The sequence below is a fragment of the Leptolyngbya sp. UWPOB_LEPTO1 genome (assembly GCF_017302695.1).
Classification (GTDB): domain Bacteria; phylum Cyanobacteriota; class Cyanobacteriia; order Leptolyngbyales; family Leptolyngbyaceae; genus Leptolyngbya; species Leptolyngbya boryana.
The window spans coordinates 1-115,343 of the sequence record NZ_JAFLCJ010000004.1 but is presented as its reverse complement, the minus strand read 5'-3'; the positions used below and the strand labels follow the sequence as shown (position 1 = coordinate 115,343).

The following is a 115,343-nucleotide window of genomic DNA, read 5'->3' as shown; positions in this document are numbered from 1 at the left end:
CTCACACAGCGACGACTCGATGAAGTTGGACTCGATAAAAACAAGTCCATCACAGAACTTGCGCAAGAAGCAGGCGTGAGTGATGAAGAACTTGCTGAAATGGCAGAAGCAATGGGATTAGATGCAGAATCGGCTGCCAAAATGCTACAAAACAAAACGGCTGCTAAGATGGCAGCCCCGCACGTCGAACTGCCACCCGATTTGAAAAAAGCTGAAGAAGTAACAGTTCTAGCTCATCCACGATGGGGACAGATATTGCTCACCACTTACACACAATTTGAGGCGCTATTAAAAGCAGAAGATTGGAGAAGTGTGAAAGGGGCGGAAGCATTGGTTCAGAAATATCTCAATGATGCTGAAATCAATGCGTTTGTGTGGCATCGATTTGCTGAACAGTATCCGACTCAGTTAGAGAAGGTGTTGCAGGAATATACGGGACTGCCGTTTAACTTGGAGCGAGATTTAGATCCCTTACTTCAGATGCATCGTAAACCTTTAGAACCCACTTTGCCTGATATAGCGAGTGTTCCGATTCACCTGCACAATCTATTTCAGGAAGCATTAGCAGAGGTTAGTAAAACGAAATCGAAGGAGAAAGCAGCGAAGAAGGCGAAAGGTTTTCAGCGTTGAGGATTGCTTGGGGTGAGAACTCCGACTGTACTTGAAAAGCCAAAGTTCTCAATCCCCAACAAAGCTAAGGTTAAAGCCAGTGTTTAGGATAGAGTCTTCCGGGAACTAGATTATTGAATGCGATCGTACAGAGCAAAATGACAATCGATCCTGTCAGTACGGGAGTCAATAAAAAATCCCATGAAGCCTCGCTCATCACACCAACTAGCGCCACAGCACCTCCCGGAGGATGCAGCGTTTTTGTTAACTGCATCAGTTTAATTGCAGTTGCAACGGCAAGTGCCATCACCCAAGGCGCTGTGCCAAAGGCATACACCAAAGTAATGCAGACGATCGCGCCGATGAGATTACCACCAATCAGGTTGCGGGGCTGGGCAAGCGGGCTATCCGGAACAGCAAATGCAAGCACAGCGGCTGCACCAAATGGAGCCGCAATTAAAGGATATTGAGTATGTACAGATAAATAAGCGAGTGTTGCAATTCCTAAGAAGCTCCCCATCCAAGATAAGAAGATTTGAGAGTAAGAAAATTCAGGCTGATAGATTGAGTTTCCCATCGTCCTGAAATTTTGCGATCGCACTCGTCGTCTTGCCTGACTAATATTCTTTACAAGTAAGGATTTCATAGGAAGGTTTTCTGAACGAGGTGTCTGAACTACTGTCAGATTACCGTAATAATTTCATCAGAAAGATTGTAAAAGTAGTTTCTGATACAGAAAATTCCTATGGAGTTTATACAGATTTACTTATTCCTGCCACAATCGCCGTCCAGCTTTTCCATTTAAGCGATCGTGTGTCTCTCTCAACAATCTCGGAATCTCTAACTTCTCTGGGCATTTGGGCAGACAGTCTCCGCAATCTGTACAGCGATTGCCTTTATTCCCTGGAAACCAATGCCCCGCATTCTCAAACATCCGATAGCGGTACTCTCCAAACTGCTGCATGTCATAAGCCGTTGCTAAATTTCTCAGTCGCAGCACTTCCGGAATATTGATGCCCTCTGGACAAGGCAAACATTCATAACACTGGCTGCACTGTTCCGGCGCGCGAATTGCTCGCAATCGTTCGAAGACTTGCTGTTCTTCTGCACTCAATGCTCCAGTTCGATAGTCTAAATTCAATTCATTCGGATTTGCAGCACCCACACTTAACGTCGTAATTCGTCGATCGCTCAACAAGAACCGATAGTTCATCTCTAGCGGTGACATCGGCGCACACAACTGAGTCAACTTCTGCGGCGGTGTGTGTAACATGCCCGCTTTGTCAGCAGGCGAAATGATAAAAATCCCTAAATCTTTTTGAGCAGCAAGCTCGATCGCGGGTGCATTTCGTTGAAAAAAGAACGAGTAATGCAAATTCACAAATTCAAAGAAGTCCGTCGCGATCGCTGCCAAAATCACATCTAAACTGCCATGCGTCGAGAATCCGACATGCCGCACTCTGCCGTCAGCGATCGCATCTCGAACGGCTTTCATGCAGCCATTGTCTGCCTTCACCCATTCCAAATGCTCCCAAGTATTCAGCCCATGAATGGCTAAACTATCGACAAAATCAACTTGCAGCCGTTCTAAAGACTCATCAATCCAGCGATCAGTTTGATCAGCATCCAAACTCGGTGGTAACTTTGTGGTCAAAAAAACGCGGGAGCGCGCACCTTGCAATGCGGCTCCCAAAAACTCTTCACTTTTCCCATAGCCTCGTGCAGTTTCAATATGGTTAATGCCAAGCTCGATCGCTCTTTGCACGGTTGCTTCCATCACCGACGCAGAAGAGAGACAGCGCATTGTCCCTAACGAAAATACCGAATACGCAAGCTCAGTTTTACCGAATCGCCGATCGTCCACGAGCTACTGCGCTTCTCCACTACTAAACCGTCCTCGTTGGATCAATTCATCCGGGCTGAGATTCGAGATAAATTCTCTAAAGGCGCGACGTTCTGCTTCGTCTGCGTCTCGATCGACTGGAATCGAGGCATCTGCCACGACTTCTTCCATCACCCAAATTGGGCTATTCGTTCTCAGAGCGATTGCGATCGCATCACTGGGGCGAGAATCAATCTCGCGCCGGGTTTCGCCCTGCTTCGTCACTAAAATCGCGTAAAATGTATTATCTTGCAATGAGTGAATAATGACTTTCTCGACCTCTATTTCCCAGGCTTCTAAGAAATTGACCATTAAGTCGTGAGTCAGAGGACGAGGATGGGTCTGACCTTCAAGAACGCTAATAATTGCTTTTGCTTGGTCTTGACCAATATAGATTGGCAGCGCTCGTCGATCGGTTGCATCTTTTAACAAAATGATCGGACTTCGAGTGGATGCTTCTAGTGCAATGCCTGCAACCTTCATTTCAATCATGGTGTAGCCTCTAGATCTCCAGAGATCACGAAATGGATAGAGAAGTGTCTAAAACGAACTTCGTTCAAGAGACGTAATCGATCGCGCTCCGGGAGCAGGATTGCGTTCGAGAAATCGCATTCGGGTGCGTTCTTAGATCAGATCCTAATTCATCCCTTTCAGAATTTGACAAAATAAAAGAGGACTTCCAAATTTCATCATTTTCTTGAGGAAAAGATTAAAGTAGCGCTAAACCACCCTAAACTCTCTATTGTGATTTTAGACTGTAATTCGTCTGACTTTGAATGTCTAGATAGGATTCAAAAAAATTCTGAATCTCCCGTTACATCAGCAAATCAGATTGGGGACGATCGGGATCTTATTGTCAATAAGGACTTAATTTTGTGTTTACAGGACTTGTACAAACGGTTGGTCATTTAGCAGTTCTCAATCCCGAACAGGTAAAAATTTCGGGGTCTGCAATGTCGGTGATTTTGCAGGGTTTAGAACTCGGCGATAGTGTCGCAGTGGATGGAGTTTGTTTGACCGTTACGGAGATTCTCGATGATGGGTTTGTCGCAGATGTTTCTCCGGAAACGGTGAATCGTACAACTCTCGGACGCGCGGCAGATAGCGCAAAGTTCGTGAATTTGGAAACTTCGCTGCGGGTTGGTAGTAAATTAGGCGGGCATTTTGTCACAGGGCATGTGGATGGGGTAGGAACGTTTCATTCTGCGGCTGAGTCTGCGACGTCTTGGGAGATGCGCTTCAATACGGAGAGTGACCAAGTTGCTCGCTACATTTTGCCGAAAGGGAGTATTTCCGTCAATGGCATTAGTTTGACTGTGGCAAATTGTGCGCCGGATGGTTCCTGGTTTACCGTTGCAGTCATTCCTCACACTTATGCTGCAACGAATTTGTGTGAACTGAAGCCTGGGGATTGGGTGAATTTAGAAGGCGATATTTTAGGAAAATATGTAGAGCGGTTTTTGCGGGGTGAGAAACCGGGAGCAGAAGTGCCCGATCGCGTTTCGATGGATTTTTTGGCGGAGCATGGCTACGTTTAGATTGAGGTAGTCGTTCACCGCAATTCATCCTGATAGGGAGATGGGCGTCATTCAACATCAGTTCGGCACATTCTTTCGCTTCGTTGCTCACCCCTCCGGCATGAATTCGGGACTAGCTGTGCGAAGTCCGCTCTGGGACTGACAGCCCATGAAAACACTTTCTTCAGTGGGTTTCAACCCACTTCGCACAGTTAGCCCGAACTTCCAGTTCAGGGCGGGACGCAAACGAGAGCGACAATCTTCCAATTCATTTTCCCGACTTAGTTGCGGCTCCCCATCTCCCCACTTCGCAAAATGAATGCCGTTGACTAGCAAAGTGAAATTAACGGCTCAGCTTACCAGATCACTTTCTGAGCAGTGTCTACTGACATCAGAGAATCCCCTGGCAATTTATCCTGCAACTCGCTCGAATTCAAGAGCGGCAATCGCACCGTGAATGTCGCTCCTAATCCTGCTCCTGGACTATCCGCTGAGATCGTTCCTCCATGCATTTCGACCAAATGTCGCACGATCGCGAGTCCTAAGCCTAGCCCATTATGCGATCGAGTCGTAGTACTGTCTGCTTGGCGAAAGCGATCGAACACATGCGGCAAAAATTCTGACTCAATCCCCATGCCCGTATCCATCACAGCAATTTTCGCCATGTTCGCATCATCCAACGTGAGGCGAATGGTAATTTGTCCCTCGGATGGCGTAAATTTCACCGCATTTGTGAGCAAATTCCAGATAATTTGCTGCAACCGAGTCGAATCTCCCCAAAGGCTCGGTAAATCGGGTTCAAACTCTGTTTCGAGTAAGATCGATTTTGCCTCGATCTGAGGACGGACGGCATCGATCGCAGCTTGAATCACAGCGATCGGATGCACCGCCCGATAATTCAGCCGCAGCTTGCCGCGAATAATCTTCGACACGTCTAAAATATCTTCAACTAACTGCGCCTGAGTTTCCGCATTGCGTTCGATCGTTTCTAAGGCGCGATCGATCATTTTCTGGTCGTACTGTTTCGATCGCAGTAACCGTACCCAGCCCAACATCGAATTGAGCGGCGTTCTCAACTCATGAGAAAGCACCGCCAAAAACTCATCTTTCATGCGATTGGCGACTTCTGCTTCTTGGCGCGCGAGCTGTTCGCGCATGACTTGAGCACGGGTGGCTTCCGCTTCTTTGCGCTCTGTAATGTCCTCGATTGTGCCAACATACCCTTGAGGTTCACCAGTTTGGGAAAACATCGGACACGATCGCACTTGTACCCACAACGCGCGCGTATCTTGAGTGTGTAGGCGAAATTCTTCGGAAAATTCTCCGCCCTGTTCGAGATAGACCTGCCACTGAGAAATCGCGCGATCGCGATCCTCTAAGTGAACACACTCACACCAATTCTCAGCCAACCTGCCACAAATCGCGTCGTAGCGGGGATTGGTATAGGTACATTGTCCCGTCGGATCAATCACAAAAATTCCAGATGGCGAGGATGCTGATAGAGAGCGAAACTGTTCTTCACTCCGCCGCAATTCAGCATTGACTGCCTTAAGCTGCGCTGCTTGTAGCTTAACCGCTGCCGTTTTCTTAAATAAATCGACGAATACTGCAACTTTAGAAACCAAAATGTCGGAATTAATCGGCTTGATCAAATAGTCCACTGCACCGAGTGAGTAGCCTCGAAAAATCCCGTGATCACTCGAATCAAAAGCCGTTAGAAAAATAATTGGCGTATGCTGCGATCGCGCTCTTGATCGAATCAAACTTGCCGTTTCAAACCCATCGATCCCGGGCATCTGGACATCGAGCAGAATCACCGCAAAATCTTGATTCAGCAGACATCGTAGCGCTTCTTCTCCAGAGGATGCCTGTATCAGATTCTCCCCGAGCTTGCCTAAGACCGCTTCCAATGCCAGCAAGTTTTCAGGTTGGTCATCGACAAGAAGAATGTTAACGGGTTTGTTCAACGACATGGGAACGATCCTAAAACAGCGGGAGTAGGGTGAGGTTAGGAGCAGAGAGTAACCAGCATAGATGGAATCTGATGCAACGGGAGAACATAATCAACAGCGCTTTTAGCAATTGCGGCTTCCGGCATAATCGGGCATTCAGCAGTACGAGGATCTTGCACGATGGTCGTGCCGCCTTGCGCTTTAATCTGAGCCAGACCTTCTGAACCATCTTGATTTGCACCCGTCAAGATGATCCCGATGACCGACTGAGCGTAAACCTTTGCTGCGGACTCGAACAAGACATCGATCGAAGGTCTTGCAAAAGCAACGGGGGGATCAATTGAAAGCGAAAAATACTCAGGTTCAGCAAGAAGATGGTAATTCGGCGGAGCTAAGTAAACGAATCCAGGGCGAATCGGCTCTTTGTCCTCCACTTCCAAAATGGTCAACGCGCTTTCCTGCTGTAAAATCCGGCTGAGCATGTCTGTCGATCCTTGATCCCGATGCTGTACGATGGCGATCGGCACTGTGAAACATCCTGGTACCCCTTTTAACATAGTCCGCAGCGCGGATAATCCCCCTAGAGAAGTACCTATCGCCACCAAAGCAGGTGCCATTAGTCTAACCTCCGATAAAGCTTCTCAGAGGTTGAAAGGGGTTCGTAGCGATCGTGATACGCCGTAAATCGGAGAGATTCTTGCCGTCCTAATGCCAAAATGCCAAAAGGGCAGAGGCTTTGATAAAACAGCTCATGCACGCGATTTTGTAAGACACGATCGAAGTAAATCAAGACATTGCGGCACAAAATCACATTGAATTCATTGAATGATCCATCAGTCACAAGATTGTGTTGCGAGAAGACAATGTTGTCGCGCAGCGAAGCGCGAAAAATCGCATTTTCGTACGCGGCTGTATAGTACTCAGAGAATGATTTGCTACCTCCTGCTTTGAGATATTGCTGCGTATATTCTTGCATTGCAGACAGTGAAAATATTCCAGTCTTGGCAGCTTGCAATGCTTTCTCATTAGTGTCGGTTGCGTAGATCCGACAGCGATGGTAGATGCCTGCTTCTTGCAATAAAATTGCCATGGAATACACTTCTTCTCCGGTTGAGCAGCCTGCGTGCCAAATCCGAATAAAGGGATAAGTGCGCAACATAGGCAAGACGACGTTTCTGAAGGTCAGAAAGAAGCTCGGATCGCGAAACATAGAGGTGACATTGACGGTCAAGTTGAGCAAGAAGCGATCGAGCGTGGCGCGATCGTGCAAGACTTTTTCCTGTAATGCTGAGATTGTCTCAATTCTTTCAGACTGCATAAAATTTTGCACTCTTCGTCTCCGAGATGAAGAGGCATAGTTGCGAAAATCATAGCCGTAGTAGCGATAAATGCCATCAAACAGCAGTTGAACTTCAATATCTTCGAGGGTAGGCGACTGTGACAGCATGGGGATTGAGCGTAAATGCCGATGAATTTGTCAATTCGCTAAGTTGAGATCCCCATAGCCCTCAAGGTGAAGGCGCTAAACAAGATCTCTACAAGTATTGATGACAGAGTGAATTTCTTGAACCAATCCTTTCTAAATTGACACAATTCCAGACGGGATGGAATCCTCCCGCCGCCCTAATTTCTAGCCATCCCGTTTTCCCGGAATCTGGCTTGTGAGGCAAACGATCTCACTAGAGGAATCACCCTTTGGAGAGTTTAAGCGCGATCGCAACGCATCCTCCCATGCCTGCTAGCAAACTCGCTAAAATGACCCAAAGCTGTCCAGGTCGGTGTGTCCGAATATTCAGCGTCTTTGCAGTTGTGTCGGCAATAAAGCGATCGAGCAAATCCCGTTGCTGCAACAATTGCTGATTGTTGCTGGTTGACCAATTGTGAGTGAGAGGAATCACTGCACCGGATTGTAAAACGATTGCTAACCGTTGATCTGTAGAGCGCCGTCCTTGCTGGATGGTGGTCATCTTTAACTCTTGCTTCTCAAACTCAATTGTTTTCAATGAACCGATTAAAGGTTCATGCGTTAATTCACAGATCACACGGTTTGCGGTTGGGCGACAGTTAAAGTGAACGAGGCTGCCCATTGTCTCAATCGTCATCTCACCGATCTTGCCTAGCCCAGCGATGCCTAATCCTGCGATCGCAAATATCAACCATTTCACCATCAGTCTAAAATTTCCGTATCTTGAGGGCGCAGAGGCAACATCACTTGAACCATTGTTCCTTGATTTTCATGACTCGTTAATTGAATCTGCCCTTGATGAATTTCAACTGATTGTTTGACGATCGCCAGTCCTAATCCATTTCCAGAAATCATTCCGACATTCGTAGCTCGATGAAATGCTTCAAAGAGCCGCACTTGATCACTTTCCGGGATTCCAATGCCTTGATCTTGCACTTCAAAGTAAACGTGGGTCTGATCTTGTCGGATTCGGAATGTGATGGTGGACTCAGCCGGAGAGTATTTCAACGCATTAGAAAGCAGATTGGTAAAAATTTGCCGCATCAATTTCGCATCCATGTAGCCGCGAATTTCTGACACATCCGCTTCCGGTTCAAACCTAATCTGGTGCTGAGCTTGATCATTCAATCGCATTTCATCGATCAGGTTCTCGCAAAAAGACAAAATATTGAGTGGAGCCGGTTCAAACTTGACTTTCTTGGCATCAGCCCGCTCCAGCATCAGAATGTCACTGAGAAGGTCTTTCATGTTCAAAGATGCCGCTTGAATGCGCTGGATATGTTCAAGTTGTTTATCGATCGAACAATTTCCCGCATAAAACTCCAGCATGTCTGCCGAAGAAAGAATCGTACTCAAGGGCGTACGAAACTCATGCGAAACAGTGGTGACAAAGTTTGATTTCAGTTCGCTTAGCTCGCGTTCTTTTTCTAATGCTTTTCGCATTTCAATCTCAGCTTGTTTGCGGTGGGTAATTTCACGCTGCAAGCCGACCCAATAAGTGTAATGTCCGGTTTGGTCGGTGACTGGGAAAATACTCAGTTCGATCCACACTTCAGACCCGTCTTTGTGATAGTTGATCAGTTCGGTAATCACAGGTTGCCAGTTCTTTAAAGCCGATCGCAGATTCTTCAAGACTGTCCAATTCGTTTTCGGACCTTGCAAAATCCGAGGGGTCTTGCCAATCACCTCATGCTTCTCGTAGCCCATCATGCGCGTGAAGGCATCATTCACAAAGACAATTCTCGGACCTGGTGGCTCCACGGGTTCTGCTTCAGTAATCACGATCGCATCATTTGCATTTAAGACGACAGACTCTAAAAGCAACAATCGCTGCTCTTGAGCTTGGCGCTCTGCTTCTCGATGCTTAGCTTCGGTAATATCTTCTGCAATTCCCGCTATGCGATAGACTTTGCCTTGCTGATTGCGCACGGGAAAGGCACGTGCGAGTAACCAGCGCTTTTCTTGATCGGGGCGCTGGAACTGAAATGTTGCCTCTGCGGATTTGCCTCTGAGTGCTTGCCGACTGACTTTCATCAGATGGGGGATATCTTCTGGTAGCCCCCGATTGAGCCAAAAACTTAACGGTTTCTCATAACAGCTTTGACTGTCATACCCCAAAACTTGCTGACATCCTGGACTGATGTAAATCAGCTTGCGTTGCTCGACATCGTACATCCAGAAGATCTGTTCAATGTTCTCAGCTAACTGCCGGAATCGTTCTTCACTTTCTCGCAGTTCCGCAGCCGCAGCTTTGCGTTCATCTTCGACTTGCTGTCGCTCTCGCACATTCAAAATCAGCGACAAGACTGAAATTAGCTCACCTGAGCTATCAAACAGGACGGAGTTATACCATTCACAGGGCACGATCGAGCCATCTTTCGAGACATTGCGGCTGGTACAAACATTGCGAGTCGTCTGCCCGTTGAGAAGTTGCGCGATCGCGCGATCAACCGTGCCTAAATCCTCTGGTACGACTAATTCCCAACTTCCAAACTGTTTGCCAATCACTTCAGACGCATCCCATCCGAGTAAGGCTTCGGCTTCGCGTGACCAGCGAGTGATCCGTAAATTTTGATCCCATTCAATGACAGCAAACGGTGAATTATCCACATGGAAGGATAACCGCTGTAAGGCACATCTGAGCGCTTGCTGAGCTTGGTCGCGCTCTCTTGCGGTTTCGACCGAATCGGTCATATTGCGGAAAAATAAAGACACGCCAGACTTAGCAGGATAGGCGCGCATTGAATACCAGCCCTGGCAGGGGATATAGTAATCGACAATTTCGAGGGGGACACCTTCTGCCATCGCACGTCGATAGAGTTGCCCAAAACTCGTTTCTGCAAAGTCGGGAAACTCCTGCCAAAGCACTTTGCCGAGCAAATCTCGGGCAGGCTTCCCTAAGATCTGTGCGGCAGCATGATTGACATAGGTAAAACGAGCAGAGCGATCGAGCGCGACAAATCCATCGGTAATGCTCTGCAAAACCCGGTTAATCTGTTCACGGGCTAATTCTGCTTCAGCACGGGCAGTTTGCTCACGGGCTAACAGTTGATGCCGCTCCTCTTCGATCCAGCGGCGCAGACTAATATCTGAAAAAGAAACAACGACCGCGTAGGGTAAAACTTGCCCAGGCTGAAACAGCGGCTGAGAATTGATCGAAATCCAAGTTACCTGTTTCTCAGGTTTGCAGAGACCCAGAATGACTTCTGAGCAGGGAATCCCCGTTTTTGCCGTGATCAGACCCGGAAAAGTTTCGAGATCAAATGCAGAACCATCTTCATGGATCGCTTCCCAGCCCAACTCCAAAATATTGCGATCGATCAATTCATCGATCGCACATTCCAAGATTTTCTCAGTACTGGCATTACAAGTTTCGATGAGTCCTTCTGCATTGAGCATCATCACAGCTTCATGCATCGCTTCTACAACGGATCGATAGCGTTGTTCGCTCGTTCTAAGGCTTTCTTGCTCACGACGGCGACGACTGACTTCAGCTTGAAGTTGTTCGATCTTATGTTCGAGTTTGGTGATTTGATAACGCAGCGATCGCACGGTATCCAGATCAAATTCCGCCTCCACGCTCGACACTGAAGGAGCGATTGCTTTGGGGGTTTTTGTCAGTTCTTGCACAGATTGGGCTTGAAGTTGCGATCGCAGTTCGGCGACGAGTACTTCGAGTTCCGCATTGCGCTGTTGTAACTGGATCTGGTCAGTTTCTCGCATGACTCACGCTCGAATTCAGGGGTGAATAAATCTTTGCCTCTAAAATCTTTACTTAAATTTTGATCGAACTTCATGGAGACTTGCTGAAGTTCATTTAAAGAGTTTCATAAGGCAGTTCGATGACAAAAGTAGTCCACCCAGTCTGGCTTTTTACAATAATACTGCCTTGAAGCTGTTCAACGAGCTTTTTGACGAGGGCAAGTCCTAGTCCTGTGCCGCCTTTTTGCCAGCGATCGCTGCCCGGAACTCGATAAAATTTGTCAAAAATATGCGGCAAGTTTTTTGTCGGAATTTCGGATTGATTGGCGATCGTAAATTGCAAAAGTGGAGTCTGATTTTCACTCAATCCTTCGCGAACTTTGAGGCAGATTTCACCTCCACTTTGTGTATATTTGCAGGCATTATTTAAAAGCTCAACGAGAATTCGGCGCAAACTGACTCCATCTGCCACAATCACAGGCAAGGTTTCGGGAAGATTCACCTTGAGAAGTTGTTGACAGTCCCGAGTTCTGACTTGAAACGCATCTGTTGTTTTCCGCAAAAGCTCTCTTAAATTGAGCGGTTCGGGTGGAGCTAACGCTTCTCCAGATTCCAGTTGATACAAATCTAATAAGTTTTGGATCAATTCATCGCCTTGATCGCACGCATTCAGCGCAATATCGATATATTGCCGCCGATTGTCCGGCATCGCATCCATTAATTGCAGCGCCACTTTAATTGTCGTGAGTGGTGCGCGCAGATCGTGCGTAATCGTGTTGAGCAGATCGTTTTTCTGACTATTGATGGATTGCAGTTCATCGACCTTTCTCTGAATCTCAAGTTGGGCGCTATGCCGTTTCAGACGAGCAGCGATCGTCTCTAATAATTCCACCCGGCGAAAGGGTTTGGTTAAGTAGTCATCCGCGCCCAAATTCATCCCCTGTCGCATATCGGCTTTATCGGCTTTGGCGGTCAGAAAAATAAACGGAATCATTGCTGTGCTTGGATCTTGACGCAATGCTTCTAAAACGTTGTAGCCGTCAAAATCAGGCATTTTGATATCGCAGAGAATCAAATCGGGCGATCGCTCCTTTGCCAATTGAATTCCGGTCATACCATTATCGGCATTCAGGGAGTCAAAGCCCCCAGAGGCAAGAATTTCTAGAATGTTCAGCCGAACATCTTTTTCGTCTTCAATCACCAAAATTTTCATGAAGGTTCCCCGATCTGGCAGCTGAGTCGATTGAGATCTGATGATGGAATCATTGCAGTTTTGCATTGCAGTCGAATGGGAACGTTTTTGGGGGTGTACTCGCTTTGATGCTCACTGACATCTGAAATTACGATCCTGCTCCGTAATTGTGACGATGCTCCCCGTATAAGCATGGATTCAAAATTCCGAGCACCCTCGTAAAAACACGGCAATTAAAGCTGATTTTAGCGAATTTTATGCCAAAAATGCCAGATCCCTTATGACAGTCTGAGCCCTTCCTTCAGAGAAACTGTGGAAATTACTTAAACTTTATCGCTGAGGCTGTTTTTTGATGTCTTCGCGACAAACTGCATATTTCGTCTGTCTTAGGATAGATAGGTTGCCCGACTTTATTAAATAGTGTTAAGAATAAGAACTGAATCAACCTGAGTTTGACATTCAATACCCTAAGAAATGGGGGTGCACTGACTGCGCCAATTGGATTGAAAAGATACATTTATATGTTCTAAAACTGGCACAATGAACCGGAAACTCTGAATTTTCCTTTGAAGTATTTAATGATTGGGCTGATCTATTATTTTGCATGAACCTGCTACTCGCAAATGAATCCGATTGTCGATTTTTTAAGTTTTGGTTTCACGATCAACTCTGTGATGGAATTAGCTATCAAGGTGAGTTGTTTTGCCAGTTTCATAGCTTTAGTGCGCAGCGTCGAGATCAAGCGTATGACTTAGGCTCAAGATTGCTCGATCGCGGAATTTCGGTGATTATTTGTTGTTCTAGACAACGGTACTCATTAGGCATTAATTTGCGAAATAACTGGGATGCCTATGGTGAGCGTGAAAAGCAACAGGTTTTACTAGAAGTGCAGGGCATGGATTCAGTGCTGAGCCAGCTTTTACGGTGATAGTCTAGTAGGTGCAATTTTCTAGATCGCTCATGCAAACCTACGATGTCGTTGTTATCGGTGCAGGCCCCTCTGGCTCGATCGCTGCTGCTCAACTTGCCCAAGCTGGATTCACTGTAGCTCTACTGGAAAAACAGTTTTTGCCTCGCCATAAGACGTGCGGGGGTGGAATGCCGATGGTGATGCAGTCTCAGTTACAAGATTTAGCTCCAGAGGCATTTGTCGAGTCGGATGTTACCCAGATGCGGCATACCTGGAAGTTTGAAGATCCCTATCTTGTTTCGATGAATCCGCGATCGACGGATGAGCGCTTATCGCTCTGGATGGTTCAACGACCTCTTTTCGACAATGCTCTGGCTCAAAGAGCGAGCCAGTTTGGAGCCGAGTTGCGAGATGGAATTGCGCTCCGATCGCTTGAACCCGAACCTGATGGCGTGATTGTCCGAGCACAGGGGATTAAGACAGGAGCGGAATTTACAGCAAAGGCGCGATATGTGATTGGAGCAGATGGCGCGAATGGAGTGGTTGCAAAGGCGACTCAGTTGAGAAAGCGCAAAGCGATCGCGTTAGCAATGGAGATTGAGCATCCACATCAATGGGGCGAGGGTCATGCAGATTTACGTCCCGATATTGCTCATTTAGAATACGGTGCGGTGAAACGCGGATATGCCTGGATTTTTCCGAAAGCTGATCATTTGAATATTGGAGCAGGTGTGTTTCGTCCAGATAATCAAGATGCGAGACGCGATCGCGATTTACCCGCGCAGTTGCAGAAGACGATTCTGGAATATATGGATGCGTTGGGATTGAAATACGATCGTTCAGCTTTGAAATTTCACGCTCATCCGTTGCCGACATGGAGTGGGAAAGAGCCATTACATGAAGGACGAATTTTACTAGTCGGGGATGCAGCGGGATTAATTAATCCGTTGTTTGGCGATGGAATTCTCCATGCAGTGAAGAGTGGTGCGATCGCAGCTCAAAGCATTATTGATCAAGCAGCAGATGAATATACCGATCGCATTCACGCCGAGTTTGCAGCAAATTTTGATGCAGCTTTGAATTTAGCGCGGGTGTTTTACCAGTGGACGGGAGTTTGCTATAAGTACGGCGTGAAGTATGAGAAAAGTACACGCTATGCTACTCAGCTTTTGTGTGGCGATTTACTATTTACGGATATGGCAGGGCGGGCGATGCGGCGATTGAAAAAATCGGTGGGATCAAACTTCTTTCCAGCGTTCAATAGCTAGGTGATGATTGTTCAGAAGTCGGAATTTTGTAAGATTCTGACTTCTCACTCTGTGCTGCTCAGGTTACTTCAGTTTACTAGCCGTTCTCAGAATTTGACCTGCTAACATGGCGGCTCCAAATCCGTTGTCAATATTGACGACCCCAATACCAGTCGCACAAGAATTCAGCATCGTGAGCAATGCGGATAGTCCATTAAAACTGGCTCCATATCCGATACTGGTGGGAACAGCAACGATCGCACAATCTGACAGACCAGCTACTACACTCGGCAATGCTCCTTCCATTCCTGCGACGACAATTAGCACATCTGCCTGAGTCAACACATGCACATTACTTAGCAAGCGATGAATTCCAGCAACGCCGACATCCCAAAGTCGATTCACCCGAAATCCACAGAGTTCAGCAGTAATGGCTGCTTCTTCGGCAACAGGAAGATCTGCTGTGCCTGCTGAAAGAATCCCAATTGTACCTGGATAAATCGGAGCTTTTGGACTGCCTAACGCGCAAATCTTAGCAGTCGCATAGTAAAGGGCATCTGGAACCATTTCTTTCACCCAAGCATACACTTCAGGCTCCATCCGAGTTGCCATGACGACTGTCGCTTTATCTCGCATTGTTTCCATGATTTGAGCAATCTGCTCGGGCGTTTTACCCGGACTCCAAATGACTTCCGGGAAACCCGTTCTCAGAGATCGATGATGATCAATATTGGCAAAACCTCCAACTGGCTCATAAGTGAGATATCTCAGCTTGCTCAATGCATCTTCTGAACTCAGTTTGCCTTGAGATACATCATCTAACAGTGCTTTTAGTGCTTCGGGATGGGTCATGTGAAGGGTACTACTACTCTTTGATTTTAAGTTCTTGAATGTTCCAAAGTCCCCAACTGGGTAAACCAGAATACTTCAATCCTTGAACTCGATTTCTGACTGCCATGATTGCAGAGTCATTGACTAAGTGGATCACAGGAAGCTGTTCTTGAACGAGCTTCTGAAACTCACCATAGATTTTTTTGCGTTTCTCTGGATTCAGTTCTTGAGCACCTTGGATAAATAAGCGATCGATTTCTTTCTCCCACTCATTTGCTACATATCCTTGGATTTTCGGCTGTCCAACTTGCTGGCTCAAATTAAATGAATGCGATCCCCCACTGGTCATCCACAGATTTGCTAGTCCATGTGGCTCGGTTCCGCCCGTAAATCCGATAATGTGAGCATCCCAATCTCTTGCTCCATTGATTTTATCGATCAAAACGTTAAAATTCAGCGGATTATAGTCAACTTGAATTCCAATTGCAGCTAAATCTTGCCGAATTTGAGCGCCGATTGCAACACGAGTTAAATTATTCGAGTTGGTGAGTAAAGTAAAGCGAACTCGATTGCCATCTGAGTCAAAGAGCTGACCGCGATCGTCATATTTGAATCCAGCTTTCTTTAGCAAGTTTTTTGATTGATTCGGATCGTAATTGTAGGCTTTTAAACCTTCCTTGAGAGTGAATGGGCTTTGCACCGAAATCGGCGAATTTTGGACGACTCCTAAACCTCGGAATAGATTAGTGTTAATGCGATCGCGATTAATTGCATAAGCGACAGCTTTCCGAAATTCAAGGGTATTAAACCAACGCGATTTAACCGGATCAACAAAGGGCTTGCCATTTTTATCTTTTGCCTTACTGAGATTAAAAGTAAGATACAAAACACCTGACCAAGGGCCGCCATTTAAGACCTGGAAATTTCCGCGTTTTTCTTCTCGCTTTAATAATGAAAAATACTCCGATCGTAAAGGTCGAGTATCACCCATCACATCCAAATCGCCAGAGCGAAATCTCAGCAATTGCGTATCTAAATTTTCGATAAACTGCCAAACAATGCGATCGATATAAGGCAATTGCTTGCCATCTTTGTCTTTCCGCCAGTAATACGAATTTCGCTTTAAAACTAATCGCTGACTTGGGCTATAGCTATCAATGACATACGCCCCATTCGTAATAATTTTTTTCGGATCGGTGTCTGTTCCCCAAGTTGAAATGAATTTAGGATTTCCATCCGGTAGTTTTGAATTTATTGCTTCTGCTAAGGCATGTTTCGGCAAAATCATAATGCCCTCAGGTGCAGCAGTCGCAGCAATAAGAGGCGCAAAGGGTTCAGGCAAGATGAATTCAACTTGGCGATCGTTGATTTTCCGAATCTCTGGAAAAATCTTTTTCGCTCCAATCTGAATACTCTCTTTTTGATCCGTTGGAATCAACGGATTAAAAACAATATCTCGATAGGTAAAAACAACATCATCTGCCGTCAGAGGTTTTCCATCTGACCACTTCAAGTTGGGTCTTAAAGTAAAAGCGACTCGTTTATTATCAGGCGAGAATTTCCAAGATTCAGCTAATGCAGGTTCATACTCTCCTGTTAAACCATTCTCTCTTGTTAACCCTTCATAAATGAAAGGAAAAACAGATGGGAAAGTTTGATTATTGGCGTAGTTAAACGTTTTGGGATCAGTTGGACTCGCTAAGACTAACTGAGGAACTTGTGCAGCAACCGTTTTATATCGATGAGGATTACAACTCGACAAAAAGAGAAGTGCGATCGTCAAACACACTCCAATCTGGATTCTGACCTTTTTCATCACTAATCCTCAATTCTCAGGTCAGTCAAATTCCAAAGTGCACCGCCACTTTCAGGATAATTCACTCCTTTAATCCGATTGCGAACCACAGCCATCACACGCGCATTCACAAGTGGAATCCAAGGCAAATATTCTTGTGAAATTTTCTGAATCTTTCCGTAAATTTCCTTCCGTTTTGCTTCATCTAATTCTTGAGCACCTTCGACATATAATCGCCCAATTTCCGCTTCCCAATCTGCAACAACCCGACCTTCAAGCGGAGGTTTTCCAGGTGCACTCGATTGATTAAAACTATGCGATCGACTTTCCGGCAACCAAACGTTTGCTCCACTATTTGGCTCTTTACTTCCGCCCATTGCCAGTAGATACGATTCCCATTCTTGAGTGTTATCTAACTTATCCAACAACACTCCAAAGTTAATCGGATTAATATCAACTTGAATCCCCAACTGGCTCAAATCCTGCTTAATCTGTGCCACCATCGACTCACGCACCACATTCCCTGCATTCGTCATCAGCGTAAAACGCACGACATTCCCGTCTGGGTCAGCAAGTTGTCCGCGATCGTTGAGCTTAAACCCGGCTTCTTTCAGCAGTTGCTTTGATTTGTTTTGGTCGTATTGGTAAACTTTTAAGCCTTCTTCGGGCTTGAGATAATAGGGGCTAGTCTCCAAAATTTGCGAATTGATCAAGACTCCCAAGCCTCGGAAGATATTTGTGTTCATCCGTTCTCGATCGATAGCATATGCGACTGCCTGACGGAATTTTGGATTGTTAAACCACTTTGATTTCACGGGATCAACGACAGGCTTTCCGTTTCGCCGTCCTTGATTTAAGTTAAACGCCATAAAAGTCGTAATCGGACGAGTGCCGCCAATATACGCTGTGAAATCACCTCGTTTTTCTTCTTTTTTGAGAATGGGATAATCTTCAGCCCGAATCGGTTCAGAGATATCGACTCCACCTGATCGAAATTGAAGAAGCTCAGTATTCTGGTTTTCAATCACACTCCAAACAATCCGCTCGATGTAAGGCTTCTGATTGCCTTGCTCATCTTTTCTCCAATAGTTCGGGTTACGTTTGAAAATGATCCGCTGTGTCGCAAAATATTGGTCGAGCGTATAAGGTCCGTTGCAAATCACTTTCCTCGGATCGGTATCCGTTCCCCAAGTTGAGAAAAAGAGCGGATTGCCGTCTGAGCCAGTCTTGCGAATTGTTTCTTCAAGCGCATGTTTGGGCAAAATTGCCAATCCGCCTGTCACTCTCAAAAAGGGAGCAAACGGTTCAGGTGTGGTGAACTCAACTCGGCGATCGTCGATTTTTCGCACGGTTGGAAATGCCCGTCCTTTACCAATTCGCAGGACATCTTGAATATCTGTTGGCACTTTAGGATTCAGAAAAATGTCCCGGAACGTGAACACGACATCATCGACTGTCAGCGGCACGCCATCTGACCATTTCAAGTTTTCGCGCAGGGTAAATGTTACTTTCTTCTTATCTGGCGAAAGTTCCCATTTCTCTGCAAGTTCTGGCTCAAGCTCATTGGTCAATGCGTTTTCTGTGATTAATCCCACATACAAGAATCCCGCGACATTTGGATCTTCGTTAATCAACGCATAGTTAAATGATTTGGGATCGCTCAGGGTCGTATCGACAAGCTGAGGAACTTTTGCTGCTTGTGTTTTGTAGCCCTGCGGATTGCAAGCCGTAATGCCCAATATCAGGCAAAATGCTGCCATTGCCACTGCCCAAAACCGCCAAAAACCTGTAAGAGCGGAAAATTTCATAGCCGATCGCGCATCATTTAGAAAGTGATTCTATCCTTTCTACACCTTTTGCGCGGTTTCTGCTCGATTTAATTATCAATCATGCGATCGATACGGTCACGCATTTTCAACCCAATCAATGCTTTGACTAAAAATAAGCCTGCAATTGCTGCGATCGCAAATGCAAATACTGAACCGCCCACTTTTCCAACGAGCAAAATTGCTCCAGTTAGTGCTGCGAATCCTGAAATACAGGCGTAAAGCAATGCTCTCAGCGAAAGATTGAGCTTTTTCAAGGCGCGTTCTTGTTCGATCGAGCGCACCTGAATTTGTAATTCTCCTTGCTCTAAGCGGGCTTCTAATCGCTCGATCGCAGTCTGAGTGGGATTCGGCTTCGTCATGCGATACGCCAAATATCCCTTCGCCTGCCGCGCCAATTCTCCCAGCCCACCTTGCTTCGCAGGAATTGTCGCCAAACTCTTCACAAATGGTTTCGCTGCCGCTAACAAGTTATAGTTTGGGTCAAGATCGCGCGCAACTCCGTCCAACGTCGTCAAGGCTTTAATAATAAAAGTCATCCGCGCAGGCAATCGGAACGGTTGCTGCTCAAACACAGCATAGAGTTCATTTCTAACGCTCTTAAAGGCTTGAATCTCAACAGGCTTATCCGCAAATCGTTCAACCAACACGCCCACAATTCGCTTCACGGGGGTCATGTCTGCCATCGGCTCAACCAAACCCATATCCACCAGCGTTTGCACGACTTGATCGGTATCTTTCTTCAATACTGCAAAGAAAGTCTGAACCATCTGATTGCGGTTGATCGGCTGCACTTCTGCCATCATGCCAAAATCGTAAAAGATTAGCTTTCCATCGTGGCTCACTGCCATATTTCCAGGATGGGGATCAGCTTGAAAAAAGCCATCTTGGAGCAGTTGCTTGAGATACGAACAAATTCCTAAATGATTAATCTCACGAGGATCAATCCCGATAGCAAGTAACCCTTGCCGATCGTTGACCTTGATTCCTGGCACATATTCCATCGTCAGCACACGCTTCGTCGTGTACTTAGGATAAATTTTCGGAACGACAATGAGATCGTGATCAGCAAAATTATGTCGAAAGCGATCGGCATTCATCGCTTCTTGCACATAATCAATCTCACGATTCAAAATCTCAGAAAATTCCTCATGAATCGCCAAAATATCGTAGTGTCTTGCGGTTGGAACAATGCGATCAATCCATCGCACGAGCCGACCTACAATCTGAAAATCCATCGTAAAGAGTTGCTCTAACCCCGGACGTTGTACTTTCACAACAACTTCCTCGCCCGTATGCAGCCGAGCACGATGCACCTGTCCTAAGCTAGCAGCTGCGATCGGAGTCGAATCAAATTCTCGATACAAGACATGCAGCGGATAGCCTAGTTCAGATTCAATAATGGCGATCGCTTGGCTCGAATCAAATTCTGGGACTCGATCTTGAAGTTGTCCTAATGCTTTGACATACTCCAAAGGCAGCAAATCAGCTCGAGTCGAGAGCGATTGCCCAATTTTGATAAATGTTGGTCCTAAATCTAACAGCGTCCCGACTAACCACTGAGCACGGCGATTGCGGTGATGAGCAGACTGCCTTGCGATCTGACGATCCCACCACAAATAAAACGTCAATTTGGCAGCCGACACAGAAATATCCACCTGCCGAGCCAGTGGAGAAGAGAGTTGCCGTTGCCAGCGTAGAGGTTTAGGGGCTGTAGTTTGTAACATAACTTCAAATTATTATAGCGCTGGAGGGTTGAAGAACTGCTCCAGAAGCAGAAGATTCCTGCACGAATATCATTGGGAAAATTCGACACTGCTAGAAATCTTGACAAAATCCCTCTTGGTTCGTCATTCATTGCATTTCTTGCGGAGTGCCAAACTTAGCATACCCGTCGAGAAACGTAGCCGTACGGAGCGATCGAAAATTGCTGGCTTCTTCCTACAACCGCTCAAATTTTGAACCAAGAGCGAGATCATTAGGATTGAATCGCCTATACATATTGGCTCAGATCAACACACAATTTCAGTTTTTCTATCAGTTAGGCAAAGTCAAAACCTAAATGACATCACAGATCTAATTGAGTTTCTGATGGAGTTCTCCTGACTCAAACCTCTACGATTTCCAAGTTCTGCGGTAAGGTTATCGTAAAGCAAGTCTCATAAGACTGAGTTCCTTCCATCTCCGTACTCGTTGCCTCGATCGTGCCATTGAGATGCTGAACTAAACTTTTAACCAGTGCCAAACCGAGTCCAGTTCCAGGAACTGCATTTTGCGTCATTCCTTGGCAACGCCGGAACTTATCAAAGATATGGGGTAATTCTTCCTCGGAAATCGCTGATCCAATGTTTGAGATTGAGAATTTCATTTGCTGTCCAGGCTGAGGCATCACCTGTAAGTAAACCATGCTATTCGGATCAGCATATTTACCCGCATTAGTTAGCAGTTCTAGCAAGATTCGATTGAAGCTAGTTAAATCAGTATTGAGAAGGGGCAAGCGTTTTGGAAGTTCAAGTTCGAGCGTTAAGCCCTTCGATGACCACCGCTGGTTAAAGGAATTCGATAAGTCAGCCATCAATTCCTTCACATCCACTTGTTGAAGCTGGAACGCAACTTGTTTCGTTTCTAACTCTTGAAGGGCAAGTAGATCGTTAATCAGATTCGTTTCTTGAGCACATTGCTGCTCCAAGATGTTGAGATATTGCTGACGGCGATCAGGAGAAAGATTTGCTTGCTGCAACATCCGAATGGCTAACATCATGCTTGTGAGCGGCGTGCGCAGTTCATGGCTAAGTGTGCTGAGAAACTCATCCATTCGCTGATTCATTTCCCGCAGTTTCTCGATTTGTTTGCGGGTGATCTCGTAGAGTTTGGCTTGCAGTTCTAGACTTTGCTGAAGTTGCGCTGTTCTTTCCTCAACAAGAGATTCAACTTGTCGCAGCGTTTCGGTTTGAATAATTGCAGTGCTGATTTGAGCGCTGACAAGTTCGACGAGTTCGACTTCTTCGGGTTGCCAGGCGCGGGGTTCTTTTTGTTGAAGAGCGATAAATCCTAAGAGGCGATTCTTGCTTTCTAAAGGAACTAGTAACAGTGCAGGCATTTTCTCAGCATCAAAAATTGGCGCAGTTTCTAGGTTACTGGGAAACTTACCTGAATTGCTGAAGGCAAAGAATTTAGCTGGACTCAGAAACGCACTCTGGCAAACCGCGCAGTCTGTAATCCAGAAAGACTGGCTGAGCGGCGTTTCTGACTCATCGACCTCAATTGGGTCACGGTTCCACTCGCTGTCAATCATCACGCGCGCTTTCGGAACTCGATCGCTCTTTGCCCGCAAGCTATGCCGTGGATCCCAAAACTTGGTGCGCAGGACAAAGGCTCGATCGATTTCAAGGGTACGAGCTAGTCCCTCTAGTACCATGACTTGGATTTGAGGCACATCGACTGAGTTCTGAATCGCGATCGAGACTTCTCGCAATAGCGCTTGCGATTGCGACTGTTTTGCGACTTTGCGCTGAAGGGTGAGTTGGGTGAGTGCAATCGCAATGTGATCAACAACTTGAGTCAACGTTTCGATTTCCAAGTCTGACCAGCGATGCGCCTGTGCTGTCAGCAAGCTGATCACACCGTTGATGTGTCCCTGAAATTGAGTTGGTAAGCTGAGTACGCCTCGAATTGGCAGCGCTTTCGATATGCTGTTAATTTCGCTGAGGTTCAAATCGGAGACAAATAAGCTGGAACGTTCCAGCGTCGCAGCCTGAATCATGCCATAGTTTGCCAGAATTTCGCCCTGTTGGCTGGCGCTAAGGTGCGTCTTGGCAAACCAAGCAGTCAATGACTTGGAATAAGGTTCACCCGGATTTGAAATGATACAAGCTTGAACCCCATAAGCTTCTCCTAGCAACGCTGCAATTTCCACAAGGACTGTTTCGCTCTGAGTGGCGTGAGCGAGAGCTGTAGTAATCTTGCGTCCGACACTTGCCAAACTAGAAACGAGAGGGCTGGAATGCGGCACAGTTTCAACCGGATGGGTAGACAAAGAAGTTAGTCGATCAGTTTCGATCCGAAGGGCTTCTTCTCTTGTAGTGTTGACAACATCCATGACTCGCCCCACAACTTCCTGAGATTCTGTCGGTCTCGATCGCGAAACTTTTGCTTGCATCCTGCTACATGCCTATCGTTGCATTACTTTTTCAGGAATCTCCCATCACAAATCTCTTTCGGAATCCGTTACGGGAAGCGCATGGCTCTGTATACGAAAAATAAACTAGGTAAGATTGTACCTATCTTGCATTTCGCTAGACCATCGCTTTCAGATTAGCGTCTTAACGCTTTGAAAGTATCCGTAATTTCCCTCGATTGCTGTTCTTGATTGACTAAATTCTCAAAAATTTATGCATTTCCACATGAAGACGATGTGAAGTTGCGCTCCATAAAGCAATTCAAAGGATTTCACACCTTTTTTTCTTAGACATAGTACACTTGAACGAAGCTTGCACTGCCTCTCTATTCCACGATAATTCGCCTTGGATCTTATGAATTTAGAGCCTGGAACTGCCAATCCAATCAGCGTTGTCGGTACGGTAAAGGGACCGGGTGAAAACGGCAATCAGTATGTTTTCATTACGTCTGATAACCGCCATGTGCGAATTGGCGAGTATGTCTATTATGAAGTTTATGAAGCTGGGCTTCTCCGTAAAATCCTCGGTAAGATCTCGGATCGAAGACTCATTGATCACTTACCTGATCGCATTTTTGCGGACACTGAGATTAGTCCAGAAGCGATCGCGGCTCTTGTCGGATTTACGTACGAGCATCCGGAGATCTATGAAGTTGCAGTGGATGTGATCGGTTATTTCGATCCGTCGCTGGGATTTATGAATCCGCGAAAAAGTCCAGATCCAGGCGCAAAAGTAGTGTTGGCAAGTGACGAGATGCTCAGGGAGATCTTAAATCGTCGTCAGCCTCAGTCGGTGGGATCAGCTCATATTGGCTCACTTTTGTTGAGAGAAGTCGGATCTGTGCCGATCGCATTAGATGTCAAAGAATTAGTTAGTACCCATATGGCGATTCTGGCGGGAACTGGCTCAGGGAAATCCTATACGGCTGGAGTTCTGGTAGAAGAGTTGCTCCTTCCCCACAATCGAGCGGCGGTTTTAATTTTTGATCCGCATGGAGAGTATGGAACGCTGACAGATATGCGGGGGCATCCAGCATTTAAATCAGCAGATGGCTATGCTCCCAAAGTGAAAGTGATGACACCGGAAGAAGTGAGGATTCGAGTGTCTTCGCTAGATTACTACGATATTTTGGCATTACTGCCGGAAATGAGCGATCGTCAACAAGCTATGTTGAGCAAAGCCTTTCGGATTTTGCAGCGACATCGCAAAGGAGATTATCGTTGGGGTATTCAAGATCTAATCGCAGCCGTTCGAGAAGCCGATGTGCAGGTCGATGACGATGGCAATGAAAAGACGGGATCATCTGCTCCAGCTTTGGAATGGAAATTGGAGAAGATTGAGCGATCGGACTATTTTCATAATGTGGAACACACGGTTAGCCCAAAAGAACTATTTGAACCGGGACAAGTGACCGTCCTGCAAATGAACGAAATCAGTCAAGAAGAACAGCAAGTGATTTGTGCGGCAGTGCTGCGGCAAGTCAATCATGCACGGATGAGTACTCAGAAAGAACTCATTTCACCGCAAGATGAGAATTACTTGCCCTACCCCGTGTTTATTCTGGTTGAAGAGGCGCATCGTTTTGCCCCTGCTCATGAACCCTCTCGCTGTAAGTCAGTGATTCGGACAATTTTGAGCGAAGGGCGGAAGTTTGGCTTAGGAATGGGATTAATTACGCAACGTCCAGGTAAGTTAGATGCGGATGTCCTGTCTCAATGTATGAGTCAGTTTTTGATGCGCATTGTGAATCCGGTGGATCAAGAGAGTCTAAAGTATGGAGTTGAAGCAGCAGGACGGGATTTGCTGAAAGAACTGCCTGCTTTGACCAAGGGACAGATCATTATTTCTGGGGCTTGCGTGAATACGCCAGTGCTATGTAAGGTGCGGCAGCGTTTGACGAAGCATGGCGGTGAGACGTTGAATGCACCAGAACTCTGGCAGAAGCATTTTGAAGGGCATCGGCTTCAGGAACGTAAGATTGAGCTTGCACCCGTTGCGGCTCCCCGACGATCGCAGACGGTTCGCGGGCGAAGCATTGATTAGATTGTTCCTGATGTTGAGCAGTTTTTATGGGGAACGATCAATCGGCACTAACTCAACTTAGATTGCTTGCGCACCAGAAAAAAATGTGCGTTAGGAAGGATCTGAAGGGCGAGAAGTTATTTATTGACCAACGATTGAGGTTGCGATCGCGGTTTCAATGAGTGCTGCCAATATCCTTTTGAGGTATCGACGGGGACGGTTGCTGCAACAGAATTAGACTGAGATCGCGGTGAAGCGAATAGAAGTCTATCTGCCTTCTGAACTCTTACATTCGCTGACTGAGCAGCACGGGACACTGCTGGTGGATCCGTTGCTCGAATTGCCAATCCGACTAAGCCTGCGATCGATGCGACCCATCCTGCAAGTGCAGCGATCGTTAACCACTTTTCGATCATTCGATTCATTCCTCAACTCCGCAAACTGCACAGTTACCAACTTCAGATCGCAGACATGACGTTTCAGGGGGTGATGAGTCTAATTATATCTTGTTCGATGAAATGCTCAAAGATCTTGTTCTTTTGTCAACCGTAAAGTTTGGCAAATTTATCGGAAAAATCGCCAGAGAATTGATTAAGAAATTATGGGGTCAATATGCGATCGCGCAAATTCAGCCAGCATAATAGCGTCGGAGATTCAGCGCGCAACTCCTCATGATTCATCGATAGGCGCGCTCCGTATTTTGACGCAATCTTTTCAGTTATGAACTTCAAACGATTTCTAAAATGGCTTGCTCCGGTGAGTTTGACTGCAATTCTGATTCTCTGCACAATTGTTCAGGGATGGAGTGCCCCTACAGCCGCACAAACCCAATTGCACTGGTATGGACAATCCGCGTTTAAGCTGACAACGCCGACTGGAAAAGTCATTTTGATTGATCCTTGGATTACGAATCCCGTGAATCCCAACGGCAAGACTGACTTAGCGACTCTGAATCGTGCCGATTTGATTTTAGTGACGCATGGACATTTCGATCACGTCGGCGATGCAATGACGATCGCGAAAAAGACGAATGCTCCTCTCGTCAGTACTGCCGATTTAGGACAGGCATTAGTCGAATCAGGCTATCCAAAAAATCTCGTGACCTTGGACACTCAAGGAAATTTTGGCGGCGAAATCTCATTGCTGAATAATGAGGTCAAGGTTGCCTTTATTCCCGCGATTCACAGTTCGGTGATCGCTTCTGATGGCAGTCCCGCAAAGTATGCAGGAAATCCAGGGGGCTTTTTGGTGACTGTACAAAATGGTCCTACGATTTATCACACGGGTGATACGGATGTCTTTGCGGATATGGCGTTGATTCCGCGGTTTCGCAAAGTGACGCTGATGTTGGCGTGTATTGGAGATCGGTTCACAATGGGACCGCAACGAGCTGCAACAGCCGTCGGCTATGTCAAACCCGATCGAGTGATTCCAATGCATTTCGGTACATTTCCGGCTTTGACTGGGACACCTGCTGCTTTTGCCGCAGAATTGAAGCAGCAAAGAGTGGGCAGTCGATTGCAGGTGATGAAGGTCGGAGAAACAATTCGGTTGTGAGACTTCTACCGTCTAGCGAGCTAGGGATTCAGTAAATTCAACACGCTGATAGAGACGGGTCGCCGACTCGTCTCTATGAGTTTGAAGGAACACGCAAGCTATTGAGTCAGGCGGAATCGTCCGATCATATTTTTGAAGTCCCAGCGTACAGCATTGCCGGGATATTCATAGAGCGCACTGAGAACGAATACTTTTGTGCGATCGCGGCTTGGCACAATTACGCTATCTCCGCAGTTATTGGTGCCACACCAGGAGTAGGAAATTGCAGGCTGACCCGCGAAACTGTAAGCTCGATAGTCACTTTGTCGCCCATCAAAAAAGGATTTATCTCGGTTTTGTTCTGCCCACTGCTGTGCAGATAAACGTTTAGGATTAGAGAATTCGGCGACGATAATTTTGTCTCCTGGGGAAGATTGAGATTGCACATTACTATCGACAGGTGCAGGTTCATCACTTCCGACTGCTGTGGGAGCTTCTACCGTACTCCGAAGTACGATTGTTCCTTTCGATTCTTGAGAAGTATCCAAGTTGTAAGTAGTTGGAAAATCAAATCGAAATCCTAATGGACTTTTATGCGTTTGAAATGTGCCAGCGGAGGCTTGAGCGATCGTATAGATGGTTTGATCTGAATTGCTCGTGAAGGGAGATGCTTGAGCAACTGCGGGCACTGCAAGGCTTAGTAACCCTGCACAGAAAAACATTTGGGGGCGAGATAATTTTGTTAGTTTCATACAAGAACTCCAACCATCGCTGGATGAAAACCATGAGCTAGAAATCTATTAAGACTCAGAACTAAATCTGTTTTGATGCTACAGATCATGCACCCTTATAAATTGAATTCTACCATGAAAAATATAGGACATCTAGACTCTCAGCTCTACCCTTTTGTAGACTTTACTTGGTTCTTTTTATAGATATTATGGAATCCTGAAATTCTATTAATTAGATTTAGAAATCTGTTTACTTTCGATTGATAGAACGTCTGTTTTCTTCTATTACTTAGAAGTACAAGCAATTGAGCTGGCAATTCTCAATTGAGAATTGCCTAAGCTGAGGTGAACTATTCGATCGTGATTGATTTCGGGGCGTTCCCGTTGGGGCTATGTCCGTTTGTCGTGTAGGTGGTTGAACCTGTTTGTTGATTGAGCCAGCTTCGGACGGGTTCTTCGGTCAGGCTCAATTTGAGGAATCCGGTAAACAGTCCCCCCATGAAGGCGAGCGGCTGTTGGGTAAACTCTTGGACGAGCGGTGAAAGTTCGGTCAGAAACATGTAGCAAACCCTTTGTAGTTAGACTTTAAGCCCGATCGTACCTTAGACCGTCAGGATTTGGGTCGGTGGGTCGCTGCGATCGTAAGATGGTAGAGAAATTTGACCTGAAGAATTGCCATGACGAACCCTGCCGCGATCGACACTGCTGATCAAACTGTAGAACTTGCTCCGAGCTATGTGATTCCGATCGTTTTAATTGGGGCTGCCATCCCGTTAGTCTTGATCCAAATCTGGGTCAGTGCAGGGATTGCGCTATTTGGAGTATTTTTGCTGATTCAGACGGTTCTGCTGCGGCTGAAGTTTACGCCGACAGATTTAGATGTCTATCGAGGGGAAACGTTGATTCGGCGCTTTCCGTATCGGGAATGGCAAAACTGGGAAATCTTCTGGTCGCCTGTACCGATTCTCTTCTACTTTAGAGAAGTTAAAAGTATTCATTTTCTGCCGATCATTTTTGACCCTAAAATGTTACGGATCTGTCTAGAGCAGCATTTTCCCAAAGCCTGATTTTTGTTGAGTGTAATTTATGAATTCTGATGAGTTGCCAATTGCAGATGAGAATGCCTCCTCGGATGAGACGGGAGCAGTGTTGCCTGAGTTGAAGCTGCCTGAGCGGGAGCGGATTGCTGATCTGATACAGCGCGAACAAGCGATCCAGCAGGAGATCGCGGATCTCACGACGACTCGTGATCAGCTTCAAGCTCAGGTAGTTGCGACGCAAAATAGTCTTGCTCAGGTGGTTCAGCAGAATTTATCGGAGTTGGAGCAACGCAGACAGGCTTTGCAATTGTCGATCGAACAACTCGAACGCCGACAAGAACGGATTCGCAATGAGATGAAAACCAGTTTCGCTGGAACATCTCAGGAAATCGCAATTCGGGTGCAGAGTTTTAAGGATTATTTGGTCGGAAGTTTGCAGGATTTGGCGATCGCTGCTGAGCGGTTGGAGTTACCGAAATTTCAAGAACCTCAGGTGGTTGCACCGACTCAACCTGTGGTCGAAGAACCGAGTGCGATCGCGGCTCCGAAGTTTGCGGAATCGAAGTTTCAAGATCAAGCACGTGAGATTCGCAACGTGATTGATCAGTTTCGCAATCAGCCCGATTATTACGGTCCGGTGTGGAAGTTACGTCGGACGTTTGAGCCAGTTCATGCAGAGCGAGTCTCCACGTGGTTTTTTGATCAAGGCGGACGGGGGGCGGTGCGAACGATGGGATCGCGCTTGCAGAATATTTTGATCGCGTCGGCGACAATTTCGATTTTGTATAAGCTCCATCGCGATCGTGTGAGAACGTTGATTTTGGCAAACTCGCCGGAACGGTTGGGAGAATGGCGACGCGGATTGCAGGATTGTTTGGGAGTGACCCGCAGCGATTTTGGCAGCGATCGCGGCATTACTTTGTTTGAAGCTCCAGAACAGTTGGCGCTAAAAGCAGAACGGTTAGAGAAGGATGGCTTTTTGCCGCTGATCGTGGTAGATGAAACAGAAGAAAATATTAGTCTTGCCTTGTTGCAGTTTCCGCTGCTGCTTGCGTTTGCACCGAGTCCTCAACAAATGATTCAACAGCAATCTTATTTCTAAGCGATCGTGGGGTTTGAGCTTTGGCTCCGCTCAACCCACGTAGGATCTCAATTTTGGATGTTGAGCAAAACCGAAAGACGGGCGTTTGGGGAGTCGAAGCGCAGTCTGTCATTATTCTACTGGTCTCATTACCTATGCTTCCCTGGTTTATTAACAATGCTTTGCTGCTGATTGTTGCCTACCTCTTAGGCTCGATTCCGACCGGCTATCTGGCTGGACGCTTACTAAAAGGCATTGATATTCGGCAGGAAGGCTCAGGCTCAACAGGCGCAACGAATGTGCTCCGCACGCTTGGGAAAGTTCCCGCGATCGTGGTGTTGGCTGTTGATGTTGCCAAAGGCGCATTAGCGATTGCAGCCGTGAACTATGCGTTTACTACGCTTCCGGGTTGGCTCTACTTCTCGAAGATTGTGGGGTTAGATTTTAATCTTTGGCAGCCTGTGATGGTGACGTTGGCAGGTCTGGCAGCTTTAATTGGGCATAGCAAATCAATCTGGCTAGGATTCACAGGGGGCAAGTCAGTTGCCACCAGTTTAGGGATTTTGCTGGCAATGAATTGGGTGGTGGGATTAGCAACGCTTGGGGTGTTTGGGTTAACGATCGCCATCACGAGGATTGTGTCGATTAGCTCGATTCTGGGTGCAGTTTCGGTGATTGTGTCGATGATTCTCTTTGCTCAGCCATTGCCGTATGTGCTATTTGCGATCGCGGGTGGCGGATATGTGATTTGGCGACATCGATCGAATATTGAGCGATTGATCGCTGGAACAGAGCCGAAACTTGGACAGAAGCTGGAGGAAGCGGAGAATGCGCCGGGTGAATCAGCTTAGTGTTGGTTAGATTGATGTTGCACTAAAAGACAAACAAAATAATTCAACGGGATAACACCTTTAGGTAGAGTTCTGATTGCTAAAGCCGAGTTGAATAGAGAAGTAGGCAGCAAATGAATCTGGCTCATGGTTTCTTGAAAAGATTGAGAAACTCAGGATTAGCCAAATTGATTTTTGCTGAAAGTTTTTAATAACTGAGGTTTTAGTATGCAAGAGTCTTCTGCTTTGATGTTTAAGAAATTGATTGATGCCCAACGGCTTTGTGCATTAATCCTTGGAATTACTTTCTTGTTCATTGGAATTGCTGGATTTGTTCCAGGTTTTATGTCACTTCCAGGTGATGCACCTGTGACGGGTGCTGTTGTACCGCGATTAATTTCACCAGATGGATATGGACATCTCTTTGGCATTTTTCCGACCAATTTTGTCCATAATGCGGTTCATATTGTCGTTGGATTGTTAGGGATTGCAGCCGCAACGAGTTTTAGTGGTTCGTTAGTGTTTAACCAAGGATTTGCAGTTTCTTATATTGCGATCGCAATTCTCGGAATTTTGCCGATTACGAATACGACGTTTGGTTTAATGCCCATTTACGGTAACAATGTTTGGTTCAATTTGCTGACTGGAATTGCAGCCGCTTATTTTGGTTTTGTGAAGCCTGCTGAACTCGCCAAAATGGAATCGCCGAACGCCTAAAAATCCATTGATTTGAAATAGAAAAGGCATCATTCATCGTGATGCCTCTTTTTTGTGCCCAAGCTCTCGTTAGAATACGCCTTCTCGATTCTTCGCAAAGTCTTCGAGTTGCTTAGTTCGATCGTTGGTCATTTTCTCAATGCAATTGGAATAAACCATCGGCTGAATTGAGCCACCCTCATACGCGGCACTCGTGAATGTACAATTTGTATCTCGGAACTTAATCCAGGCTTGTTGTGCTGCGACCAATTGCGATTCGCGACGGGTTCCTTTGTAGCTGCGGATTAATTTTTGATACGCCTGATTGAGTTTGCGATCGGCAGCTCTTGCTTGCTGATTCGCGCAAAAATTCATATCAAATTGCGTTTGCTGATTCTTACAATCTACTCGAATGTTTCTTGGTAAATTCTCTGAGGGGGTAGGTTTATTTTGAGCTGTTGCATGCTGAGAAATCGCACTCATTACCCCAATCATTACTAGAGCAATTAACTTTCGTTGCATGAATTTATTCCTAAATCGTTCTCAGATTGTAAATCTTTCAGTAGCAGTTTAATTTGCTGTTGAATCGTCTCCCATTTTCCGGTTTCGATCGCGATTTTTGGAAATAAGTTTCCTCCGATCCCAACCGCGATCGCACCAGCTTGAATCAAAGATTTTGCATTCTCGATCGTCACGCCTCCTGTGGGGATCATCGGAATATGTCCGAGCGGCGCTCGCACTGCTTTGAGATAATTGACCGAGGGAATTGGAAAAACTTTGACACAGCTCGCTTTTGCATTCCAAGCAGTCATAATCTCAGTCGGCGTGAATGCACCCGGAATAATCGGGATCTCTTGACGTTTGGCGATCGCAATTAAATCAAAGTCTGTATGAGGCATGAATGCGAACTGTGCCCCTGCGGCGATCGCATTCTTTAAATCAGATGGAGCGAGAATTGTGCCAACCCCAATTGTGCAATCAGGAAACATCGATCGCAATTGAGAAACTAATTCAGTCGAGGCATCTGTATTCCAAGAAATTTCGATTAATCTCATTCCCCCTGAGATCGCAGTTTTTGCCATTTGTAGCCCCATTTGGAAATTTGGGGCGCGAATAATACTAATCGATCGCTCTTTTTCAAGTAAGTTCAACCAGGCTTGATCTTCCATTACAAATTCAGCAAAAAATAACGCAAATTTTCTAATTTCAAAAAATATCATTCTAGCCGATTTCACTCATTAGGAAGAGTCAGTTCGGTCATTAGAAGGACGAAGGAAAAAATTGAAACTCTTAAGCTAAAAAACATGTTCAGAAAGGAGATATCAACAATGGTTTTATACAGAATTAAAGACTTTGATCCAGATTACCGGAACCACTTTGATGGCAACGATATCAAAGATTTGGATCTCTATAGTGGAGATGACAAAATTGGTTCGGTGAATGATGCTCTAGTTGATGAAGATGGAAAGTTCCGCTACCTTGTCATTAGCACTGGTGCGTGGATTTTTGGCAAGAAAGTATTGCTTCCGATCGGACGCGCGCAAATTGATTACAATGCTCATCGCGTTTATGCACCCGGCTTGACTAAGGAACAAGTTGAGCAACTGCCTGAATTTACCGATGAAATGAAGATCGATTACAACGACGAAGAACGGGTTCGGGGTGTCTATCGATCGGGTGATTATTCTGCAACTGGTGCAGGTTTGGGTACAGCAGCAGGGACAACTACAACAGATGCATCGATGATGGGTTCGACGGCAACCGCAATGGGTTCTAGCCCGCTGGAAAGCTCGGCAGCTCTAGAAGCTGAAGGAACAGCTTACACAGGTTCGTCGATGGGTGCAACTCCTGCAACCTATGACCGGGATTCCTATCGCTACGATATGGATCGCGACTTGTACAACATGGATCAGCATGACGATCGCATTCGGTTGTATGAAGAACGTCTGATTGCGAACAAGCGTCGGATGAAAGCAGGCGAAGTGACTGTCGGCAAGCATATTGAGACGGAAACGGCTCGCGTCGATGTGCCGCTTGAGAAAGAGCGCGTTGTAGTGGAGCGCGTTACCCCGACGAATACTTCAGCGGTTCCGGGCGAAGCAGCATTTCATGAAGGTGAAGTAGCTCGCATGGAAGTGTATGAAGAAACGCCAGACATTCAAAAAGAAGCGTTTGTGCGTGAAGAAGTTCGCGTGAAGAAAGTGGTAGACCAAGACATCGTGAACAGCGAAGAAGAAATTCGTCGCGAAGAATTGGATGTTAATACTCAAGGTCGCCCGATCGTGGATGATGACACTGCACGCCGCCGCGTGTAGATTCAGTTGAGGCGTTCTCTTGAGAACGTCTCTGATTCGATTGACGTTCAATTGCTCGAGCACGAACCCCGTAACGATCGTTGCGGGGTTTAATCAATGGGTCTAAATTTTTCGACATCGGCGCGGGTTTGAATCGATGGAGGCAATTCGATCGTACGAATTTGATCAAACCGAATCGATGGATTGAAAGGAATTTTGGGGATTAGCGATCGCTTTTCAGATTCTGGTAAATTCGCATAAATCAGGCTGAGATGTGGATTGAGGATGAAAGGCGACTCAAAGTTTTGCTGAAATGATTCGTGAAGCTGATCTAATTGCGAATTTGAAAAGAACTGAATAAATAATGATTTTGTAAATGAATCCGAGTATGAAATTTGATCGACTTCTAGAACAATATCGATATCAGTTTGAAAAGTGCTGAATGTCTCAACTTTGCAACTATGCAGTGTGACATGCGGCGCAAAGATTGGAGCGTTGTATCGAGCAGCGAAATCTTGAATAAGAGACTGATAAATTGTGCGATCGGGTTCTGCTGGAATCAGCCAGAATGCAATTTTCATCATAAAAAACTGTAGAGACACGACTGATCGCGTCTCTAGCAAAATGACTCAACAGTATCGATTCAGACTGAATCTAAGATGCGATCGCAGAAACCAATTTAGCTTCTTCCTCTTTCGAGAGGACGCGACCTTCATCTTCAAAGCCAGCAATGCGATCGAAGTTTAAGTACTGATACAGATCAGCCGCAAACGGGTCGATCTTCGTCGTGACGACTTCCATGTATTCCTGAATCGTCGGGATCTTACCGAGTAACGCACAGACTGCCGCAAGTTCAGCAGAGCCAAGATAGACTTGTGCGCCTTTGCCCATGCGGTTGTTGAAGTTTCGAGTGGAAGTCGAAAACACGGTTACACCGTCATCGACTCGCGCTTGGTTCCCCATACAGAGCGAACAGCCTGGAACTTCAGTCCGTGCTCCAGCCGCAACGAAAATGTCATAAATGCCTTCGGCTCGAAGTTGTTGTTCATCCATCCGAGTTGGAGGAGCAATCCAGAGCTTCGCTTTGGCAACGCCTGCACCTTCGAGAATTTTCGCAGCAGCGCGGTAATGCCCGATATTCGTCATACAAGAGCCAATAAAGACCTCTTGAATCGGATCGCCTGCACATTCCGACATGAGTTTGATGTTGTCAGGATCGTTAGGAGCCGCCACGATCGGTTCTTTGAGTTGATCCAAATCGACTTCGATGATGTCTGCATATTCAGCATCCGCATCGGCTTGCAGGAGATGGGGATTTGCGAGCCATTCTTCCATCTTGCGAACGCGGCGAAGAATGGTACGCGCATCGCCATACCCACGCGCCACCATGTTTTTCAGTAGCGCGACGTTCGATCGCAGGTATTCAGAAACCGTTTCGATCGAAAGCGCGATCGTACATCCGGCAGCCGATCGTTCAGCCGTTGCATCGGTCAGTTCAAACGCTTGCTCTAGCTGCAAATCAGGCAAGCCTTCCATTTCGATAATCTTGCCAGAGTAAACATTGATTTTGTTCTCTTTAGAAACAGTGAGCTTTCCTTGCTGCATTGCCACATAAGGGATTGCATTCACCACATCGCGCAAGGTTACACCAGGCTGCAATTTCCCTTTGAAGCGAACCAATACGGATTCCGGCATATCGAGTGGCATTGCACCCAAAGCAGCAGCAAAAGCGACGAGACCCGATCCGGCGGGGAATGAGATTCCGAGTGGGAAACGGGTATGAGAATCGCCTCCGGTTCCAACCGTGTCAGGAAGCAGCATCCGGTTTAGCCAAGAGTGAATAATGCCATCTCCTGGACGCAGAGAAACCCCGCCGCGAGAATTGATGAAGTCGGGAAGCTCGTGATGAGTTTTGAGATCGACAGGCTTGGGATAAGCTGCAGTGTGACAGAAACTTTGCATGACCAAATCCGCGCTGAAACCGAGACAAGCGAGTTCTTTTAATTCATCGCGAGTCATGGGGCCTGTCGTATCTTGCGATCCCACGGTGGTCATGATCGGTTCACAAGAAGTTCCAGGACGAACACCGGGCAAACCGCAGGCTTTTCCGACCATTTTTTGAGCTAGGGTAAAGCCTTTTCCGGTGTCAGCAGGCATTTGCGGACGGACGAATAAATCACTCGGCGTAAGTCCTAACGCTGTGCGAGTTTTATCAGTTAAGGTGCGTCCGATCAGAAGAGGGATTCTACCGCCTGCGCGCACTTCATCCAGAATTGTGTCGGGTTTAAGTGCGAAAGTTGAAATGACTGCACCCGATTCATTGGTGATCTCGCCTTTGTAGGGATAGATCGTGATCACATCGCCTGTGTTCAGTTGGGTGACATCACATTCGATCGGTAACGCACCCGAATCTTCTGCTGTATTGAAGAAAATCGGAGCAATCTTACCGCCGAGAACATATCCGCCCGATCGCTTATTCGGTACAAAGGGAATATCTTGCCCGATATGCCACAACACGGAATTAATCGCTGATTTCCGCGATGATCCTGTGCCGACAACATCGCCGACATACGCGAGGGGATGCCCTTTTTTCTTCAAATCTTCGATGACTTCCAGCGATCCCGGTTGCCGCGTTTCCAGCATTGCCAAGGCATGGAGTGGAATGTCTGGGCGAGTGGTAGCGTGAGTTGCAGGAGACAAATCATCGGTATTGGTCTCACCTGGAACTTTGAAAACGGTTACTGTAATCGAGTCAGGCAAGGGAGCGCGGCTGGTAAACCAGTCTGCATTTGCCCAAGCATTCATGACTTGTTGGGCATAAGCATTGCCACTTTCCGCTAATTCTTGGACATCGTGGAAGGCATCATACACGAGCAGCGTTTTGCTCAATGCTGCGGTTGCGGTTTCTGCGATTTCGGAATTGTCAGACTTGAGCAGGTCGATCAGCGAGTGCACGTTATAGCCGCCCATCATTGTGCCAAGCAGTTCGACGGCATCTTTGGGGGAAATGAGCGGGCTAGCGGCTTCACCTTTGGCGATCGCGCTTAAAAATCCAGCTTTGACATAAGCGGCTTGATCGACTCCGGGGGGAACGCGATCGCGCAACAGCGAGAGGAGAAATTCTTCTTCGCCTGCGGGCGGAGTTTTCAGGAGTTCGCACAGTTCCGATGTTTGTTGCGGACTCAGGGGTAAAGGCGGAATTCCTAAAGCGGCGCGTTCTGCAACGTGTTGGCGGTAAGATTCAAGCATGTTCGGGTTTAAGTTCCTGTGTGGATGTAGGTAGTCAGCTTTACAAGATTTTGCGGCTTTGCGGTCATCGATTCAAGCGGTAGCGATCGAAAATCTGAATTGAGCGGCTCAATCTTTAGTGTAGAACTTGAGAAAACGGGACGGCTATTCAAGCAAGCTCAGTTGAATGACGTTCGGATCAGGCTGAGATTTTTTTCGACGAGACGTGGTTTTTTGCGGTTTGAATTCGACATGAGCAACTAACCACGATCGCAACCAAGTCGATCGCTCAATATCTAACTGATCTAAATCCAATGCTGCCGGAAAGAGAGAAGGAGAAGATTTTTGCGCCCATTGAATCTCACTTTCAAATCGATCGCTTCCAAATGGCAAAACTGATTTCGGCATACGAGCCAAATGTGGCAAAATGTCGAATTGCTGACGGAAACTCGATCGCTGTTCTTCGAGTTGCTGAACGCGACGCGCCCGCGCTTCTCGATAGTTCAAAATTGGCTGAGGGTAGCCTTGCACTCGTGGCGGTAAGCCGAGTTGAACCGCCGGAATTTTTGCCAGTTCTGGAACCCATTTTTTGATAAAAGCACCGTCGGGATCACAGCGATCGACGGCTGCCTGTTCGGGATTATAGATGCGAGTCCAACTTTTATCTAAACAATGCGTCACTCCGGCTTGCATTGCCCATTGATAATGATCGATCGGGCAATCTCCATCAATTAAATGCCGCATGAAATGCAGCGCCCCATAACGCCAGTCGTGATTCATCAAATTGCTAAGAAAGCTAGAATACAGCGCCCGCGATCGAAAATTTAACGACATCCAGCCGCCCGTTGCTTCTAAACATCTTGCAGCCGCATCAATGATCGGGAATCCAGTTTGTCCTGTTTTCCAAGCTTCGTAGAGGGTTTCATCGAATTCCCATCCGTCTTGATCAAAAATTGAATAGAGCGATCGTAGTTCTAACTGCGGTAAATATCGAAATCGTTGGGCAAATCCACTTCCCCAACGCAAACGTGAAATAAACTGCTTACAACTTCGTTCAATTCTCTGATCGCTCGTATATTTCAAAATGCGTTGTGCAGTTTGATAACATTCTCGAATCGAAATTGCTCCAAATTTGATATGTGGGCTTAATCCAGATGTGACTTCTGCACCGGGATACGAAAGTTGCCAATAATAGCGATCGAGCTTTTCATTCAAAAATTGCCCCAAGATATCGCGAGCGGCACTCGTTCCCGCAGGCGGGATTAACTTACCATCGGGAACTAAACCCAAATCAGTCAGTTTCGGAATGGGTTCGCTGGCAATATCCTCAGGAGTCGGAATGTTCAACGGAGTCGAGAGCATTTCTGCACTCATGTCTCGATACCACAATTTCCGATAGTCGCGATAGTCCATCAATTCTGATGCGGCTCCGCTTGGCTCGAACCAGCGAATTTTTAGACCTTGTTCTACTAACGCCTGATTTAATCGGGCATCTCGAACTCTGCCATAGATGCGTTCGTAATCGACATATGCATAGATTCCATCTGCTCCAGTTTCGCGAATCAGATCGGGCAAGAGTTCAACCGGATCACCGAATCTGAGAATTAAGCGTCCACCGCGATCGCGCAAATCCTCATCGAGCGATCGTACACAATCGAGCATAAATGCGACTCGCGCTGATCCGGTTTCAGGATGATGTAAAAGCGCACGATCGAAGATAAACACCGGAATTACAGCACCTCGTGAGATTGCACGATGCAAAGGTGCATGATCACTGATACGTAAATCCCGGCGAAACCAAACGATCGTCCGATTCATTGCTGTTCGATAAATTGGTTGACATCCTCAATCAGGCGGCTCAGTTCGGCTTCGGTGTTGAGTCGAATTCGATCGTCTCGCAAGGTCACGAGCACTCTAGCAGCAAACGGAGATGCCCAAATATTGGGATTGCAGAAAAGCTCTAAAAAGACATCTCCAGTGTAGCGATATTCCATCGACGGTTGGGGTGCGGTTTTACCGCCTGGTGTTGTTTTAGTTGCCGTATTTTTCAGCCGCCCCATTAATTCATTTAACGCGGTTTTTAATTGCTGTGCGGCTTCAGGCGTGAACTGAAACATGACTGAGCCAGTATCAAGGTTTAACGTAAGTTGAGACATTTTCATTTTGATGCGTCGTTTTCAATTATCTGACAATTTTTTACAACAAGTACACTAATCAAATTTGCAATTAATCGAGAAATGGCATGATTACAGTTTGATATTGAGAATTCTTGTAAGAAAACAATCAGATTATGAATAGATAAAAGCACTTATTTCTAAAGCTTTCGAGCTTTTTTTGAGCGTCAGATCTACACTAAAAATCGTAGCAATATTAAACCGATATGCTTTTCGATAATCGATCGACAGTTCGCAAAGTTTTATTGATCACTTTATTCTTAAATCTCTTTGTTTTGCTGCTCAAGGCAGTGGTCGGTTGGCTAACAGGTTCGCTGAGTTTACTTGCTGATGCACTGCATAGCCTAACGGATAGTGCGAGTAACATTTTGGGATTAGCTTCAAGTCGGTTCTCTTCGCCTTTGCCCGATCGCGATCACCCCTATGGTCACCAGAAATATGAAGCGATCGGAGCTTTAGGAGTCGCTGCGTTTCTGGGAATTGCCTGTTTTGAAATTGTGCAAAGTGCGATCGAGCGCATTGGAAAAAACCATATTGTGGCGATCTCTGGTACGGAATTGTGGTTGTTATTGCTGGTGCTAGGTGTGAACCTATTTGTCACGTTCTACGAGCGACGAGAAGGACTCCGGGTGAATAGTCCCATTCTGATTGCCGACGCTCAACATACGATGAGTGACGTTTGGGTGACGATCAGTGTGCTAGGAGGGCTGATTGGAATTTGGGTATTCAACTGGCAATGGTTAGATGTAGTCCTAGCATTTCCAGTCGCGATTCTCGTTTTCCGAAGTGGCTGGTCAGTCCTGAAGCAGAATTTGCCGTGGTTAGTCGATGAAATTGCGATCGCACCCGAAGCCATTCATGCGATCGCGATGTCGGTTCCGGGTGTGTTGAACTGTCACGATATTGCTTCGCGGGGTGTGGTTGGGCGACAGACGTTTATCGAAATGCACTTGGTTGTAGACACGAATGAGGTTGAAATTGCCCATCAGATTACAGAAGACGTGGAAGCAAAACTGATGGAGCGTTATAGTCCGGTGCGGGTGATCATTCACGTTGAACCGCCTTCTTATCAGGAGAATCGTATTAGTTTTGGGGGATGAGAAGTGATTCATAGGTTATCGATCGCAGTGCATAATAGAACTAAATTCTCCAGAACACATCGACATGCTAGATATTCAGAAGCAGTACATTCTTGATGAGAATCAACGGCCTATTGCAGTACAAATTGCGATCTCTGATTTCGAGCAAATTGAAGAAATCCTAGAAAACTACGGGCTAGTTCAACTGATGGAAAATTCAGATGAACCTGAACGGCTCTCCAAAAAAGAAGCTCTAAAGTATTATCAGTCGCTCAAAGGCAAGCAGCATGTGGGCGGTTGAATACACAAAACGATTTCTGAAAGAGTTAGCAGATTTGCCAACAGAGATTCAAGAACGAGTAGAGCCGATTGTCTTCGAGGAGCTAGAGTCGGAAAATCCTTTTGAATTGGGATACTTGGAGAAGCTAAAAGGCTATTCTGACAAATACAAAATCCGTGTAGGCAACTATCGGATTGGAATTACGTTGGACAAAGACGCACAAATCCTGGTCTGTGAGAGAATTGCTCATCGAAAAGAGATTTACAGGCTTTTTCCATAACAAGAGTTAAGGCAACACGAGAATTAAGCATTCTGTTGGCGATCTCAAAATCAGAAAACTTGGGTTGATTGGCAGTCGCTCCAAAAAACTGAGGAATGGTGGCAAGCAACTGAGCAAGGCATCGAAGGAACTAATACCTCTGTGTTTGTGATTGTGCCAGATGAGATTGTTTCAGAGAGATCTGCCATAGCAATTGCCCTTTTGACTGAAACGCGATCGCCGAATTTTCCAGAGTACAATTAAGCCAACCCTACTTCAGAAGTATCATGAGTCCTCTACTCCAGCAAGTTTTGAGTGAGATTGCTCAACTCGCACCCGAAGAGCGATTGCAACTGATTGAACACATTCAACACATGGAAAATCAAACTCAACCGAAGAAATCTTGGCAAGATCTAGAAGGAATTGCTCCAAACCTTCTCAAAGGTCAAGATGCTCAAGATTGGGTGAATCAGATTCGCGAAGAATGGGACGATCGCGAAGAAATGCTTCGAGGATAGTCATGCAATTTGAGCAAGCTTTTTTAGCAGCAACTAAGATTTTCTTAGATACTGCTCCAGTCATCTACTACATTGAGCGAAATGCTCAGTATTTTGCGATCGTTCAACCCATTTTCCAAGAAATACAAAACGGAACTTTTCAAGCAGTAACTTCGCCAATCACACTAGCAGAGTGCTTAATCCTTCCTACACGTCAGGGCTTACAGAAACTCCAGCAAGATTTCACAGCCGTGATTGTTTCTGGAACCAACACCTTTTTTCAACCCAGTGATACGGCAGTCGGATGCAAAACCGCAGAAATTCGAGTGAAATACAATCTGAAACTGCCTGATGCTCTCCAAATCTCAACCGCGATCGTCGCTGGATGTGATGTATTTCTGACCAACGATACAGCTTTAGAGCGAGTCACAGAACTGAGAGTCGTTACGATCAAAAATTTGACGCTTTCATCGTAATCAGGATTTGCGCCTTTGATTTGCTCGCTCACAACTGGATTACACTTTCCAAATCTCGCGATCTTGGAATCACAGAATTACAATTCGCCTGACGAATCTGGCTCCACAGTCACTCCATCTAATCCCACTGAAATCGATTCCCCTTTGATCAAATCGCTCAACTCATGAAACTCGATCCGCATATGGTCGCAAGCCTGCTTCAGTTCTGAGCGAAACCCGTTCAAATCCGAACCATATCCACAGAGCATTGCTGCCTCTTCGATTCCTTGTTTCGCATTCGCTCTGGCACAATCTACCAAATCCAATCCAGTCAGCCGAGTGGAAGAAGCCATTAGATACTCCTAAAATCAACTCGTTTCAGTATTCGCGATCGCGTTACAATCGCGCTTCTCTCACAAGAAAGAACCTTACTGATGCCAATACTGGTATGCAGCACACGCCATCGTCACAACTCCCGTCACGATCGCACTTTCATCGACCTCAAACTGCGGATGATGCAACGGATAATTTTTCTTGTCTGCAAATCCAACGCCTAAACGAAACATACTCCCCGGCGCATGTTGCAAATAGCACGAAAAATCTTCTGCACCTAAAGAAGGCTCTGGAATAATCTGAATACTTTCGCTGCCCCAAACCTCACGCGCCGCCGACTCTAACAAATTCGTCAATTTCGCATCATTCTGCACCGAAGGCGTACCGCGTCGATAGTTCATCTCATACTTTGCTCCGTAAGTCTGACAAACACTCGACACAATATTCTCAATCCAAGTCGGAAGCGCGTCATTCGTCTCAGGATGCAGCGATCGCACAGTGCCCATCATCGTCACCTGATCCGCGATCACATTCGGCGCACGTCCGCCGCTAATTTTCCCGATCGTCAACACCACCGGACGCAACGGATTCTGAGTCCGACTAATCGCCTGCTGCAAAGCCGTAATCACCTGCGACGCGATCCAAATTGCATCGATCGCCTCATGCGGACGCGCCCCATGCCCCGACTCGCCAATAATCGTTAACTCCAGATCATCCGCTGCCGCCGTCAATGCCCCATATCGAATACCAATCTTTCCAGCTGGAATACTGGGAAACACATGCACCGATAAGATCGCATTCACATCATTCATCGCGCCATCCTGAACCATCCACTGCGCGCCTTGAGCAATTTCCTCCGCAGGCTGAAATAGAAATCGAACCTTTCCTGGAAGAGAAACACCTAGTTGCGATAATACCATCGCCGTTCCAAGCCCCACAGTCGTATGTACATCATGACCACACGCATGCATAATTCCGGGCTGTCGAGACGCAAATTCGAGTCCGGTGCGCTCTTGAATCGGTAATGCATCCATATCGGTGCGAATCGCTAGCAGTCGCGGATCATCCCCGCCCGAAAGCTCACCGATGACTCCAACTTTCCCGATCGCTTCTTTTACATGCAATCCACAAGACGACAAAACCCCAGCGACATACACTGCGGTTTGCTGTTCTTGTCCACTTAGCTCTGGATGACTATGCAAATGGCGACGGATTTCAATGAGGCGAGGCGCAAGTGAAAGGGCGAGATCTTTAATGCGGTCTTTCATGGGTGAAAATCGTTGCGTTTCACCCATGATAAAACGGTCAATTTGCAAACAGCACAATATTGCGCCAAGTTCCAGCATCTAATTGCTCGATCGGCAAAACTTGATCGAGCGATCGCATCTCTGCATACTGCACGTAGCCCAATTCGCGCAAAAGTTGTTTCATTTCTGCTGCGGGTGTTCTGGCTGCTTTTAATGTGTCAGGATTGATTTCCATAATCAGAATCGGCTTTCGTGCGGCAATCATCTTTCTCGCGCCGTTGAGAAAACGATATTCACAGCCTTCCACATCCAGCTTCATCACCACTCTGCCCGGAAGACTCTGCCAATCTAGAGCATCAAACGGCTTCATGGGCACCGTCACTTTCTCATAGTCCTGAGTGCCCGAATGTTCTTGATACAATCCTGCTGCACCGGATGTATCTTTCGGAATCATCAACTCCACTTCGCCTTCTGAATCTCCAACAGCAATTTGATTCACCTGAAAAGGCGAGAAGCGATTTTCAGACAGTGAAAGTTCGATCGCTTTTGCCAGTTTTGGCTGCGGCTCGATCGCAATCACTTTGCCTTGAGTCGCGACTAATTGACTCGCTACGATCGAGAAACTGCCGTGATTTGCCCCGATATCCAAAAAGGTATCTCCTGCACTCAAGTAGCGCGCCAGAATCTTAGTATCTGCCTTATGGCTCATTAATTCATGCACCACCGGAAACATTCGCCAATCCTTCGCATCAAGAAAGACTGTAAATTCTGGAAGTTGAAGTTTGAGATACTGCTAGTTCGAGAATTTGGCAACCATTGGAAAAAGGAGATGTCCTCCTCGTAAATATCCGGCTCCTGTGAGGTCAAAGAACCATTGGCAATAGACTCCAAAGAAGCGATACAAACCAGGTAGCTGCTGTCTCAAAGTCGGATCACAGATCCACTGCAAAATTGGGCGTTGAAACACCCATCCCCCCATCCCGTCATACTTAAGAACAGAGGCAAGATAATTCAAACCTGGAATTGTTTTCACTGCCTTCTTCAGACGAAGGGTTTGAGAAGTCATAACTGTATGCAATGCAACGTCTTTCCCAGGATTCCCCATTGGTTCCCTAACTTTTCGTTAAGAGAAAACGTTGCAAATTGCATACAAGTACTCTGAATCATTACCCCCGATGGACTAGAGTGATAAGAGGTAGAGTTCCTCTACCGCTCACATCACGTCATCCGAAGGATACCCCGGTATGCATTTGAGTGAATTGACCCACCCAAACCAGTTGCACGGTTTGTCGATTTTTCAGCTTCAGCAAATTGCACGTCAAATTCGCGAAAAGCACTTACAAACGGTCGCAGCGATCGGGGGGCACCTCGGTCCCGGATTGGGTGTTGTCGAACTAACCCTCGCCCTTTATCAAACCCTAGATCTCGATCGCGACAAAGTGATCTGGGATGTCGGACATCAAGCGTACCCGCACAAACTGATTACGGGTCGTTATGCCAATTTCGATACGTTGCGGCAAAAAGACGGCGTTGCAGGCTATCTAAAGCGCTGTGAAAGCAAATTCGATCATTTTGGCGCAGGTCACGCTTCCACCAGCATCTCTGCTGCATTAGGCATGGCGCTGGCTCGCGATGCCAAAGGTGAAAATTACAAAACTGTTGCTGTGATCGGTGACGGTGCGCTCACTGGCGGTATGGCACTCGAAGCGATCAACCATGCAGGACATTTGCCCAAAACAAATCTTCTGGTGGTGCTCAATGATAACGAAATGTCGATTTCGCCCAACGTTGGTGCAATTCCCCGCTATTTGAATAAAATGCGGCTCAGCCCGCCTGTCCAATTCCTCACTGACAACATTGAGGAACAAATGAAGAACATGCCATTTTCTCCAGAGTTGTCGCGACTCAAAGAAGGCATGAAGCGACTGGCAGTGCCCAAAGTCGGAGCCGTGTTTGAAGAACTTGGCTTTACTTATATGGGTCCAGTCGATGGACATAACTTAGAGGAATTGATCGCAACCTTTAAAGAAGCGCATAAACAAACTGGCCCCGTGCTGGTGCATGTGGCAACCGTAAAGGGAAAAGGATATGCGATCGCCGAACAAGATCAAGTCGGCTACCATGCCCAAACGCCATTTAATCTGGCAACAGGTAAAGCGATTCCTTCGAGCAAGCCCAAACCTCCGAGCTACTCGAAAGTGTTTGGCGAAACCCTAAGCACGCTGGCTGAAAACGATCCTCGCATTCTCGGCATCACTGCAGCGATGGCAACGGGAACCGGATTGGATATTTTCCAAAAACGAGTGCCCAAGCAGTATATCGATGTTGGGATTGCTGAACAACATGCTGTCACTTTGGCAGCAGGTCTCGCGTGTGAAGGAATGCGTCCAGTCGCGACGATCTATTCCACCTTCTTGCAACGCGCTTACGACCAGATCGTGCATGATGTCTGTATCCAGAACGTTCCGGTGTTCTTCTGTATGGATCGTGCCGGAATTGTTGGCTCAGATGGACCGACACATCAAGGCATGTATGACATCGCCTATCTGCGATCGATTCCCAACATGGTGCTGATGGCTCCGAAAGATGAAGCCGAATTGCAGCGCATGATTGTCACGGGAATCAATCACACGCAGGGACCGATCGCGATGCGTTATCCGCGCGGCAATGGTTATGGTGTGCCGTTGATGGAAGAAGGTTGGGAAGAATTACCGATCGGTAAGGCTGAAATTCTCCGTCAAGGGGATGATTTGCTGCTGCTTGGATATGGCTCGATGGTCTATCCCGCAATGCAAACGGCTGAAATTCTCAGCGAGCATGGCATCGAAGCAACTGTAGTGAATGCTCGGTTTGCGAAGCCGCTCGATGAAGAGTTGATCCTGCCATTGGCTCAAAAAATTGGGCGAGTCGTGACGCTGGAAGAAGGCTGTCTGCAAGGTGGATTTGGGTCTGCGGTTCTCGAATCCTTAATGGATGCTGAGGTGATTGTACCTGTGACGCGGATTGGTGTACCGGATATTCTGGTCGATCATGCGACTCCAGATCAGTCTAAAGCGGAGTTAGGTTTAACTCCCCCTCAAATGGCAGAACGAATTCTGAAATCGTTTGCGAAACAGCCCTCTGTAGCAGCGATTTAGATACGATCGAGGTTCCTAGTTGTAGAAATTAGGAACCTCGATTTTTAAGAAGAAGCGTTATGGCAACTTCATTTTTTGCGGTTCGATTCTTGAAAATCCAGAACTTTTCCATATAGACTCGCAACAGATTCCTGATCAAAAAGCACATCTTTCGTCTTAAGATAATCACCATTTCCCAGATGGCAAGCTGCCCAGAACTTCGCGACTTCTGAGGGTTCCATATTCGCTAAGAGGATCTGTAACCCCTGCTGAAGAACTTGTTGTTCATTCTTCACTTGAATCATTGCTGCTCATCTCCAATACAAAATCCGCTGGGTTGACAACTCTCATCGTCAGAGCTTGGCAAGATTAATCAATCGCTTATCGCAAGTAATGAAATAATCGCTATTTGCCGTCTCAGCACATGCCACATGAAGTGCATCGATCGCTTTCACTCCATTATGTCCTAGTTGTTCTGCTCGCTGCTGGATCGCCTCATTCACTTCTTGTCGGATTTCAGCAAGCTGAAGATATCGAGTCATCGCTTCTTGCCGGAGCGGATCTGAATTTCGGCTATTTTCGTACTCCAACACAGAGGATGTAACTAATTCAACGATTCCAGCTTCAACCATTTGTAGAATGATTACGACTGCTTGAAGTTCAAGGAAAATTTTCGGTTGAGTTTGATCATCGAAAGGGCGATTGTAGGCACTTGTATCCAGATAGATTCTTGTCATTCAATCAAGCAAAACTAATGTTGCCATCTTAAAATCTCCTCAGAAATTACGATCGCACTTTTCGTAACTCGATTCCAGAATTGAAATCCCAAATTTTTCCGTCCAAACCCCTGTAGATGTGGAATAATAGATCTTCGTGTCTTGACACATTTATCGTTCTCGTCAGTGAAAAAATCATGGCAAAGAATAAAGGCGTAAGACTAATCATTACGCTGGAATGTACCGAATGTCGGACGAATCCGGCAAAGCGTTCTCCCGGTGTTTCTCGCTACACCACCTCTAAGAATCGTCGTAACACCACAGCTCGTTTAGAACTGAAGAAGTTCTGTACGCACTGCAACAAGCATACGGCTCATAAAGAGATCAAATAACCGAATCTCGGTTGTCAGCAAAAGCTGGTAAGTTTTTGCCCGCAGTGATAACTGCCGCCCAATGACCTTTTACCAAACATACTTCCATGAGCTATTTCCGTCGTCGAATTTCTCCAATCAAACCAGGTGATCCGATCGATTACAAAGATGTCGATCTCCTGCGCAAATTCATCACCGAACGCGGCAAAATCTTGCCCCGTCGAATCACAGGACTCACTGCAAAACAACAACGGGATTTGACCGTTGCGATCAAGCGCGCCCGTGTGATTGCATTACTGCCCTTCGTCAACGCAGAAGGCTAAAAGAATTGTTTTAGGGAGATGGGGAGATAGGGAGAAGTGCCACCGCGATTCTTGCTCCCCGTTTCCCCATCTTTTGTGATCACCCTAGTTACACCCCACAGATTTCAATGGAGAAGGGAACCTTAGTCGAATTTCGCGTCAATGGTGAGCGTCGTCTCGCTGTTGCCGAGCGTCCAGAAGGCAAAAAGCACTGGATCGTAATTGACGATCGTTCTCAGAATCATACGCTTCACCCGCGACAAATCACCTACGAAGTCGCCAACCAAAGTTTTAAACCGACGGATATCCCTAGTTTTCTCAAAGAGACGCAGCCTTATCTCGACCCTTCAAGCCTAGAGGTTGCTTGGGAAATTCTTATCGAAACCGGAGACAGCACTAACCCTGAGGAAATGGCAATACTGCTGTTTTCCGACAAAAGTGCAGCGATGTGTTACGCTGCTCACTACTTACTTTCAGAAGATAAGCTTTACTTTAAGCAGAAGGGCGATCGCTATGAGCCACGTTCTGCGAATCAAGTGGCAGAATTAAAGCATCAGATCGAGATGGAAGCTCAACGCCAACGCGAATGGCAGAGTTTCTTAGAGCGAGTCCGATTCGCCTTGGACGGGGAAACGGTCGAATGGCAAGCCAGCGATCGACCTCGTTTAGATGCGTTAGAGCGATTTGCAGTCAGCGAAGAAACTCCCAATCGGGCTAGCGCACTCGAACTGATGTCTGCTCTAAAGCGTCCTGAAACCTCTCCCGCCGCCTTTCAACTTCTCGTTGACCTGAGAATTTGGAGTCCTCACGAGAACTTGTTTCTACGGCGCGCACAGGTTCCGATGCAATTTTCTCAGAAGGTTTTGGAAGTGGCGCACCACCGTTTGGAATCCCCACCTGAAGATTTAGATGTCAATCGTCTTGATTTGACACACTTAAAGGTTTATACGATCGACGATGAAAGCACAAAAGAAATCGACGATGGTTTGAGCTTGGAAGTGTTACCTGATGGGCGAGAGCGCATTTGGATTCATATTGCTGACCCGACTCGGTGGGTGGTACCGGGGGATGAGTTAGACCTCGATGCGCGCAAGCGGATTACAACGATTTATTTGCCAACGGGCATGATTCCGATGTTTCCGTCGGAGTTGGCGACGGGTCCGATGAGCTTGAATCCGGGTGTAATTTGCTGTGCGTTGAGTTTTGCAGTGACCCTGACCGCAGAGGGTGCGATCGACGAGTACAGTATTCATGCGAGTTCGATTCGATCGACGTATCGTCTGACCTATGATGATGTCGATGAAATGCTGCATTTAAACGTGCAGGGCGAACCGGAAATCGAAGGATTAGCCAAGTGGGCAAAGCAGCGCACAGCATGGCGGCAGACTCAAGGCGCGATTAGTATTCATATGCCGGAGTCTTCGATCAAAGTCAAAAATGACGGAGAAGTGACGATCGAGGTTCTAGACGATTCGATGTCTCGGCAATTGGTCGCTGAAATGATGATTTTGGCGGGTGAAGTGGCGGCGCGCTATGCTCAGACTCACAGTTTGCCATTACCGTTTAGGGGACAGCCTCAACCAGAGCTTCCTTCAGATGAGGAATTATTGCAGCTTCCAGCGGGACCAGTACGATCGTGTGCGATTCGGCGCTGTATGCCTCGGAGCGAATTGACGATTACGCCTGCGCGTCATGCGAGTTTGGGATTAGATACGTATACACAAGTCACTTCTCCCATTCGCCGTTATAGCGATTTACTCGCGCATTTTCAGATCAAGGCGCATTTGCGGGGCGATGTACTGCCCTTCTCTGAAGAAGAAGTCAAAGAATTGATGATCAATATTGGCTTAGCTGTTCAAGAAGCGGTCTTTGTCGAGCGGCATACGAATCGCTACTGGAGTTTGGAATATCTCCGCCGACATTCAGATGAGGTTTGGGATGCTCTGATGCTGCGCTGGTTGCGAGAGCATGAAGGCTTAGGATTAGTGTTGCTAGAAGAGCTAGGTTTAGAATTACCAATGGTGTTTCAACAACGATCGATTCGCCCCGGTGATCAATTGCGCTTGAAAGTCAGCTTAGTTGATCCACGTCGCGATGAAATCCGATTCCAAGAAGTAACTTCACAAGAAGCTCAGCAGGTTGCAGGTTAATTAAAGGTTACAGTAGGCGCGATTCGCATGGAGTTTGAGTGGAACCCAGAGAAAGCGGAATCAAATTATAGAAAACATGGCATCTCCTTATGAAGCAGCAGCAACTGTATTTGATGATGCTCTGTCTTTCACCTTCCCAGATCCAGATCATTCGATCGGAGAAAGTCGCTACGTTATCATTGGGATGTCTCAATATGGAGAACTGCTAGTTGTTGCTCATACTGACCGAGACGAAAAAATCCGAATTATCAGCGCCCGAAAAGCCACTCGTTCAGAAAGGAGGTTCTATGAGCAAGGAGAATGAGATGGAAGATGAATTACGCTCTGAGTATGACTTTTCTCAACTTGGAGAAGGAGTCCGAGGGAAATATATTGAACGATATCGAAAAGGAACCAATTTAGTTCTCCTAGCTCCTGATGTTGCACAAGCTTTCCCAACCGAAGAAGATGTCAATAATGCTTTACGGCTATTGATGCAAGTTGCTCAGCGCCAAGTGAGTAGATCATCCGAGTCAGAGGCATAGGCGGCTCGATTCGCCCCGGTGATCAATTGCGCTTGAAAGTGAGCTTAGTTGATCCACGTCGCGATGAAATCCGATTCCAAGAAGTAACTTCACAAGAAGCTCAGCAGGTTGCAGGCTAATTGTGAGCATTTACATTGCTACAATTTAGAGCCAGCAAGCTAGCTCTAATTGCTGCTGGATGATTTGAATTGACCTAGAATTAGACCAAGCATTCAATTTCTAGTCATGCCTACTGCACAGACTCATTCTCAGGATTCTGTAATCCGGCTTCATAACAAAAGTTGGCAAGATTTTGAGCAAATGGATCGTCTTTTCTCTGAGGTGAAAAGGCGGTTGAGTTTTTATCAAGGAACCATTGAATTACGGATGCCTGGACAAGACCACGAAGTTTTTTCGGGAATCATTGCTTTTCTGCTAGGACTTTACTGCTTGGACAAAGGAGTCTGGTTTCTTCCCACAGGAAGTTTTACTCAGAAAAAACCTCCTGAAGCTGCGGCAGAAGCAGATGAAAGCTATTGTTTTGGGTCTAGAAAACCGATTCCAGATCTCGCGATCGAGATTATTTTCACTTCTGGTAGTGAGTCTAAATTGTTGAAGTATCAAGCTCTAGGAGTGCTAGAAGTCTGGTTTTGGGAAGATGGTGTATTTAAGCTGTATCGCTTATCTGACAATGGATATCAAGCGATTCAAAGCAGTTTGATTCCAGGGTTAGAAGATTTGGATATTCAACTTCTCAGTCGATGCGTTTTGATAGCAGAAACGGATATGCAGACTGCTGTCAATGAATTGAGAAAAGGGATTTAGGAAATTAGCGTCGTAGCTCTTGAATGCTCTGGCGAATCAGTGGAATGGTTGAGCCTAGAATTAAAACTGCGATCGCTAAACTAATCGCGCCATCTGCCCACATCCAATGGAATGCAGCAACCGCGATCGCTGCGATAATCACTCCAATTGCTCCCAACGCATCTGCGACCACATGCAGGAAAGCGGCACGCAAATTCAAATCGAATTCGCTGCCTTGATGCAGCACTGCAATGTTAATTCCATTGACAACTAAGCCTACGATCGCAGTCAGTAACATTGGAATGCTGGAAATCTCTGGTGTAGCCGTTTGAAATCGCTCGATCGCTTCCCAAATAATCCAAATCGTGACGGCAACTAGTCCCAAGCCATTGAGTAAAGCAGCCCAAGTTTCAGGCGATCGGCTCGGTTTAATCGCAACGGTGTTCTCTCCAATCCAGCCCCATTGCATCGGAGATTGAGCGATGCGAGTGGCGAGCAATGCCAGCAACAAAGCAAAGCAATCAGAAACTAAATGTCCTGCTTCAGCCACTAATGCAAGACTATGACTTGATAGCCCGATCGTACATTCCGCAACAGCGAAACTTCCCACCAGAATGAGAGCGGTGAGAAGTTGACGCTGTTTGGTTTGCGGATCGTGGACAGGACAGGAACAATCGTGCGGGTGCATCGGCTCTCTCAACTAACACAAAGAGTCAGGGATCTCTGACTGTGATTAGTGTAGATGAGTTTCCGAGGATTGTCCGAAAAATCTACCACTTCTTATAAGGGAGGAATTTTCCATTCATTGTGACGAGGACGCGATCGCCTTTTGGATCTTCAACTTTCTCAATATCAAGCGTGAAGTCGATCGCGCTCATGATGCCGTCGCCAAATTTCTCATGGATAACCTCTTTCATCGGCATTCCATACACCTGCATGATTTCATAGAACCGATAGACCAAAGGATCTGTCGGCACGATCGGCCCTAATCCTTTCACCGTGGAGCTTACTAATTCAGGCACAAGATCCAGGCTTAAGCCTAATGCTTCTAATAATTTGGTTGCTTCTTCTTCAGATGCACTCGCTTGTCGATAAAACAACGCTGCGATCCAAACTTCATCGCGTCCAAGCACAGATTCGAGATCTGCAAAGCTCAATCCTTTTGCTTTTTTCGCGGCGAATAGTTTCTGTGAAATTTCTGGAATAGTCATCATGCAATCAAACTCGATACCGTTCTACTTGTAGTCGAGTTTGATCCCGCTGCGTTGTTACAAACGATACAAAAAATGGGGAGCGCTTTCTACTCTCCCCATTCTGCATTTGCGATCGCCTTATGATTCAGACGTTGCTTCATCTTTCGGTTTTGCTTGGGCTTGCTCACGCTCTTCTCGTTTTTTACGATCGGCAGCCAAAGCTTCTGCAATCACAACTTGCATCTGATTCATTTTTTCGAGATTGCTGCGATACAGTTCTAAATCTTTCTGAACTTTCTCTTCGGAAATATTTAACGCTTGGCAAATTTGCTTAAACGTCTCGTTCAGTTTTGCGGTGTCTTTGACCACATCAGGGCTAGACGCTTCCAAAATCGTATATAAACCCACGGCAAAAAGGCGGCTGTACTTGAATTTTGGATTCGACGCGACGGCTTGTAACGCCTCTCGATAATCGTATGCCTTATCTGGAATCAGCATTGAATCCCAAGCTGCGCTTGATGCCGTCGAAACTAATCGCTGAGCATCAGTGCGATATTGCTGTGGATCCGCTTCTAATGCTTTGCATAATGCTGTAAAAATCGACTCTTTATCAGCTTCAGGGCGATACCCTTGCATAAAGCGATCGAAAGTTGTCACGACACCCAATGCATAAAACGGGTCGTAACGAAAATCAGTATTCACAGCCAGTAGGTGCATTTCGACCATCAATTCTTCCACGACTCGGCGGAAAATCGAATTCACCGGACGGGTGTGAAGACTATAAAACGATCGCTTAGTATCGGAAACAGTACGGACGCTATTCACGGTTTAATTTCTGTGGGATTCTACATTCAACTATTGTAAAGGGTATTGTGGGATCGATATTTTTTTGATCAACCTAGGGAACTGAATCTGCCAAAATCATTCAAGCCATTTGTATTCGGATGAGGTCTGTATGCAGCGCTTAATCACTATGACACTTGCTCTTGCCATTTTGGGTCAGAGTTCAGCAATGGCAGCACTTCCTGATGTTGAAACGTTTAATTTCGTGATGAGCAAATATAGTCTGCTGATGCGGCAGACGCGGGATGGTTGCGAATTTTATACAGATCCAGAATTTATCGTGGCACGTCAGGAACGCCCCAATCAGCCAGATAAAAATATTCGTCAACTGATCGTTGTGCAGACGATGGGAAAAAATAGCGGGACAGCGTGCAGTGGCGTGTTTCAGTTTCTCTATGCAGATGTGAATTGCAAAACCAATCAGATCACGTATACCAACGGAGTCGGCTCTCCTGCCACTTGGAAAACCGATCGCTATTCTGATCCACAGATGACGAAAAAGATTTGTGCGCTGCCGACGGTTGAATTCGGTACGCCTACTCAGAATCTCCCGCCTGCAAAATAGTTTTAGAAACGAGTCGAGTTTTTTTACGATCGACTTCCGATAAGTCTTCTCCTAAACTCAGTTGAGTTGCATTAGTTTGTAAAACGGTTGCCGCATTGCGATCGCCCATTTGCAAAGCAGTTTGTGCGGCTGTTTGCAGCATGGTTACGGCTCCTTGTCGATCACCTTGCTGCAATTTGGTTTCGGCGATTTGGGTTTGTCGATATTTTGCGAGAGCGAGAATATGCTGCTGAACGTCTGAGTTTGGTGCGGGTTGGTATTGAGTTTGAGCTGTAATTTCAACCGGGAAGGTTTCAGAGGCGAGTGCTAATTCACCTGAAGTTGGATCATCGTATTTCACTTGAATTTCGGCGATCGTATTTTTCCCTTCCGGCAACTGCGTCAGGTAAACATTCGCCAAAATCACGCGAGGTGAGCCGACCATCAAATCGCCTAAGCGCGCGCCGACTAAGTTATCTTCATGCTGCACAAGTAATTCGACGGTTTCGGGTGCAACTTGGGCGACAGGCTTAAAGTCTGCGAGGCGAACTCCTGGCGATAAAACAATGCGTAAAAAGGCATTCGTTAAGCCGATCGATTGAATGCGATCGAACAATCGCCCAAACTCTGTCACCGCTTGCTCAGGTTCTTGAATATAAGAAAGTGCCCCACCACCCGCATCGGCGATTTTTTCTAAAACGTCTTGATTCCAAGCACTTCCGAATCCGAGTGAATTAATCGACAGACCGTATCCGGTCGCGACTTGAGCGAGTTTGAGACAGCGATCGTTACTGCCGTGTTCATTCTCTCCGTCCGTCAAGAGAAACATTTGTGAAACGGCATTCTTTTTCCCTTTTGCGACTTCTTCTATTCCGAGTCGAATCCCTTCGTCGATCGCAGTGCCGCCCGACGCTTCCAGACGGTTTAAGGCAAGTTTTAACGGCTCTGGATCCTCAACGATTTGATTGGGGAGGAGAACTTTGGCTTTGTGATTGAACGTGACGATCGAGAGTCGATCTCCTGGGGATAAGCGATCGATGAGCCTAGCGGCGGCTTGTTGAACAGTTTGCAGCGATCGACCTGCCATCGATCCACTCTGATCGAGAACCAGACAGAGATTGAGCGGAGTCTCACGAGGCGACGCTTGGGGGATGGCTTCGATCGAGATTGCCATCTGACGCTGACTACTTGCTTGAGCAGCATCAATATGGACATCACTCAGCGCACAGTTCAAACCGACCTGCATGATAACAACTCCACTTTGGAGAACTTTGACTTGCTCAACAACTACAGCTTAGCTTATGCTCTCTCCGCATTCGGATTGCCGAACGATTCAAATTGATTGGTTCGAGTTTGTCTGACGGGTGCAGGGAGTGTGAGCAGAGCATACCGAAACTCTGAACATATTCTTGTATGATACCTGTGCAAATCAAAATCAATGTCTAATAACGATGCAGAGCAACATCTTCACCTCTGTTTTACTGCCGCTGGCTCTGGCAATTGTGATGTTGGGTATGGGGTTAAGTCTGGTTGCAGAAGACTTTAAACGAATTACTCGTGATCCCAAAGCAGTTGCGGTGGGCACGATCTGCCAGCTATTGCTGCTGCCGCTGATTGGGATACTGATCACGTTGGTTGTGCCCATGCAGCCCGCGATCGCGGTTGGTCTGATTGTTCTAGCAGTATGTCCGGGTGGTCCTTCTTCTAATCTCATAACTTATCTGGCAAAGGGCGATGTTGCTCTGTCAGTAACGCTCACAGCGCTGAGTAGCATCGCTACTGTGTTTACGATTCCGATTTTTACAAATCTGGCGCTGCAATATTTCCTAGGGCAAAGTGCGGCAATCGCTCTACCGATTGGGCAGACCATGCTGCAAATTTTTCTGATCACACTGCTACCGACAGCGATCGGCATGGCAATTCGTCATCAGTTTCCTGACACAGCACGCCGTCTAGAAAAGCAAATGAGCCGACTTGCCATAGGATTGTTAGCGCTGATTATTGTGCTGTTGCTGGTACGAGAAGGAAGTAAGCTCCCAGGATTTCTGGTGCAGGTAGGAATCGGTGTCGTATTGCTCAACCTCCTGGCAACACTGGCAGGATTTCTGGTCGGAAAGCTGTTTCGGCTGCCGCTCGCTCAACAAATCTGTATCGCTATTGAAGTCGGGATTCAAAACGGAACGCTAGCAATTGCTATCACTGCGGGTCTACTCAACAACCCCGATATGGCTGTGCCCGCTGCGGTTTATAGCTTATTGATGTATATTACTGGCTTCGGTTCTATCCTTTATGGCAGACAAGCGAGCAGTAGAGTGTCCAGTAGTTTACTACAGTAAATCTGATGGGGATAGGGAGCAATGTGAATCTGGGTTCTCCCCACTCCCCCATCTCCCCACTTCGCACGACTAGCTTAAAGTCCTGAACCTCGAAAGATATCTATGGCTTCTCAGTCAACACCATTCGCACTCCACCTGTCGGAGCGAGCGTAAACCCACGGCGCTGTAGTTTCACAGGTTTATCGTCAGCTAAAGCAAGTTGGTATTTCGATAAGATTGTTGCCAGAACGAGCTTCATTTCCAACTGAGCCAGCGCATATCCCAAACATCGCCGACTCCCGCCTCCAAAGGGAAAATACTCAGCAGGCGAGTACTGTCGATCGAGAAATCGTTCCGGCTCAAAGTGGTGAGCATTTGGATATAGCTCTTCTCGATAATGCACCAGATAAGGAGATATCCAGAGAGTCGTCTCTGCATCAAATGAATAGTCTGCAACCTTCACAGGCACTTTAGAAATGCGCGGAAACAGCACAGGAATCACAGGATACATTCGGAGTGTTTCCTGACAGATAGCATTCAAGTAGGGAAGTTGAGCCATGCTCATTGGAGACGCATGTGCATCTAGGCTTTCAAGCTCTTTGAGCAATTTCTCACGCACTTCTGGCTGTTGATGAATCTGGTAAAACGCCCAAGATAGAGTTGTTGCAGTGGTTTCATGTCCAGCAAACAAGATCGTGAGCAATTCATCTCTCAATTCTTCATCGCTCATGGCTTGCCCAGTTTCATCTCGCACTGCCATCATCAGGCTGAGAACATCACTCCGTTTCTCATCTCCCTTCGTTCTTCTCTCGTCAATTTCTGCCTGAAGTAGGTCATGAATTTGGCGTTGGCGCTGTTGCATCCGTCCCCAAGGAGTCCAAGCTCCCCAGTCTTTCTGCAAAAATTTTAGGAATAACATGCTCGATCGTGAAGGTGAATCGGTCATGTCCAGCCATTCGGTCAAGAGAACTTTAAGCTGTTGATATCGCTCTCCTTCACTCAACCCGAAAACAACTTGCAAGATGATTTCTAAGCTGATGTTTTGCATCGAGGTTCGGACAATAAAAGGCTGTCCAACTTGCCACTGACTTGCCACTTGATCAGCAACTTTGCAGATTTGCGTGGCGTAAGTGTGCAGTCTTTCCCCATGAAAAGGCGGCATGAGTAATTTGCGTTCTCGTCGGTGGCGATCGCCATCCAGTAACAGCAAAGAATTTCGTCCTAACAGCGGTTCTGCGAGCGCATTACCCCGTCCCATATCAAACTTTGCATCTTGATTAAAGATTTCCTGAATCGCTTTCGGATTGGCAATGACGACAGACAATCCCAGTCCAGCCAGTTGCATGGTAAAAACATCACTATACTTCTGAGTGTATTTGTCCAGGAATCCAAGCGGATCAACAATCCAATTGAAAAGTTGCACCCAAGCTGGAGCCGTAATCTGATTCGGGAGTTGGCTCATCATGATTGTTTCTCGTGAAGCGATACATGTTTAGCTCTTAAACGATAGCATTCTTGAGCGATCGCCCAATCTTCTTGCGTATGAATGACTAAAACTCGCACCGTTGAATCTGTTGTGGCAATATCTTGATCAACGGGGCGATTTTCATTCTTGTGAGCATCAAGCTTTAAGCCCAGAAAACCAAAGGATTCACAAGCTAGAGAACGCACAATCGCTGAATTTTCCCCCACGCCTGCTGTAAAAATCAAAGCATCTACCCCTCCTAAACTGGCGAGCATTGCCCCGATGTAAGCGCGCAAGCGATGAATGTAAATGTCGAGTGCTAACTGTGCTTGAGAATTGTTGTCTGCGATCGCCTTCATGACTTGGCGCAAATCAGCAGAAACGCCAGAAATTCCTTTCAAACCTGATTCTCGATTCAGTTCGCGATCTAAGCGATCGACAGAATAGCCTTCTTGTCGCATCAAGTGAATTAAAATCCCTGGATCAACCGAACCAGAGCGCGTTCCCATCATTAAGCCATCGAGCGGCGTGAATCCCATTGTTGTATCAATACTATGTCCTTGGGCGATGGCAGAAAGTGAGCACCCGTTGCCAAGATGACACACAATCAGGCGCAAGTCTTCTAAGTTTCGCTGTAACAAGTGTGCGGCTCGTTCAGCACAGTACTGATGACTAATGCCATGAAATCCATAGCGCCGAATTCCTTGCTCGACCCAAGCATAAGGAACGGGGTAGATTGCAGCAGCATCGGGGATTTGACGATGAAAGGCAGTATCGAATACGGCAATCTGTGGAATTTCAGTTCCTAAAAATTGCTCGATCGCTTCAATACCTTCGAGATTAGCAGGATTGTGATTTGGAGCCAGCGTGGAAAGACGATCGATCGTTGCTTTCACTGTTTGATCAATCTGTACAGGTTGAGAGTATTCTTGCCCACCTTGTACGACTCGATGTCCAACCACATCAATGTCAGTCGGGTGATTGAGAACTGCGGTCTTCCCTTGCCAAAGCATTGAGAGCAGATGCGCCATAATCTCAAGACGCGATTTGACTTCAATCTCTTCTGTCAGTTCTTCAGTTGCGGTTTTGACCTTGATCTCTGCAAAGCCGGGATGATGTGCCCAATCGATCGCGGCTTCCCACATTGGCTCTGGGGGTTCATTGGGTAGGCGATCGTCGATTGAATACAGACAACTCTTTTGGCTGCTTGAGCCTGCGTTCAGCACCAGAATTTTCATAGTAAAGCTGGAGAAGGGTGGTAGACAACTTCGTTCTTCAATGGCTTTCCTTGCTCAAAATCTGAAATATTGGAGAGCGTTGTTGTTGCGATCGCTTCTAAGGCATTCCGAGTAAAAAATGCTTGGTGCGCGGTAATCAAAACATTCGGAAAAGATTGTAAAAGCTGAAAGGTGTCATCTTGAATAATGGTGTCAGACAGATCTTGGAAAAATAAGTTCTCTTCCTGCTCATAAACATCAATTCCTAGATAGCCAATTTTGCCAGTTTTAATTCCTGTGATCACAGCATCCGTATCAATTAAAGCCCCCCGACTTGTATTGATCAGCATGACTCCGGGCTTCATTTGTGCGATCGCACTTTGATCAATCAAATGATAGGTTTCTGGCAACAATGGACAATGCAGCGAGATAATATCAGACTTCTCAAATAGTTCAGGTAAGGAAACATACTGTGTCAATTGCTCGTTTGGATAGGCATCATATCCAATCACAGAACACCCAAATCCCTGCATGATTTGAGCAAAGACCATGCCAACTCTGCCTGTACCAATCACCCCAACGGTACACCCATGCAAATCAAATCCAAGGAGTCCTTCTAATGCAAAGTTATCATCTCGAACTCGATTGTAAGCTCTGTAAATTTTACGATTCAACGCCAAAATGAGAGCAACGGCATGTTCTGCAACGGCATAGGGAGAATAAGCTGGAACACGGACTACTTTGATGTCTAGCTCTGCTGCTCGTTGTAAGTTCACGGTGTTAAATCCAGCCGATCGCAAGGCGAGAAGCTGAGTTTCATTCGCAGCGAGACTGTTCAAAGTGTCGGTATCTGCGACATCATTCACGAACATACAAACTGCGGGATAGCCTGTCGCAAGCATTGCCGTATCGGCGTTTAGTGGTACTTCAAAAAAGGTGATGTCGTGCTGATAGGTTGCATTGATAGCTTCAAAAAATCGGCGATCGTATGATTTGGTACTGAAAAAAGCAACTTTCATAAATCTGGCTCACTTTGCGACGATCATTTTAACGAAATTGCCTGTGCGAGTCTTGTCTCTTCAGCTACGAGTTCTGATTCTTTGGATTTCCTCAAGGATTGATGTGTGTGGGGAGTGGGGACTCCCTACTCCCCACTCTGCATAATGAATGAGTTCGACGAGTAGAGCTAGCAAATCTTATAGCCGAAAGCGCTCAACTTTCTCTTTGAAGATAGTTTGCCAGCCTGCTTTGCGATCGCTGATCGGTTCAGGTGATTTATTCCACAGGGTTTCATAGAAAAAAAACGACATTCCAGCATAGCCTTGATCGCGGACTGCTTTGACTTGACGCTGAATTTCTTCGATGGGGCGAGGTGTGCTAGACAATCCACTTAAAATCCCGATCGCAGTGGGAACCGTATCGCGAGCAGCTTTTAAGGTTGCCCAGTTGTCAGGGTTACTACGATCGACAAACTTCTGTCCCTGAAAGTAGATTTGGGGAATGACTTCTTCAAGCAAACCTGCTTCTCTCCACTTATGCCAATCCACTAGATGTTCCTCATAAGCAAAGGGTAAATCTAGCGGTGACAGTGAGATCAGAACATTCGGCTTGCGAGATTTGACCGTTTGGAAAAGCTTGGTCAGAAAGTCTTGTAGTTTATCTGAGCGCCAACGTGACCATTCTGGATCTCGCTCATTGCTAGGTGGAGCTTTACCTTGATGTTCTTTTTTGTAGAGATTGACAGTAAAGTCGTCGTATCCAAAGCTCACAGGTAAACCAAAGTGATCATCGAACTGAATCCCATCAACATCATATTTTTCAACCACTTCGGTGACTAAGTTCAGAAGATACTGTTGGACTTCAGGTTTGAAGGGATTGAACCAGACTGGAATTTGCTTGCCGTCGAGGGCTGAAGGTTGATAATCAACCGAGCCATTGCGTTTCTGTGTCCACCAATCTTTGTGTTTTTGAGCAAGTTCTGAATCTTTGGGAGCCATAAACCCAAACTCAAACCAAGGAATCACCGCCATCCCTTTTGAGCGAGCTTCGGTGATCAGTTCTTGCAGCATATCGCGATCGCGTAATCCTGCTGCAGCGGGGCGCGGATCGACTGGAAATCCAATCTCTTGCTGCATGACATTACTGGGATACAAGGTATATCCCCAATTCAGTACCGTCGGATAAAGCGTATTAAAGTTCAATCGCGCTAGTTCATTGACAGCATTACTCAGGCGCTCTTTCTCAAACAAGACATCACTATCAATGTTAGTTAGCCATACACCACGAATTTCTCGCGCCTGTGTTTCTGGTTTAGGAATGAATTGGTTGCTAATCAAGCCTTGCGTATCGGGTAATGCCTGACAGAGAAACGCTGCGATTTCACCGCGTTGAGCAGTTCGATTCGGGTTCAATCGACGCATGATTGGATAGTTGACGGTAATTTGCTTTTCGGTGGTTGCCGCGATCGCGCTTTTCGCAAAGTTAGGAATAGTTCGAGTGTCAATGAATGCTTTGTTGCTGAGTTCAACATCATTAGTTGGTTTGAGCTTCAAGCCGCTTGCTAATGCGGTTAATGCTTGCGCTCTCGGAATTTCTAAATCGGGCTTAAAGGTCTGATTCTCAAAGCCTGAAAAAAACTGCGATCGATACGCTTTCTGAATGACATCTCGCGCCCAGAAATTCGCGGGAACATCGCGAAACTGAATCGCAGGACGACTGGGAGCATTCATCTGTTCAGGAAATGCCTTAGCAATCATTGCCGCAAATTGTGCGCGGGTGACTGGCTCATTCGGACGAAACTGATTGCCTGGAAAACCGCTAATGATTCCTTTTTGTGCCAATTTCTCAATGCAGGGTTTTGCCCAGTGAGATTGAATGTCCGTGAAATTGGTTTGGGAGAAAGTGGGATGTGCGATCGTCAAGAGTGTCAGGAGTGTGACGAACCCAAAGATCCAAGCACGACGCATAGATAGGACTCCGATGATATTGAGCTGGTTTGTCTCAAAGCTCTGCGTCGATTCCTGTGAGTTGGGAAGGACGAACGCATCACTCTCTGTGAGTCAAACCAGAAAGCTTGATTCAACATCGCATCTGTGTCGTTCAATTCCGCATTTTGTTAGCGTTTCTTATCTTCGCCGCGCTTTACTAATCATCTTGCGAGACAGTCTCAGGGTCAGATCTTCTTTTTCTGCCCACTCTTGTAACAATCGATAAAAGGTTTGGCGATCGTCATTTTTCAAAACTGCGACTTGATCCGCTGTTTCGATCACATAAGGATATCCGCCGCCAATGATGACCTCAGCCCGAACCCAATCGAGAATTTGATCGTGCCAGCCTTCTTCATAAATCCACAGGGGCAGTTCAATTCGAGCCGCATAGCTATCCCGATTGGTTTTGAGGTAAGTAAATGCGATGCGATCGCGATGTTCCTGATATAAGTCTAGAACTCCAGACCGTTGAGACAAAAAAATCGGCGTGCGATCGCCCCACTGCATCTGATTTTTCGCGCGATTTAACAATTGAGCATCATGAATCGTTTTACTATCGGGTAGCTGAGCTAATCGCTGAATCATCTCTGTTAAATCTCGTGCGCTGGAAGTATCGATATATCCAATCACCGGAACGCGATAATCTTCACTCGCACGTAATACGTTGAGAATACATCTCAAATAAAAACTGCGTGTCTCTTCATCAAACGCTTCTGAAAATGTTGCAATCAGCGATCCATCGAAAAATGCTAAACAATCACGTTGTCCTGCGTGTTCTTCCATGTATTGAATAATGCGATCGCATTCCATTTCAAATCGACGTAAATTCACTCGTCGATCGGCAAGATCACCGCGTCCAACCTTCAAATCGTTTGGCGTGAGAACATCTAACTCAATATCTTTTTGATACTCACCGGAGGGCAAGTGAAAGTTTTCATACCAGCCAATTTGCACAAGTGCGACTGGAATCGAGAAGTCTTTACTCGGGTAGATTTGCGATCCGTCTACCGAAAACGTTGAAACTCCAGTAATGCGATCGCGTACCCATTCCAAACTTTCTTCACGATTTTGCCAGGACAATCCCGCGTGCATGACCCATTCTGGAAACATTCCCAACGGCTCTAAGGGTCTAGCTCCACACTCTCTGATCCCGTCGAGTGCTGCTGATATGGCTTGATCAGATTTCTGCGACAGTTGAATTAATGCAGTTCCATACTGCTGCAACGCTTGTAGAGCAGCGCGATCGAACAGTGCAAAATCTTCGCGTTTACGATCGAGCAGATTGAGAATTTGCGAGGGCTTAATCGGCATAGGGAGATACCATTTGGTATCTAGGTACTATATCAGACCTTTGAAGAGGTGAGGAGTGGAGAGTGGGGATGTGGGGAAATGTTTTTCTGTCCTCACTCCCTACTCCTCTACTCCCCACTCTCCCTACCACTTTCAACGGGACGAACTACTTACAAAAAACAGCTACCGATTCAGCAAAATTCCCCGCAACCCTGCCGCATTCGCCGCTTCATAATCCTCTTGCTGACTATCGCCAATGTGCCAAGCATTCTCAGGCTGACAATCATGTTTCTCAAGCGCGATCGCAAAAATTTTTGGATCGGGTTTTGCGACTCCGACTTCTGTTGAAATCGTAATTGAGTCGAAAAAATCTTCTAGATTCAACGCTTTTAGAACTTTATATAATCGGGAATCAAAATTTGATAAAACTCCGAGCGGGATGTCTAAAGAGCGCAATTTTTCTAGCGTTGGAACGGTATCGGGATAAATGAACCAAGGTTTTGCAGTCTCGAAATGGTAGTAGAGATCTGAGAAGAATTCAGAAAAATCTGCAAACTGATGCAAAACGCCAGCCCGATCGAAAGTCTGTTGTGCGATCGTATTCCACCACTGCTGCTCAAGCTGCGGAATTTCTAATACATCCACTCCTGGAAATGTACACGGCGGAGAAGCCTTGAAACTCTCATAAAATGCGCGATCAATCTTCGCGGCATCGACTTCTACACCATGAGCACGAGCAATTTCTCGATAAACTTGCCCGACACTTCCTCGCACACCAAATAATGTACCAACAGCATCAAAAAACACCACTTGGGGGCGTTTCATAACAACAAAATCCCGATTTCAACTAGGAACAGACCCAATAGCCTTCTAATTATTCACCCATTTGCGCGATCGCGGAAATAATTGGGCGAGTGATCCAGTTGAATCCTACACGGAGTTGATGCTTTAAAGTAGGCATCCGATTTAAATACGCTAAACGGCGGATTAAGTGAGCCGCAGTGCCTTCTAATTGAATGCCAAGCCCGGTTAAAGTTGCGTCATGAATGCCTAAAGTCATCATTTCGCCAAAATATTGATACCGAAATGGCAGTAATGGGCGATCGCTCAACGATGCCCAAAGATTCCATCCAGTATAGTCAGACTGCTGAAAGGCAGCTTGTGCAGTGGCAGGCACTTGCTGACCATCGGCATCCTTGCAATCTGCTAAGTCGCCAATAGCAAAAATCTCAGGATGATCCACAACTTGCAATGTCGAAGTGACGAGAATCTGACCGCGCTCATTTTGTTTCAGTGGCAAATTCTTGACGACTTCATTCATGCGCGTCCCGATTGTCCACAGCACCAAATCGACTGGAATCGTATCAACGACCCCTTTGTACAGCAGTGAAATACTTCCAGCACCAACCGATTCAACCGAGGTTTCTAAATCTGTCCAGACTCCGCGTTCTTCGAGGGCTTTTGTGGCAGCATCGCGGTTATGCGTAGACGACGATCGCAAAATCTGATCTCCGACTTCGATCACGCGTACTCGACCGCGATCGCCTAACTTATCCGCGAGTTTACAAGCCAGTTCAATCCCGCTATACCCGGCTCCAACGACTGCAACTCGAATCTTATCGGTATCAGATGCTTCTAACTGACGGAGCCGATCTGCGAGTTGATAGGCATCCGAGATCGTTCTAAAAGGAATGGCAAATTCTGCGGCTCCTGGAACCCTGTCCATCGGAGTTTCGCCGCCCATCGCCAGCACTAAGCGATCGTAATCGAGCAGTCCACCATCTGCGAGTCGGACTTGTTTCGTGTCGGTATTAATATCTGCAACCGCCGTTTGGCGAAATCGGATCGTTGTGTCTTCGAGCAATTCTTCGTAAGGCGGAGCAACTTCCCAAGATTGCAGTTCTCCGGTGACTAATTCATACAGCAACGGCGAAAAGACAAAGCGATCGCGCGCATCGACTAACGTAATTTCGGGCTGCTCGTTTCTTCCCCAAGGAAGGTTACTGAGTCGAAGTGCGGTGTACAAGCCTCCGAAGCCACCACCGAGAATGCAGATTTTTGCAGGAGTCTGAGACATAGGGCAACGCAGGAAAGGGCTACTTTAGAGGATATTTGAAATGTATCGTTCATCGCATTCACCCGCTCCCAAAACGAAGCGAGGAAATTGATACGTTTCAAACACTCTCTAAACTATTCTAAGTTCGGATTCTCAATTCTGGAATCACCGCATCCTTGATCGCCTGAATTTCTACCTTGCGTCCTTCGTCTTGATAGGTCAGAACTATCTCAAGGTAGGAATCTGGCTTAAATGCTAACCGCTCTGCCCATTCGATCGCGCAAATTCCCGGCTCCACTTCAATGCCTTCCCAATAGATCTCAGGATAAAGCGTTGCCGTTTGCTCTGGCTCTAATCGGTACAAATCAAAGTGATAGAGCGGAATTCGTCCGGTTAAATACTCATTGATCAGCGTAAAGGTTGGAGACTCGATCGCATCTCGAATTCCCAAGCCTTCCCCAATTCCTTGCACTAAAGAAGTCTTGCCACTGCCTAAATCGCCCTGAAGCAGTAAAACTGTGCCTGCGGGTAAAACTTGACCGAGTTGAATGCCGAGCGATCGCGTTGCTGCTGCATCTTGGAGTTCAATTACCATTTTTGCCGTGCCCGTTCCGACCATCGATAAATCACCCGTGCTAAGCGCCGCGAATCATGGCGGACATAGCCCGTCTCTTCATCTTCGATCATAATATTGGCACGAATGATTTGCCGACCTAACTGCGTCACCGCATCCGCATCGAGATCCACCGGATGAGACTGTTCTTGAGCATATCGAATCAACGCTTTGGCAGAAGGTGGCGTTTTCTGAACGAGTACTGAATCGAATAATCTTTGTCCACACGCACGATCGATGGCCTGAATATGATCCGCGACCGAATAGCCATCGGTTTCTCCAGGCTGCGTCATGATATTGCACACATAGATGCAAGGCACTTGTCGAGCGGAAATCGCTTCTGCAATTTCTGGAACGAGCAAGTTCGGAATCACGCTGGTGTACAGGCTTCCCGGTCCAATCACAATATAATCCGCTTCATCAATCGCATCTAAAGCTTTCGGCAATGCAGGCGGATTGGCAGGCTTACAGCCCATGCGGACAATTTTTCCCCGGGCTTCTGTAATGTTCGATTCGCCTTCGATATAGCGTCCATCAGCAAGTTCTGCCCAAAGCCTGACATCACTCAACGTCGCAGGGAGCACATGTCCTCGAATCGCCAAAACTTTAGAACTGGCTGCGATCGCGCGTTCAAAATCTCCGGTGATATCACTCAATACGGTTAAAAACAAATTCCCAAAACTATGTCCGACTAAACCGTCGCCTGCTTTAAATCGATATTGAAATAATTCGGTTAAAAGTTTTTCTTCATCCGCTAAGGCTGCAATACAGTTGCGAATGTCTCCGGGTGGCAATACGCCAATTTCTCGTCTCAGTCGCCCCGAAGATCCACCATCATCTGCCACAGTCACGATCGCGGTAATATTGGCGCTGATCACTTTTAAGCCCCGCAGCAGCGTCGATAACCCGGTTCCGCCCCCGATTGTAACGACTTTCGCGCCTCGGTTTAATTTGCGATGATTAATCAACACATCGACTAATTCTTCATCGCGATCGCTCATCAAAACTTCACTGATGGATCGGACGGTGCGCTTTTGTCCCCAAAACACCAGCAACAAGCCCAAACCCAGGACGAGCGGTCCACTGACATAATTCGGAATTAAGCGAGTCAGCAATTCGAGCAAATCACCGAACAACTGCGTAAGATGAAACACTGGAGTCCGTCTGCTCCAAATTCCCACCCCCAGTAGAATCAACAACACCCCGCTGGCACTGATAAACATCCAGCGCTTTACCAGTAACCCCGGAGATAGCCACTTAAACCAGTGATTGGCTCGATTGGGGAGCCGTTGTGATGCCGATCGCGAAACGCGAATGGCTCGTTTCAAAAAACGGTTGCTCGTCATGTGGATTTTCAACTTCAAACGGCTCGAACTATCTCAGCAGGACACACTAACTTTTGACTCTCAAGGGGACTCGCCCGTTCAGAAAAATGCAACGTAGTGATCTTTGAGTGATATTTGACAACTACTCTGTTTTCTCAGAAATCGCCTCAAAAACCGGGAAGTCTTTACGCAAAGTTTACTGAATAACTGTGGTAATTGCGGATTTAATTAGAATTTTTGGGCGTGTCGGGAGTACGATAAATTCCAATCAGGAGACAAATAATCCCCAAGTTAATAAAAACGTCTGCCAGATTAAAAATCGGAAACTGAATCCAAACGAAGTTCGGAAATGGGTTGGGATAAGGAACATAGACGAATGGCACTTTAATAAAATCGACAACATGCCCGAGTACAAAGCGATCGATGCCATTTCCGAGCGCTCCACTCAAGACCAATCCGTAACCCCATTGTTCCCAGCGCAGCATTCTCCGCCCAAACCACGCCCACGCCATCAATGCGACACTGGCAAGCAGTGACAACCACCGCAGAATCGGACTCCCCGATAAAATCCCAAACGCTGCCCCATCATTGATCACATACGCCCAATGTAAAATCCCTGGAATCACGATCGTTTCTTGGGGCGGAATGGTCAATACCATCGTTTTCACGACCCACAATTTCGTCAACCGATCAAGGAGTAATCCTGCGATCGCGGCAATCCAGAAAAAACGATTTCTCAGCATGAAAGAATCAGCAAAGGGCAAGATACTCAATTCTCACAGAAAATTGGTTCTGTTAGTAAAACATCACCCGTCGGAGCACAAACGCCAGGACAGCAACCGAGCACGTGACTGCCAGTTGTCCGGGCAACAAATTAACCGAATAGGAGAGAAAAGCCTGCCACAGCGACTGTTCGCCGAAATTGATCCAGCGGAATATCGATCCGAAAATTAAATACAGAATCCCAATCGCATGAATCACGACGACTCCACACAATCCACTAAAAGCGAGTGATTCCAAGCGCGGGGGCACCCGAAAAGCGAGATATCCGCAAATCCAAGCTGCCGGGACAAATCCGAGCAAATATCCAAATCCGGGTGAACTCATATACTGAATGCCGCCGCCTTGAGAAAAGACGGGAAATCCAGCAAGTCCCAGAGCGAGGTAAGCAATCTGCGACATGACGGCTGCATTTTTCCCTCCCAAACAGCCAATCAGTAAAACGGCTCCAATCTGATAGCTAGTTCCTAAAAAGTGGAGGGGAACCGCTTGGGGTGTCCATGCCCAGGGTGCGCCTGCGATCGTGGCTCGAAGCAAGGTTCCACCAATCGTCAACATCAGCCCAATCAGTGCCCACAGCATGTCGGTGAGCGTGATCCGAAATCGTTTAGGACGAACCGGAGGACGTTGGCGGGAGGGGGTTCGGGTCATCATCGTGGAATTGTACATTGAAAGAGGGTAGATGGGGGAATGGGGAGTAGGGAGTGGGGAGTAGGGGTAGAGGATCTAAAAAATGTCTCTCCAGTCTCCAATTCCCACTCAAAACAAAATCCGGCAGTCGAGATTGTATCTCAGGTCAGAATCACCGATGATAAAGAATCGTTCTTTCTCGACTGTTGCTCATGATTTCTGCTGTTCACACGCGCGATCGCATTGCCCAGATTTATCACCAGCCTTTTCCAGATTTGTTATTTGAGGCGCAGCGGGTACACCGCGAACATCATGATCCGCGGGCGATTCAGTTTTGTACGCTCGGCAATATTAAGAGTGGGGCTTGTCCGGAAGATTGCGGCTATTGCGCTCAGAGTGTGCATCACAATACAGGCTTGAAGCCGGAACCTTTGATGCAACTCGATGCGGTTCTTGAAGAAGCACGAGCCGCAAAAGCAGGAGGTTCGACTCGGTTCTGTATGGGTGCGGCTTGGCGAGAAGTGAAAGATGGATCACAGTTCGATCGCGTTCTCGACATGGTGAGACAAGTGGCAGCCTTGGATCTAGAAGTGTGCTGCACGTTGGGAATGCTGAAACCGCATCAGGCTCAACAACTGAAAGAAGCGGGACTCACGGCGTACAATCACAATCTCGATACTTCTGAGGAGTATTACGACAAAATTATTACGACTCGGACGTATCAAGATCGGCTAGAGACGATTCGCGCTGTCAGTGACGCAGGAATTTCCGTCTGTTGTGGTGGAATTGTCGGATTGGGTGAAACGATCGACGATCGCTTATCGCTCCTCGAAACTCTCACCAAATTAAATCCGCCTCCTGAATCGATTCCCATTAATGCACTGATTCCAATCGATGGCACGCCCTTAGAAGCTGCGAAACCGATTGACGCGATCGCGCTCGTTCGGATGGTCGCGACAACTCGGATTCTCTTTCCAAAGGCAATGGTAAGGCTGTCTGCGGGTCGGACTGAAATGAGTGATGAATTGCAGGCGATGTGTTTCTTTGCAGGGGCAAATTCAATCTTTACGGGTGCGAAGTTGTTAACAGCACCGAACCCAGAGCGATCGCACGATGAAGAATTAATTCTCGATCGATTAGGAATGATTCCAAAACCGCTTTAGAATCGCGTCGAGCCACTAGAATGAAACTGAGTTTCAAGCAAATCTTAGAAAGTGCTTGAAAAGCTTAGCTTGCTTGCAGATAATTTCTGATACGACTCGGTAGATTTCTGCTGCAATTCAGTCATCAACTCTGTGTTCCATTCATCTAGTCGGGGGATCTGATATGACAGAAGCACTACTCATCGGCATTGGTCAGTACGATGATGCCAATTTGCAGCCCCTGGCAGCACCCGATCGCGATGTTGCTGCTCTGCAAGAACTCCTTCGCCGTCCTGATATTGGCGCAAGTCGTACCGATGAGGTCACGGTTCTCAATCATCCAACCCTCCAGCAGATTCGAGACACGATCGAGACATTCTGCACGCTGCGTGACCCGAACGAAACGGTTTTAATTTACATTTCGGGTAACGCCATCGTCACTGATCAAAGAGAACTGTTTCTGCCTTGTCGCAATACGTCGCGATCGCATTTAGAACAAACAGCCTACTCTCTGTCTGAACTCAAAGCCGAACTTGAGTCCTGTCCGGCTCGCCAGCAAACTGTGATTCTCGATTGCTGCTTCAGCGGCACGTTTGCCAAAGACATGATCGCCCCCGAAGACTTTAGTGCGATCGCCGAATCCTTCGTCAGTCCAAGCCGTGCCTTGCTGACTTCTCCGATCTCGATCGAGTACTCTGCCAAACACAAATCGAATCGCAATTCAACCTATACCCAATTGATCATTGATGCGTTTGAAACAGGGATGGCAGACGGTGCAGCGAACCAACCGATGCGAGGCGAAATTAATGTCACCGAGCTTCATGCTTACATTGCGACCCGTCTACAAGATAGCTTGCCTGCTCTATCCCCAACTCTACACAGCCAAGAGCAAGGCTATTTCATACAGCTTGTGAATGCGCCTTATCTGAACTTCCGTCAAGAAGCAATGAGCCTAGCAAGTCAAGGAGAAATCTCGATCGTCGGGCACAACATTTTAGAAGCGCTCCGGATCAAAGAAGGCATTCCCGAAAATATTGCGAATGCGATTCGAGAGGATGCGTTACTTCCGCATCGTCAGCAAGCTGAGAAACAGCGCCAGTATGAAAACATCCGCGAACAAGTCAGTCAGCGTGAGTCTCCGTTAAGCGACAATACTCAAGCTGAGTTAATGCAACTGCGGCAACTGTACGGGCTTCAAGACAATCCGTTAGTCACACAACCGCTGCCAGTAGATTCAGCAAATGCAACGCTTGCCCCCCTCCCCACAGAAATCGAAGTCCCTGTCGAAGCCTCGGTCGAAGCTCCTGTGGAGAATGAGATTCCCGTCGAAGCTCCGACGACTGGCGATCGATTGACTCAATTTCTCAGAAATCGTCGAATTTTGCGATCGTCGGATGAAGCAGTCGAACCTGCAACTGATCCAGCCTCGCGGTTTCTGCAAGAGCGCAATATTTCTCCAGAACTAGTGCGGCTTGGACTAGCAAGCTTAGCGGTACTGGCTCTCTTTGGGGCAGTGCTTTGGGCGTTGTTCCAACCTTTCCCAAATTCGCGTCCTCAAATTGCGACTGCAGATGGCTGGTTTGAGGAAGGCATTCGCAAGTCGAAAGAGGGCAATCACAATGCTGCGATCGCAGCTTATACCGAAGCCCTCAATCTCAGCCCCACCCCTGCGAATCGTGCTGCGAATCTTTACTACAACCGAGGAGTCGAATACGCGAAGAATAGCAACTTTGATCAAGCGTTTGCAGACTATAACGAAGCCATCCGGCTCGATCCGAAATTAGCAGATGCTTACTTTAATCGAGCAAACATTGCAGCAAAAAGAGGCGATCGCAGTTCTGCGATTAAAGACTATCGCGCAGCAGCTCGACTCTATCAAGCTCAAAATGCAAGAAATCTTCAGCAGAATGCCCAGAATGCAATTCGCGCATTAGAGCAACCTGCGACTTAATGGGATTGAAAGCAACCTGTGATAGAAAACGTATCAACAGGTTGCCGCTCCGTTCTAGCTCGCCCCGGACTGGAAGTTCGGGGCTAACCGTGCGAAGTCCTTTGAAAAGGACTGAAGAGCTTATTCTGATTGGCTATTAGTCCCTTTAGTGAACTTCGTTCTGTTAGCCCGGATTTTCAATCACGGGTGGGTGAATGCGATAAACAATACTTTTCAAACGTCTTCTGATAGGGATATGGAGAGATAGAAAGCAATCTGAGTTTAGGTACTCCCTACTCCCCACAATGAATGCCGTTGACTACTAACCCAATTGAGTCAGGAACTGCATTGCTTTTGCTACAAAACTCGCACAGTCATAAGGTGAAGTTTCATAGAACGATCGCCAAGCTGAACCTTTGAACTCATCATAGCGATCGTGATGTTCGGGATGTTTATCAAGCCAAGCTAAGCGAACTGCGTGACCAATGAGGACATCCATTACGATGTATTCTTCTACTTTGAAATCGGGGTTGCGTTCTGCGATCGCAGCAAGTTCCATCAATGCTTCAACATTCACTTGTCGATATTCAGGAGCTTGCATTTTGTTCAGCAAATGCTCGATTTTCAAAGCAAAGTTCTTTTCGCCTGCGGTCATTTCTGTCGTCAAGAACTCACTTTCTAACCGATTGCGGCGTTCGAGCTTGTCTCCGACGACTAAGCCTTTGCAATGATGGAGTACCTTCCACACACTCGGATAGAAGTCTGGCGGAACGCGATTTAATGCACCATCTAATTGACGTTTGCGCCACCAATCTTGAGCAGTCGGTTCGACCTCCGCTTGATCAACGATGACAACCCAATCGATCGCTTGTTTGGGCAGTTTAACTTTCAGAGATTCTTGCTTGAGTAATGCTTTGTTCAAGTCAGCATAACCAACGACGATCTGCCGCAGTCGAGTTTTAATCTCAAAGGGACTGAGTGTCATTAACTTCTCATAAGCTTCGTCTTGCGTTAGGTCTAGCTCACGAGCCAGATCAGTCGTAATCAGCAAAATCAGATAGCCGACTCGCAGTGTCAGTAATCCTTTAAAAAGATTGGGTTCTGCTTTAATCAGCAAACTGAGATAGATGATCACTTCTTGCGTGAGAACGCGATCGCTAATATCTTCGCGACAGAACTGACGAATTTTTTCTAGTACTTCAGTGTGTGGAAGCGGTTGCACAATCAAAGAATCTTCGCTGTACGCTCGTCCGATCGCAATTTGTTTCTGCCTGACCAAAATATCAGTGACCGCATCAGAAAGCCCAACATCAACTTTATCCAGCAATCCTGCACAACGCCGCAGTAAGCTCCAGTAAGGCTGTCCAGTAGAATCTCCTTTACTTGCTCTTGCATAGCTCTCATTCAGCAAGTCTCGCACTGTGACTGGTTTTCCTGCGCCTGCTAATCCGGTGTCAAACTCTAATCCCTCTAATCGAGCTAAGGTTCCGAGCAGCTCAACTTGTTCGTAGAGATTTTGCGACGATCGTAAGCTGTCAAGTAAAACTTTGACATCCGATTCGTACTCTAGTTTGAACTCTTGTGAAATGCTGAGTGGATGCGTTTTATCGGGATCAAAGCCCAGATGATAGCGAGACACACTCAATCTAGCAACCGAAGCAGTTTCAAACTTGAACGCATGGAGTGAATCAATTCGCTCCGTTCCTGCTGTAAGAATGAACTGTTTAAGCTGTCCCAACTGCACCGGAATATCACCACATCGTCCAGTTTGAAGTTCTTGAGCGAGATCCAGTAATGCTTCTCGACCCAGTTCAAACATCTCTTTGGTCAATAGTAAGGTAACAATCGGTCTGCCTAAACTTTGCCAATGTCGATGAATGTAAGCGAGTTCGGTTTTGATATTAGAGACGAGGAAGTGATAGTCCAATGTGAGGTAGAAACGCTCAGGTTCGAGAAATGAGGGAAGAAAGACGATCGTATCTTTCTTGATCTTGTAAACCCTTGCAGTGGTCAGACTTCGCATTCGTCGCTGAGGACGACCTGAGAGTGCTAGTTTTGAGTTTTGCCCAACGTAGGTATACGCTGCGGCAAGTTCACGAGCATGTCGGACTTGAATCGGTTCAACTTGTTTGAGCGTTTGAGTCGTAATGTTATTGGCTTCAAGCTTGACCTGTAGTGATTCGTCCTCTGCAATTAGAGCAATTTGAATCGTTGCTTTGCGGCGTTGTCCTCGGCGAAGATAGCGTCCACACGGATCAATGTCTCCGACTGAAATGACGCCCTCATGCAGCATTTGAGCAAGCAGATATAAGCTTTGCGCCCAAACTAACGGGACATTGTCATTGGGGACGCGAATTTGGCTACGCGGAGCGGCTTTCTCAGCTTCGATCAACTCTTCTGGAACAATGTACAACTCGGGTAACAGTTTGAAGCCATCTCGCTCGACAGTGAGGGTATCTAAGCGATCGAGATAAGCTTGAGCTTGTGCGCGATCTCCTCTAAAAATTCCATCTAAGGCAAGGTAGGTAAAAAACAACGGCCATTCGCATTCAATATGCTCGAATTGCTTCAGTTCAAATGGCTCGTAGTGTAATCGGGTCGTGTCTTCGATAACGGTTTGATGTCCATCTCGGAGGAAGCGCTTACAGCCGTAATTACCTTGCAGTAAATCAATGATTTTATTGCGAGTGCGATCGACTAATTCCGAGTCTTCGACTGCAAATGCAGGAAACCCGATCGCGCTTAATAACGCTGCATCTACTTCTTTAGAACTTGATTCCCGTGGTAGCAGTGATTCTAATGTCGTGCGGCATCTTGCAATCTCATCCGGCAACACGTGAATAACCGAAGCTTGTCCGCCTTGCGTTCCAAACAGATTTAAGCCGCTCATGGCTTCGAGTGCAGCTTTTGCCATACCGACAGAACTGCCGTTTAATTCTGGATTGCCGTGATTGATCTTATTACCCCGTTCCCAAATCCCATAATCAGGAGTGCGATAGGTTCGACCAATGTAATAAACCAAGTTTTGGACAAAGTTGACTTCATCGATCGTGTACACAATTGACAATCCCGAATTTGTCATTTGCGCCAACATTAAGAGAAACACTGAAGTTGCATCTAACTGCAAATGTCCCCATTCGTCATCGCCAACAACAGTTGATCCGGTTGCAGTGTCGTATTTGGCGTGGAGTGCTTCTAAAGGATTCTGAGTTTCTTTGAATTTCTCCACTTTCTGCGCTTGGTGCATCATGGCATTGAGCAATCCGCGCATGAGTTTGACGACGCTATGTTCTAACTCGTAGGTACGTCCCCGATCGTCATCAAATTTGCGATACGCAAGTGACAATCCCCAAACTGCCAAAATGCTGTAAACGTTGTCTCGTACCCAGGCATCGGTATAGTTCCCGTGTTCGTTGATCGCCGTACTCGCGGGCAGCAATCCAGAGATCGGATTTTGGCGACTCAAAATAATCGCTTGAACCTGCTCATAATAGCGATCAAGACGATTTGCGAGATCAACTGCGGAAGTTGCCATAGCGGGATTCAGGGTTAAGAGTTGAAAGACGACATTCGGACAGATCTGAAGATCTTAACCGAAGTTGTTGTTATTATTTCATCTTGTCTTAAGGTTTGTAGTTCGGCTTTCCTCCCAATTCAATTTCAAATTCAATGCAATGGGGCGCAATCATTTATGTTGAAGACTGCTCGATCGCGATTTCAGGCAATCCCATCACCGATCGATATCGCGCCTCTGTTTGGGCAACTGCTGCTGATTTTCGTTTCGGGTTCCATTCACTTTGCTCAAACAATTTCTCTACGAGATCATTGACGCTAATATTACAAACTTCATGATCTGAGATAACTTGTTTCCCATTCACCCAAGCGTGACTCACCACATTGACAGGGCGACCTAAAATGAGTAATCCGATTGGATCAGTTCTCGGCAATAACGATAAACTCTTGAGATTGTATAGAACGAGATCGGCTTTTTTGCCAACTTCTAGTGAACCAAATTGATCAGCCCGATTTAATCCGATAGCACCTCCTCGCGATGCCATTTCTACAGCTTGTCGAGGCGTGATCCAGTGTAGATAATCAAAATCGGTCACATTATGCAAAATTGACCCCATTTTGATCGCTTCTAGCAAATCTTGAGAATCATTGCTGGCTGAGCCATCACATCCGAATGAGACATTCACCCCGGCTTGTCGGTATTTCAAAATCGGCGCGATGCCGCTGCCTAAACGTAGGTTACTGAGTGGATTATGTACGACGGTCGATCGCGTTTCTGCCATAATTTCGATATCACGATCGTCAAGCCAAACACAGTGAGCTAGAGAAGTTTTCGGACTGAGAAATCCAATCTCTTGCAGATGTTGCACAGCACTACAGCCATACTTCTCTTGTGCTAAAAGTTGCTGTGCTTTGGTTTCTAAAAGATGAGCATGGCGATTGAGATTATAGCGATCGCTCAATTCAATGCAGCCGGCAAACAAAGCATCTGAACACATTTGAATGCCCGTGGGAGCGACCATAATTTCTACGCCTTCGTCAGGACGATGAAACTTTTCTACAGCCGTTTGTACCAAATCGAGCATTGCTTCTGTTGTCGCTTGATAAGTGCTGTGTTTTACTTCATCGCCTCCAGTCGGAATACCCGCACTCAAGGCTTCGTCCTGAATCAGCGGTGCAATAAAGGCGCGAATTCCGACATCGCGATAGCCTCGTTCCGCAGCCGCGATCGTTTCAAGCTCCCGACCTGGGATCAACACTAAATGATCGACAACACTCGTTCCCCCCGTCATTAATGTTTCAACAGCTGTTCCAACTGCACTGAGATAAGCTTGCTCTGGATCGAGAGGCGTAAACTCGTAAAGCTCTGCAATCCAGAGTTCAAGCGGACTCGGAGGAATGATGCCGCGTTGCCACATCTCAGAAGAGTGAGTATGAGCATTGACAAATCCAGGTAATAGAAGCTGATGACTGCCATCGATCACCGTTCCAACCGCGGGTAAATTCGGCGCGATCGCAGTAATACGATCCGCTTGAATCTGTACGTCCACGGTTTTGTAACCCTGATCGTCTGGAATCAAAACATTCTGAATTGTAAAGCTCATAGATTACGATATCCGATCACGTTCTTGTAGCAGTGTACGTGATTAATTTCGATCGCGAAGTTGTTTAATCCACAATTTCGGGTGATCATCAGGGCGCACTCGAAAACTGAGGATGGAGAGTAAAAGCGGAACTCCACCCACTTTTGCACTCATCAATAGGTGTAGAGCGAGACAAATCAGCATCGTTGCCCAGGCTATCAAGTGAAAACTGTAAGCGACATGGAATAACTGACCTTGGGGCAACCAAGTTTCATCCATGAGTTTGCCAGTTCCAGCGGCAAAGACGATCGCCACAATCATCAAGGTGTTGGTGCAGCGTTGCAGCGTTGCCCACCAAATCGGTTTGCCAACTTGGGTGAGATTCGCGATCGTATTGTTTTGAATCAGCTTCTTTCTGCCTAGCCAAAGACTATAAATTAAGAACAAAGGTGAAAACAGAAAAAAAGTCAACCCGATCGTACCGTGATAATCAATAATCGCGTTAATTCTCGGTAACGGAATCTTGCCAAATCTTTGATCAAATGTGTCATAAACCCAGAATCCACTGATCAACGCAGCAATCACTAATAGCGCATTGATCCCGTGTAAAAATCTCAGCAGTGAAGGTTGATAAGGCTTTGTACGAGACATAAATTCTGAATTTCTAGACAATACTCTTTACTGATATACCTTAGAAATTGCACAAAACTCAAAATTAGTTATTGTTTTTTCTCAGGATGTAACATGATTATTTCCTGACAAATTTCACCAAGCCTGATCAAAAGATTACGTCTGAAGGCTTATTGAAATAAATGCGATACCGTATGTGAACACCAAAAATTTTGAAGTGTGATTTTCTCGATTTCATACTTCATTTTTCCATCATTATTGTTGGAGTTCTTCACATGGCTACTGTGAAAATAGGGATCAATGGTTTCGGTCGCATTGGTCGCCTTGTGTTTCGCGCCGCACTTGAGCATCCCGATCTGGAAGTGGTTGGGATCAATGACTTAGTTCCGCCTGATAATTTGGCATATTTGCTGAAATACGATTCAACTCATGGGGTATATCCCGGCAAGGTGCAAGCTAAGCCGGATGGCATTGTGATGAATGACAGGTTTATTCCCTGTTTTGCAATGCGGAATCCGGCTGAGTTGCCCTGGGGCAATTTGGAGGTAGATTATGTTGTGGAATCGACTGGATTATTTACCGATTTTGAAACTGCTTCAGCTCACTTGAAAGCAGGTGCAAAACGGGTGATCATTTCTGCTCCGACCAAAGACCCTGAACGGGTCAAAACTCTGCTCATGGGAGTCAATCACGATTCGTATAATCCTGAGCACGATACGATCGTCTCGAATGCAAGCTGTACCACAAACTGTCTTGCCCCAGTTGCGAAAGTCCTCAATGATCATTTTGGGATTACTGAAGGCTTGATGACGACGGTTCACGCGATGACCGCGACTCAGCCAACGGTGGATGGCCCCAGTAAAAAAGACTGGCGCGGCGGACGCGGTGCTGCCCAAAATATCATTCCTTCTTCGACGGGTGCGGCAAAAGCGGTGAGTTTGGTGCTGCCAGAGTTGAAAGGGAAGCTGACAGGAATGGCATTCCGGGTTCCGACTCCAGATGTGTCTGTCGTGGATTTGACGTTTAAAACTGAGAAGCCAACGACCTACAAGGAAATCTGCGAAGTTATGAAAGAAGCCGCGGAAAATTCTCTGAAAGGGGTTTTGGGCTATACCGATGAAGAAGTTGTTTCCACTGATTTTCAGGGCGATCGCCGTTCTAGCATTTTTGATGCAGGTGCAGGAATTGAACTGAATTCCAATTTCTTTAAAATTGTGTCTTGGTATGACAACGAATGGGGATATTCCAATCGGGTCGTTGATTTGATGATGATGATGGCGAAAAAAGACGGCATTTTAGATTAACTTTGAGACTTGAAGGACTCTGACTTTTTGAAGAATCGGAGTCCTTTTATCTTCAAACGAAGCGAGCGATCCACAATAATGCGTCTTTCACGTCTGTTACTCTTTCCCCCGTTGGCATTGCCGGACGTTTGACCATGACGATCGGTAAATCCAGTTCTCGTGCTGCAACGAGTTTTGCAGCAGTGGCATCTCCGCCACTATTTTTACTGACGATCGCTGAAATCTGATAATGCTGCATCCACGATCGCTCTTGTTCTAACGTAAAAGGCCCCCGAGCAAGTAACACTTCTCCGGGCGGAATTAGACCCGTCGGCGGATCAATCATTCGCATTAAAAACCACAGTTGTTGCAAATGGGCAAACGCTGCAAGTTCTTGTCGCCCGATCGTTAAAAAGACCCGCTGTGCTATATCAGGTAGGATCTTTGCAGCGGCTTCGTTACTTTCGACTTCGATCCAATTCGATTCGGGTTTCCATGCAGGACGACTCAGCATCAATCGAGGAATCGCAGCGCGATCTGCTGCTGCTGCCGCATTCCAAGAAATCTGTGCTGCAAATGGATGAGTCGCATCGATTAATAAATCGATCGATTGCTCTTGAAGATAGCGCGCTAATCCCGCCTCTCCCCCAAATCCACCGACTCTGACCGTTCCAGATAGAGGGATTGCCGTCTGAGTCCGTCCTGCTAATGAAGAAATGACTTCTATGTTGGCAATCTCTATGGCTCGTGCTGCCAATTCCTTTGCTTCAGTTGTCCCACCCAGAATGAGTAACCGCTTTTTCACGATAATATTGTTCAGATCGTGATTTCAAAGTATATGGCAGACTCTCCCATCTGGCGACCTTTTACTCAAATGAAAACCACTCCCGAACCGTTGAAGGTGAAACGGGGCGAGGGAGTTTGGCTTGAACTAGAAGACGATCGCCGAATTCTCGATTGCATTTCAAGCTGGTGGGTGACAATTCACGGACATGCTCACCCCAAACTTGCAGAAGCTCTATATCAACAAGCAAATAACTTAGAGCACGTAATATTTGCTGGGTTTACACACGAACCCGCCGAGGAACTTGCGCGCAAACTGCTGACGCATCTGCCGCCACAGCTTACTAGAGTTTTCTTCTCCGACAATGGCTCTACCTCTGTTGAAGTTGCGCTGAAGATGGCCTATCAGTACTGGCGCAACTTAGGCGAAGAACGCACAACCTTCATCACCTTCGAGGGTGGTTACCACGGTGATACGATCGGTGCTATGTCAGTCGGTGCAGGCTCAACCTGGTGGCAAAAGTTTCGATCGCTGATGTTCGAGACGGCGCTGGTTCCCTTCCCTGAAACCTATGACGGAGATTTAGAAGTCGATCGCAAAGAATCTGAAGCGTTAGACGTGATCGAGCAATTTCTCAAGCAGCAAAACATCATTGGAATCTTTCTCGAACCCTTGATTCAAGGGGCAGCCGGAATGCGGATGTGCCGCCCTCAATTCTTACAAGCTTTGAGAAAGCTAGCAGATCAGTACAATGTGCTGCTGATTTACGATGAAGTAATGACTGGATTTGGTCGTACCGGAGAGCTATTTGCCTGTCTCAAATCGGCGACTGCCCCCGATATTATTTGCTTATCGAAAGGGCTATCGGGTGGGTGCTTGCCACTCTCGGTTACCGTTGCAACTGAAGCCATTTATCAAGCATTTTACCAAGATGATCCGACCCAGGCGTTTTACCACGGACATTCCTACACGGGGAATCCTTTAGCTTGTGCAACGGGTGTCGTGTCATTAGAGCTACTCGAACAGAACCCGGATGCTTATCAAAAATTAGAAAGCTTGCATTGGAAATTTCTCGATCGCTATCTCTTCTCAAATCCTCGCTTAAAGCAATTCCGAGTTTGCGGCACAATCGTTGCAATGGAAGTTAAAACTGAAGAAGAATCCGGTTACTTCAATGCGATCTCACCTTTGCTAAAAGCTAAATTTTTAGAGGCTGGATTTTTACTGCGTCCACTGGGCGACACCCTTTACATCATGCCCCCCTATTGCATTACCGCAGATGAATTAGAAACGGTTTATGAAGTAATCGATCGTACATTAAACACTCTATAAAGTTTGTAGGAAGTTTATGCTTGTTTATGGAAACTTCTCCGGAGAAGGAAAAATCTACTTTGAAGATTGCTAGTAGCAAATTACACAAGTAGCATCTTGGTTTATACTAGCAATGTCCAAACTTAACGATGTTGAGTTGATTCGGAGATTCATTCAGGGCGATCTTAGCTTTCTTGCTAATCACAATTTACGGCTTCAGCCTGCCTTTAACTCGGCTCAACTGCTTGCAAAAAAAGGCGAACTTATTGCAACAGCAAAGCTAGTTGGGCATATCCGAGCTATCTTAGTTCGACAATCTTCTGCTTATCAGGAGTTGCTTAATCGCATCTTAACTGAGCATCAATTCTTACCTATCGGAATCAACGATCGAGGTTTAGTTGAATACGAGCATTCGCCAATTCCTCCAGGTTACGAAGCAAACTATACCGAAGTTCGCCATCTGTGGAAAGCGTGGCGCGCCCACTACAGCCGCAATGCAAACATGCAAGTTTTGATCCGATCGAATCAAGCTTGGCTCCCCCTTCAGAAAATTGAATTTGGACAGGAAAACTTCTTTCTGCACGTTCCAGGGGATGAGAAAATGCTGTGTGTCAGCGATCGAATTATTTGGCTAAGTCCGATCGAAACAGATGAGCTTACAACCCAAATCTTTTCACATTGATCTACCCAAAGCAATTTATACCTAAAAACTGCGCTGACCAGTTTGAGTAAAAATCATCCTGATATAGCCGCGATCTCTTGGTGACTGAAAAGCCAGTCCCAGACGTGTAAAAGTCAGTCCCTCTTCATTGATCTTTTCAGGCTTGAGTATCAAGGCGCTAGATGACTGAATTTTCACCTGCACACTTTTAGTTCTGTCGGTCAGAATCAGAGTATCCCTACCTTTGCGTTTCCAGCTTCCCAATGTAGTGAGAGCTGTTTCAAAGTTCTGGGGTCTATCAAAAGCAAATCGGTCTTCAATCGTAATCTGAGTTGCCTGATTCGCAGCTTTGCGATAATATACCATACCGCGAGTCAATCGCTGCAATCCATCTACCTGGTAAGCAGGACGCATATTGATTAGAATAGAGTCTTGTTCGGGAGACTGTCGAGCGTTAAGGATGGGGACATAAGGCAGTTGATCTGCTCTCACTTGTAACTGACCTGCAACGATCGGAACAGGATGACCATAAGAATTGATCGCGCGAATATTATACCGATTTTGATTAAATGTTCTCGCTGAGTAGATGGGAGCACCAACATCTCCCGCAGGTTGCTCATTCCCAATCGCGATCGTGTAGCTTCCAATATCATTGTGACTATGAGACGTGTTTGCGCCTAGCCCTCCATCTCTGCCTTGACGACCCCCTCCTTTAATCGTGATCGCCAGATCACCACCACGCGACAGCATAATTCCTTGATGAGCAAAGTAGTAGCCCAGTTGTTCAGTAGTTCGATCGTACGCAGGTAATCCTGCTTTTGCAGTTAGCCTAATGGGTATCGGCTGAGCAAACAATATCAGAGATTGTCTCACAACACTCCAAGAAGCATAGGTGTTTCCTAGTCTAGAAGGTTGATTCAGATCCCAGACTTTACTTAGATAGTCAAACATTGCCAGAGTGCCTGGATCAGCCCCCAATGAGGTACGTGGAGAAGCATCCCCAAATGCAGCAACATTATTCGGAAACATTTGGATTCTTGCAGCGTATAAAGCAATGTTTCTCTGCTTCAAAAGCTCTGCTGTAGAAGTATCACGTCCATCAGGCGCAAATAAATCCACCTCTCCATTTGTATTCGCTCTCAAAAGCTCACGTAGCAAGACATAGTATGAAAAACCATAGTTCCAGTAGAGCGGACCTTCGGATGAGTAGCCATTTTCTGGAAAACTTGCTAGATAGTTCCGAATGTAATGCTCTCCCGCAGCCGCAATGAGCGATCTCTCATTGAGATCGGGCAACACCGCGAGTGCTGCACCGACTACACCAGCTAGACAAACAGCATTCCAATTGCTCCCCTCTTTGAGCCAATCATTTCCCTTACCTGTCTGTAAAGATTGTTTCACCGGATCGAACACACGCTGGCGAAGAGCATCAACGACCTGCTGATAGAGATCGGGCGACAAAGAAGATTTCAATAGATACAGACTGTGCGCGATTTCATGAGCAATACTCGCTGAGTTGAGATCCACGAGATACTGACCATTTAAGCTCCCTAATTTAGGATCATGAGCGGGTAAAATCCAGGTGGGCTGCGCGATAAGTTCACGCAACGTTTTTTCAATCTCAGGAATATACCGACCCTGCCCCTGAACGCATTCTGCTATCACCAAAATCGATAATCGATTCTGACGATTGAATAGCATCTGCTCTCCTTCCGCGCGGTTTCCATCTCGACTAAATCTGAGATAAGCACGATTGCTCCAAGCTGGAAAAGGCTGAGCTAGAAGCTGATTTGCTCTCAAGCGACTTCTTACGGCAAGAGATCTGACACTGGGAATGTTCCACCGCTCTCTCTGACTGCAATCTGGTCCTAAACCCTTTGGCATTGCGGGCAGAAGCGCTTGAATGCGGCGAATTTTGCGATCGTCGAGTTCAAGCGCTCCCAGGCTTGAAGCAAGCCCAAAAGTAAAAGCGTCCTGTGTAGCAATCGAGCTTGTATAGGCAGTTGTGTCAGCAGCTATCATCATTGCTGACGCACAACAGGCGAGAAAAGTTGTACACACTCGATTCATTGGCTTGATTTTGCTTGATCGCTATGTAGAGATACTGTATCGCGCTCAGCTAGACTTTGAGATTGCTAGAATGTTCCCTCGAATTCCTTGAGGCGAAGCGATCTCAACAAGTTCACCTGTATGTTTAATCTTGAAAAACGTGTAGTCCAGTTGATTCAAAAAATTGAAAGCTCCGTCAGATGCGAGATTTAAGCGCTCACAAGTCTCAAGTCCAACTTCAAATAAAATCTTCGGGCGCATTTTCTCGATCGTAGAGTACGCGCCCTTTAAAACTAATTCCTCCGCCCCCTCCACATCCATTTTGATGAAGTCCACTGTTTCAATTCCTTGAGCTGTTAAGATTGCATCCAGTGTTGTGACATCTACTGTTTCGGATTCGACGGCTGGATCTGTTCCTGAACCCAGTGAGTAACTGCTTGGAGCATTGTCAATATGATACAGATGAGCTGTTCCAGTATGATCTGACAATGCTGTTTTGAACAGCCTAACATTGCTCAAATGATTGAGTTTAAGATTTTGCTGAATAGTGTTAAATGATTCCACGCCTGGTTCAAATGATAATACCAGTCCAGAGTTACCGACTAAGCAACTTGCCAGGAGCGTATAAATCCCGCAATTTGCACCTGCATCAATGAATACGTCTCCCTCTGTCACGGTTTGATAGAGATAGTCAAGTTCAGGCTCATAGTTCTCCCGAAAAACAAATAAACTTGTATTGCCTGAGCGACGGAAGTTTGGTGGAAGCAAAAATTTTCGATCCCAACGCTTAATTTTAATAGTCTGTGGGATGGAAAGACAGCACACAAGCCACCAATATACTAATCGCACAAGTACTGTCAAAGGTTCTTGCTTGAATGCTTTATGTTGTCTGAGATAGTTGAACTTATGTGAATAATTCGCGATCGTCATTGCTTTGCTTACCTTTCTCTCATTAATCTCATCAACGCGAGTCGTTTAGTCTGAACCATTAGGGCTTTCGAGCGTCATTTATATCGTTTGATGGCGGGCAAGATGTTTTAGAAAACCAGTTGGTGTATATTTCGAGAGATCAAATACCTGACTTGAATCGAGCGTTGACATCAATAGAGCAATCACTCCAAATGTTGATACCGAATTAAATACCAGTGATGAGCAGCGCGAAAGTAAGCAGATATCTATCATTGCTTGCCTAGCTACTTGAAGCTTACTTGGCGCATCCGAATTAAAGTGAATTCCCAATGAGTCAGATGATGGTGAAGGCAACCACTTTTCAGAAGTAACAATTTTATTACTATAGCGATCGTAGAAGATTTTTTCAACTATAGCATTATCGGTTGCTAGAAAAATTCCTGCATCAGGATCAGAGATCATTAAGCGATCAATGCTTTTCAAGTAAGGTTTTAGCTCTACCTTGCGATCAGTGTATCGAACGTGGACACCAATCATGCGCCTGAAAAATTTTGCTTGGACGAACTGATCAACATCTGCAATAATGCCCGAGTCAACCTGAATATGCGATTTTAGGATGTGAGATAAAACCTCCAAATTCGTTTGGTTTTCAAATTGAGCAAGCTTGTCTCTAAAATGTCGCCTCAGTTGATTGATATTTGATGAGAAAGACCAGTGAACTAGAACTTCTTCTGAGTAGTCCAGTTTTGTGAAATTGACAGCCTGAGGAAGCTGCATTAACTCTTTAGCTGAGGGGAGCTCCTTTTGAGCGCAATATTCGGAAACTACATAAACAGTCTTGTCCAAATAAGTTTTCCAAACTGTAGGATAGACAGAGCGACTGACAGGAATACTCTCTGCTTGGTCAACATCTATCAAGCTCATCAACTGATAAAATGCGTTGTCAACTCCATCCGAGTAGACCCCATCTCGCCAATCTACCAAAAGCTTTCGCTGTGTGAGTTGAGCATATAAAATTCCTCCAAGAACGCACAGCAGTCGGTTTCCAAGACCTGCACGACCTTTAAGAATTAGCAAAGGCTGGTGACTTAGCATTATTATTGCCCCTTGCGCTCAAGTGCAGGTTGCTTTGATTGAGACAGTGAAACTCTTCCGGATTCAAACGCTTGATGGTAAAGCTCTAAAAGTTTCGGAGCTTGATGTTTCCATTCCAGAACATCTCTCATCCGCCGTCTACCTTCATTCCCAAGTTTTCTGCGAAGTTCAGGAGATTCGACTAGTGCTAAAATCTTCTCTGCGAATTCAATTTCATCATTAGGTGTGACATACAAAGAAGCCGTTGCTGCCGATCGACGACCCTCGCGTAGATCAAACTGTACGATCGGTTTACCTATTGCCATATATTCCAGAATCTTGTTCATGGTGCAGTTCTCGTTGTAAGTCGAGAAGGGAGAAGGTTCTACACAGATATCACAGCTTGATAGACGTTCTAGAAGTTCTTTGCCAGTTTTAAACCCTGTAAATTCAACATAAGGCTCAATCTGCAACTGTTTTGCTAAGTCTTGAAGTGACGTAAATGCAGGTCCGTCCCCAATGAGTATAAAATGCATATCGCATCGCTGCTTCTCGTAAACTAAGTAGTGAATCACTCGTAAAAGGTAATCAATCCCTTCAGGTTCGCCCATAACCCCCATATATCCAATCAAAACTGACTTGCCGTTGTGGTAGTCCTGGCTCGAAGACAAAGCGTAGAATCGAGACATATCAGGCGCACTCCGAACCACAAAGACCTGACTTGGTTTCTTCTTGCCCCGGTTGAGTGCAACTTCTTGATGAGATTCATTCGTCGAAATCACCCAATCTGCGATCGCATAAGTCCACCGTTCACACTGCAAAAGCGCGTAGTAGAAGAAATCCTTGCGATTGTACTTGGCAAGATACATTTCAGGAGCAAGATCATGGTGATCAAAGATGACCCGAACCCCATGCAGCAACTTGAACCAACCAGCAACCAGAAACAGCAGATCAGGTGGATTACAGATATGAATCAAATCGAATCGCCGTTTGCGCCAGATCTTAAACGCGAGTCGAAACTGCCCCATCACTGCCCAGGCATACTCTCGCAAGTAACCATATACAGAGCTAATCTCAGGAGGGAGGGGATGGCGGTAGATATGAATACTTTCAATCACTTCGTAAGCTCGATCGTATCCGTTTGCTTGTGGGCAAATTATAGAAACATGATAGCCATTCTGTTGAAGTGTCGTTGCTTCCATCCAAACTCGTCGATCAAATGGAACAGGCAAATTTTCAACAACAATCAAAACATGAGGAGAGTGTGGCATAACAGAAATAGGAGCAATGCATGAGAGAACTGAGATGAAGTGGACAAGACAATGCTGAGTAAAATCAAACCAAGTAAAATCAGACCAAGTAAAATCAAACTAAGCAAAATCGAACTAAACGGTGAGCGCCTGTTGAACATCAGTGGCTTGAATTAACCAGGCAGCTTCTCGTTCTCGTCTTAGTTCAGATATCGCTTGAGAAAGCTGTGCAGTTTGCTGGATCGCCTGATAACATCCCTGCGCGATCTCATTCGGATCATTAGAATCAACATAGATTGCACCCTTGTAGAAAAGCGTTTTCAACGTGTTTGTGTTCGACAACACTATTGGTTTACAAACACCCAATGCTTCATTGGCAACACTCAGCTGGATACCATCAAGACGAGTGAATCCAAGAATTGCGTCCGCACCAAAAAGCAGTTGATCAAATTCTGCCGCAGCTAGAAATCCCGTCAGGATCACATTATCTGGCAGCTTGCTCAGATCATGAATTCCTCTAGCACGCTCTGGATTTCCTGTCAGAATAAAGGTCAAATCAGGGGCAAGTTGAGCCGCCTCAATGATGACCTGAATCGGCTCATCCCGATTGAACGAGCAAGGACAGACAAGCCAAGGACGATGAATCTGCCACGCTGGAGCATCACTGGCTTGAATAGTTGCTGGCGGATCTTCGAGCACCACGATCGCGGCGCTTTTCAGCCCAAGCTCGATCGCTTGGGATCGAACCCAAGTATTGTGAACAGTGATCGAATTACAGTGATTCAAAAGCGTACGAGTTCCGAGAATATCGATCCAAGGTTTGCGAAAAGTTGCATTGTGACTATCTGCAACAATCAACAATCGAGGATTAAAGACTCGTTTATACAGATGAGCAAGATGAAGCAAAAAATTAGGAGGAAGCTGAATCCATAGAACATCGGGTTGCTTTCGGATCAGCAAAATGAATGTATAAAAGCATTTAATAAAATATTCAAGCCCTCGAAACGCTCGATTCCGAAATGAGAAGCCAACACTACAAAACTCATAGCCAAAAAAAGCTTGCATCGAAAGCGATCGACGTTGGAAAGGAACCCAAGTAATAAATAGTTGCTTTGTTTTCAGATCAGTTGTAGATGAGCCATTGAGTAACATTGTTCTTTTCTCTACTCTAAAAATTACGCCCAACGCTTCCAGCGCATAAACCAAACCTTATCAAGTCCGTAGAATGGAGCGAGAAGCAGAGTAATCGCTAGCCAAGCTGCTCCCGCAGGATAGAGCCAGATTGTCTTCGGATGGCGCGCAATAAATTGCTCGAGCGGGAACCTTAACCTGCGATGCCATACAGTTAATGGAATCTTTTCAGTTGAATAACTGACATAAAGCCGCTCTAGCTCTGCCAAGATTTTGCGCCCACCTGTGCTAGTTTTGTTATTCCCATCTTGGATTGCAATACTGAGAACTGAATCGAGACATTTCCACACGGCATTACGTGATTTGAAGTAAGTCCAAAGTTCAGCATCCATAATGTAGTTATAGCTTTCATCGACCAGATAATGCCTTTGAATCAGACGACGACGGTAGAAGCAACTCGGTTGAGAGATAGGATTGTAGGCAGGCAGTAAAGCAATGTGCTGAAGCTTGGGTGCCTTGAGGTAAGAGTTTTTGTTAGAGGCGGAGAGCCGAATACTAGTTTGCGTCAGTCCTAGAAAAGAATGCAGGGTTTTAATCATCTCCTGATTGTCACGCATGACGGAAGGCGTGTCATATCCCTTATTGAGCATTAGACCTTGACCGACCACCACATCAATGCTGCGATCGCGAAATGCCTCCGCAACGATCTTCAAACAGTCAATCGCAAGCATATCATCTGTGCATAACCAAGTAATAATCTCTCCTGTCGATTGCTGAAAGCCTTTATTGATTGCATTCGACTGTCCAGTATCAGGCTCACTGATCCACCAAGTAATTTTAGACTCGAACTTCTGAATGATGCTCACACTTGCATCATTAGACGCACCATCGACTACGAGAACTTCTAGGTTCTCGTAGTTCTGATCGAAAACACTTTTGAGAGCTTTCTCGATCGTCTTCCCGCCGTTGTAATTGGGAAGGATCACAGAAATCTTAGGCAGTTCAACATTGTTCATGACTTTAATCTCTTAACTGACTGACTTGCGACCTATGAGAGATGGGGGTTGCCAAACTCTAGAAGCTGCAACTTTCTGCTGCCAGCGCTTAAATCGTTCAATCTCTAAAACTGAGGAGAAGCAAAACGAGATATAGAACAACCAAAGAAAAATATTTGGAGATAGCGTAATCGGAACTTCTGTACTCTGCAAAATAAAGCTAGCTACAACTGTCTGTAGCATCCAGAAGTTCTCAATCTTTGGTGATTGGAACAGCAAATATAACAGTCTTAGAGTGACGGAACCATACGATAGCAGAAAAATGAATAGTCCTACGAAGCCAAGCTGTAAGAAGATTTCTACAAAGATGCTATGTGCATGGATTGCACCTTTTTGCAGTGCATCGAATGTCCAAGCATCATTTACGGCTGAAAATGCCTCCGGAGTATTCCAGAACCCTCGATATCCATATCCAAACCAAGGTCGCTCCAATCCCCGTTCAATCACACTTGCCCATAATGGCGTTCTCCCATTAAATTGGGCATCTTTGCCTAAAACATCCGTCAGGATAGTGTCGAGATTAATCCAGATGAAAAAGATGCTAACGGCTGTGACAAAAAGAGTGATCAGAAGTACAGCCAATCGAACTCGATGATCCAACTTGAGGAGATAGTAAAAAGGAAATAGACACAAACAGAACACTAACGTGACAAGTGCGGATCTTCCCCCACTCATCAGTAGTATATAGAATGCCAACAATGCAGAGATACCCCATAAAACTCGGTATCGCCCAGACTTGGCTGTCACGGCGATCGAGATAAAGGTAATGACGGCTACTGCCATTGCACGCGCTAAAAATTGCTTATGGGCATAGATTCCCAGCCAGACTGTTTCACTTTCAATCGTTCTAATTCCCACATAAGGCGGAATCACCGAAGCAAAGAAACTTGCAATCGTCGTGAAGAACAGAGTTGCTCCCATCAAATACATCTGTCCCCGCAAACTAAATCGAGCAGCAAGATAGGCTCCAAAGACGAGCGATCTTAAAAGCGTTCGACCAAAATTCCAGGTGTCAGATGGACTGCCAGACCAGCAAAATGATAGCAAGGCAAGGGCAATCAGCAGCAGCAGCACTGGGTCACGTGTAATGGCATAAAGAAGACTCGTTCGCAACTTACCATTCAAAGCAGAAATGATAATTAGGAGCGCAACAAATATATAGCTGGAGATATTAATGGTTTGAGCAATAGCAGGATTTAGCGCAGAGCGAACTCCATCAGACACCAGCAGCATGAGAACGACGCAGATGACTTCGAGATACTTACTCTGTTCGATGGTAGAACGATTCAATCTAAAAGCCTCCTATCTTGCGAAGAACGGTTGAAAAACGTTGAGCTTTGGAGCCGTGGCTAAACGGGTATCGAATAAGGCGGAGTAGCGCGCTGCTTGAAGTTCTTGATGAAATTCCCGCTCAACTTTTTCGCGGGCGTTTTGACCTAATTTTTGAGAATTGTCTTTCTGCATCAAAATAAATTTGATCCCCCTTGCAAAGTCATCAGGTTGAAACGGGACTGCAAGATATCCATTCTGCTGATGATCAATCAGATCAGACATCCCACCCACATTGAAGCCAACACATGGCGTCCCACATGCCATTGCTTCTAGTACAGTATTGGGTAAGTTATCCTGAAGCGAAGGAGCCACAAACAGATCGGCTGCTGAGTAGGCAAGTGCCAGCATCAAATCGTCATTCAACGCACCAAGACCATGCGATTTAAATCCCATCTCAGCATTACTCATAGGCAAGTCTGCTCCAAAAAACACAATCTCAATTTGATCTCCCCATTCAGATTGACTCAGAGATCGCAATGCAGGCTGAAGCAACTGCGTTCCCTTACGCTGGTCAATACTTCCTCCAAATGCCCCAGATAAGATTAAGATTTTGTCCGGTGGAAGCTGGAGCAGCTTTCTCGCGAGAAGCTTTTCAATCGGACGATAAAGTGCAGTATCAATCCCATTGGGAATACACTCGATCTGAAAATCTCTCAAAAGCGGGCTTTCTTTAGCACATTCAGCAAGCCATCGACTGGGCGTGACAATTGTTAAATCCAGATTTTTCCAGGCTTTTGCTTTGCGCTGCCATACCCATCGCGACAAATCCCAGTCTTGTTTGCTATCGAGTTGGGGACACTGCCCACACCCTTGCTGAAATCGATCACACCCTTGCGTATAGTGACATCCTCCAGTCAAAGCCCACATATCGTGGAGCGTCCAGATTAGAGGTCGTCTCAACTTTGCTAGAGTTTCGATCGAGAGATAGCCGAAGTGTGTCCAATGTAGGTTGATAATATCTGGCTGATAGCGGTATACCTGACGCGCGATCAGATTTGGTAACCATTGCAGAGAAAAGCTAGTTTTCTTATTTGGGTAAAACTTTAGAGGAAGATTGTCGATCGGCAGTCGAATACTTGTCAATGCATGTCCAATTCCTGCATTTGAGTGGGTACTGACAACAGTTGGATCGCTGCTGTACTTAAACTGAACTAGCATTTGAGAATTAATCTCGGCTTGCTTCAGTCCTTGGTGAAGACGATAGGCTGCCCGTGCCGCTCCGCCCCATAAATCTGAGTTACTCATGAGTAAAACGTTCATACTGCGTCTCTACCTACTGGCTCGAAGATAAAAATCGTTTATTCAGAAGCCAGTTCAGCCGAAGTTTTGCTCGCTCTACATAGTCATAGTCATAGACCTTGCGCTGCAAATACGCATCAGATTGAACTTCTCGAATCAGAATCTGGGGATGTTGAAGGGGAAATTCGATCGCTTCTAATGGCAAATTCGCCAATCGATTGTGTTCGGCAGTATGGGTAGCATCGTCAGTAAATCCGACATTCGTCACCAGATTTACACGAGGATGAATACTCAAACCACTGTTGAGCCAGCAGCACAGCAACCATTGATAATCCCAAGTATCAAGCTTGCCATCTAGAATAAATTGAAACGCCTGATGCCAAAACTCTACAGCACGTGCGTTCTGTAGAATATTGTAGAGAACTTGCTTTTGAGGCAATGTCTTCCAAAGTTCTAGCTCATAGTCATAATGCTGCCATGCTCTGCGCCAAGTCGCCCAACCCCAAGAGTGAGCATAGCGTGAAAAGTAATAGCTTGTTCCGTCCGCATAACGCCCTCTTGTAAAGTCTTGAGCAGCAATGCTGAAGATTCGGGTATCTTCTCGATACCGTGCAAGGAGCTTCTGGCAGAAAGGAAAGAATGACAGATCTGGAATACAATCATCTTCCAAAATAATTGCTTCTTCGACTTGCTCAAACACCCAATCTAGCCCTGTAGAAATCCGTTTGCCACAGCCCAGATTCATCTCTGCATCGTTGATTTGAACATCACAATCCCAATCGACCTGTTCAATCACCGCACGTGCCGCAGCACATTTCTCTGCTTCACCGACTCGATCAAGTCTTGGAGCATCTGCAACGACTAAGAGTTGTTTCGGCTGAATTTGCCGAATGCGATCAAACACTGCTTGAGTCGCTTGAGGACGCTTGAAAATTAGCAAGACAATGGGTGTGTCAAACATAGTCATTTACTTCAGCGCTTCTGCATACAAAGACTCGTACTGCCGCCCCAGTTGATCGAGTTCGGGGTCAAATGGTCTTAAACGGGCTTGACTGAATCCAGCTTCTCTCAACACTGCGATCATGTTGTCTTCATCAAACATGTAGCGATGATAGCCATCCATGTAGAAGATATAGTTCACATAATCAATTTTTGATTTGTACAGTAGCCCACAAGGATGAGAGCAAAATGCTTTATGGTCAAAGTGTTCCGAACTCGCATAGGCATTCAAATAGATACGGGCATTCGGAACAACAACACTCAAAATTCCGTTGGGTTTTAATACCCGACGACAGTCTTGAAGCAATGCAATCAAATCCCTCCAGTTTAGATGCTCTAGAACATGCTCAGAGTAAATGAAATCGATCGAGTGATCGGGGAAAGGTAGCCCAATTCTCAAATCAAATGGATAATCAGCAGTTCGATTGATGTCTGTCGTCACAAACCCCGGTTTGCGAGAAGTTCCACAACCAATCTCTAGCCGGTTCATCTGTGCTCTTCTAAAGAAAAGCTTCACCTTGATCAATCCAATCAGCGAAAGCAAGTAGCAAAGCATCTCAGATTTGATCAAAATGTAAATTTCTTTCGCTCTACTGAAAAATCTGGTCTTCATGAGTCACCTCGTTTAGGGATAGGCTATGAGACTTTAAGCTGTCGAACATCTTGCACAAACCTGCGAACTGAGGGACAAATTAACGCCCGCAACTGCATTTGAAAGATAGAGTGCGTTCTCGTTGAGAAGGCATTCATCACAATTGAGGAAAAGGCATAAGAAACAACTGTTGCTAGGGCAGCCCCGACTCCTGAGAACTTTGGAATCAAGATCAAGTTCAGAATGACATTCAAACATGCTCCAATGAGAGTGCGCTGTAAGGAAAGCCGAAGCAAATTTTCGGCAGTATTCCAAAGAGATTGAACTGTTCCGAGAAACACAAATGGAGCTGCCCAAATATGAATCGCGAGAATCAACCCAGCAGGTTGAAATTCAGCCCCGAACAGCGTCAAAATTAAGGGTTCAGACACTAAAGCAATCGGCAATGCTATCGCATAAGCAGTCAGCGTCATCAGATTGAAAATACTGGTAAGTCGCTGATAATAGAGATCTTGATCTGTTTGCCGCAGTCTAACGATCGTAGGCAGCAACGACGAGTAAACTGCAACAGGCAGAAAGTACCAGGTTTCAGACAGTCGCAATGCAGCCGCATACACTCCAACTGCTTGATTTCCGATCATTTCGCCGAGCATCGTTTGATCGATCTTAAGATAAATCAAAATCGCCAAGCCCGAAAAGATTTCTGTCCATCCGTCGCGCAACAGATGTTGCGCAAGTCTGAAACTAAACCGCCAATGCAGTAAACTACTATGCTGTTGATAAAAGAGAGCTAGCCCGCCCATTGCGATCGCAATTTCTATCAGCCCAACCATCGCAAACCAGAGAAGCGGCATGTTCAGGCTCATTAAGATGATCTTTGCCAAATTCGCAGTAAGAAAAGCGATCCCTTTGGATAGGACAACGTACTTCGACTGAGTTTGAGACTGATACCACAGATCGAGCGTCTCCAAGGATTGAATGATTAGTCCTATTGCCGTAATCCCAATCAGGAGCCAAGTTTGAGGTTGATCTGGGCGCAGCAGAACAATCGAGCCAAATGCCATTGTGGCTGCGATCAGGCTTCCAAGCCCTCTCATCACAAAGGTCGTTCCCAAAATCTGATAGCTCAATTCAGGCGTGTTCGTCAGATCTCGAACCACAACTGACTGCAATCCTAATGTTGCGATCGTCGTAAACAACATGACAAAAGCAGTCGCATAGCTCAATAGCCCAAATTGTTCTGGACCCAAATACCGCGCCATCCATGCGCCAACGAAAACGCTTACCCCCAAACGTAGCGCCTTGTCTACCATCAGCCAGGACATATTAGAGAGTACCTTAGCTGAGCCGGGACGTGGTGTGAGAGCAGAAAGTTTACGCATCATAATCTGGGTCTAACCGCCTCAATAAATAAAGAATCAGGCTTCCTCATCCTCCCGTGATAGAGATCAAGCTCATAGTCATTAAAATTGGGAATTCCACTCTCATCTGCTCTGCATACTTTTACCTCCTCAAATCCGACTTCTTGCAGTAATTTTTTTAGTGAATGGCGATCATACATCCAGCGATGCACTTCTCCAGAGCGCCGGAACAGTCCCTCATCAAATGCTTCAGCCGCATTTCGTCCTGCGATGACAGACACAATACGACGAGCAATCTGATTTCTCAACCGTCGAATCATCTGACCCAACTGCACGGTTTGAACCTTTTGCCAAATCGTCTTCGGCACAAACTGCTCGTACAGTTCAAACTCTGCTCCCAACCGAGAAAGAATAAACGGATGTCGCGTCTGCTGGGTCTGGTTGATGATGGCTTTCATTCGCCCGCCAGGCTGCACTCGAGAAATTTGATCGAGCATCTCAAGTTGCATCCATTCATAGCTCGCTTCAGCAGATTGATCTCCCGCTTCGACTCGCTCTAAAACTTGTAAATACAGACGTGCGACACCCTCTAAATCGGGCACGACAATGCGGACAATGCCGCCAGGTTTGAGTACACGATACATCTGGCTGAGACTGTCGATCGCTTCACTGGGATCTAAGTGCTCAAGCACATGCGAATTGTAGCAAGCATCAAAAACCTGATCTGGAAATTCTAGACCTTTTCTGAGATCTAACCGTCTGACCTCTGAGCTACATGGATTGAGATCGACATTGTGCCAAGCTGCCTGAAACGTCTTCCCACAGCCTAGATTCAGCAATTGAAAAGGGTGATGGGAAAATGCGAGCAAGCAAGGAGCTATTGATTGAGATGAGAGCGTTGTCATCGCTGCCTTCCTAAACAAACCAAAGGTTGTTATGCTGACCCAGTTGATAGTCGAGCGATTGGGGTCGTATTCCAATCACCCGTGCAGGGACTCCTCCAACAATCGTGAACGGCTCAATAGATTTTGTAACCACTGCACCAGCCGCAACAACTGCACCTTTGCCAATTGTCACTCCTGGCAAAATCGTGCTTCGACAACTCAACCATGCATAGTCTTCCACCGTTACTGCTGCACGAACCGATGCAAACTGCTTATCTGCTGGATCATGTTCCATTGTCCAGATCATCACTTCCGATGACAAATTAACGTTGTTGCCAATTGTTAGCCCTGCACGTCCATCTAAGACACAGCGATGTCCGATCGTTGTATGATCGCCGATTATAATGCCCTTCGGATGTCTAATCTCGCTGCCCATATAAAGCAAACTTTTCGTCCCAATCTTCATTCCCATCCCCTGAAAGATGAGCTGCCGAACTTGCTGCGACGGAATTTCAGTAACATACCTCAGCCCTAAGAACACCAATCCGCGCTTGATTCCACTCAAGCTCAAGCGAATTTGTCTCAGGAACGATGTGAAACTATTGGAACTAAAACTAGACAGAGAAGAATAATCCATGGGATCGCACAACATGAAACAACAAAATATCATTGGGTGGCTATTTGACTTTTTTCAGCCACAAGCTACCTCCTGGATTCTTCAGACACATCGGCAAACTTCGCTCAACTTCTACCGTATGAAACTGGCTCATGAATGAGTTGAAGTACAAGATTTCAAACGAAGTGTTGTACTGAAGAAATGCCCTGAGAAAGTAAGCCTCATTCCAAGCGATACCATCTTCTAGCCAAGACTGAGGATAGTCAAATGACCAGAAAATATCATGAAAATGAATGATTACACCGGGTTTCAGTCGAGGCAAAACTTGAAAGACGAGATAGCCTACATCACTGCCAACCTTCACAACATGCGAAGAATCAATCAGCAAAATATCTCCAGCATTTAATGCTTCAAAGTACGCCAAATCAGTGTGCTGAACCGTTTGCTGAAGAATGAGATGCTGCTGTTGATCGTCGGAGTTGAGTAAGCCTAGCAATCGCTCAGGATAGGGATCAATAAAGGTAAACTGTGTATCTTTCGCGAGAAAGCGATCTTTTGTATCGAGCATAACGGCTGAGGAAAATCCCGATCCAACCTCTACCAATTTTTTCGGCTGAAAATGGCGCAGCATTGAATAAAGTACGATCGCATCTCCATATGAAAAGAAGCGATTTTGGTAATAATACCGATTCGATGAGGCTGCTGTTTCAGGAAATGGAATCTCCGCATAGTATGCTGAAAATGCTTTGAGTAATTCACATTGCGATTGAACATGCAAGTCAATGCCTAGAAAGCTATGCTGATCCAGTTCATGTTGAGCTTGACTTCTAATCGCTGATAAATCAGGAAGAGGAGAGTAAAAATGACCTGCTGGATAGTACCGGACAAAGGGCGAGAACCAAGATTTGCTCGCTTTATAGGCGCGATTTACTACTCGCAGTACGGAGTCCAATCCTGTTATCGATGTCCTCGCTGCTGTAACCATACTTTCTCCTCTCTAATAGAAAAACGCTAAATCAGAACCCTGTGATAAATCGAAGCAAAGCACCAAATGGGCTGAGAATTTGACCGACTGTACGAGCGATGGCAGCTCGACTTTTTTCAGGAACGACGACAACATCGCCCTCTTGAATCTGATATTGATCATTGAGCTTTCTCAGATCAATTTTTTGAGCCTCAACCTGCCCCGCATCGTTTAACCGTAGGAGTTCAATCTCACTTGCTTTTGCATCTTTTGTAAATCCGCCTGCACTTGCGATCGCACCCGATAAAGTACTATCAGGAGAGACTTGCACTTCTCCTGGTGCGCGAACTTCTCCCACAATCCGAACCCGAACAGTCATCGGTGACAATCGAGATCGAGCTAACAATCGTCGATCGAGCGTCGCATCCGCCGCTAATTTCGGAACATAAATTGAGTCTCCAGATCTTAAAATCAGATCTTCTTGATGCTGATCAGACCATATCGTGTCCCACAGGTTCACTATCATGGTTTTAACTTGACCATCTGCTAGGACTCGTCTCAGCATGACCTGCCGGATATCAGCGTTTCGGGTTACTCCACCTGCTTCCATTAGCGCCGAAGTCAAAGTAGGTAAACCTCGCTGTCCTTCCACAACTCTAGCTCCAGAGGATTCTGACGCAGCCGTCGTCAAGCTCCGAAGCTGAAAGGGTCCTGGGCGCTGAACCTCTCCTGCAATATTAATCACAACAGGGCGTAGGGTAACCATACTCACTGTAACAGTCGGCTCGACAAGAACCCGATTTAATCGGCTTTCTAGCATTTTCGCTAGGCTAGTTGGAGTATGATTCGCAACAACCACAGAGCCAATGACAGGCAGAGAAATCGTGCCATCTGCCAGAATCACTCGTGCTCCAGAATACTCAGAGTATCCATAGACATTAATCTCGATCTGATCGCCTGAACCTAAAATGTACCCTGCGTCTGTTGTTGTTGAATGAGAGCCTGTTGCTTTGACCTCAACTGTTTGAGCAGATGTATAGAGTGTAGGGAGCAAGATGCTTCCCACCACAATTCCTGTCAAACAGATCCCTAGCTTCCAATTCATTCGCAGCATCAGCATTTTTCTCCTCGACCTATGAAGCTTGTGGAGCAGAACGGCTCTTCTCAACAGCAGACATGGAGTGATCCTGCATGTAGTAAAAGTAGCTATCTGGCTCTTTCGCAGCATTAAAATGATTCACAACCATGCCTAAAACCTTCTGTCCAGACTCTTGTAGATAACGTTTTGCCGCCTGTCCAGCCATTGTGCTTACAGTGCCCGGACGCACAACTAACACACTCCCATCGACCATATTGTTGAGGACTGTAGCATCTGCCATACCTGACAGAGCAGGTGTATCTAGAATCACGAAGTCGTAGATCTGAGTAAATGAGTCAAGCAACGATCGCATGCGTTGCGAATCGAGTAAAGCTAGAGAATTAGGCGGAACCGTACCTGCTGACAGTACGTCTAAGTTTGGCAAAACAGCTTCGATCGCATCGTTCACTTCTGTCTGTCCGACAATCACATTACTCAACCCAAACTGATTGGTTAAATCCCAAATATGGTGCTGACAGGCATAACGTAAGTCAGCATCAATCAGCAACACTCGTTTTCCGACTTGTGACACCGCAAGTGCTAAATTCGCCGCAACCGCTGACTTGCCCTCTTGACGAACTGAGCTAGTTATCACAATCGATTTCAGTTCTTGATCCGAAGTTGCCAAGAACTTGAGATTGGCTTGGAGCATCCGATAAGCTTCTTGGGCTGCAAAAGTTGTAATATCTCGTCCAACAATGCTCGGTACCGTCGATCCTCGTAGAGATCGACTCGCATCAAGAGTTGGAATCACCCCCAAAAGAGTGTACTGAAATAGCTCACGAGCTTCTCGCAATGTCTTGACAGATTGATCCATATAATCCGTCAACAGAGCGGTCGCAATTCCTAGAATCAATCCTGCCAGCCCTACAATTGCTACTAAGAACGCCTTGCGAGAAGTCAGTTTTGTCGGCAGAATCTCGGCAGGTGAAATGATTCTCGCATTGCCGACGTTTTGATTCTCTGCAACTTGAGCCTCTTGTAGCTTTGTCAATAGCGTCTTGTAGGTCGTTTGAGCTGCATCTAGCTGTCGTTCTAGTTCACGCTGCCGCTTTTCGAGGGCTGGAATAGCACCAGCACGAAAGCGATAGTTAGCTTGCGCTTCTTTAAGTGCAGACAGACGACTATTGATACTTAACCTCTCTATTTCTGCCTCTGCAAGCTCAGCCACAAGGTCCCTTCGGCTACCCCCAACTTCCACCTCACGCTGTGAGACGTGCGCATTTGAACCGACAACTTCTGCCATTCGTTCTTGCAATGTTTCTCGTGCAGCATCTTGCTGACGACGAAGTTGATGTATCGAAGGATGTTCCTCTCGATACATTGCTTGTTGCTTCGCTAGAGCAGCTTCCGCTTGCTTCGCCTCCAAGAGTGCCACTTGAACAGTTCTAGAGGAATTTAAGTCTGTTGCAACGAGTGCCTGCTGCAAGTTCATCCCAACTTGATTGCTCAGTTCTGCCGCCCGAACATTTGCTTGAGACAACTCAACTTGTGATTTTGAAATATTGCGATCAAGATCAGCCAGAGTCATCACCATACTTTCGGATTCTTTGACCAAATCGACCACAGCATTTGACTCTTTGAACTGACGCAGACTTATTTCTGCCTGATTCACTTTATTTTCTACGATAGGTAACTGTTCTGAGACAAACTTTCTTGCCGCGATCGTTTCCGAGCGATTTGCCGCAACATTCGCTTCAATCGAGTACTTGATCAACTGATTGACAACCGCAATTGCCGTATCTTGTGAGCTATCTGTATAAGTGACTTGCAAAACATCTGCCCCCACGACAGGCTTGACTTTCATCTTCTTGAGAAAGTCCTTGCGCTTGAGGGGCTTGCCGTCCTTGTCTGTAAGTTCCAACTGATCGATCGTGGCTTGAATAACTGGAGAAGATCTCAGAATCTCTGCATAGGTATTGAGCGGATCAGTTTTAGAAGTAATGGCTTCAAGTCGTCCCGATTCAGTTGCGATTCCGGAAAGCGATGTTTTCCTATCTGTCTTGACAAGCAATTTTCCAGATGCATCATACTCTGGATCTCGATAGATGGCATACAACGTTGCTGCACCCATTAAGCTACTAAATACTAGAAACGCTGGTAACCATCGACGTTTCACACTCAACCAATATTTCTGAAGATTGAGCTTTTCAGGAGAGCCTATCGTATCTGCGACGATTGAAGAGTCAGGAGAAGAAAACATAAGTTAAAGGAATGAATTAGGATACACAAAATGCTTCTACTACCTACCGTAGCTCAGAAGCAAGGTAGACAATTTGAGCCGATTAAGCCTGAAGTTTAACCATCATAAAACCGCTGATTTTTGAATGAATTAGGAATTAAGTAGAAGACTGTAACTGCTCGACGTTGTGCTTATCCTGGTTGATCTCAGTAGGCTGTGGCGAGAGATTGAAGTTAGATTTCTCTCGTTCTTTTAGAGGCATTGTAGGAGCTTGCAGAACATGCGCATCTGCATTTGAAGGCAGTGAGCTAGGGGTAAGAATAGGCAAAGCGCTTTGGGGAAATGTAGTCTTATCGTCAAGAGTGGATGGAATCTGCGAATTGAGATGGGACTTGAAAGTCCTTTGTGAGTACTCTGAGAAAGACAGATCAGAAGGTGCATCCTGCTGGAAATCAAGGTCAGGATTAGCAGGACCATGTGAATTTGAGTTCAACAGAGGTAGGGGTAAAGATTTAGGCTGAGGAACAATCTGAGAAGTTGCACCCTGTTGTGATGCACCCAATGCACTCAAAAGATGAGATGAACGAGAAACAGATTCCTGCTTAATAGATTCAGCCTCCGCTCTAGAACTAGATAAATCCTGCTGAGGAAGAACACACAAAGAACCTGAATCTTGCAAAGGTAATGCAGTACGATCAGACAAAGTTGACGAGGAATGAACATCCCGAAGCACAGAGGGAGAGTAAACGGCAGATGGATTGCAAGATAGCGCTGACTCTGCTAAATCTGGTTTCTGCAATGTAAGATTAGGCTCACTTAGGGTTTGATCTGGCAAGAATATATCTGGAATTGATAAACGATCGTCATATGGCTTCTGCGGTTGCTTGACGATCTCGCGATGGGCAATTAAAAGAATATTTTGACCAGCACCGTTATACAAGCAGTATCCTACACATAATGATCCAAGTAATCCCAATCCTAGGAATCCAACCTTTGCTAAATGATTAGGATACTCACGTTGCTGCATTGCACTACGACCTGCCCAAGCATAAGAATCGTATCTTGAGCTTCCAACGTAAGAGTCATAATACGCCAAGAAACTACTTTCAGTAGAAATGTTGCTCTGATTAGATTTAGAGGAAGGCAAGACAACAGAAGCATCTGAACATTTTGATCGGACAGGGAGCGTATCAGGCTTATCAGATGCTTCATCAGCTTGATCAGAAAGCGTAGACTCAGATGTTTCTAACATGATTTTAACAAGCTCTTTAGAGTGTGCATTGAACCGCAAGCCGAACCGCACCTAGAAGTACCGAAACGTACTTTATATTCATCAAAATCCGAAACAGATTAGCTAGTAGGCTCCCGTTCTCCTGAAAATAACTTTGAGTGTTTTGAGCAAAATTTCTAGATCAAGCAAGAGAGTCCAATTTTGGATATAGGTTAAATCAAGGCGAATCACCTCTTCGAAGTTTGTGATTGTAGAGCGTCCAGACACCTGCCATAGTCCAGTAATGCCAGGCAAAACTTCGTGCCGAACAAAGTGATTTTCAGAGAACTTTTCAACATCTCTCATTGGAAGCGGACGAGGACCAACTAAACTCATCTCACCTAAGAGAACATTAATGAGTTGAGGAAGTTCGTCCAAGCTCGTTCTACGTAGGAAACTTCCTAAGCGTGTAATTCTCGGATCATCCTTGAGCTTGAAAAGAATGCCATCTTTCATCTCATTTTGAGCCTCCAACCGGGTCTGGAACTGCTCCGCATTTTCGACCATAGTACGAAACTTCCAAACCTTAAAAGTTTTTCCATGAAGTCCAATCCGAACCTGGCGATATAGAATTGCTCCGGGAGAGTCTAGCTTAATAAGCAATGCAATCAATAAGTTGAGCGGAAATAGTAGCATAAGAAGCAACCCTGCGACACAGATATCAAATGAACGCTTAATCCAAAAATCCTTCCCTGTAATGGTTGGGGGGGAAAAACTGAGCGCAGGCAGTTTTCCGATAGACCAAAATTGACACGCTTGAAAGAGTGCTTCTAGCCCAACAGGGATCACATGTAGAACAATACCCGCAGCTTGAAATTGCCAACAGAGAAACAGCCGATCTTTGATCACTGACCAAGTTATAAAAACCTCGGCAACTCCCTTATCTTGAATCGATTTGAACGTCTCATACCGTAGGTTTACATCAAGCGATCGTGCATCTAGGATGCTGACCAAATTGTAGCGATCCTCTCGGCTAATCATTTGACGAGCAGGATCTAGCTCTTGGGGTTCAGCAATCAACATCACTGAATATCGAATCAGTCCGCGCTGTCGCAGCATAATCAGACCTTGATCGATGCAGAAACGTGCTCCAACAACTAGAACAATGCTAAAGCACCAGAAAAAGAGGAAGTGCGATCGCGAAATAAATTGCGAAGGTTGATAGAAATAAGCTGTCAGGAGTAGAAGAACATTTGCGATCGATAAGGCTCGAACGAGTCCAGCATAGTTTCGTCGTGACTCACCTGATTGATAAAACCCTCCTGAAGCCAAAACACCCAGTTCAATCCCTAAGATTGGCAGGAATGAAACTGGATTGTCAGTTGTCCAAAAAATGCTCCAAGGTGTGCTCAGTGATTGAGCGAAATACCATGCTAAATAGATTGCCAGCGCATCTAAGCTAAATAGAGACAGAACGCGCAATTCCCGAATATTAGTACCTTTACGAAGCTGCATGATTGGCGCTCTTAAGTCGCGCTTGCAAGCAGTTCGTGATGTAGTCAATGAGAGTAATTTTGGAATCAGCATCTGAAGAGACGGGTTCAACACTCCCGTAGCGAAAGGAGGTCAGCATATATAGCCATTTCGCAGCCTGAAAGCTGCTTGAAGAGCAGTCTTAAAACAACTATCTGAAAAATTGGAAGATTTCAGGAAACAAGACTTTTCCCAATTGGCATAGCCAATTAGTTTGAACTAGTAAAACTCAAAATCTAGTCAAGCTTAGTTACAGAATGAGCTTTTACCTAAGATGTCAGTTTCAGATGATTACTAGTAATTTTCTGAGTGCATTGATACAAAGACGCAAAGATACAAAAGTAGAGAATCAATGCACATTGTAGAAATCTATTTTGAAGTTCAATGCCTAGTCCTTTCCCAACAACGATGAAGCGAAGCTGTAGATGGAGATAGACTAAACTGTTTCGGGCAAAGAGATAAGTCAATCATAAAAAACAAATTACTCTACGAATGTGTGCTGAGACACAGGAAGAGTGACCGACCAGTGCTAGCAAGCAAATGTAAAGCCGTAGCCTCAGTGCATGAATCAATCGATGCTGCCAAGATACTTTACGAATGTGCTGCTAGAGATGCTTCCTGATAACAGAGTTGAGAGGTCTACCAACTGAGCTAGAGCTAAGTTATTTAGCTTTTGCAAGCAGGGTTAAAACTGGCTTTCTGACAAAGTGTTCAGAGTGGACAGTTACGCTTTAGTGGCACATCTTAACTCCAAAAAAAACTTATTCGAAAAAAAAACTGAGCGCAACAAGGAAGGCTTAACTTCATGAAAACTTTAAATTTGGAAAGTAATTAATACTACTCCGTATTATTCATGTACGTCTCTCTAAAATGGATCAAGCGTCATGATCGAAGGTTCTAATCAATTTGAGATCATGATTTATAGAAAGAACTTCTGCCCTACAATCCGCTTTTAGGTAGATGACGTATGTTGATCATTTTATGTACTTCCGTATAGAAGCAAGCCTATCGCCCTATAACTGCAACAATTTCATATCCTTGAATGCGGAGAATTGAACGCTATCTTGCTTTTTGCAGTCTAACGATGATCGCACTGTCTAAACTGAAAAGGGCAACATGCTGCGACACAAGCTGCGAAGAAGAGGAAATGAAACTGTGCATCAAAGGATTAAATTTCAGTTAAAGATGCCAAAGTGGGTGGTTTGGTTCATAGCGATTGGCTTAGTGTCTGTAGGTGGATACTTTGCATACACTCTATACCTAGGCTCTCAAAAACAGGAATCCCAGAGGCGTGTGCGAACTGTCACCGTAGAGCGAACAGATACCGACATCACGATCTCTGCTAACGGAACTGTCCAACCCGCTCAATCGGTCAATGTCAGCCCGAAAAGTTCGGGTGTGCTCAAACAGTTATTAGTGAAAGAAGGAGATCAAGTCGAAGCCGGGCAAGTGCTCGCTTACATGGATGACTCCAACTTCCAAGGACAATTGATGCAAGCACAAGCACAAGTTGCTAGCGCTCAGGCGAATGTGACAAAGCTTGAATCTGGCAATCGCCCGCAGGAAATTGCTCAAGCCGAGGCACAACTCGCAGCAGCACAAGCCAATCTCGATAAATTAGTTGCTGGAAATCGTCCCCAAGAAATTGCTCAATCGCGATCGCAATTAGCCGCAGCCGAAGCAAACTTACAACAAGCCGAACTGAACTTTAATCAGAATCAAAGACTCTTTGGATCTGGAGCACTGTCTCAGCGAGAATTTGACACCTCTCGAACCGCATTAGCAACTGCTCGTGCTCAAGTTGAACAAGCTAAACAAGCGACCAACTTACAGCAAACGGGAACCCGACCTGAAGACATTGAAGCGGCACGTGCTCAGGTTGACCAGCTCAAGCAAGCATTGAGTTTGCAGAAAGAAGGGGCACGATCCGAAGACATTGAAACGGCTCGCGCTCAGTTGATGAATGCTCAAGGACAGCTCAAAACCGTTCAAACTCAGATTAACGACACAATTATTCGAGCGCCTTTTCGGGGAGTGGTAACTCGAAAGTTTGCTGATCCCGGTTCGTTTGTTACCCCAACGACTTCAAGTAGTGACGTGAGTTCTGCAACCTCTTCTTCGATTCTGGCTCTTGCTGCAACCAATCAAATTGTGGCAAAAGTTCCAGAAACGAGTATTCCTCGAATTAAAGTCGGACAGACTGTGACGATCGAAGCAGACGCTTTTCCAGGCAAGTCCTTTAAAGGAACCGTTGTGCAAGTTGCTAATCAATCGACCGTGGATCAAAATGTCACGAACTTTGAGGTCAAGTCTGCGATCGACGATCGAGACAACCAACTGCAAGCAGGCATGAATGTCAATGTGAAATTTAATGTTGGCAAGCTTGAAAATGCGCTGGTTGTGCCCACTGTTGCAATTGTTCGGCGGGCTGAAGGGACAGGCGTTTTACTAGCAGGACAAGACAGACCCCGATTTCAGAAAATTACAACCGGAGCTTTGATCGACGACAAAACAGTCGTTGAATCAGGAGTAAAAGAAGGAGATCGAGTGTTGCTCAGTTTTCCGCAAGGTGAGCGACCCACTTCAAGAACGCCATCGGTGTTCCCAGGCGCTCCTGGCGGCGGCGCTCCTGGTGGTGGCAGTAGACGGGGCGGAGGTTAGAACCATGGGAAAACTTCGAGTCAGACAAGTGCCACTGCTAGAGATCTTCAGCATGGCAGTAGAAGCCTTGTGGAGCAACCGATTAAGAACGAGTTTGACCATGCTCGGTGTGATTATTGGCATCGCTTCGGTGATCACAGTGACTTCGGTTGGGCAAGGCGTGCAGAAAGCAACTGAACAGCAGATTCAGGCATTAGGGACAAATGTCATGCTGGTTCTGTCTGGGGTCGCTCGATCGGGCGGGATCAGTCAAGGAGCAGGTTCAGCGAGTACATTGACCTTTGAAGATGCTCAAGCCGTGGGGAAACAAGCTCCAGCAGCAGCAGGAGTCACTGCCTATTTGCAGCGGGGCGGACAGGTTGTGTATGGCAATCAGAATACTTCGACTTCAATCTTGGGTGTGGATTTGAACTATCCTGATGTCAAAGAAATTCAACCCCAAGAAGGACAGTTTTTCACTCAAGACGATCTGGTCAATGCCACTTCAGTGGTCGTCTTGGGCAGTGCAGTCCGGGATACCTTATTTGCATCTGGAGAACGAGCGATCGGAGCAAATATTCGGATTCAGAATGGGCGCTATACAGTCGTCGGTGTGGCAGAGTCAAAAGGATCAGTCGGGGGGCAAGATCAAGACGATCGCGTTTACATCCCATTGACGAATATGTCGGCGCGGATTGTGGGAAATAATTCGCTCAATGGTCGGGCAATTAGCGGGTTTTGGGTGAAGGCAAACAGTCCAGAAGAACTTGAAGCAGCACAATTTCAAGTCACGAATCTGCTGAGAGTTCGACATAATATCTATCCTCCCAAACCGGATGATTTTCGGATTAGTAATCAGGTGGACATTATTAATACATTTAGTAGTGTTGTGGGATTGTTTACGGTATTGGTGAGCGCGATCGCGGGGATTTCGTTAATTGTGGGCGGAATTGGGATCGCGAATATTATGCTCGTTTCGGTTGTCGAGCGAACTCGTGAAATTGGAGTCAGAAAAGCGATCGGGGCGACAAATCAAGCAGTACTGAGTCAGTTTCTCACCGAAGCAATTTTAGTCTCCCTGATGGGAGGCGCGATCGGGGTGGCAGTCGGTTTAGGCTTAGCGTTTGCTGCTTCAACGGCGTTTAGCTTTCCATTCATTATTTCTGGAGTTGCGATCGCGGCTGGACTCACTTTAGCGTTAGGAGTGGGATTAGTCGCCGGAGTAATTCCAGCGAGAAATGCGGCTCGACTTGATCCGATTACAGCATTACGCAGTGAGTAAGGGGCATTCTTGAGATAAATCGAGCAGTCTGAGGTAACGGATTATGACTGAAAATAATTTGCCTTTTCACGTCGTTCATAGTGTGACTCGTGGTGGCACGACGTTTGAATTGTTGGAATATAAACCACTGGCGGGAAGTGAAACCCTTGCGATCGCGGAGCAACTGCACGTTCTGAACAAAGCAGGCGTGCATTTACGCCAGTTACGAGTGCGCTTAGAGAAAGATGGAATTCGCACAGAACCGGGAGCACTGCAATTTAGTAAAGGTCGGATTGAGATGGAAAGCTCAACCGGAATGGGAGAAGGGGTTGGAGGACTCGTCAAAGGCGCACTGGCAGCAGCACGTACGGGTGAAACGATGTTCAAGCCGTTGTACAGTGGCACGGGTGAAATTTACTTAGAACCCACCTTTGGACATTACTGGTTCATGCAGCTAAACAACCAAACGCTGTATGCGGATCAGGGATTGTTTTGCTGTAGTGAGAATTCCATACAAGTTGGCGCGCATCGGGTTGAAAGCTTTAGCGCACGAGTTGCAGGTGGAGAAGGACGCTATCAAACGAAGGTGATGGGCACAGGAATTGTCGTGTTTCGGATTCCTGTCCCGTTAAGCGAGATTATGGAATTAACATTAGAGAATGAAACCCTGCAAGTCGATGGGTCGTTTGCGTTGTTGCGAACCAGTGGAATTCAGTTCAGTGTGGAGAAAGCTTCGAACTCTCTGATGGGAGCTATGACCAGTGGTGAAGGATTTCTGCAAACGTTCCGAGGAACAGGGCGCGTGTGGATTGCTCCGACGCAATCGGTCTATCAGCGAATGGCAGGATTAGGAGTGACTCGTTTAACTTGATGATCTGTTATGGGAAAAGCACTCTGAGCTTTTCCATCCTCGGAGTGCTCCAGATTTTAGCTTGCGATGTGCGTGATTAATGGGTCGGGGACGGGGAACGATCGCTTTTCCATCAACATGAAACGGTGTTTCTCTGCATTAAAGGCAAATACAGTGCCCGTCTCGATCTCATACATCCAGGCATGAAGGTTTAACTTACCTGCATGGAGTTTGGAGCGAATTGCCGGATAGGTTTCAAGGTTTTCGATTTGGGTGAGGATGTTTTGTTCGATCGCGATTTTCAATAATTTCTCTGGCTCAATTCCTGCATAGTTATCTTGTACGACTCGACGGGTCGCTTCTCCATGGCGTTTGAGCCAGTCATAAACAGCAGGCATTTGTTCAGCCAGCGTGCCAATTTGCAGCAATCCTTTCATTGCCCCACAGTGCGAATGCCCGCAGACAATAATGTCTTTGATGCCCAACGCCTGGACTGCATACTCGATTCCGGCTGATTCCGCACTACTCGCTGCCCCATAAGACGGAATAATATTGCCGACATTTCTCATCACGAACAGTTCGCCGGGTTGGGCTTGGGTGATCAGACAGGGATCAATGCGTGAATCAGAACAGGTGATGAATAAAACGTCGGGAGATTGTCCTCCAGAGAGCCGCTCAAATAATTCTCGGTGATCGTTGAAGTAATTGCTGTGAAACGAGTTTACGCCTTGAATCAGTCCGGTCAGCGACATAATCTTTACCTGAATGCGGTGAGGTCAGCAAGTCTGCGAACGATAGAGCCAAGTCATACTTGACGATTGGCTTTATTCTTCCTTTTCTACAGCGCTAATGTAACACTTTCCGAATTTTTGTAAACATCTTTTCCGCATTTTCTAGTTTAAAGGCAGCAAAATTTCAAACACTGTGCCCCGTAATCTCGGTGAAATGTCGCAGTAAACTCGGAAGATGCCGCTATGTCTTGCTGTCACAATTCGATAACTTGTCGCAAGACTGGTTTCTTTCGTGAGTTCGGTAGAAAAGGCTTGCATGAGTTGACGTTGAATTTCGATCGACATTTCGCTTGAGTTGTCTGCGATTTGAATCGCAACCCAACGCTGTCCAGTTCCATCGATCGAGCAAACTTCGGTTGAAATTCTAATTTGTGGAGCGTCAGAGCTTACTAGGTCAGGATTTTGTTCTCGGTATGCAGCTTGATTCAGCAGCGTATCGATTGAACAATTCAAAATATTCATAAACACCTGGCTCAGTTGGCTAATGAAGCAAGGCACTGGCGGCAGGTGTCCATAATTTTTCGTGACTTGAATGTCGCTCGACAGGCGGCTTTTCAGCAGCAGCAGCACCGAGTCGAGACAGTCATGTAAATTGGCTGGACGCGGATACACTTCATCGATATGGCAGAAATTCTGCAAGCTATTGGCAAGACGGGAGAGACGCTCGGCTCCAGTTTTGATGCTGTCTAGCGTTTTGGGCAGATCTTCGCGAATATAATCGAACTCGATCGCTTCTTTGAGATCGATCACTTTCTGGGGAACGTCCGTAATACATTTCTCGTAAGCGCCGATAATTTCCAACAAACTGCGGCTGTACTCGGCAATATGACTCAAATTTCCCCAGATAAAACTGACGGGATCGAGAATTTCGTGAGACACTCCATCGACCAAGCGTCCCAAACTTGCCATTTTCTCGCTCTGGAGCATTTGAAGCTGGAGGCGTTCGATTCTGACTTGGGTTTCAATACCGCGCAGTTGCCAATAGGCAATATTTAATTCATGTGGATCGAGAATTCGGTATTGATCTGCACCGAGACGCACGACAATCGGATCGCGCAGTCGGTCAAACGGACGACGCAAGGCTTGTTGGGCAGCGGTGAGAATCGGAGTGTCGCCACTGAGAATCAGCGGCACTGTGCGATCGTAACTCTGTAAAATCCGCAACGGTTTCTCAAGAAACAGGTCAATTCCGTAGGGACGGAGCAAATATTCCAACAGACGATGGCGGGAAATCAGGCTCAAAAAGCGCCCATTTTCAGTCAAAATTACCCCTGGGAGTAACGGATGCTGCTCAAAGATCTCAGCCACCTCCGTTCCCAAAACGTCCAACTCTGCCGCAAAATCATACAGAGGCAAATCTTGTAGCATCGATTCGAGCTGAATTGTCTGTACGTTTCCGGGAGCCAACACGGGAACGTTTAGTTTCGATCGAAACTCAGATGTAGATGGTGTCATCACAAGGGTAATCGTCCATAAACTTGCTAAATCTACACTGCCCAAATTTGCGTCTACCTTACCAGAACCCTTTTAACTCCTGCTATGCAATTGATTTCATTTTTGTTCCGCTCATCTCGTAAATTAGTGTCGATCGCGATTTTGACGGGTTTTTTGAGCGGGGCGAGTAGTGCAGGATTAATTGCATTAATTAGCCGCGCCTTGGGCAATGGTGCCGTGTCACAGATTGCGTGGGCATTTGTCGGATTAGCGATCGTGTCGCTGATCACGAGCGTGATTTCGCAGATGGTGCTGATTCAGTTGGCGCAGGATGCAGTCTTTAAATTGAGATTGCAGTTAAGCCGACAAATTTTGTCGTCGGAGTTGCGGCATTTGGAGCAGCTTGGAAATGCGCGCATGATGGCAACTTTGACCGAAGATGTACAAGCGGTCGCCACTGCGGTTTCTTCGTTTCCGTTTTTGTGTATCGATTTGGCGACAGTTGTTGGCTGTTTTGTTTATATTGGTTCGCTGTCTTGGGTTGTGTTTGCGATGGTGATGGGGTTGTTTTTCTTTGCATTCGCAACTTGTCAATGGATGCTCAACCAAGCTCGTCGTCGGATGGTATTTGCACGCGAAGATCAAGATGTGTTGTTTCGGCATTTTCGATCGATTACCGATGGCATCAAAGAGATGAAGCTGCATTACCCGCGCCGTCAGGTGTTTCTGCGCGATGAGTTAGAGACCGCTTCCGCGTCATTTCGTCGGCATAACATTCACGCTTTAGTGCTCTTTGCGTCGGCAGGAAGTTGGGGCAAGCTGATCTTCTTTTTTGCGATCGGGTTTGTGATGTTTGCCTTGCCAGGTCTTGTATCGATTCCGCCTGAAACCTTGTCCGGCTATGTTTTGACGTTTACTTATTTGATGTTGCCATTGGATAAGATGGTGCTGAAATTGCCGATTCTGAGCCAAGCAAGTGTGTCATTGCAAAAGATCGACATGCTAGGGTTGTCCTTGAAGCAAAAAGCCGAGTCTACAACGATTCCCAGTCCAGTTCAGACGTGGAACCGCTTAGAGCTGAAAGGTGTGACGCATAGCTACTATCAGTCTGAAGATACGAAGTTTACTTTAGGCACGATCGATTTAACATTGAATGCAGGCGAGATTGTGTTTATCGTTGGTGGCAACGGTAGCGGAAAATCTACCTTCGCTAAGCTTTTAACGGGATTATATGCGCCCGAAACTGGCACGATTTTACTCGATGGCGAACCGATTACTGAGCACAATCGAGAATGGTATCGACAGCATTTTTCAACGGTGTTTGCTGACTTCTACTTATTCGATCGCTTACTCGGCTTAGATGCGTCTGACGAGGATGCTCAGCGCTATCTTCAGCAGTTACAGCTTGAACACAAAGTTCAGGTTGTAGATGGAAGATTATCAACCACTGAACTGTCGCAAGGTCAAAGAAAACGGTTGGCATTGTTGACAGCTTACTTGGAGGATCGTCCGATCTATTTGTTCGACGAATGGGCTTCGGATCAAGATCCAATCTTCCGAGAATTGTTTTACACCGAGTTTTTGCCGAAATTAAAGCATCGGGGTAAAACGGTTTGGGTGATTAGTCATGATGATCATTATTTTCAATTTAGCGATCGCGTAATCAAGCTCGATTACGGCAAGGTAGAGTACGATCGCGTGACTTCAGAACATCCTTAGAGGATGTTTAAAGACAATCGAGGATGTAAAAAAGCTCTCTGGTTATAAGCTGTAAAGACGTTTCAGGGATCAGGTTCGATCGCATTCCTAAGCTCACAAGCAGTTAACGAGCCATTTCGCGCTGAAGCAAAAGCCGTTGATAGGCGATCGTAAAATCATCTATTGTAATCCTCAAACAGGTCGGATCATTCATGCCTTGAGTACGATAGCGGCGCACTGCTTCTAATGCTGCTTGATTGCTTAACAGCGCTAGATCAGCCCCATTCCAGCCTTCTGTTTGGGCAGCGAATGAGTCTAACTCTACCTCCTCCAACGGGCGATCGCGATTATGCACGTGCAAGATAGCGAGGCGACTCATGTGGTCGGGGAGATCTACTTTGAGTTGCAAATCTAATCGTCCTGCTCTCAGCAAGGCAGGATCGAGGGTTTCCGGACGATTTGTGGCTCCGACAAAGAGCACATTCGTACAGTCATGCAAACCGTCGAGTTCTGTGAGCAGTTGACCGACCACGCGATCGCTCACTCCTGAATCACTTTGATATCTTCCGCGTGCTGGCGCAAGCGTATCAATTTCATCGACAAAAACAACGCAGGGAGATGCCTGACGCGCTTTTGTGAAAAGTTCTCGCACTGCTTGTTCTGAGGCTCCGACCCATTTACTCAGCAATTCAGGTCCATTCACTGCAATAAAGTTTGCTCGAGCTTGAGCCGCAACCGCTTTCGCCAAAAGCGTTTTACCTGTTCCAGGTTCGCCCCATAGCAAAATTCCGCGTGGTGCTTTCGCTTTAGTATGATCATACAGTTCAGGATAGAGCAATGCGCCTTCTACAGAGTCTTGTAGCGTTTGTTTAATGTGATCCAGTCCGCCGATCGCATCCCAGGTAACTTTCGGTGCTTCGATTTCAATCGATCGCAGTACCGCAGGCTTAATGTGTCGAATTGCTTCTAGAAAGTCAACCTGCGTCACACTCATCTGTGCAGGCATCGGACTATCCAAGCTCGGCAACAGTCGCCGCAGTGCTGAGTAAGCTGCTTTTTGAGAGAGTGCTTTGAGATCTGCACCAACCATACCTCCAGATAAATCAGCGATCGCATTGAGATCCACGGATTCGTGCAGGGGCATCATTGCCGTTAAAATCTCAAGAATTTCTAAGCGCCCACCGCGATCAGGCACACGGAATGCAATCTCTCGATCGAACCGACCTGGACGACGTAACGCAGGGTCAAGATGATCCGGGCGATTGGTTGCAGCTAGGACAATAATTCCTTTTGTCTTAGCAAACCCATCCATTAGACTCAAGAGTTGCGCCACGACCCGCTTTTCGACCTCGCCTTCGACTTTAGAACGGTCGGGAGCAAGACTATCAATTTCGTCGATAAAGATAATACAAGGAGCAGACCGTGCTGCTTTTTGAAAAATGCTGCGCAGTCGAGATTCGGCTTCTCCGTAGTATTTTCCGATGACTTCTGGACCCACGATCGCAATGTAGTTCACATCGAGATCTGTGGCTAAAGCACGTGCAGTGAGAGTTTTTCCGGTTCCAGGTGGTCCTGTCAGCAACACGCCTGTCGTCGGTTCTAATCCGAGCGCGGCTAATACATTAGGGCGCTTGAGCGGAAGCTCGACAAGTTCGCGTAGCTCTCGCAGTACGCTAGACAATCCACCCACACCTGCAAGGGTCGGCTGTACACTCTCCTCGCTCGATGGTGTACTCAGAACTGTATTTTCGCTAAAGAAAGATTGCCTTTCATCAGTTGGGGAGCTGCGATCGACATTTTCGGGCTGGTTCACGCGAAATTCAGGCTCTCTCGGCTCTCGTCCTTCGATCACTCGCACAATATCTAGCAATCCTTCAAAGCCTTGATCAACCAGTGCTTCAATCTCTTGGAATAAATCATCCATCTGTCTTGCCCACCTAATGTCTCCAGTATAGAGACTGAGAACAGACACTTGTGGATTGTGCGATACAACCCTTTACGTTCTCGTGAGAGGCTAGTGTGCTTCTGGTAATACGCCAAAATAAATTTGAGAAAGAGGTGGGGGATAGGGAGAACTCAGGCTCAGATTTCTCCCTATCCTTTTCAACGTCACTTACAATTGAAAGCTACCTAAGTTCTCTAAGACGAATCAACTAACCTTCGGTCGGGGCTTCATTCATCAATCCGGCGAGAGCTTCATCGGCAGTTTTGTTCAAAAATACTGCGCTTTCATCGACTGCGCGAACCCAACTGATCGGAAGCCAATGCGATCGCCCATCTGGAGAATCGAGCTTTTTGAGTTTGATGTATTTTCCAGCTTCAACTTGCTCTACTGTTCCAAAATGCACATCTGACGCGCCCTCTAGTCCGCCAGGTCCTTCGGCATAAACTGCTAAATCTGCATAGACCTTAGAAATATCCATGATTGTGTCCTCAGTCATTCTCTCTTTGAAATTTGAATTTGAAATGTCGAGATAAACTGAATGGAATCCTAATCTGCTCTCTCCACATATACTTCTTCTCAAAGAGAGATTCGATTGTGTCCTAAGTCTGAGTCCAGCCGCACGTTGATCGACTTTAGGTGGTCAATTTTTGCTTGAAAAATTGAGCCGTTCTGCCTAACGACATACGTGAGCAGGAACAGACATATTTCAACGCAGAAATAAATCTTCGTTCACTACTCCAACATCTTGGCAGCTAACTTTTCCCACCTATCATCTCTAATATATGTCCTGATCGACTGTAAGCAACCGCATGAGGTTTGTCTTCCTCGTCAAGATTAAGACAACAGGTTTATCATGCAAGTGTGGATTGCTAACCTGTGTTCCAACCGCTCTGTCGATAACCGACCCAAAATCTACTGCATAGATAGGATTACAGCCCGAATCAACCTTCTGTCCTAATTTATATTAGCGCTCCCCCTAATGGCCAAAAAAGAGCCTTGTTAGCTTAACAGACTCGCGTTGTTAGTTCTCACTAATCGCTCGGTAAGTGCTTGATCTTCTTGTTGATAGATTGCCTGCTCTTTTTGAATAAAGAGAGTTGCTAAAGCATCATAGGCTTCACCCCAAGCTGCAATCACTTCATCCGTTGCAGCATCTTGCAAAACATCCTTCATCGCCTGTAGCAACTTTTCGCCAATTAGTGGATATTGCTCAGGCAGAATCCGAGTTGCGACATGACGATGAACAATATGGTCTACTGCTGCCGCTAAATCATCTAGACGATCAATATGAGTCGCATAGGCATACACGGCGGCAGCTAATTTATGTGCTTGCCCGCCCCCATCGAGATGCTGCATCCAAGTAGTCTCAAAGCCGCGTTTATAGTCAGGGCGCTCTTCAAAAGTGATTTGATACATTCGCTGAGTAACTTCTTCACCTTTTTCTTTCAAGATGGGTGCAGTTGCTTTCACGATTTCGATCGTTTTTTGACTAATCATCATTCAAATTCTCCTCTGATTGGAGTGAATATCGTCAGATTCTGCCAATTATTGCCGCTGCGATCGCGCTATCTTGGCGCTCGGAAAGGTTCACCTTCTGGCGGGACAGTGTATGTAACGTGCAGCTTGATATTTGCAAGGGCTGAGATGCACACGGTGTTATCCTCGGCTGTTAATTGATCGAGTGATAGTCCACCCGAAAGAAGAAAACCATAAGTTGGACTAGCACCCAGAGGTGCTGCACTTCCTTTCTGCCAACGAACTGGTTCTGTAACATCCCATTCGCGAGCAGAGATGCGATTTACCGCAGGCGAGGCTCCTGCATAAGGAATTAGTCCTGACGGCGGAACTGTTTCTGCCCAATTAACGCTGGGCACTCGGACAACTGCACAACCGTCGGGTTTGTCCTCCGGTATCCCTTGACCACTTTGCCAACAGGCATTGGGTCCCCCATATACCAGTGGACAAATCGGTGCTGCAGCCTCGTCATAGGTAAGGATGGCTCGATCGATCACTTTCACTGGAATTTTATCTAGCTTCGTCGTGTCAAAATTCACAGCAAGCTGAAGAACAGCAGCCATACATGGAGAATCGCCCCATTCGCTTTGACCCCAACCAACCGTGCCAGAGAGATGACGGTAGTGTTCTAGATGTGTGGGCATAACGTTATACTGCTCGCCCGAACTCATGACGATTGATGAATAATCCAATCACAGTATCATGCATCTTCTCAGTCTTGGAAAAACAGATCGTCTTTCTGGCAA

At 46.3% G+C, this 115,343-nt stretch carries 107 protein-coding genes (1 of these 107 running past the window's edge); 34 read left to right on the top strand and 73 right to left on the bottom strand.

Going from position 1 to position 115,343, the window contains the following annotated elements; genetic code table 11:
- A protein-coding gene (locus tag J0L70_RS08035) for a hypothetical protein (RefSeq protein WP_287453977.1) crosses the window boundary here: on the top strand, positions 1-630 show its final stretch. It extends 696 nt beyond the left edge of the window; 630 of the gene's 1,326 nt are visible here — the last part of the coding sequence; the start codon falls outside the window, past its left edge; the stop codon is at positions 628-630.
- Between the two features lie 70 nt (positions 631-700).
- On the opposite strand, the gene J0L70_RS08030 is transcribed toward J0L70_RS08035, so the two are convergent.
- From J0L70_RS08030 to J0L70_RS08020, 3 genes are all read right to left on the bottom strand, one after another.
- A complete protein-coding gene (locus J0L70_RS08030) occupies positions 701-1,255 on the bottom strand; it encodes an HPP family protein (RefSeq protein ID WP_287453976.1) in 555 nt (184 codons plus the stop codon).
- Between the two features lie 120 nt (positions 1,256-1,375).
- Positions 1,376-2,473: an aldo/keto reductase gene (locus tag J0L70_RS08025; protein WP_287453974.1), complete on the bottom strand. Its 1,098-nt coding sequence runs from the start codon at positions 2,471-2,473 to the stop codon at positions 1,376-1,378.
- 3 nt (positions 2,474-2,476) lie between these two features.
- Positions 2,477-2,983 (bottom strand): bifunctional nuclease family protein, encoded by a 507-nt coding sequence (locus tag J0L70_RS08020; protein WP_017289860.1) that lies wholly within the window; start codon positions 2,981-2,983, stop codon positions 2,477-2,479.
- Between the two features lie 383 nt (positions 2,984-3,366).
- Between J0L70_RS08020 and ribE the strand changes: the two genes are divergently transcribed.
- Complete coding sequence (gene ribE, locus J0L70_RS08015) at positions 3,367-4,029, top strand: riboflavin synthase (RefSeq protein WP_287453972.1); 663 nt, start codon at positions 3,367-3,369, stop codon at positions 4,027-4,029.
- A gap of 335 nt (positions 4,030-4,364) precedes the next feature.
- On the opposite strand, the gene J0L70_RS08010 is transcribed toward ribE, so the two are convergent.
- From J0L70_RS08010 to J0L70_RS07985, 6 genes are all read right to left on the bottom strand, one after another.
- Positions 4,365-5,981, bottom strand: a complete 1,617-nt coding sequence (locus tag J0L70_RS08010) for a sensor histidine kinase (RefSeq protein WP_287453970.1) — start codon at positions 5,979-5,981, stop codon at positions 4,365-4,367.
- A gap of 35 nt (positions 5,982-6,016) precedes the next feature.
- Complete coding sequence (locus tag J0L70_RS08005) at positions 6,017-6,577, bottom strand: chemotaxis protein CheB (RefSeq protein WP_017289857.1); 561 nt, start codon at positions 6,575-6,577, stop codon at positions 6,017-6,019.
- On the bottom strand, positions 6,577-7,407 hold the full coding sequence (locus J0L70_RS08000) for a CheR family methyltransferase (RefSeq protein WP_017289856.1): 831 nt from the start codon (positions 7,405-7,407) through the stop codon (positions 6,577-6,579). Before J0L70_RS08000 ends, J0L70_RS08005 begins: the two co-directional genes overlap by 1 nt.
- Positions 7,408-7,648: 241 nt before the next feature.
- Complete coding sequence (locus J0L70_RS07995; RefSeq protein ID WP_017289855.1) at positions 7,649-8,128, bottom strand: hypothetical protein; 480 nt, start codon at positions 8,126-8,128, stop codon at positions 7,649-7,651.
- Entirely contained in the window at positions 8,128-11,148 is a 3,021-nt protein-coding gene (locus tag J0L70_RS07990) for a PAS domain-containing sensor histidine kinase (protein ID WP_287453969.1), read from the bottom strand. Before J0L70_RS07990 ends, J0L70_RS07995 begins: the two co-directional genes overlap by 1 nt.
- Before the next feature lie 94 nt (positions 11,149-11,242).
- Positions 11,243-12,340 (bottom strand): hybrid sensor histidine kinase/response regulator, encoded by a 1,098-nt coding sequence (locus J0L70_RS07985; RefSeq protein WP_148664729.1) that lies wholly within the window; start codon positions 12,338-12,340, stop codon positions 11,243-11,245.
- Positions 12,341-12,923: 583 nt separating this feature from the next.
- Here J0L70_RS07985 and J0L70_RS07980 point away from each other — a divergent pair.
- Entirely contained in the window at positions 12,924-13,247 is a 324-nt protein-coding gene (locus tag J0L70_RS07980) for a hypothetical protein (RefSeq protein WP_017289852.1), read from the top strand.
- A gap of 32 nt (positions 13,248-13,279) precedes the next feature.
- Positions 13,280-14,497, top strand: coding sequence for a geranylgeranyl reductase family protein (locus tag J0L70_RS07975; protein WP_287453968.1), 1,218 nt, complete (start codon positions 13,280-13,282; stop codon positions 14,495-14,497).
- A 63-nt stretch (positions 14,498-14,560) separates the two neighbouring features.
- Here the strand turns inward: J0L70_RS07975 and larB are convergent, their stop codons facing one another.
- The 5 genes from larB to J0L70_RS07950 all read right to left on the bottom strand — a co-directional run bounded on the left by larB (position 14,561) and on the right by J0L70_RS07950 (position 23,087).
- Positions 14,561-15,328 (bottom strand): nickel pincer cofactor biosynthesis protein LarB, encoded by a 768-nt coding sequence (gene larB, locus J0L70_RS07970; protein ID WP_017289850.1) that lies wholly within the window; start codon positions 15,326-15,328, stop codon positions 14,561-14,563.
- A 13-nt stretch (positions 15,329-15,341) separates the two neighbouring features.
- On the bottom strand, positions 15,342-17,123 hold the full coding sequence (locus J0L70_RS07965) for an ABC transporter substrate-binding protein (RefSeq protein ID WP_287453965.1): 1,782 nt from the start codon (positions 17,121-17,123) through the stop codon (positions 15,342-15,344).
- A 2-nt stretch (positions 17,124-17,125) separates the two neighbouring features.
- On the bottom strand, positions 17,126-18,910 hold the full coding sequence (locus J0L70_RS07960; RefSeq protein WP_190652797.1) for an ABC transporter substrate-binding protein: 1,785 nt from the start codon (positions 18,908-18,910) through the stop codon (positions 17,126-17,128).
- A gap of 68 nt (positions 18,911-18,978) precedes the next feature.
- Positions 18,979-20,655 (bottom strand): ABC1 kinase family protein, encoded by a 1,677-nt coding sequence (locus J0L70_RS07955; protein WP_287453963.1) that lies wholly within the window; start codon positions 20,653-20,655, stop codon positions 18,979-18,981.
- A gap of 380 nt (positions 20,656-21,035) precedes the next feature.
- The gene (locus J0L70_RS07950) at positions 21,036-23,087 is read right to left on the bottom strand and encodes a sensor histidine kinase (protein ID WP_268181330.1); all 2,052 of its coding nucleotides are present in this window, start codon (positions 23,085-23,087) and stop codon (positions 21,036-21,038) included.
- Between the two features lie 373 nt (positions 23,088-23,460).
- Between J0L70_RS07950 and J0L70_RS07945 the strand changes: the two genes are divergently transcribed.
- A complete protein-coding gene (locus J0L70_RS07945; protein WP_190652794.1) occupies positions 23,461-25,149 on the top strand; it encodes an ATP-binding protein in 1,689 nt (562 codons plus the stop codon).
- 116 nt (positions 25,150-25,265) lie between these two features.
- Here J0L70_RS07945 and J0L70_RS07940 read toward each other — a convergent pair whose 3' ends face one another.
- Entirely contained in the window at positions 25,266-25,553 is a 288-nt protein-coding gene (locus J0L70_RS07940) for a hypothetical protein (RefSeq protein WP_017289844.1), read from the bottom strand.
- Between the two features lie 295 nt (positions 25,554-25,848).
- Here J0L70_RS07940 and J0L70_RS07935 point away from each other — a divergent pair, with 295 nt between their 5' ends.
- The gene (locus J0L70_RS07935; protein ID WP_017289842.1) at positions 25,849-26,685 is read left to right on the top strand and encodes a metal-dependent hydrolase; all 837 of its coding nucleotides are present in this window, start codon (positions 25,849-25,851) and stop codon (positions 26,683-26,685) included.
- Between the two features lie 98 nt (positions 26,686-26,783).
- Here J0L70_RS07935 and J0L70_RS07930 read toward each other — a convergent pair whose 3' ends face one another.
- Together J0L70_RS07930 and J0L70_RS07925 are read right to left on the bottom strand one after the other, a co-directional pair.
- On the bottom strand, positions 26,784-27,416 hold the full coding sequence (locus J0L70_RS07930) for a hypothetical protein (protein WP_017289841.1): 633 nt from the start codon (positions 27,414-27,416) through the stop codon (positions 26,784-26,786).
- Between the two features lie 329 nt (positions 27,417-27,745).
- Positions 27,746-27,955, bottom strand: a complete 210-nt coding sequence (locus J0L70_RS07925; RefSeq protein WP_017289840.1) for a ssl0294 family protein — start codon at positions 27,953-27,955, stop codon at positions 27,746-27,748.
- Positions 27,956-28,072: 117 nt separating this feature from the next.
- On the opposite strand from J0L70_RS07925, the gene J0L70_RS07920 reads away from it, so the two are divergent.
- The 4 genes from J0L70_RS07920 to J0L70_RS07905 all read left to right on the top strand — a co-directional run bounded on the left by J0L70_RS07920 (position 28,073) and on the right by J0L70_RS07905 (position 31,063).
- Positions 28,073-28,462, top strand: a complete 390-nt coding sequence (locus tag J0L70_RS07920; RefSeq protein WP_017289839.1) for a DUF3119 family protein — start codon at positions 28,073-28,075, stop codon at positions 28,460-28,462.
- A gap of 19 nt (positions 28,463-28,481) precedes the next feature.
- Positions 28,482-29,537, top strand: coding sequence for a DUF3086 domain-containing protein (locus tag J0L70_RS07915; RefSeq protein WP_190652792.1), 1,056 nt, complete (start codon positions 28,482-28,484; stop codon positions 29,535-29,537).
- Between the two features lie 53 nt (positions 29,538-29,590).
- Entirely contained in the window at positions 29,591-30,367 is a 777-nt protein-coding gene (gene plsY / locus J0L70_RS07910; RefSeq protein WP_287453959.1) for a glycerol-3-phosphate 1-O-acyltransferase PlsY, read from the top strand.
- Positions 30,368-30,574: 207 nt separating this feature from the next.
- Positions 30,575-31,063 (top strand): DUF4383 domain-containing protein, encoded by a 489-nt coding sequence (locus J0L70_RS07905; protein WP_017289836.1) that lies wholly within the window; start codon positions 30,575-30,577, stop codon positions 31,061-31,063.
- A gap of 69 nt (positions 31,064-31,132) precedes the next feature.
- Here J0L70_RS07905 and J0L70_RS07900 read toward each other — a convergent pair whose 3' ends face one another.
- Together J0L70_RS07900 and J0L70_RS07895 are read right to left on the bottom strand one after the other, a co-directional pair.
- A complete protein-coding gene (locus J0L70_RS07900) occupies positions 31,133-31,564 on the bottom strand; it encodes a lysozyme inhibitor LprI family protein (protein WP_287453956.1) in 432 nt (143 codons plus the stop codon).
- Complete coding sequence (locus J0L70_RS07895) at positions 31,549-32,211, bottom strand: bifunctional 4-hydroxy-2-oxoglutarate aldolase/2-dehydro-3-deoxy-phosphogluconate aldolase (RefSeq protein WP_287453955.1); 663 nt, start codon at positions 32,209-32,211, stop codon at positions 31,549-31,551. The genes J0L70_RS07900 and J0L70_RS07895 overlap by 16 nt, the downstream gene beginning before the upstream one ends.
- Positions 32,212-32,370: 159 nt before the next feature.
- Between J0L70_RS07895 and J0L70_RS07890 the strand changes: the two genes are divergently transcribed.
- Positions 32,371-33,357 (top strand): DUF2382 domain-containing protein, encoded by a 987-nt coding sequence (locus tag J0L70_RS07890; protein ID WP_017289833.1) that lies wholly within the window; start codon positions 32,371-32,373, stop codon positions 33,355-33,357.
- A gap of 89 nt (positions 33,358-33,446) precedes the next feature.
- Here the strand turns inward: J0L70_RS07890 and J0L70_RS07885 are convergent, their stop codons facing one another.
- The 4 genes from J0L70_RS07885 to J0L70_RS07870 all read right to left on the bottom strand — a co-directional run bounded on the left by J0L70_RS07885 (position 33,447) and on the right by J0L70_RS07870 (position 38,720).
- A complete protein-coding gene (locus tag J0L70_RS07885; RefSeq protein ID WP_287453953.1) occupies positions 33,447-33,920 on the bottom strand; it encodes a hypothetical protein in 474 nt (157 codons plus the stop codon).
- 70 nt (positions 33,921-33,990) lie between these two features.
- Positions 33,991-36,585 carry a bifunctional aconitate hydratase 2/2-methylisocitrate dehydratase gene (gene acnB / locus J0L70_RS07880; RefSeq protein WP_287453952.1) on the bottom strand — a complete coding sequence of 865 codons (2,595 nt, stop codon included), beginning with the start codon at positions 36,583-36,585 and terminating at the stop codon, positions 33,991-33,993.
- 144 nt (positions 36,586-36,729) lie between these two features.
- Positions 36,730-38,382 (bottom strand): FAD-binding domain-containing protein, encoded by a 1,653-nt coding sequence (locus J0L70_RS07875; protein WP_287453951.1) that lies wholly within the window; start codon positions 38,380-38,382, stop codon positions 36,730-36,732.
- Positions 38,379-38,720, bottom strand: coding sequence for a hypothetical protein (locus J0L70_RS07870; RefSeq protein WP_268181350.1), 342 nt, complete (start codon positions 38,718-38,720; stop codon positions 38,379-38,381). The genes J0L70_RS07875 and J0L70_RS07870 overlap by 4 nt, the downstream gene beginning before the upstream one ends.
- A 224-nt stretch (positions 38,721-38,944) precedes the next feature.
- Between J0L70_RS07870 and cdf31 the strand changes: the two genes are divergently transcribed.
- The 5 genes from cdf31 to J0L70_RS07845 all read left to right on the top strand — a co-directional run bounded on the left by cdf31 (position 38,945) and on the right by J0L70_RS07845 (position 41,329).
- Positions 38,945-39,838: a CDF family zinc efflux transporter Cdf31 gene (gene cdf31, locus J0L70_RS07865; protein WP_190652785.1), complete on the top strand. Its 894-nt coding sequence runs from the start codon at positions 38,945-38,947 to the stop codon at positions 39,836-39,838.
- A 64-nt stretch (positions 39,839-39,902) separates the two neighbouring features.
- A complete protein-coding gene (locus J0L70_RS07860) occupies positions 39,903-40,118 on the top strand; it encodes a RelB antitoxin-like protein (protein ID WP_190652784.1) in 216 nt (71 codons plus the stop codon).
- Complete coding sequence (locus tag J0L70_RS07855; RefSeq protein WP_190652783.1) at positions 40,105-40,377, top strand: type II toxin-antitoxin system RelE family toxin; 273 nt, start codon at positions 40,105-40,107, stop codon at positions 40,375-40,377. Before J0L70_RS07860 ends, J0L70_RS07855 begins: the two co-directional genes overlap by 14 nt.
- A gap of 266 nt (positions 40,378-40,643) precedes the next feature.
- Complete coding sequence (locus tag J0L70_RS07850; protein ID WP_017289826.1) at positions 40,644-40,874, top strand: hypothetical protein; 231 nt, start codon at positions 40,644-40,646, stop codon at positions 40,872-40,874.
- A 2-nt stretch (positions 40,875-40,876) separates the two neighbouring features.
- On the top strand, positions 40,877-41,329 hold the full coding sequence (locus J0L70_RS07845; protein WP_017289825.1) for a type II toxin-antitoxin system VapC family toxin: 453 nt from the start codon (positions 40,877-40,879) through the stop codon (positions 41,327-41,329).
- A 77-nt stretch (positions 41,330-41,406) separates the two neighbouring features.
- On the opposite strand, the gene J0L70_RS07840 is transcribed toward J0L70_RS07845, so the two are convergent.
- The 4 genes from J0L70_RS07840 to J0L70_RS07825 form a co-directional block, all read right to left on the bottom strand.
- Positions 41,407-41,661 (bottom strand): hypothetical protein, encoded by a 255-nt coding sequence (locus tag J0L70_RS07840; protein ID WP_017289824.1) that lies wholly within the window; start codon positions 41,659-41,661, stop codon positions 41,407-41,409.
- 75 nt (positions 41,662-41,736) lie between these two features.
- Positions 41,737-42,936, bottom strand: coding sequence for a M20 family metallopeptidase (locus J0L70_RS07835; protein WP_316428253.1), 1,200 nt, complete (start codon positions 42,934-42,936; stop codon positions 41,737-41,739).
- 10 nt (positions 42,937-42,946) lie between these two features.
- Positions 42,947-43,621: an FkbM family methyltransferase gene (locus J0L70_RS07830; RefSeq protein ID WP_287453949.1), complete on the bottom strand. Its 675-nt coding sequence runs from the start codon at positions 43,619-43,621 to the stop codon at positions 42,947-42,949.
- 60 nt (positions 43,622-43,681) lie between these two features.
- Entirely contained in the window at positions 43,682-43,954 is a 273-nt protein-coding gene (locus J0L70_RS07825; protein ID WP_287453947.1) for a hypothetical protein, read from the bottom strand.
- Between the two features lie 178 nt (positions 43,955-44,132).
- Here J0L70_RS07825 and dxs point away from each other — a divergent pair, with 178 nt between their 5' ends.
- Complete coding sequence (gene dxs / locus J0L70_RS07820) at positions 44,133-46,025, top strand: 1-deoxy-D-xylulose-5-phosphate synthase (protein ID WP_017289821.1); 1,893 nt, start codon at positions 44,133-44,135, stop codon at positions 46,023-46,025.
- Positions 46,026-46,093: 68 nt separating this feature from the next.
- Here dxs and J0L70_RS07815 read toward each other — a convergent pair whose 3' ends face one another.
- Both J0L70_RS07815 and J0L70_RS07810 read right to left on the bottom strand, forming a co-directional pair.
- Positions 46,094-46,309: a hypothetical protein gene (locus J0L70_RS07815; RefSeq protein ID WP_017289820.1), complete on the bottom strand. Its 216-nt coding sequence runs from the start codon at positions 46,307-46,309 to the stop codon at positions 46,094-46,096.
- A gap of 48 nt (positions 46,310-46,357) precedes the next feature.
- Positions 46,358-46,741 carry a type II toxin-antitoxin system VapC family toxin gene (locus tag J0L70_RS07810; protein ID WP_287453945.1) on the bottom strand — a complete coding sequence of 128 codons (384 nt, stop codon included), beginning with the start codon at positions 46,739-46,741 and terminating at the stop codon, positions 46,358-46,360.
- 176 nt (positions 46,742-46,917) lie between these two features.
- On the opposite strand from J0L70_RS07810, the gene rpmG reads away from it, so the two are divergent.
- The 6 genes from rpmG (at position 46,918) to J0L70_RS07780 (ending at position 50,871) form a co-directional block, all read left to right on the top strand.
- Positions 46,918-47,112: a 50S ribosomal protein L33 gene (rpmG, locus tag J0L70_RS07805; protein WP_071596236.1), complete on the top strand. Its 195-nt coding sequence runs from the start codon at positions 46,918-46,920 to the stop codon at positions 47,110-47,112.
- 86 nt (positions 47,113-47,198) lie between these two features.
- Positions 47,199-47,414 (top strand): 30S ribosomal protein S18, encoded by a 216-nt coding sequence (gene rpsR, locus J0L70_RS07800; RefSeq protein ID WP_017289818.1) that lies wholly within the window; start codon positions 47,199-47,201, stop codon positions 47,412-47,414.
- 107 nt (positions 47,415-47,521) lie between these two features.
- Positions 47,522-49,543 carry a ribonuclease catalytic domain-containing protein gene (locus J0L70_RS07795; protein ID WP_287453943.1) on the top strand — a complete coding sequence of 674 codons (2,022 nt, stop codon included), beginning with the start codon at positions 47,522-47,524 and terminating at the stop codon, positions 49,541-49,543.
- A 76-nt stretch (positions 49,544-49,619) separates the two neighbouring features.
- Complete coding sequence (locus J0L70_RS07790; RefSeq protein ID WP_242044680.1) at positions 49,620-49,847, top strand: BrnT family toxin; 228 nt, start codon at positions 49,620-49,622, stop codon at positions 49,845-49,847.
- 1 nt (position 49,848) lies between these two features.
- On the top strand, positions 49,849-50,067 hold the full coding sequence (locus J0L70_RS07785; protein WP_239741209.1) for a hypothetical protein: 219 nt from the start codon (positions 49,849-49,851) through the stop codon (positions 50,065-50,067).
- A 225-nt stretch (positions 50,068-50,292) separates the two neighbouring features.
- Entirely contained in the window at positions 50,293-50,871 is a 579-nt protein-coding gene (locus J0L70_RS07780) for a Uma2 family endonuclease (RefSeq protein ID WP_287453941.1), read from the top strand.
- 4 nt (positions 50,872-50,875) lie between these two features.
- Here the strand turns inward: J0L70_RS07780 and J0L70_RS07775 are convergent, their stop codons facing one another.
- The 3 genes from J0L70_RS07775 to psb29 all read right to left on the bottom strand — a co-directional run bounded on the left by J0L70_RS07775 (position 50,876) and on the right by psb29 (position 52,868).
- Entirely contained in the window at positions 50,876-51,538 is a 663-nt protein-coding gene (locus J0L70_RS07775) for a cation diffusion facilitator family transporter (protein WP_017289813.1), read from the bottom strand.
- A gap of 82 nt (positions 51,539-51,620) precedes the next feature.
- On the bottom strand, positions 51,621-52,064 hold the full coding sequence (gene cynS / locus J0L70_RS07770) for a cyanase (protein ID WP_017289812.1): 444 nt from the start codon (positions 52,062-52,064) through the stop codon (positions 51,621-51,623).
- 117 nt (positions 52,065-52,181) lie between these two features.
- Positions 52,182-52,868 (bottom strand): photosystem II biogenesis protein Psp29, encoded by a 687-nt coding sequence (psb29, locus tag J0L70_RS07765; RefSeq protein WP_190652776.1) that lies wholly within the window; start codon positions 52,866-52,868, stop codon positions 52,182-52,184.
- 148 nt (positions 52,869-53,016) lie between these two features.
- On the opposite strand from psb29, the gene J0L70_RS07760 reads away from it, so the two are divergent.
- Positions 53,017-53,451, top strand: coding sequence for a hypothetical protein (locus J0L70_RS07760; protein ID WP_148664730.1), 435 nt, complete (start codon positions 53,017-53,019; stop codon positions 53,449-53,451).
- Here J0L70_RS07760 and J0L70_RS07755 read toward each other — a convergent pair.
- Positions 53,423-54,676: a vWA domain-containing protein gene (locus J0L70_RS07755; protein ID WP_017289809.1), complete on the bottom strand. Its 1,254-nt coding sequence runs from the start codon at positions 54,674-54,676 to the stop codon at positions 53,423-53,425. The two genes, J0L70_RS07760 and J0L70_RS07755, sit on opposite strands and share 29 nt — an antisense overlap.
- A gap of 205 nt (positions 54,677-54,881) precedes the next feature.
- Between J0L70_RS07755 and J0L70_RS07750 the strand changes: the two genes are divergently transcribed.
- Positions 54,882-55,766 carry a bile acid:sodium symporter family protein gene (locus J0L70_RS07750; RefSeq protein ID WP_287453938.1) on the top strand — a complete coding sequence of 295 codons (885 nt, stop codon included), beginning with the start codon at positions 54,882-54,884 and terminating at the stop codon, positions 55,764-55,766.
- Positions 55,767-55,866: 100 nt separating this feature from the next.
- Here J0L70_RS07750 and J0L70_RS07745 read toward each other — a convergent pair whose 3' ends face one another.
- From J0L70_RS07745 to J0L70_RS07695, 11 genes are all read right to left on the bottom strand, one after another.
- Positions 55,867-57,210, bottom strand: coding sequence for a cytochrome P450 (locus J0L70_RS07745; protein ID WP_287453936.1), 1,344 nt, complete (start codon positions 57,208-57,210; stop codon positions 55,867-55,869).
- Entirely contained in the window at positions 57,207-58,448 is a 1,242-nt protein-coding gene (locus J0L70_RS07740) for an acetate/propionate family kinase (protein WP_287453935.1), read from the bottom strand. The genes J0L70_RS07745 and J0L70_RS07740 overlap by 4 nt, the downstream gene beginning before the upstream one ends.
- Positions 58,445-59,446 (bottom strand): 2-hydroxyacid dehydrogenase, encoded by a 1,002-nt coding sequence (locus J0L70_RS07735; protein ID WP_287453933.1) that lies wholly within the window; start codon positions 59,444-59,446, stop codon positions 58,445-58,447. Before J0L70_RS07735 ends, J0L70_RS07740 begins: the two co-directional genes overlap by 4 nt.
- A gap of 177 nt (positions 59,447-59,623) precedes the next feature.
- Positions 59,624-61,393 carry a glycoside hydrolase family 10-like protein gene (locus J0L70_RS07730; protein ID WP_287453931.1) on the bottom strand — a complete coding sequence of 590 codons (1,770 nt, stop codon included), beginning with the start codon at positions 61,391-61,393 and terminating at the stop codon, positions 59,624-59,626.
- 159 nt (positions 61,394-61,552) lie between these two features.
- Positions 61,553-62,725: a DNA double-strand break repair nuclease NurA gene (locus tag J0L70_RS07725; RefSeq protein WP_190652769.1), complete on the bottom strand. Its 1,173-nt coding sequence runs from the start codon at positions 62,723-62,725 to the stop codon at positions 61,553-61,555.
- 162 nt (positions 62,726-62,887) lie between these two features.
- Positions 62,888-63,529, bottom strand: coding sequence for an HAD-IA family hydrolase (locus J0L70_RS07720; RefSeq protein WP_017289802.1), 642 nt, complete (start codon positions 63,527-63,529; stop codon positions 62,888-62,890).
- Positions 63,530-63,578: 49 nt separating this feature from the next.
- Positions 63,579-64,781, bottom strand: a complete 1,203-nt coding sequence (locus tag J0L70_RS07715) for an NAD(P)/FAD-dependent oxidoreductase (protein ID WP_190652768.1) — start codon at positions 64,779-64,781, stop codon at positions 63,579-63,581.
- Between the two features lie 118 nt (positions 64,782-64,899).
- On the bottom strand, positions 64,900-65,355 hold the full coding sequence (locus tag J0L70_RS07710; protein ID WP_017289800.1) for a bifunctional alanine racemase/tRNA (adenosine(37)-N6)-threonylcarbamoyltransferase complex ATPase subunit type 1 TsaE: 456 nt from the start codon (positions 65,353-65,355) through the stop codon (positions 64,900-64,902).
- Positions 65,349-66,719: a gluconeogenesis factor YvcK family protein gene (locus tag J0L70_RS07705; RefSeq protein ID WP_017289799.1), complete on the bottom strand. Its 1,371-nt coding sequence runs from the start codon at positions 66,717-66,719 to the stop codon at positions 65,349-65,351. The genes J0L70_RS07710 and J0L70_RS07705 overlap by 7 nt, the downstream gene beginning before the upstream one ends.
- A 203-nt stretch (positions 66,720-66,922) precedes the next feature.
- Positions 66,923-67,441 (bottom strand): signal peptidase II, encoded by a 519-nt coding sequence (gene lspA / locus J0L70_RS07700; RefSeq protein ID WP_017289797.1) that lies wholly within the window; start codon positions 67,439-67,441, stop codon positions 66,923-66,925.
- A 52-nt stretch (positions 67,442-67,493) separates the two neighbouring features.
- Positions 67,494-68,132 (bottom strand): biotin transporter BioY, encoded by a 639-nt coding sequence (locus tag J0L70_RS07695; RefSeq protein WP_287453927.1) that lies wholly within the window; start codon positions 68,130-68,132, stop codon positions 67,494-67,496.
- 188 nt (positions 68,133-68,320) lie between these two features.
- Here J0L70_RS07695 and bioB point away from each other — a divergent pair, with 188 nt between their 5' ends.
- Positions 68,321-69,271: a biotin synthase BioB gene (bioB, locus tag J0L70_RS07690; protein ID WP_190652766.1), complete on the top strand. Its 951-nt coding sequence runs from the start codon at positions 68,321-68,323 to the stop codon at positions 69,269-69,271.
- Positions 69,272-69,434: 163 nt separating this feature from the next.
- Positions 69,435-71,201, top strand: a complete 1,767-nt coding sequence (locus J0L70_RS07685; RefSeq protein ID WP_017289794.1) for a tetratricopeptide repeat protein — start codon at positions 69,435-69,437, stop codon at positions 71,199-71,201.
- A 301-nt stretch (positions 71,202-71,502) separates the two neighbouring features.
- Here J0L70_RS07685 and J0L70_RS07680 read toward each other — a convergent pair whose 3' ends face one another.
- From J0L70_RS07680 to J0L70_RS07670, 3 genes are all read right to left on the bottom strand, one after another.
- Positions 71,503-74,715 carry a glycoside hydrolase family 15 protein gene (locus J0L70_RS07680; RefSeq protein WP_287453926.1) on the bottom strand — a complete coding sequence of 1,071 codons (3,213 nt, stop codon included), beginning with the start codon at positions 74,713-74,715 and terminating at the stop codon, positions 71,503-71,505.
- Positions 74,716-74,869: 154 nt separating this feature from the next.
- A complete protein-coding gene (locus tag J0L70_RS07675; protein ID WP_287453925.1) occupies positions 74,870-76,297 on the bottom strand; it encodes an amidohydrolase in 1,428 nt (475 codons plus the stop codon).
- Positions 76,298-76,339: 42 nt separating this feature from the next.
- Complete coding sequence (locus J0L70_RS07670; RefSeq protein ID WP_017289791.1) at positions 76,340-76,927, bottom strand: cytochrome b/b6 domain-containing protein; 588 nt, start codon at positions 76,925-76,927, stop codon at positions 76,340-76,342.
- A gap of 254 nt (positions 76,928-77,181) precedes the next feature.
- Here J0L70_RS07670 and gap point away from each other — a divergent pair, with 254 nt between their 5' ends.
- Entirely contained in the window at positions 77,182-78,210 is a 1,029-nt protein-coding gene (gene gap / locus J0L70_RS07665) for a type I glyceraldehyde-3-phosphate dehydrogenase (RefSeq protein ID WP_017289790.1), read from the top strand.
- Between the two features lie 52 nt (positions 78,211-78,262).
- On the opposite strand, the gene J0L70_RS07660 is transcribed toward gap, so the two are convergent.
- On the bottom strand, positions 78,263-78,994 hold the full coding sequence (locus J0L70_RS07660) for a cobalt-precorrin-6A reductase (RefSeq protein ID WP_287453924.1): 732 nt from the start codon (positions 78,992-78,994) through the stop codon (positions 78,263-78,265).
- Positions 78,995-79,027: 33 nt separating this feature from the next.
- On the opposite strand from J0L70_RS07660, the gene bioA reads away from it, so the two are divergent.
- Together bioA and J0L70_RS07650 are read left to right on the top strand one after the other, a co-directional pair.
- Entirely contained in the window at positions 79,028-80,305 is a 1,278-nt protein-coding gene (bioA, locus tag J0L70_RS07655) for an adenosylmethionine--8-amino-7-oxononanoate transaminase (protein ID WP_287453923.1), read from the top strand.
- A 112-nt stretch (positions 80,306-80,417) separates the two neighbouring features.
- On the top strand, positions 80,418-80,966 hold the full coding sequence (locus J0L70_RS07650; protein WP_287453921.1) for a hypothetical protein: 549 nt from the start codon (positions 80,418-80,420) through the stop codon (positions 80,964-80,966).
- Between the two features lie 21 nt (positions 80,967-80,987).
- Here J0L70_RS07650 and J0L70_RS07645 read toward each other — a convergent pair whose 3' ends face one another.
- From J0L70_RS07645 to J0L70_RS07560, 18 genes are all read right to left on the bottom strand, one after another.
- Positions 80,988-82,970: a hypothetical protein gene (locus tag J0L70_RS07645; protein WP_287453919.1), complete on the bottom strand. Its 1,983-nt coding sequence runs from the start codon at positions 82,968-82,970 to the stop codon at positions 80,988-80,990.
- Between the two features lie 90 nt (positions 82,971-83,060).
- Positions 83,061-83,762, bottom strand: coding sequence for an FkbM family methyltransferase (locus J0L70_RS07640; RefSeq protein WP_287453917.1), 702 nt, complete (start codon positions 83,760-83,762; stop codon positions 83,061-83,063).
- A 240-nt stretch (positions 83,763-84,002) separates the two neighbouring features.
- A complete protein-coding gene (locus J0L70_RS07635; protein ID WP_287453915.1) occupies positions 84,003-84,998 on the bottom strand; it encodes an O-fucosyltransferase family protein in 996 nt (331 codons plus the stop codon).
- A gap of 2 nt (positions 84,999-85,000) precedes the next feature.
- Positions 85,001-86,248 carry a glycosyltransferase family 4 protein gene (locus J0L70_RS07630; protein ID WP_287453913.1) on the bottom strand — a complete coding sequence of 416 codons (1,248 nt, stop codon included), beginning with the start codon at positions 86,246-86,248 and terminating at the stop codon, positions 85,001-85,003.
- A gap of 114 nt (positions 86,249-86,362) precedes the next feature.
- Positions 86,363-87,379, bottom strand: a complete 1,017-nt coding sequence (locus tag J0L70_RS07625; protein WP_287453911.1) for a glycosyltransferase family protein — start codon at positions 87,377-87,379, stop codon at positions 86,363-86,365.
- A 23-nt stretch (positions 87,380-87,402) separates the two neighbouring features.
- A complete protein-coding gene (locus J0L70_RS07620; RefSeq protein ID WP_287453909.1) occupies positions 87,403-88,374 on the bottom strand; it encodes a glycosyltransferase family 2 protein in 972 nt (323 codons plus the stop codon).
- Between the two features lie 12 nt (positions 88,375-88,386).
- The gene (locus J0L70_RS07615) at positions 88,387-89,703 is read right to left on the bottom strand and encodes an O-antigen ligase family protein (RefSeq protein WP_287453907.1); all 1,317 of its coding nucleotides are present in this window, start codon (positions 89,701-89,703) and stop codon (positions 88,387-88,389) included.
- 12 nt (positions 89,704-89,715) lie between these two features.
- Positions 89,716-91,005 (bottom strand): glycosyltransferase family 4 protein, encoded by a 1,290-nt coding sequence (locus J0L70_RS07610; RefSeq protein ID WP_287453905.1) that lies wholly within the window; start codon positions 91,003-91,005, stop codon positions 89,716-89,718.
- A gap of 13 nt (positions 91,006-91,018) precedes the next feature.
- Positions 91,019-91,945: a glycosyltransferase family 2 protein gene (locus tag J0L70_RS07605; RefSeq protein WP_287453903.1), complete on the bottom strand. Its 927-nt coding sequence runs from the start codon at positions 91,943-91,945 to the stop codon at positions 91,019-91,021.
- Between the two features lie 6 nt (positions 91,946-91,951).
- A complete protein-coding gene (locus J0L70_RS07600) occupies positions 91,952-92,596 on the bottom strand; it encodes a class I SAM-dependent methyltransferase (RefSeq protein WP_287453901.1) in 645 nt (214 codons plus the stop codon).
- Between the two features lie 23 nt (positions 92,597-92,619).
- Positions 92,620-93,960, bottom strand: a complete 1,341-nt coding sequence (locus tag J0L70_RS07595; protein ID WP_287453899.1) for a flippase — start codon at positions 93,958-93,960, stop codon at positions 92,620-92,622.
- Positions 93,957-94,841, bottom strand: a complete 885-nt coding sequence (locus J0L70_RS07590; protein ID WP_287453897.1) for a class I SAM-dependent methyltransferase — start codon at positions 94,839-94,841, stop codon at positions 93,957-93,959. Before J0L70_RS07590 ends, J0L70_RS07595 begins: the two co-directional genes overlap by 4 nt.
- Before the next feature lie 10 nt (positions 94,842-94,851).
- Complete coding sequence (locus tag J0L70_RS32130) at positions 94,852-95,115, bottom strand: acyltransferase (RefSeq protein ID WP_502711027.1); 264 nt, start codon at positions 95,113-95,115, stop codon at positions 94,852-94,854.
- Between the two features lie 382 nt (positions 95,116-95,497).
- The gene (locus J0L70_RS07580) at positions 95,498-96,421 is read right to left on the bottom strand and encodes a class I SAM-dependent methyltransferase (protein ID WP_287453893.1); all 924 of its coding nucleotides are present in this window, start codon (positions 96,419-96,421) and stop codon (positions 95,498-95,500) included.
- 31 nt (positions 96,422-96,452) lie between these two features.
- Positions 96,453-97,514 carry a polysaccharide biosynthesis/export family protein gene (locus J0L70_RS07575; RefSeq protein ID WP_287453891.1) on the bottom strand — a complete coding sequence of 354 codons (1,062 nt, stop codon included), beginning with the start codon at positions 97,512-97,514 and terminating at the stop codon, positions 96,453-96,455.
- A gap of 19 nt (positions 97,515-97,533) precedes the next feature.
- Positions 97,534-99,741: a GumC family protein gene (locus tag J0L70_RS07570; protein WP_287453890.1), complete on the bottom strand. Its 2,208-nt coding sequence runs from the start codon at positions 99,739-99,741 to the stop codon at positions 97,534-97,536.
- A 136-nt stretch (positions 99,742-99,877) separates the two neighbouring features.
- Positions 99,878-100,972 (bottom strand): hypothetical protein, encoded by a 1,095-nt coding sequence (locus tag J0L70_RS07565; RefSeq protein ID WP_287453888.1) that lies wholly within the window; start codon positions 100,970-100,972, stop codon positions 99,878-99,880.
- Positions 100,973-101,074: 102 nt separating this feature from the next.
- A complete protein-coding gene (locus J0L70_RS07560; protein WP_287453886.1) occupies positions 101,075-102,445 on the bottom strand; it encodes a sugar transferase in 1,371 nt (456 codons plus the stop codon).
- Positions 102,446-103,756: 1,311 nt separating this feature from the next.
- Between J0L70_RS07560 and J0L70_RS07555 the strand changes: the two genes are divergently transcribed.
- Genes J0L70_RS07555 through J0L70_RS07545 form a run of 3 tightly spaced genes read left to right on the top strand, consistent with a single transcriptional unit; the run spans position 103,757 to position 107,235 of the window.
- Positions 103,757-105,124, top strand: a complete 1,368-nt coding sequence (locus tag J0L70_RS07555; RefSeq protein WP_287453884.1) for an efflux RND transporter periplasmic adaptor subunit — start codon at positions 103,757-103,759, stop codon at positions 105,122-105,124.
- Positions 105,125-105,128: 4 nt separating this feature from the next.
- Positions 105,129-106,385, top strand: coding sequence for an ABC transporter permease (locus J0L70_RS07550; RefSeq protein ID WP_287453882.1), 1,257 nt, complete (start codon positions 105,129-105,131; stop codon positions 106,383-106,385).
- A 43-nt stretch (positions 106,386-106,428) separates the two neighbouring features.
- Positions 106,429-107,235 carry an AIM24 family protein gene (locus J0L70_RS07545; RefSeq protein ID WP_268181407.1) on the top strand — a complete coding sequence of 269 codons (807 nt, stop codon included), beginning with the start codon at positions 106,429-106,431 and terminating at the stop codon, positions 107,233-107,235.
- Between the two features lie 56 nt (positions 107,236-107,291).
- Here the strand turns inward: J0L70_RS07545 and J0L70_RS07540 are convergent, their stop codons facing one another.
- Both J0L70_RS07540 and J0L70_RS07535 read right to left on the bottom strand, forming a co-directional pair.
- Complete coding sequence (locus J0L70_RS07540; RefSeq protein WP_017289783.1) at positions 107,292-107,966, bottom strand: carbonic anhydrase; 675 nt, start codon at positions 107,964-107,966, stop codon at positions 107,292-107,294.
- 141 nt (positions 107,967-108,107) lie between these two features.
- On the bottom strand, positions 108,108-109,460 hold the full coding sequence (locus J0L70_RS07535) for a sensor histidine kinase (protein WP_017289782.1): 1,353 nt from the start codon (positions 109,458-109,460) through the stop codon (positions 108,108-108,110).
- A gap of 84 nt (positions 109,461-109,544) precedes the next feature.
- Between J0L70_RS07535 and J0L70_RS07530 the strand changes: the two genes are divergently transcribed.
- Positions 109,545-111,158 carry a cyclic peptide export ABC transporter gene (locus J0L70_RS07530; protein WP_287453878.1) on the top strand — a complete coding sequence of 538 codons (1,614 nt, stop codon included), beginning with the start codon at positions 109,545-109,547 and terminating at the stop codon, positions 111,156-111,158.
- A 103-nt stretch (positions 111,159-111,261) separates the two neighbouring features.
- On the opposite strand, the gene J0L70_RS07525 is transcribed toward J0L70_RS07530, so the two are convergent.
- The 5 genes from J0L70_RS07525 to J0L70_RS07505 all read right to left on the bottom strand — a co-directional run.
- Positions 111,262-113,061, bottom strand: coding sequence for an AAA family ATPase (locus J0L70_RS07525; protein ID WP_287453877.1), 1,800 nt, complete (start codon positions 113,059-113,061; stop codon positions 111,262-111,264).
- A 229-nt stretch (positions 113,062-113,290) separates the two neighbouring features.
- Entirely contained in the window at positions 113,291-113,560 is a 270-nt protein-coding gene (locus J0L70_RS07520; RefSeq protein ID WP_287453876.1) for a DUF2171 domain-containing protein, read from the bottom strand.
- Between the two features lie 521 nt (positions 113,561-114,081).
- Positions 114,082-114,582: a globin domain-containing protein gene (locus tag J0L70_RS07515; protein WP_287453875.1), complete on the bottom strand. Its 501-nt coding sequence runs from the start codon at positions 114,580-114,582 to the stop codon at positions 114,082-114,084.
- 65 nt (positions 114,583-114,647) lie between these two features.
- Entirely contained in the window at positions 114,648-115,241 is a 594-nt protein-coding gene (locus J0L70_RS07510; RefSeq protein WP_287453873.1) for a hypothetical protein, read from the bottom strand.
- Between the two features lie 4 nt (positions 115,242-115,245).
- Positions 115,246-115,343 (bottom strand): IS1 family transposase (locus tag J0L70_RS07505; protein ID WP_502711026.1); only part of this gene is annotated, 98 nt, incomplete at its 5' end.

Coding starts and splice junctions, on each gene's coding strand:
- J0L70_RS08030 (WP_287453976.1), bottom strand. CDS start 1,255: ATGAAATCCTTACTTGTAAAGAATATTAGTCAGGCAAGACGACGAGTG.
- J0L70_RS08020 (WP_017289860.1), bottom strand. CDS start 2,983: ATGATTGAAATGAAGGTTGCAGGCATTGCACTAGAAGCATCCACTCGA.
- J0L70_RS08010 (WP_287453970.1), bottom strand. CDS start 5,981: ATGTCGTTGAACAAACCCGTTAACATTCTTCTTGTCGATGACCAACCT.
- J0L70_RS08005 (WP_017289857.1), bottom strand. CDS start 6,577: ATGGCACCTGCTTTGGTGGCGATAGGTACTTCTCTAGGGGGATTATCC.
- J0L70_RS08000 (WP_017289856.1), bottom strand. CDS start 7,407: ATGCTGTCACAGTCGCCTACCCTCGAAGATATTGAAGTTCAACTGCTG.
- J0L70_RS07995 (WP_017289855.1), bottom strand. CDS start 8,128: ATGGTGAAATGGTTGATATTTGCGATCGCAGGATTAGGCATCGCTGGG.
- J0L70_RS07990 (WP_287453969.1), bottom strand. CDS start 11,148: ATGCGAGAAACTGACCAGATCCAGTTACAACAGCGCAATGCGGAACTC.
- J0L70_RS07985 (WP_148664729.1), bottom strand. CDS start 12,340: ATGAAAATTTTGGTGATTGAAGACGAAAAAGATGTTCGGCTGAACATT.
- J0L70_RS07980 (WP_017289852.1), top strand. CDS start 12,924: ATGAACCTGCTACTCGCAAATGAATCCGATTGTCGATTTTTTAAGTTT.
- J0L70_RS07975 (WP_287453968.1), top strand. CDS start 13,280: ATGCAAACCTACGATGTCGTTGTTATCGGTGCAGGCCCCTCTGGCTCG.
- larB (WP_017289850.1), bottom strand. CDS start 15,328: ATGACCCATCCCGAAGCACTAAAAGCACTGTTAGATGATGTATCTCAA.
- J0L70_RS07965 (WP_287453965.1), bottom strand. CDS start 17,123: ATGAAAAAGGTCAGAATCCAGATTGGAGTGTGTTTGACGATCGCACTT.
- J0L70_RS07960 (WP_190652797.1), bottom strand. CDS start 18,910: ATGAAATTTTCCGCTCTTACAGGTTTTTGGCGGTTTTGGGCAGTGGCA.
- J0L70_RS07955 (WP_287453963.1), bottom strand. CDS start 20,655: ATGTTACAAACTACAGCCCCTAAACCTCTACGCTGGCAACGGCAACTC.
- J0L70_RS07950 (WP_268181330.1), bottom strand. CDS start 23,087: ATGCAAGCAAAAGTTTCGCGATCGAGACCGACAGAATCTCAGGAAGTT.
- J0L70_RS07945 (WP_190652794.1), top strand. CDS start 23,461: ATGAATTTAGAGCCTGGAACTGCCAATCCAATCAGCGTTGTCGGTACG.
- J0L70_RS07940 (WP_017289844.1), bottom strand. CDS start 25,553: ATGAATCGAATGATCGAAAAGTGGTTAACGATCGCTGCACTTGCAGGA.
- J0L70_RS07935 (WP_017289842.1), top strand. CDS start 25,849: ATGAACTTCAAACGATTTCTAAAATGGCTTGCTCCGGTGAGTTTGACT.
- J0L70_RS07930 (WP_017289841.1), bottom strand. CDS start 27,416: ATGAAACTAACAAAATTATCTCGCCCCCAAATGTTTTTCTGTGCAGGG.
- J0L70_RS07925 (WP_017289840.1), bottom strand. CDS start 27,955: ATGTTTCTGACCGAACTTTCACCGCTCGTCCAAGAGTTTACCCAACAG.
- J0L70_RS07920 (WP_017289839.1), top strand. CDS start 28,073: ATGACGAACCCTGCCGCGATCGACACTGCTGATCAAACTGTAGAACTT.
- J0L70_RS07915 (WP_190652792.1), top strand. CDS start 28,482: ATGAATTCTGATGAGTTGCCAATTGCAGATGAGAATGCCTCCTCGGAT.
- J0L70_RS07905 (WP_017289836.1), top strand. CDS start 30,575: ATGCAAGAGTCTTCTGCTTTGATGTTTAAGAAATTGATTGATGCCCAA.
- J0L70_RS07900 (WP_287453956.1), bottom strand. CDS start 31,564: ATGCAACGAAAGTTAATTGCTCTAGTAATGATTGGGGTAATGAGTGCG.
- J0L70_RS07895 (WP_287453955.1), bottom strand. CDS start 32,211: ATGGAAGATCAAGCCTGGTTGAACTTACTTGAAAAAGAGCGATCGATT.
- J0L70_RS07890 (WP_017289833.1), top strand. CDS start 32,371: ATGGTTTTATACAGAATTAAAGACTTTGATCCAGATTACCGGAACCAC.
- J0L70_RS07885 (WP_287453953.1), bottom strand. CDS start 33,920: ATGATGAAAATTGCATTCTGGCTGATTCCAGCAGAACCCGATCGCACA.
- acnB (WP_287453952.1), bottom strand. CDS start 36,585: ATGCTTGAATCTTACCGCCAACACGTTGCAGAACGCGCCGCTTTAGGA.
- J0L70_RS07875 (WP_287453951.1), bottom strand. CDS start 38,382: ATGAATCGGACGATCGTTTGGTTTCGCCGGGATTTACGTATCAGTGAT.
- J0L70_RS07870 (WP_268181350.1), bottom strand. CDS start 38,720: ATGTCTCAACTTACGTTAAACCTTGATACTGGCTCAGTCATGTTTCAG.
- cdf31 (WP_190652785.1), top strand. CDS start 38,945: ATGCTTTTCGATAATCGATCGACAGTTCGCAAAGTTTTATTGATCACT.
- J0L70_RS07860 (WP_190652784.1), top strand. CDS start 39,903: ATGCTAGATATTCAGAAGCAGTACATTCTTGATGAGAATCAACGGCCT.
- J0L70_RS07855 (WP_190652783.1), top strand. CDS start 40,105: ATGTGGGCGGTTGAATACACAAAACGATTTCTGAAAGAGTTAGCAGAT.
- J0L70_RS07850 (WP_017289826.1), top strand. CDS start 40,644: ATGAGTCCTCTACTCCAGCAAGTTTTGAGTGAGATTGCTCAACTCGCA.
- J0L70_RS07845 (WP_017289825.1), top strand. CDS start 40,877: ATGCAATTTGAGCAAGCTTTTTTAGCAGCAACTAAGATTTTCTTAGAT.
- J0L70_RS07840 (WP_017289824.1), bottom strand. CDS start 41,661: ATGGCTTCTTCCACTCGGCTGACTGGATTGGATTTGGTAGATTGTGCC.
- J0L70_RS07835 (WP_316428253.1), bottom strand. CDS start 42,936: ATGGGTGAAACGCAACGATTTTCACCCATGAAAGACCGCATTAAAGAT.
- J0L70_RS07830 (WP_287453949.1), bottom strand. CDS start 43,621: ATGTTTCCGGTGGTGCATGAATTAATGAGCCATAAGGCAGATACTAAG.
- J0L70_RS07825 (WP_287453947.1), bottom strand. CDS start 43,954: ATGACTTCTCAAACCCTTCGTCTGAAGAAGGCAGTGAAAACAATTCCA.
- dxs (WP_017289821.1), top strand. CDS start 44,133: ATGCATTTGAGTGAATTGACCCACCCAAACCAGTTGCACGGTTTGTCG.
- J0L70_RS07815 (WP_017289820.1), bottom strand. CDS start 46,309: ATGATTCAAGTGAAGAATGAACAACAAGTTCTTCAGCAGGGGTTACAG.
- J0L70_RS07810 (WP_287453945.1), bottom strand. CDS start 46,741: ATGACAAGAATCTATCTGGATACAAGTGCCTACAATCGCCCTTTCGAT.
- rpmG (WP_071596236.1), top strand. CDS start 46,918: ATGGCAAAGAATAAAGGCGTAAGACTAATCATTACGCTGGAATGTACC.
- rpsR (WP_017289818.1), top strand. CDS start 47,199: ATGAGCTATTTCCGTCGTCGAATTTCTCCAATCAAACCAGGTGATCCG.
- J0L70_RS07795 (WP_287453943.1), top strand. CDS start 47,522: ATGGAGAAGGGAACCTTAGTCGAATTTCGCGTCAATGGTGAGCGTCGT.
- J0L70_RS07790 (WP_242044680.1), top strand. CDS start 49,620: ATGGCATCTCCTTATGAAGCAGCAGCAACTGTATTTGATGATGCTCTG.
- J0L70_RS07785 (WP_239741209.1), top strand. CDS start 49,849: ATGGAAGATGAATTACGCTCTGAGTATGACTTTTCTCAACTTGGAGAA.
- J0L70_RS07780 (WP_287453941.1), top strand. CDS start 50,293: ATGCCTACTGCACAGACTCATTCTCAGGATTCTGTAATCCGGCTTCAT.
- J0L70_RS07775 (WP_017289813.1), bottom strand. CDS start 51,538: ATGCACCCGCACGATTGTTCCTGTCCTGTCCACGATCCGCAAACCAAA.
- cynS (WP_017289812.1), bottom strand. CDS start 52,064: ATGATGACTATTCCAGAAATTTCACAGAAACTATTCGCCGCGAAAAAA.
- J0L70_RS07760 (WP_148664730.1), top strand. CDS start 53,017: ATGACACTTGCTCTTGCCATTTTGGGTCAGAGTTCAGCAATGGCAGCA.
- J0L70_RS07755 (WP_017289809.1), bottom strand. CDS start 54,676: ATGCAGGTCGGTTTGAACTGTGCGCTGAGTGATGTCCATATTGATGCT.
- J0L70_RS07750 (WP_287453938.1), top strand. CDS start 54,882: ATGCAGAGCAACATCTTCACCTCTGTTTTACTGCCGCTGGCTCTGGCA.
- J0L70_RS07745 (WP_287453936.1), bottom strand. CDS start 57,210: ATGATGAGCCAACTCCCGAATCAGATTACGGCTCCAGCTTGGGTGCAA.
- J0L70_RS07740 (WP_287453935.1), bottom strand. CDS start 58,448: ATGAAAATTCTGGTGCTGAACGCAGGCTCAAGCAGCCAAAAGAGTTGT.
- J0L70_RS07735 (WP_287453933.1), bottom strand. CDS start 59,446: ATGAAAGTTGCTTTTTTCAGTACCAAATCATACGATCGCCGATTTTTT.
- J0L70_RS07730 (WP_287453931.1), bottom strand. CDS start 61,393: ATGCGTCGTGCTTGGATCTTTGGGTTCGTCACACTCCTGACACTCTTG.
- J0L70_RS07725 (WP_190652769.1), bottom strand. CDS start 62,725: ATGCCGATTAAGCCCTCGCAAATTCTCAATCTGCTCGATCGTAAACGC.
- J0L70_RS07720 (WP_017289802.1), bottom strand. CDS start 63,529: ATGAAACGCCCCCAAGTGGTGTTTTTTGATGCTGTTGGTACATTATTT.
- J0L70_RS07715 (WP_190652768.1), bottom strand. CDS start 64,781: ATGTCTCAGACTCCTGCAAAAATCTGCATTCTCGGTGGTGGCTTCGGA.
- J0L70_RS07710 (WP_017289800.1), bottom strand. CDS start 65,355: ATGGTAATTGAACTCCAAGATGCAGCAGCAACGCGATCGCTCGGCATT.
- J0L70_RS07705 (WP_017289799.1), bottom strand. CDS start 66,719: ATGACGAGCAACCGTTTTTTGAAACGAGCCATTCGCGTTTCGCGATCG.
- lspA (WP_017289797.1), bottom strand. CDS start 67,441: ATGCTGAGAAATCGTTTTTTCTGGATTGCCGCGATCGCAGGATTACTC.
- J0L70_RS07695 (WP_287453927.1), bottom strand. CDS start 68,132: ATGATGACCCGAACCCCCTCCCGCCAACGTCCTCCGGTTCGTCCTAAA.
- bioB (WP_190652766.1), top strand. CDS start 68,321: ATGATTTCTGCTGTTCACACGCGCGATCGCATTGCCCAGATTTATCAC.
- J0L70_RS07685 (WP_017289794.1), top strand. CDS start 69,435: ATGACAGAAGCACTACTCATCGGCATTGGTCAGTACGATGATGCCAAT.
- J0L70_RS07680 (WP_287453926.1), bottom strand. CDS start 74,715: ATGGCAACTTCCGCAGTTGATCTCGCAAATCGTCTTGATCGCTATTAT.
- J0L70_RS07675 (WP_287453925.1), bottom strand. CDS start 76,297: ATGAGCTTTACAATTCAGAATGTTTTGATTCCAGACGATCAGGGTTAC.
- J0L70_RS07670 (WP_017289791.1), bottom strand. CDS start 76,927: ATGTCTCGTACAAAGCCTTATCAACCTTCACTGCTGAGATTTTTACAC.
- gap (WP_017289790.1), top strand. CDS start 77,182: ATGGCTACTGTGAAAATAGGGATCAATGGTTTCGGTCGCATTGGTCGC.
- bioA (WP_287453923.1), top strand. CDS start 79,028: ATGGCAGACTCTCCCATCTGGCGACCTTTTACTCAAATGAAAACCACT.
- J0L70_RS07650 (WP_287453921.1), top strand. CDS start 80,418: ATGTCCAAACTTAACGATGTTGAGTTGATTCGGAGATTCATTCAGGGC.
- J0L70_RS07645 (WP_287453919.1), bottom strand. CDS start 82,970: ATGATGATAGCTGCTGACACAACTGCCTATACAAGCTCGATTGCTACA.
- J0L70_RS07635 (WP_287453915.1), bottom strand. CDS start 84,998: ATGCTAAGTCACCAGCCTTTGCTAATTCTTAAAGGTCGTGCAGGTCTT.
- J0L70_RS07630 (WP_287453913.1), bottom strand. CDS start 86,248: ATGCCACACTCTCCTCATGTTTTGATTGTTGTTGAAAATTTGCCTGTT.
- J0L70_RS07625 (WP_287453911.1), bottom strand. CDS start 87,379: ATGTTACTCAATGGCTCATCTACAACTGATCTGAAAACAAAGCAACTA.
- J0L70_RS07620 (WP_287453909.1), bottom strand. CDS start 88,374: ATGAACAATGTTGAACTGCCTAAGATTTCTGTGATCCTTCCCAATTAC.
- J0L70_RS07610 (WP_287453905.1), bottom strand. CDS start 91,005: ATGAACGTTTTACTCATGAGTAACTCAGATTTATGGGGCGGAGCGGCA.
- J0L70_RS07605 (WP_287453903.1), bottom strand. CDS start 91,945: ATGTTTGACACACCCATTGTCTTGCTAATTTTCAAGCGTCCTCAAGCG.
- J0L70_RS07600 (WP_287453901.1), bottom strand. CDS start 92,596: ATGAAGACCAGATTTTTCAGTAGAGCGAAAGAAATTTACATTTTGATC.
- J0L70_RS07595 (WP_287453899.1), bottom strand. CDS start 93,960: ATGATGCGTAAACTTTCTGCTCTCACACCACGTCCCGGCTCAGCTAAG.
- J0L70_RS07590 (WP_287453897.1), bottom strand. CDS start 94,841: ATGACAACGCTCTCATCTCAATCAATAGCTCCTTGCTTGCTCGCATTT.
- J0L70_RS32130 (WP_502711027.1), bottom strand. CDS start 95,115: ATGGAACATGATCCAGCAGATAAGCAGTTTGCATCGGTTCGTGCAGCA.
- J0L70_RS07580 (WP_287453893.1), bottom strand. CDS start 96,421: ATGGTTACAGCAGCGAGGACATCGATAACAGGATTGGACTCCGTACTG.
- J0L70_RS07575 (WP_287453891.1), bottom strand. CDS start 97,514: ATGCTGCGAATGAATTGGAAGCTAGGGATCTGTTTGACAGGAATTGTG.
- J0L70_RS07570 (WP_287453890.1), bottom strand. CDS start 99,741: ATGTTTTCTTCTCCTGACTCTTCAATCGTCGCAGATACGATAGGCTCT.
- J0L70_RS07565 (WP_287453888.1), bottom strand. CDS start 100,972: ATGTTAGAAACATCTGAGTCTACGCTTTCTGATCAAGCTGATGAAGCA.
- J0L70_RS07560 (WP_287453886.1), bottom strand. CDS start 102,445: ATGCAGCTTCGTAAAGGTACTAATATTCGGGAATTGCGCGTTCTGTCT.
- J0L70_RS07550 (WP_287453882.1), top strand. CDS start 105,129: ATGGGAAAACTTCGAGTCAGACAAGTGCCACTGCTAGAGATCTTCAGC.
- J0L70_RS07545 (WP_268181407.1), top strand. CDS start 106,429: ATGACTGAAAATAATTTGCCTTTTCACGTCGTTCATAGTGTGACTCGT.
- J0L70_RS07540 (WP_017289783.1), bottom strand. CDS start 107,966: ATGTCGCTGACCGGACTGATTCAAGGCGTAAACTCGTTTCACAGCAAT.
- J0L70_RS07535 (WP_017289782.1), bottom strand. CDS start 109,460: ATGACACCATCTACATCTGAGTTTCGATCGAAACTAAACGTTCCCGTG.
- J0L70_RS07530 (WP_287453878.1), top strand. CDS start 109,545: ATGCAATTGATTTCATTTTTGTTCCGCTCATCTCGTAAATTAGTGTCG.
- J0L70_RS07525 (WP_287453877.1), bottom strand. CDS start 113,061: ATGGATGATTTATTCCAAGAGATTGAAGCACTGGTTGATCAAGGCTTT.
- J0L70_RS07520 (WP_287453876.1), bottom strand. CDS start 113,560: ATGGATATTTCTAAGGTCTATGCAGATTTAGCAGTTTATGCCGAAGGA.
- J0L70_RS07515 (WP_287453875.1), bottom strand. CDS start 114,582: ATGATGATTAGTCAAAAAACGATCGAAATCGTGAAAGCAACTGCACCC.
- J0L70_RS07510 (WP_287453873.1), bottom strand. CDS start 115,241: ATGCCCACACATCTAGAACACTACCGTCATCTCTCTGGCACGGTTGGT.